This window comes from Citreimonas salinaria (assembly GCF_900107235.1).
Classification (GTDB): Bacteria; Pseudomonadota; Alphaproteobacteria; order Rhodobacterales; family Rhodobacteraceae; genus Citreimonas; species Citreimonas salinaria.
The window spans coordinates 220,620-334,455 of the sequence record NZ_FNPF01000003.1; the positions used below are offsets into that span (position 1 = coordinate 220,620).

The 113,836-nt window shown below is 68.6% G+C and carries 101 protein-coding genes and 1 tRNA gene (2 of these 102 only partly in view); 40 read left to right on the top strand and 62 right to left on the bottom strand.

Features of this window, described 5'->3' with window-relative positions; translation table 11 throughout:
• Together BLW27_RS05335 and BLW27_RS05340 are read left to right on the top strand one after the other, a co-directional pair.
• Window positions 1–368 carry the 3' end of an MlaD family protein gene (locus BLW27_RS05335; RefSeq protein WP_177177825.1) on the top strand. It extends 2,746 nt beyond the left edge of the window, so only the last 368 of its 3,114 coding nucleotides appear in the window; its start codon lies off the left edge, out of view; its stop codon occupies window positions 366–368.
• Between the two features lie 43 nt (window positions 369–411).
• Window positions 412–975 carry a PqiC family protein gene (locus BLW27_RS05340; RefSeq protein ID WP_089880775.1) on the top strand — a complete coding sequence of 188 codons (564 nt, stop codon included), beginning with the start codon at window positions 412–414 and terminating at the stop codon, window positions 973–975.
• A 77-nt stretch (window positions 976–1,052) separates the two neighbouring features.
• Here the strand turns inward: BLW27_RS05340 and BLW27_RS05345 are convergent, their stop codons facing one another.
• Window positions 1,053–1,979 carry a lysylphosphatidylglycerol synthase transmembrane domain-containing protein gene (locus tag BLW27_RS05345; protein ID WP_089880779.1) on the bottom strand — a complete coding sequence of 309 codons (927 nt, stop codon included), beginning with the start codon at window positions 1,977–1,979 and terminating at the stop codon, window positions 1,053–1,055.
• 317 nt (window positions 1,980–2,296) lie between these two features.
• Here BLW27_RS05345 and BLW27_RS05350 point away from each other — a divergent pair, with 317 nt between their 5' ends.
• Window positions 2,297–3,313: an extracellular solute-binding protein gene (locus tag BLW27_RS05350; RefSeq protein ID WP_089880377.1), complete on the top strand. Its 1,017-nt coding sequence runs from the start codon at window positions 2,297–2,299 to the stop codon at window positions 3,311–3,313.
• Window positions 3,314–3,609: 296 nt separating this feature from the next.
• Here BLW27_RS05350 and BLW27_RS05355 read toward each other — a convergent pair whose 3' ends face one another.
• Complete coding sequence (locus BLW27_RS05355; protein ID WP_089880380.1) at window positions 3,610–5,244, bottom strand: ABC transporter permease; 1,635 nt, start codon at window positions 5,242–5,244, stop codon at window positions 3,610–3,612.
• A 179-nt stretch (window positions 5,245–5,423) separates the two neighbouring features.
• Window positions 5,424–5,801, bottom strand: coding sequence for a response regulator (locus BLW27_RS05360; protein ID WP_089880383.1), 378 nt, complete (start codon window positions 5,799–5,801; stop codon window positions 5,424–5,426).
• An 88-nt stretch (window positions 5,802–5,889) separates the two neighbouring features.
• Here BLW27_RS05360 and BLW27_RS05365 point away from each other — a divergent pair, with 88 nt between their 5' ends.
• The 3 genes from BLW27_RS05365 to BLW27_RS05375 all read left to right on the top strand — a co-directional run bounded on the left by BLW27_RS05365 (window position 5,890) and on the right by BLW27_RS05375 (window position 8,484).
• Complete coding sequence (locus BLW27_RS05365; protein WP_089880386.1) at window positions 5,890–6,618, top strand: Crp/Fnr family transcriptional regulator; 729 nt, start codon at window positions 5,890–5,892, stop codon at window positions 6,616–6,618.
• 101 nt (window positions 6,619–6,719) lie between these two features.
• Window positions 6,720–7,547, top strand: a complete 828-nt coding sequence (locus BLW27_RS05370; RefSeq protein WP_177177826.1) for a DUF4198 domain-containing protein — start codon at window positions 6,720–6,722, stop codon at window positions 7,545–7,547.
• A 271-nt stretch (window positions 7,548–7,818) separates the two neighbouring features.
• Window positions 7,819–8,484: a D-lyxose/D-mannose family sugar isomerase gene (locus BLW27_RS05375; RefSeq protein ID WP_089880392.1), complete on the top strand. Its 666-nt coding sequence runs from the start codon at window positions 7,819–7,821 to the stop codon at window positions 8,482–8,484.
• A gap of 45 nt (window positions 8,485–8,529) precedes the next feature.
• Here BLW27_RS05375 and BLW27_RS05380 read toward each other — a convergent pair whose 3' ends face one another.
• The gene (locus BLW27_RS05380; RefSeq protein WP_089880395.1) at window positions 8,530–9,366 is read right to left on the bottom strand and encodes a carbon-nitrogen hydrolase family protein; all 837 of its coding nucleotides are present in this window, start codon (window positions 9,364–9,366) and stop codon (window positions 8,530–8,532) included.
• A 242-nt stretch (window positions 9,367–9,608) separates the two neighbouring features.
• Between BLW27_RS05380 and BLW27_RS05385 the strand changes: the two genes are divergently transcribed.
• A complete protein-coding gene (locus BLW27_RS05385; RefSeq protein ID WP_089880398.1) occupies window positions 9,609–10,514 on the top strand; it encodes a hypothetical protein in 906 nt (301 codons plus the stop codon).
• A 122-nt stretch (window positions 10,515–10,636) separates the two neighbouring features.
• Window positions 10,637–10,984 (top strand): PepSY domain-containing protein, encoded by a 348-nt coding sequence (locus tag BLW27_RS05390; protein ID WP_177177827.1) that lies wholly within the window; start codon window positions 10,637–10,639, stop codon window positions 10,982–10,984.
• Window positions 10,985–11,495: 511 nt separating this feature from the next.
• Here the strand turns inward: BLW27_RS05390 and BLW27_RS05395 are convergent.
• The 5 genes from BLW27_RS05395 to pdxH all read right to left on the bottom strand — a co-directional run bounded on the left by BLW27_RS05395 (window position 11,496) and on the right by pdxH (window position 17,783).
• Window positions 11,496–15,164: a vitamin B12-dependent ribonucleotide reductase gene (locus BLW27_RS05395; RefSeq protein ID WP_089880403.1), complete on the bottom strand. Its 3,669-nt coding sequence runs from the start codon at window positions 15,162–15,164 to the stop codon at window positions 11,496–11,498.
• 666 nt (window positions 15,165–15,830) lie between these two features.
• Window positions 15,831–15,907: transfer RNA gene (locus BLW27_RS05400), tRNA-Pro, on the bottom strand.
• Window positions 15,908–15,953: 46 nt separating this feature from the next.
• Window positions 15,954–16,556, bottom strand: a complete 603-nt coding sequence (locus BLW27_RS05405) for a DUF192 domain-containing protein (protein ID WP_089880406.1) — start codon at window positions 16,554–16,556, stop codon at window positions 15,954–15,956.
• Entirely contained in the window at window positions 16,532–17,059 is a 528-nt protein-coding gene (locus BLW27_RS05410) for a cold-shock protein (protein ID WP_089880409.1), read from the bottom strand. The genes BLW27_RS05405 and BLW27_RS05410 overlap by 25 nt, the downstream gene beginning before the upstream one ends.
• Before the next feature lie 118 nt (window positions 17,060–17,177).
• Complete coding sequence (gene pdxH, locus BLW27_RS05415; RefSeq protein WP_089880411.1) at window positions 17,178–17,783, bottom strand: pyridoxamine 5'-phosphate oxidase; 606 nt, start codon at window positions 17,781–17,783, stop codon at window positions 17,178–17,180.
• A gap of 172 nt (window positions 17,784–17,955) precedes the next feature.
• Between pdxH and fabI the strand changes: the two genes are divergently transcribed.
• The 9 genes from fabI (at window position 17,956) to BLW27_RS05460 (ending at window position 29,744) form a co-directional block, all read left to right on the top strand.
• Window positions 17,956–18,762, top strand: coding sequence for an enoyl-ACP reductase FabI (gene fabI / locus BLW27_RS05420; protein WP_089880782.1), 807 nt, complete (start codon window positions 17,956–17,958; stop codon window positions 18,760–18,762).
• A gap of 4 nt (window positions 18,763–18,766) precedes the next feature.
• On the top strand, window positions 18,767–19,369 hold the full coding sequence (locus tag BLW27_RS05425; protein WP_245710782.1) for a LysE family translocator: 603 nt from the start codon (window positions 18,767–18,769) through the stop codon (window positions 19,367–19,369).
• Window positions 19,370–19,379: 10 nt separating this feature from the next.
• Window positions 19,380–19,883, top strand: coding sequence for a xanthine phosphoribosyltransferase (gpt, locus tag BLW27_RS05430; RefSeq protein ID WP_089880413.1), 504 nt, complete (start codon window positions 19,380–19,382; stop codon window positions 19,881–19,883).
• A gap of 101 nt (window positions 19,884–19,984) precedes the next feature.
• Window positions 19,985–21,178: an aminotransferase gene (locus BLW27_RS05435; protein ID WP_089880415.1), complete on the top strand. Its 1,194-nt coding sequence runs from the start codon at window positions 19,985–19,987 to the stop codon at window positions 21,176–21,178.
• 30 nt (window positions 21,179–21,208) lie between these two features.
• Complete coding sequence (locus BLW27_RS05440; RefSeq protein WP_089880416.1) at window positions 21,209–23,053, top strand: peptidylprolyl isomerase; 1,845 nt, start codon at window positions 21,209–21,211, stop codon at window positions 23,051–23,053.
• Window positions 23,053–24,567 (top strand): anthranilate synthase component I, encoded by a 1,515-nt coding sequence (gene trpE, locus BLW27_RS05445; RefSeq protein WP_089880418.1) that lies wholly within the window; start codon window positions 23,053–23,055, stop codon window positions 24,565–24,567. The genes BLW27_RS05440 and trpE overlap by 1 nt, the downstream gene beginning before the upstream one ends.
• A 100-nt stretch (window positions 24,568–24,667) precedes the next feature.
• Window positions 24,668–26,152: a phospholipase D-like domain-containing protein gene (locus tag BLW27_RS05450; RefSeq protein WP_089880420.1), complete on the top strand. Its 1,485-nt coding sequence runs from the start codon at window positions 24,668–24,670 to the stop codon at window positions 26,150–26,152.
• A gap of 41 nt (window positions 26,153–26,193) precedes the next feature.
• A complete protein-coding gene (locus tag BLW27_RS05455; RefSeq protein ID WP_089880423.1) occupies window positions 26,194–27,537 on the top strand; it encodes a DUF2254 domain-containing protein in 1,344 nt (447 codons plus the stop codon).
• A gap of 155 nt (window positions 27,538–27,692) precedes the next feature.
• Entirely contained in the window at window positions 27,693–29,744 is a 2,052-nt protein-coding gene (locus tag BLW27_RS05460; protein ID WP_089880426.1) for an ASKHA domain-containing protein, read from the top strand.
• Between the two features lie 3 nt (window positions 29,745–29,747).
• On the opposite strand, the gene BLW27_RS05465 is transcribed toward BLW27_RS05460, so the two are convergent.
• From BLW27_RS05465 to BLW27_RS05475, 3 genes are all read right to left on the bottom strand, one after another.
• A complete protein-coding gene (locus tag BLW27_RS05465) occupies window positions 29,748–30,680 on the bottom strand; it encodes a calcium/sodium antiporter (protein ID WP_089880429.1) in 933 nt (310 codons plus the stop codon).
• Window positions 30,681–30,844: 164 nt separating this feature from the next.
• On the bottom strand, window positions 30,845–32,812 hold the full coding sequence (locus tag BLW27_RS05470; protein ID WP_089880432.1) for a hypothetical protein: 1,968 nt from the start codon (window positions 32,810–32,812) through the stop codon (window positions 30,845–30,847).
• Between the two features lie 36 nt (window positions 32,813–32,848).
• Window positions 32,849–34,075 carry an ATP-grasp domain-containing protein gene (locus BLW27_RS05475; protein ID WP_089880434.1) on the bottom strand — a complete coding sequence of 409 codons (1,227 nt, stop codon included), beginning with the start codon at window positions 34,073–34,075 and terminating at the stop codon, window positions 32,849–32,851.
• Window positions 34,076–34,368: 293 nt separating this feature from the next.
• On the opposite strand from BLW27_RS05475, the gene BLW27_RS05480 reads away from it, so the two are divergent.
• Window positions 34,369–35,130, top strand: a complete 762-nt coding sequence (locus BLW27_RS05480) for a DeoR/GlpR family DNA-binding transcription regulator (protein WP_089880437.1) — start codon at window positions 34,369–34,371, stop codon at window positions 35,128–35,130.
• A 41-nt stretch (window positions 35,131–35,171) separates the two neighbouring features.
• Here the strand turns inward: BLW27_RS05480 and BLW27_RS05485 are convergent, their stop codons facing one another.
• The 9 genes from BLW27_RS05485 to BLW27_RS05525 all read right to left on the bottom strand — a co-directional run bounded on the left by BLW27_RS05485 (window position 35,172) and on the right by BLW27_RS05525 (window position 43,072).
• Window positions 35,172–36,092: a 2-dehydro-3-deoxygalactonokinase gene (locus BLW27_RS05485; RefSeq protein ID WP_089880439.1), complete on the bottom strand. Its 921-nt coding sequence runs from the start codon at window positions 36,090–36,092 to the stop codon at window positions 35,172–35,174.
• Window positions 36,093–36,181: 89 nt separating this feature from the next.
• Window positions 36,182–37,057, bottom strand: a complete 876-nt coding sequence (locus BLW27_RS05490; RefSeq protein WP_089880441.1) for a hypothetical protein — start codon at window positions 37,055–37,057, stop codon at window positions 36,182–36,184.
• A 130-nt stretch (window positions 37,058–37,187) separates the two neighbouring features.
• Complete coding sequence (locus tag BLW27_RS05495) at window positions 37,188–37,715, bottom strand: NADPH-dependent FMN reductase (RefSeq protein WP_089880444.1); 528 nt, start codon at window positions 37,713–37,715, stop codon at window positions 37,188–37,190.
• A 9-nt stretch (window positions 37,716–37,724) separates the two neighbouring features.
• Window positions 37,725–39,035 (bottom strand): TRAP transporter large permease, encoded by a 1,311-nt coding sequence (locus BLW27_RS05500; RefSeq protein ID WP_089880447.1) that lies wholly within the window; start codon window positions 39,033–39,035, stop codon window positions 37,725–37,727.
• Window positions 39,032–39,601 (bottom strand): TRAP transporter small permease subunit, encoded by a 570-nt coding sequence (locus tag BLW27_RS05505; protein WP_245710783.1) that lies wholly within the window; start codon window positions 39,599–39,601, stop codon window positions 39,032–39,034. The genes BLW27_RS05500 and BLW27_RS05505 overlap by 4 nt, the downstream gene beginning before the upstream one ends.
• Window positions 39,598–40,677 (bottom strand): C4-dicarboxylate TRAP transporter substrate-binding protein, encoded by a 1,080-nt coding sequence (locus tag BLW27_RS05510; protein WP_089880450.1) that lies wholly within the window; start codon window positions 40,675–40,677, stop codon window positions 39,598–39,600. Before BLW27_RS05510 ends, BLW27_RS05505 begins: the two co-directional genes overlap by 4 nt.
• Before the next feature lie 23 nt (window positions 40,678–40,700).
• Window positions 40,701–41,102 (bottom strand): YciI family protein, encoded by a 402-nt coding sequence (locus BLW27_RS05515; RefSeq protein WP_089880453.1) that lies wholly within the window; start codon window positions 41,100–41,102, stop codon window positions 40,701–40,703.
• 27 nt (window positions 41,103–41,129) lie between these two features.
• Window positions 41,130–42,272, bottom strand: a complete 1,143-nt coding sequence (locus BLW27_RS05520) for a CaiB/BaiF CoA transferase family protein (protein ID WP_089880456.1) — start codon at window positions 42,270–42,272, stop codon at window positions 41,130–41,132.
• Window positions 42,269–43,072, bottom strand: coding sequence for a citryl-CoA lyase (locus tag BLW27_RS05525; RefSeq protein WP_089880459.1), 804 nt, complete (start codon window positions 43,070–43,072; stop codon window positions 42,269–42,271). Before BLW27_RS05525 ends, BLW27_RS05520 begins: the two co-directional genes overlap by 4 nt.
• 148 nt (window positions 43,073–43,220) lie before the next feature.
• Here BLW27_RS05525 and BLW27_RS05530 point away from each other — a divergent pair, with 148 nt between their 5' ends.
• The 5 genes from BLW27_RS05530 to BLW27_RS05550 all read left to right on the top strand — a co-directional run bounded on the left by BLW27_RS05530 (window position 43,221) and on the right by BLW27_RS05550 (window position 48,437).
• Window positions 43,221–44,093 (top strand): dioxygenase family protein, encoded by an 873-nt coding sequence (locus tag BLW27_RS05530; protein ID WP_089880461.1) that lies wholly within the window; start codon window positions 43,221–43,223, stop codon window positions 44,091–44,093.
• A complete protein-coding gene (locus BLW27_RS05535; protein ID WP_089880463.1) occupies window positions 44,090–44,893 on the top strand; it encodes an IclR family transcriptional regulator domain-containing protein in 804 nt (267 codons plus the stop codon). Before BLW27_RS05530 ends, BLW27_RS05535 begins: the two co-directional genes overlap by 4 nt.
• 26 nt (window positions 44,894–44,919) lie before the next feature.
• Complete coding sequence (locus tag BLW27_RS05540) at window positions 44,920–46,431, top strand: amidohydrolase family protein (protein ID WP_089880466.1); 1,512 nt, start codon at window positions 44,920–44,922, stop codon at window positions 46,429–46,431.
• Between the two features lie 65 nt (window positions 46,432–46,496).
• Entirely contained in the window at window positions 46,497–47,324 is an 828-nt protein-coding gene (locus BLW27_RS05545; protein ID WP_143042204.1) for a c-type cytochrome, read from the top strand.
• 90 nt (window positions 47,325–47,414) lie between these two features.
• Window positions 47,415–48,437: a uroporphyrinogen decarboxylase family protein gene (locus BLW27_RS05550; protein WP_089880469.1), complete on the top strand. Its 1,023-nt coding sequence runs from the start codon at window positions 47,415–47,417 to the stop codon at window positions 48,435–48,437.
• Between the two features lie 230 nt (window positions 48,438–48,667).
• On the opposite strand, the gene BLW27_RS05555 is transcribed toward BLW27_RS05550, so the two are convergent.
• The 10 genes from BLW27_RS05555 to BLW27_RS05600 all read right to left on the bottom strand — a co-directional run bounded on the left by BLW27_RS05555 (window position 48,668) and on the right by BLW27_RS05600 (window position 62,447).
• The gene (locus BLW27_RS05555) at window positions 48,668–50,086 is read right to left on the bottom strand and encodes a UdgX family uracil-DNA binding protein (RefSeq protein ID WP_089880471.1); all 1,419 of its coding nucleotides are present in this window, start codon (window positions 50,084–50,086) and stop codon (window positions 48,668–48,670) included.
• Between the two features lie 3 nt (window positions 50,087–50,089).
• The gene (locus tag BLW27_RS05560) at window positions 50,090–51,319 is read right to left on the bottom strand and encodes a putative DNA modification/repair radical SAM protein (RefSeq protein WP_177177828.1); all 1,230 of its coding nucleotides are present in this window, start codon (window positions 51,317–51,319) and stop codon (window positions 50,090–50,092) included.
• A gap of 113 nt (window positions 51,320–51,432) precedes the next feature.
• Window positions 51,433–51,924: a YciE/YciF ferroxidase family protein gene (locus tag BLW27_RS05565; RefSeq protein ID WP_342708045.1), complete on the bottom strand. Its 492-nt coding sequence runs from the start codon at window positions 51,922–51,924 to the stop codon at window positions 51,433–51,435.
• A 73-nt stretch (window positions 51,925–51,997) separates the two neighbouring features.
• A complete protein-coding gene (gene treY, locus BLW27_RS05570) occupies window positions 51,998–54,238 on the bottom strand; it encodes a malto-oligosyltrehalose synthase (protein WP_245710784.1) in 2,241 nt (746 codons plus the stop codon).
• A complete protein-coding gene (treZ, locus tag BLW27_RS05575) occupies window positions 54,235–55,968 on the bottom strand; it encodes a malto-oligosyltrehalose trehalohydrolase (RefSeq protein WP_089880480.1) in 1,734 nt (577 codons plus the stop codon). Before treZ ends, treY begins: the two co-directional genes overlap by 4 nt.
• Before the next feature lie 279 nt (window positions 55,969–56,247).
• The gene (locus BLW27_RS05580) at window positions 56,248–57,396 is read right to left on the bottom strand and encodes an AI-2E family transporter (protein ID WP_089880484.1); all 1,149 of its coding nucleotides are present in this window, start codon (window positions 57,394–57,396) and stop codon (window positions 56,248–56,250) included.
• A gap of 140 nt (window positions 57,397–57,536) precedes the next feature.
• Window positions 57,537–58,328 carry a metallophosphoesterase family protein gene (locus BLW27_RS05585; RefSeq protein WP_089880487.1) on the bottom strand — a complete coding sequence of 264 codons (792 nt, stop codon included), beginning with the start codon at window positions 58,326–58,328 and terminating at the stop codon, window positions 57,537–57,539.
• Complete coding sequence (locus BLW27_RS05590; protein WP_177177829.1) at window positions 58,328–59,239, bottom strand: diacylglycerol/lipid kinase family protein; 912 nt, start codon at window positions 59,237–59,239, stop codon at window positions 58,328–58,330. Before BLW27_RS05590 ends, BLW27_RS05585 begins: the two co-directional genes overlap by 1 nt.
• 167 nt (window positions 59,240–59,406) lie before the next feature.
• Window positions 59,407–61,461 (bottom strand): glycogen debranching protein GlgX, encoded by a 2,055-nt coding sequence (glgX, locus tag BLW27_RS05595; RefSeq protein ID WP_089880492.1) that lies wholly within the window; start codon window positions 61,459–61,461, stop codon window positions 59,407–59,409.
• Window positions 61,461–62,447, bottom strand: coding sequence for a zinc-binding metallopeptidase family protein (locus BLW27_RS05600; protein ID WP_089880495.1), 987 nt, complete (start codon window positions 62,445–62,447; stop codon window positions 61,461–61,463). The genes glgX and BLW27_RS05600 overlap by 1 nt, the downstream gene beginning before the upstream one ends.
• A gap of 255 nt (window positions 62,448–62,702) precedes the next feature.
• On the opposite strand from BLW27_RS05600, the gene BLW27_RS05605 reads away from it, so the two are divergent.
• The 6 genes from BLW27_RS05605 to BLW27_RS05630 all read left to right on the top strand — a co-directional run bounded on the left by BLW27_RS05605 (window position 62,703) and on the right by BLW27_RS05630 (window position 70,916).
• On the top strand, window positions 62,703–64,499 hold the full coding sequence (locus BLW27_RS05605) for a sensor histidine kinase (RefSeq protein ID WP_089880497.1): 1,797 nt from the start codon (window positions 62,703–62,705) through the stop codon (window positions 64,497–64,499).
• A 160-nt stretch (window positions 64,500–64,659) separates the two neighbouring features.
• Window positions 64,660–65,655: a non-homologous end joining protein Ku gene (ku, locus tag BLW27_RS05610; protein WP_089880500.1), complete on the top strand. Its 996-nt coding sequence runs from the start codon at window positions 64,660–64,662 to the stop codon at window positions 65,653–65,655.
• Between the two features lies 1 nt (window position 65,656).
• Window positions 65,657–68,179 carry a DNA ligase D gene (gene ligD / locus BLW27_RS05615; protein ID WP_089880503.1) on the top strand — a complete coding sequence of 841 codons (2,523 nt, stop codon included), beginning with the start codon at window positions 65,657–65,659 and terminating at the stop codon, window positions 68,177–68,179.
• Between the two features lie 135 nt (window positions 68,180–68,314).
• Window positions 68,315–68,578 (top strand): hypothetical protein, encoded by a 264-nt coding sequence (locus BLW27_RS05620; RefSeq protein ID WP_089880506.1) that lies wholly within the window; start codon window positions 68,315–68,317, stop codon window positions 68,576–68,578.
• A gap of 257 nt (window positions 68,579–68,835) precedes the next feature.
• The gene (gene cls, locus BLW27_RS05625) at window positions 68,836–70,236 is read left to right on the top strand and encodes a cardiolipin synthase (RefSeq protein WP_245710785.1); all 1,401 of its coding nucleotides are present in this window, start codon (window positions 68,836–68,838) and stop codon (window positions 70,234–70,236) included.
• Window positions 70,236–70,916, top strand: coding sequence for an endonuclease/exonuclease/phosphatase family protein (locus BLW27_RS05630; protein ID WP_089880511.1), 681 nt, complete (start codon window positions 70,236–70,238; stop codon window positions 70,914–70,916). Before cls ends, BLW27_RS05630 begins: the two co-directional genes overlap by 1 nt.
• A gap of 33 nt (window positions 70,917–70,949) precedes the next feature.
• Here the strand turns inward: BLW27_RS05630 and BLW27_RS05635 are convergent, their stop codons facing one another.
• From BLW27_RS05635 to BLW27_RS05670, 8 genes are all read right to left on the bottom strand, one after another.
• Window positions 70,950–73,718 (bottom strand): EAL domain-containing protein, encoded by a 2,769-nt coding sequence (locus tag BLW27_RS05635; protein WP_177177830.1) that lies wholly within the window; start codon window positions 73,716–73,718, stop codon window positions 70,950–70,952.
• A gap of 133 nt (window positions 73,719–73,851) precedes the next feature.
• Window positions 73,852–75,090 carry a FecR domain-containing protein gene (locus BLW27_RS05640; RefSeq protein ID WP_218141088.1) on the bottom strand — a complete coding sequence of 413 codons (1,239 nt, stop codon included), beginning with the start codon at window positions 75,088–75,090 and terminating at the stop codon, window positions 73,852–73,854.
• 207 nt (window positions 75,091–75,297) lie between these two features.
• Window positions 75,298–75,939 carry a thermonuclease family protein gene (locus BLW27_RS05645; RefSeq protein ID WP_483862380.1) on the bottom strand — a complete coding sequence of 214 codons (642 nt, stop codon included), beginning with the start codon at window positions 75,937–75,939 and terminating at the stop codon, window positions 75,298–75,300.
• A 103-nt stretch (window positions 75,940–76,042) separates the two neighbouring features.
• On the bottom strand, window positions 76,043–77,695 hold the full coding sequence (gene betA / locus BLW27_RS05650) for a choline dehydrogenase (protein ID WP_089880520.1): 1,653 nt from the start codon (window positions 77,693–77,695) through the stop codon (window positions 76,043–76,045).
• An 87-nt stretch (window positions 77,696–77,782) separates the two neighbouring features.
• Window positions 77,783–79,240, bottom strand: coding sequence for a betaine-aldehyde dehydrogenase (gene betB, locus BLW27_RS05655; RefSeq protein WP_089880523.1), 1,458 nt, complete (start codon window positions 79,238–79,240; stop codon window positions 77,783–77,785).
• Between the two features lie 15 nt (window positions 79,241–79,255).
• Window positions 79,256–80,764 (bottom strand): choline-sulfatase, encoded by a 1,509-nt coding sequence (gene betC, locus BLW27_RS05660; RefSeq protein WP_089880526.1) that lies wholly within the window; start codon window positions 80,762–80,764, stop codon window positions 79,256–79,258.
• On the bottom strand, window positions 80,761–81,330 hold the full coding sequence (gene betI, locus BLW27_RS05665; RefSeq protein ID WP_089880529.1) for a choline-binding transcriptional repressor BetI: 570 nt from the start codon (window positions 81,328–81,330) through the stop codon (window positions 80,761–80,763). Before betI ends, betC begins: the two co-directional genes overlap by 4 nt.
• Window positions 81,331–81,405: 75 nt before the next feature.
• Window positions 81,406–82,305 carry a DMT family transporter gene (locus BLW27_RS05670; protein WP_245710786.1) on the bottom strand — a complete coding sequence of 300 codons (900 nt, stop codon included), beginning with the start codon at window positions 82,303–82,305 and terminating at the stop codon, window positions 81,406–81,408.
• A 276-nt stretch (window positions 82,306–82,581) separates the two neighbouring features.
• Between BLW27_RS05670 and BLW27_RS20620 the strand changes: the two genes are divergently transcribed.
• Window positions 82,582–83,418 (top strand): hypothetical protein, encoded by an 837-nt coding sequence (locus BLW27_RS20620; RefSeq protein WP_143042205.1) that lies wholly within the window; start codon window positions 82,582–82,584, stop codon window positions 83,416–83,418.
• 44 nt (window positions 83,419–83,462) lie between these two features.
• Here the strand turns inward: BLW27_RS20620 and BLW27_RS05680 are convergent, their stop codons facing one another.
• The 4 genes from BLW27_RS05680 to BLW27_RS05695 all read right to left on the bottom strand — a co-directional run bounded on the left by BLW27_RS05680 (window position 83,463) and on the right by BLW27_RS05695 (window position 87,690).
• Window positions 83,463–84,215 carry a YebC/PmpR family DNA-binding transcriptional regulator gene (locus tag BLW27_RS05680; RefSeq protein ID WP_089880535.1) on the bottom strand — a complete coding sequence of 251 codons (753 nt, stop codon included), beginning with the start codon at window positions 84,213–84,215 and terminating at the stop codon, window positions 83,463–83,465.
• Window positions 84,216–84,372: 157 nt separating this feature from the next.
• Entirely contained in the window at window positions 84,373–86,151 is a 1,779-nt protein-coding gene (locus tag BLW27_RS05685) for an SLC13 family permease (protein WP_089880538.1), read from the bottom strand.
• A 141-nt stretch (window positions 86,152–86,292) separates the two neighbouring features.
• Entirely contained in the window at window positions 86,293–87,099 is an 807-nt protein-coding gene (locus BLW27_RS05690; protein WP_089880540.1) for a TIGR00282 family metallophosphoesterase, read from the bottom strand.
• Between the two features lie 267 nt (window positions 87,100–87,366).
• On the bottom strand, window positions 87,367–87,690 hold the full coding sequence (locus BLW27_RS05695) for a 2Fe-2S iron-sulfur cluster-binding protein (RefSeq protein WP_089880807.1): 324 nt from the start codon (window positions 87,688–87,690) through the stop codon (window positions 87,367–87,369).
• Between the two features lie 170 nt (window positions 87,691–87,860).
• Here BLW27_RS05695 and BLW27_RS05700 point away from each other — a divergent pair, with 170 nt between their 5' ends.
• Window positions 87,861–88,235 (top strand): OB-fold nucleic acid binding domain-containing protein, encoded by a 375-nt coding sequence (locus tag BLW27_RS05700; RefSeq protein ID WP_089880543.1) that lies wholly within the window; start codon window positions 87,861–87,863, stop codon window positions 88,233–88,235.
• Between the two features lie 53 nt (window positions 88,236–88,288).
• Window positions 88,289–88,870, top strand: coding sequence for a peptidoglycan-binding domain-containing protein (locus tag BLW27_RS05705; protein ID WP_089880546.1), 582 nt, complete (start codon window positions 88,289–88,291; stop codon window positions 88,868–88,870).
• 81 nt (window positions 88,871–88,951) lie between these two features.
• Here BLW27_RS05705 and BLW27_RS05710 read toward each other — a convergent pair whose 3' ends face one another.
• The 6 genes from BLW27_RS05710 to rpiA form a co-directional block, all read right to left on the bottom strand.
• The gene (locus tag BLW27_RS05710; RefSeq protein ID WP_425429275.1) at window positions 88,952–90,427 is read right to left on the bottom strand and encodes a DegQ family serine endoprotease; all 1,476 of its coding nucleotides are present in this window, start codon (window positions 90,425–90,427) and stop codon (window positions 88,952–88,954) included.
• Between the two features lie 160 nt (window positions 90,428–90,587).
• A complete protein-coding gene (locus BLW27_RS05715; RefSeq protein WP_089880549.1) occupies window positions 90,588–90,779 on the bottom strand; it encodes a DUF2065 domain-containing protein in 192 nt (63 codons plus the stop codon).
• Window positions 90,776–91,951, bottom strand: a complete 1,176-nt coding sequence (gene hflC, locus BLW27_RS05720) for a protease modulator HflC (protein ID WP_089880552.1) — start codon at window positions 91,949–91,951, stop codon at window positions 90,776–90,778. Before hflC ends, BLW27_RS05715 begins: the two co-directional genes overlap by 4 nt.
• A 1-nt stretch (window position 91,952) precedes the next feature.
• Window positions 91,953–93,188, bottom strand: a complete 1,236-nt coding sequence (gene hflK, locus BLW27_RS05725; protein WP_089880556.1) for an FtsH protease activity modulator HflK — start codon at window positions 93,186–93,188, stop codon at window positions 91,953–91,955.
• Between the two features lie 66 nt (window positions 93,189–93,254).
• Entirely contained in the window at window positions 93,255–94,709 is a 1,455-nt protein-coding gene (locus BLW27_RS05730; protein WP_089880559.1) for an FAD-dependent oxidoreductase, read from the bottom strand.
• 70 nt (window positions 94,710–94,779) lie between these two features.
• Window positions 94,780–95,562: a ribose-5-phosphate isomerase RpiA gene (gene rpiA, locus BLW27_RS05735; RefSeq protein WP_089880562.1), complete on the bottom strand. Its 783-nt coding sequence runs from the start codon at window positions 95,560–95,562 to the stop codon at window positions 94,780–94,782.
• A 157-nt stretch (window positions 95,563–95,719) separates the two neighbouring features.
• On the opposite strand from rpiA, the gene BLW27_RS05740 reads away from it, so the two are divergent.
• Complete coding sequence (locus BLW27_RS05740) at window positions 95,720–97,093, top strand: L-serine ammonia-lyase (RefSeq protein WP_089880565.1); 1,374 nt, start codon at window positions 95,720–95,722, stop codon at window positions 97,091–97,093.
• 58 nt (window positions 97,094–97,151) lie between these two features.
• Here BLW27_RS05740 and BLW27_RS05745 read toward each other — a convergent pair whose 3' ends face one another.
• Window positions 97,152–97,652 (bottom strand): MarR family winged helix-turn-helix transcriptional regulator, encoded by a 501-nt coding sequence (locus tag BLW27_RS05745; RefSeq protein ID WP_089880568.1) that lies wholly within the window; start codon window positions 97,650–97,652, stop codon window positions 97,152–97,154.
• Between the two features lie 276 nt (window positions 97,653–97,928).
• On the opposite strand from BLW27_RS05745, the gene ectA reads away from it, so the two are divergent.
• From ectA to BLW27_RS05770, 5 genes are all read left to right on the top strand, one after another.
• Window positions 97,929–98,459: a diaminobutyrate acetyltransferase gene (gene ectA / locus BLW27_RS05750; protein ID WP_177177831.1), complete on the top strand. Its 531-nt coding sequence runs from the start codon at window positions 97,929–97,931 to the stop codon at window positions 98,457–98,459.
• A 33-nt stretch (window positions 98,460–98,492) separates the two neighbouring features.
• The gene (gene ectB, locus BLW27_RS05755; protein WP_089880571.1) at window positions 98,493–99,767 is read left to right on the top strand and encodes a diaminobutyrate--2-oxoglutarate transaminase; all 1,275 of its coding nucleotides are present in this window, start codon (window positions 98,493–98,495) and stop codon (window positions 99,765–99,767) included.
• Between the two features lie 6 nt (window positions 99,768–99,773).
• A complete protein-coding gene (locus tag BLW27_RS05760) occupies window positions 99,774–100,172 on the top strand; it encodes an ectoine synthase (protein ID WP_089880574.1) in 399 nt (132 codons plus the stop codon).
• 58 nt (window positions 100,173–100,230) lie between these two features.
• Window positions 100,231–101,667 (top strand): aspartate kinase, encoded by a 1,437-nt coding sequence (locus BLW27_RS05765; RefSeq protein ID WP_089880577.1) that lies wholly within the window; start codon window positions 100,231–100,233, stop codon window positions 101,665–101,667.
• A gap of 121 nt (window positions 101,668–101,788) precedes the next feature.
• Window positions 101,789–103,012, top strand: a complete 1,224-nt coding sequence (locus tag BLW27_RS05770) for a glycosyltransferase (protein ID WP_089880579.1) — start codon at window positions 101,789–101,791, stop codon at window positions 103,010–103,012.
• Between the two features lies 1 nt (window position 103,013).
• Here the strand turns inward: BLW27_RS05770 and ureG are convergent, their stop codons facing one another.
• From ureG to BLW27_RS05815, 9 genes are all read right to left on the bottom strand, one after another.
• A complete protein-coding gene (gene ureG, locus BLW27_RS05775; protein WP_089880583.1) occupies window positions 103,014–103,646 on the bottom strand; it encodes an urease accessory protein UreG in 633 nt (210 codons plus the stop codon).
• An 11-nt stretch (window positions 103,647–103,657) separates the two neighbouring features.
• Entirely contained in the window at window positions 103,658–104,293 is a 636-nt protein-coding gene (locus BLW27_RS05780) for an urease accessory protein UreF (RefSeq protein ID WP_089880819.1), read from the bottom strand.
• Window positions 104,283–104,807, bottom strand: a complete 525-nt coding sequence (ureE, locus tag BLW27_RS05785; protein WP_089880587.1) for an urease accessory protein UreE — start codon at window positions 104,805–104,807, stop codon at window positions 104,283–104,285. Before ureE ends, BLW27_RS05780 begins: the two co-directional genes overlap by 11 nt.
• Before the next feature lie 13 nt (window positions 104,808–104,820).
• Entirely contained in the window at window positions 104,821–106,530 is a 1,710-nt protein-coding gene (gene ureC, locus BLW27_RS05790; RefSeq protein ID WP_089880590.1) for an urease subunit alpha, read from the bottom strand.
• Between the two features lie 112 nt (window positions 106,531–106,642).
• Window positions 106,643–106,966, bottom strand: a complete 324-nt coding sequence (locus tag BLW27_RS05795; RefSeq protein WP_143042206.1) for an antifreeze protein — start codon at window positions 106,964–106,966, stop codon at window positions 106,643–106,645.
• A 141-nt stretch (window positions 106,967–107,107) separates the two neighbouring features.
• Complete coding sequence (locus BLW27_RS05800) at window positions 107,108–107,422, bottom strand: urease subunit beta (RefSeq protein WP_089880597.1); 315 nt, start codon at window positions 107,420–107,422, stop codon at window positions 107,108–107,110.
• Window positions 107,419–107,961 carry an HD domain-containing protein gene (locus BLW27_RS05805; RefSeq protein WP_089880600.1) on the bottom strand — a complete coding sequence of 181 codons (543 nt, stop codon included), beginning with the start codon at window positions 107,959–107,961 and terminating at the stop codon, window positions 107,419–107,421. Before BLW27_RS05805 ends, BLW27_RS05800 begins: the two co-directional genes overlap by 4 nt.
• Window positions 107,958–108,260 (bottom strand): urease subunit gamma, encoded by a 303-nt coding sequence (locus BLW27_RS05810; RefSeq protein ID WP_089880604.1) that lies wholly within the window; start codon window positions 108,258–108,260, stop codon window positions 107,958–107,960. Before BLW27_RS05810 ends, BLW27_RS05805 begins: the two co-directional genes overlap by 4 nt.
• Window positions 108,261–108,263: 3 nt before the next feature.
• Window positions 108,264–109,088 (bottom strand): urease accessory protein UreD, encoded by an 825-nt coding sequence (locus BLW27_RS05815; protein ID WP_245710787.1) that lies wholly within the window; start codon window positions 109,086–109,088, stop codon window positions 108,264–108,266.
• 299 nt (window positions 109,089–109,387) lie between these two features.
• Between BLW27_RS05815 and BLW27_RS05820 the strand changes: the two genes are divergently transcribed.
• Window positions 109,388–109,624 (top strand): Lrp/AsnC ligand binding domain-containing protein, encoded by a 237-nt coding sequence (locus tag BLW27_RS05820; protein WP_089880608.1) that lies wholly within the window; start codon window positions 109,388–109,390, stop codon window positions 109,622–109,624.
• 150 nt (window positions 109,625–109,774) lie between these two features.
• Here BLW27_RS05820 and ychF read toward each other — a convergent pair whose 3' ends face one another.
• From ychF to BLW27_RS05835, 3 genes are all read right to left on the bottom strand, one after another.
• Window positions 109,775–110,872 (bottom strand): redox-regulated ATPase YchF, encoded by a 1,098-nt coding sequence (gene ychF, locus BLW27_RS05825; protein WP_089880612.1) that lies wholly within the window; start codon window positions 110,870–110,872, stop codon window positions 109,775–109,777.
• Between the two features lie 135 nt (window positions 110,873–111,007).
• Window positions 111,008–112,417: an MATE family efflux transporter gene (locus tag BLW27_RS05830; protein WP_089880615.1), complete on the bottom strand. Its 1,410-nt coding sequence runs from the start codon at window positions 112,415–112,417 to the stop codon at window positions 111,008–111,010.
• A gap of 90 nt (window positions 112,418–112,507) precedes the next feature.
• Window positions 112,508–113,404 (bottom strand): NAD-dependent epimerase/dehydratase family protein, encoded by an 897-nt coding sequence (locus BLW27_RS05835; RefSeq protein ID WP_089880618.1) that lies wholly within the window; start codon window positions 113,402–113,404, stop codon window positions 112,508–112,510.
• A gap of 84 nt (window positions 113,405–113,488) precedes the next feature.
• Here BLW27_RS05835 and trpA point away from each other — a divergent pair, with 84 nt between their 5' ends.
• Window positions 113,489–113,836, top strand: partial view of a tryptophan synthase subunit alpha gene (trpA, locus tag BLW27_RS05840; RefSeq protein WP_089880621.1) — the start only. It continues 444 nt past the right edge of the window; only the first 348 of its 792 coding nucleotides appear in the window; it begins with the start codon at window positions 113,489–113,491; its stop codon lies off the right edge, out of view.

The following is a 113,836-nucleotide window of genomic DNA, read 5'->3' on the forward strand; positions in this document are numbered from 1 at the left end:
CGATCCTGGGGCAGGACTCGGCGCGCGATATCCCGGCCGAGCTGAACGGCGCACTGGCGTCGCTGCGCGAAACCCTGGAGACGCTGCAGGAGGGCGGGCTGGTCGAGAACGCCAACGCCACGCTGATCTCGGCGCGCGAGGCGGCCGAGGCGCTGGCCGAGGCGAGCGCCACGCTGCCCGATCTTGCGGCGCGGCTGGGCGCCGTTGCAGACCAGGCCGGCACCACGCTCGAAGGCTACAACCGCAACAGCCAGTTCTCACGCGACCTGCAGGGTGCGATCCGCCAGGTCGAAAGCGCTGCCGAGGCGATCGACCGGCTGGCCCGGCAGATCAGCCGCAACCCCTCCTCGCTGATACAGGGCCGGTGACACCGGGACGGAATTCAGGGACGACAACACAGGGACGATGACCATGAAACTGCGCACGATCACCGCGTTGCTGGGCGTGACTCTCGCCACCGCCTGTGGCGGGCCCGACATCCGCTTTGCCGCGCCCGCGACCGAGCCGACGGAGCGGATCGCCACGTCCTTCGACCGGATCGAGGTGATGCAGGTCGGGCTGCCGATCTACGCCACCACCGAAGAGATCGCGTTCCAGGACGCAAGCGGCGCGATCGAGCCCACCGGCGCGCTGTGGGCGGACGAACCGGGACGGGCCGTCACACTGCAACTGTCGCGCGACCTTGCCGCCCTGACCGGCGCGCTGGTGGCACCGGAGCCCTGGCCCTTCCGCGACTTTCCCGACGCGCAGGTCGATGTCCGGGTCGAGGACTTCGTCGCCACCTCCGCCGGAACCTTCGTGCTGACGGGGCAGTACTTCGTCGCTCCCGAGGACGAGGAAGGCCGCGACCGCGCGGTGCGCTTCTCGCTGGCCGCGCCGATCGTGGGCGAAGCCGGACCGCGCGCCATCGCCGCCGCGCGCAACGCCGCCGTCACGCAGCTGGCACAGCAGATCGCGGCGAACGGGCTGCGCTAGGCGCGTAACACCGCCGGCGCCCGAGCGCGAGCATCGGGAGAATCATGCGCGCGCGCCGGCTGGCGTTCGGCAGGTCGTCAGAGGTTTGCGGTCCGGCGGCGGGCCAGCAACGGCCAGAGGCCGGGCATCACGGCCGCTAGGAACACGAGCCCGAAGGCCACCGACGCCGCCAGCCCCGCCGCCCCCGACGTGCCCGCCAGCGGCAGCAGCGTCGCGGCGGCGCCCTCGCGCAGGCCCCAGCCGGCGACGGTGACCGGGATCAGCATTGCGAACAGGATCAGCGGCACCAGGACCGCGATTGCCCCCGCAGGCAACGCGATGCCGATGGCCTTCGCGCAGGCGGCGAAGGCCAGCAGGTTGCATGCAGCGGTCGCCAGGCTGCTCGCGACCTGCCACCACAGCACGCCGGGCGCCGTCAGCGCGCGCCGCGCATCCGTCACGAAGCCCCCCATGGCGCGGCCGACCGCGCCGGGCAGCTTGCCGCCCATGTAGGCCACCACCGCCACGCCCGCGACCCCGGCGCAGATGGCCGCGACCGTGCCTGCCAGCCAGGCCGGCGGCTGCAATCCGCCATCGACCACCACCGCGGCGACCAGGCCCGCGCCCATCACGAACGCCATCGCCACCTGCCCGGCCAGCCGTTCGAGCGCAACGCCGAGGCTCGCCAGCCGCAGCCCGGCCTGCCCACGGGCGCGCATGGCGCGGCCGGCATCGCCCAGCATGCCTCCGGGCAGCGACTGGTTGATGACCTGGCTGAGATAGTATTCGCGGACCGCCCGGACGAAGCCGATGCGCTGGTTCAGCTGCCGCGCGGTCAGACGCCAGCGCAAGGCCGACAGCACGGTCTGAAGGCTCAGGAGCGCAAAGGCCGCAAGGAGCCAGCGCGGGTCGGCCGAGCGCAGCATGCGCCACGCCTCGCGCGCGTCGACCGCCGAGAGGATGACCACGATAAGCCCGATCGCCAGGCCGATCTTGCCTGTGGTCAGCAAGCGGCTGCGGGTCATCGGGTCCAGCCTCATCGGCCCGACCGGTCCCCGGGCGCGGAATCCGGCGCAGGCCGGGTCCGGTGTCGCTCTGTATCCATTCCGTTCACGGGCGCATCCATAGGCGGAAGCCGCCGGTCTTGCCAGCCCCAGTCATCGAACCGCGACCAGGTAGCGTCGGCACCGTTTGCAGGAACGTCGGCGGGATCATTCCCATCCGGCAAGAGCCGCGATCTCGCGTCCCGTCATCGGAAGTGTATCTGAAAAGCTGTTGACCTGTTCGCGCGCTCTGGTATCTGACAAAACCAGTCAACAATGAACCTGACGGGAGATCTTCAATGCGATTCCACACCGTTTCGATCCTGGCACTGGCCGTGGCCGCCACCGCCGCGCCCGCCCTCGCCCAGGGCGAACTGAACCTCTACTCCTCGCGCCACTACGACACCGACGAGCGGCTGTATTCCGATTTCGAGGATCAGACCGGCATCACCATCAACCGCATCGAGGGCAACGCCGACGAGCTGATCGCGCGCATGGAGGCCGAGGGTGCGAACTCGCCCGCGGACGTGCTGCTGACCGTCGACACCTCGCGCCTGCAGCGCGCGAAGGATGCCGGCGTCCTGCAGGCGGTCGAGTCGGACGTTCTGGAAGAGCGCATCCCCGGCCAATACCAGGACACCGACAACCAGTGGTTCGGCTTCTCGCTGCGCGGGCGGATCATCTTCTACGCCAAGGACCGCGTCGAGAACCCGCCGCAGACCTACATGGACCTCGCGAACGAGGCCTATGACGACAGCATCTGCATCCGGTCCTCGACCAACACCTACAACCAGACCCTGCTGGCCTCGATCATCGAGAACCAGGGCGAGGAAGCCGCCCGCGAATGGGCCAACGGCATCGTCGAGAACATGGCGCGCGACCCGCAGGGCGGCGACACCGACCAGCTGCGCGGCCTCGTGTCGGGCGAATGCGACATCGCCGTGTCGAACACCTACTACTTTGCCCGCGCGCTTGCCGACCAGGTGGACGGCGTGACCGAGGGGATCGACAACATCGGCTGGGTCTTCCCGAACCAGGACACCACCGGCGCGCACGTGAACCTGTCGGGCGGCGGCGTCGCGGCGCACGCGCCCAACCGCGACAACGCGGTGGCCTTCCTGGAATACCTCGCCAGCGACTCGGCGCAGCAGTACTTTGCCGCCGGCAACAATGAGTATCCGGCCGTCGAGGGTGTCGAGACCACCGAGGCGGTCGACCAGCTGGGCGAGTTCAAGGCCGACGACGTCGACCTGTCGGCCGTGGCCGAGCACCTGGGCCAGGCGCAGGAAATCTTCAACGAAGCCGGCTGGGAATAAGCTTCCCTTCGGGCGATTTCGCGGCGCGGTCCCTTCGGGGGCCGCGCCTTTTTCGTGGCCGAAATCAAGTGTCCCACGGTGGGACATGCGGGCGGACACGGAATATCAATGGGTTACAGAGGCGGATTCAGGAAGGCTTAACCTTCGGACGCTCGCGTGGCGCATGAAGCGGCGCGCGTCGGAGCCTTGATCTGGACGTTCCGGGAAGCCACCTGGCCGTCGCGATTGCGCGTGAAACCGGAGGCATCGCGGTTCGGTTCGACCCTTCCAACCGTCGCGGTTCCGCGCGACCCGTGTCAGCTGTCGCGGTTCCGCGCGACCTGGCGGCACAGCAACGCCACCGGGACCAGCCCGATCAGCGCGATCACCAAGCTGGGCACCGCCGCGCCGTCCAGCCGCTCGTCCGAGGCCAGCCGGTAGGCCTGCACCGCCAGCGTGTCGAAGTTGAACGGCCGCATGATCAGCGTCGCGGGCAGCTCCTTCATCACGTCGACGAAGACGATCAGCGCGGCGGTCAGCAGCGACGGCGTCAGGATCGGCACGTGCACCCGGCGCACCACGCCGAAGGCGTTCTGCCCCAGCACCCGCGCCGCGGCGTCGATGTTGTCGCTGACCGCGGCGATGCCGCCCTCGTAGGCGCCGATCGCGGCGGCGAGGAAGCGGATCATGTAGGCCGCCACCAGAAGCCAGATCGACCCGGTGAACAGCAGGCCGGTCGAGACGTCGAAGGTCTGCCGCATCCAGGCGTCCAGCGCGTTGTCGAACCCGGCGAAGGGCACCAGAAGCCCCACGGCGATCACGCCGCCCGGCACCGCGTAGCCCAGCCGCGCGATGTAGATCGCGCCGGCCGACAGCCGCCCCTGGCGCAACCGGTGATACGAGCCCAGCAGGTTCGCCGCGCCCACCGTCACCAGCGCCGCCGCGGCCGCCAGCACCAGCGAGTTGCGCACGAAGCCGATATAGCGCTCGGACAGCAGGTCCTGCCCCGACCCGGCCGCCATGAAGGCCAGCGCCAGGACCGGGACGACGAGGCCGAACAGGACGGGGATCGCGCAGGCCGCGGTGGCGGCCCAGGCGCGCGCGCCGGTCAGGGACATCCGCGCCATGACTTCCTGCCGCCGCCCGGCATCGTAGCGCGCGCGGCCGCGGCTGGTCCGCTCCATCGCGGCGAGGATCAGCGCGAAGGTCAGCAGGCCCAGCGACAGCTGCGCCGCCGCCGCGCGGTCGGCCATCGAGAACCAGCTCTGGTAGATGCCCGTGGCGAAGGTCTGCACGCCGAAATAGCTGACGGTGCCGAAATCGGCGATCGTCTCCATCGCCGCCAGCAGCACGCCCGCCGCGATCGCCGGGCGCGCCATCGGCAGCGACACCGACAGGAACGCCCGCGTCGGGGACCGCCCCAGCGCGCGCGCGGCGTAGAACGTGGTGGCCGACTGGCCGACGAAGGCCGCGCGCGCCAGCAGGTAGACGTATGGATAGAGCACCAGCGTCAGCATCGTGGCCGCACCGCCCAGGGATCGGATCTCGGGGAACCAGTAGTCGCGCGGGCCCCAGCCGGTCAGGTCGCGCAGCGCGGTCTGCACCAGCCCCGGATGATCCAGCAGGTCGGTGTAGGCGTAGGCCAGCACGTAGGCGGGAAAGGCGAGCGGGATCACCAGCGCGATCTCGAGCCAGCGGCGGCCGGGAAAGTCCGTCATCACCACCAGCCAGGCAGCGCCGGTGCCGATCACGAAGGTGCCCGCGCCCACCAGCACGACCAGCGCGACCGTCGTCCCCGCGTAACGCGGCAGGACCGTGTCGAGCAGGTGGGGCAGCGTGTCGCCCTGCCCCGACAGCGCCGCCGCCAGCACGCCCAGATGCGGCAGGGCGCAGATCAGCGCGACGAACGCCGCCACCGCCGCGAGCGCGTGCTCGGCGTGAAATCGCTTCATGGATTGCCAGTCCCCGCTGTCTCGGCGGTCTGACTACCTGCTTGCGCCCCCCCGTTGCAAGCGGCGAGGCCCAGCCCGGCACGGACAAGCCGACCGCGGGCTTTGCGGTGCGCCGGAGGCAGTCCGCCAGGAGGGATGGGCGCCGGGAGGGATGGGCGCGGGGGTGAAGCCGGCCGCCCTCAGGCGGCGGGCGCCGTCGAACCGCAGGAATCGCGGGCAATGCAGCACGCCACGTCGCGCGCGGTGAAAGGGAACGGCATGATCGAGACCCGAGGTGCCGCGCTGAGCGCTTCGGGCATCGTCTCGGCCCCGTGCAGGATGACGTTGGTGCCCGCGCGGCCCAGCCGGTGCGCCACCCGCACCGCCACGTCCAGCGCGGCCCGCCGCGGCATGCGCAGGAACGCATGGCTGTGGCGGCCGCCGACAAGCGCTGCCTCGGCCTCGGCCAGGGTTTCGGAGCGCACCGTCACCTGCGCCGTCGCATCCCGGCTGAGGACCGAGTCGCTGAGATCCATGGCGATGACCGGGTCACTTTCGACGATGAGTACATTCAGCATAGACTAGATTGACCTTCCTGATTCGCTACCAGCGTAGACCCGGCGCGATCTCTGGACATTAACCTGTGACATAGGGCGCCATTTCCACATGCAGATACCGTGCCGAACCTGCCCGCTGCGCGCCCTGCCCACGTTCCAGTCGCTGTCCCCCGAGGAACTCGCCGTCACCGAGAAGCTCAAGCGGGGCGAATTGCGGGTCGAGGCGGGCATGCCGATCCTGTCGGAGGGGTCGAACTCGCCGCAATTGTTCACCGTGCTCGAGGGCCAGGCGCTGCGGTTCAAGTCGCTGGAGAACGGCGAGCGGCAGGTTCTGGGCTTTGTCTTCCCCGGAGATTTCATAGGCTTGCAAGCCGCGGTGATGGCAGAGATGGAACATTCCGTCACCGCCGTCACGCCGATGCTGCTGTGCGTGTTCGACCGCGGCGACCTGGTGCGGCTGTACCAGGACAGCCCGACGCGCGCGTTCGACCTGACATGGATCGCCGCCGAGGAGGAATCGATGCTGGCCGAGGCGCTGGCGACGGTCGGCCAGCAAGGTGCGCGGGCGCGCGTCGCCTGGGGGCTGCTGCGGCTGATGGACCGCGCCGAGACGGCGGGGCTGGTGCGCGACGGCGTGGCGCCAATGCCGTTCCGCCAGCACGACCTGGCCGATGCGCTGGGGCTGTCGGTGGTGCACACGAACAAGACGCTCGCGTCGCTGCGCGCGGACGGCCTGGCGACGCTGCGCGACCGCACGCTGACGATCCACGACCGCCCGCGGCTGGAACGGCTGGTGGGCACGACGATGCGGCGCGCCCGCACGCGGCCGCTGATCTGAGGCGTGCGGCCGGGCAAGCGGCGCGCATGTCTTGCCGCGCCGCCGCCGCGACCCATCTCGTTCCCCGGCCGCCCCGGCCGGATCCACGTCACGGAGAAGCCATGCCCCGTCTCGCAGCCCTCGCCCCGACCCTCGGCCTTGCCCTGGCCGCCTGCCTTGTCGCCCTGCCGCTGCGGGCGCACGAGTTCTGGATCGAGCCCGAGGCCTGGCAGGTCGCGCCGGACGAGGTGATCGCCGCGCGGCTGATCAATGGGCAGGAGTTCGATGGGATCGAACTGTCGGCCGCCACGGCCACGCCGGTGCGGGCCGAGGCGATCCGAGACGACAGCGCCGTCGCGCTGGACCCGCGGGGGACGGACAAGCCCGCCATCGCCTTCCGCCCCGCCGGTCCGGGACTGACGACGCTGCTGTACCAGACCGACCACATGGTCGTGATCTACGACACGCTGGCCGATTTCGCGTCCTTCGCCGAGAGCAAGGGCGCGGACTGGGCGGTCGGGCGGCACCGCGAGGCGGGCCTGCGCGAGGAGACGATCTTCGAGGCTTATGCCCGGTTCGCCAAGGCGCTGGTCGCAGTGGGCGACGGCGCGGGGGCGGACGCGCTGCGCGGCATGGAGATCGAGCTGGTGGCCGAGACCAACCCCTACACCGACCCGACGGACGGCGGCGTGGACGTGCGGCTGTTCTACCGGGGCGCGCCGCTGGCGGACACGCTGGTCACGGTGTTCGACCGCGCACCGGACGGCACGGTCGAGACCCGCGAGACGCTGACCGACGCCAAGGGGCGCGCCAGCGTGGCGGTCACGCCGGGGCACGATTACCTGGTCGACGCGGTGGTGATCCGAGAGCCGGCGGAGGCAATCGCGCAGGCGCACCGCGCGGTGTGGGAATCGGTCTGGGCGTCGCTGACGTTCTCGGTGCCGGAATAGGGCCCGGACGGGGTGTCCCACGGTGGGACATCCCTCGACGCAAGTGATTTCAATATCTTGCAGAGACGCCTTCACGTTTCGCTAACACGTCAGGCGTGGGGGGACCGGCCTGGCGGGGCCTGGACGGGCCCGTCCCGGCGCCTGCGCGTCCGGGCCCGGGCCGCGTCTCCAGCCTCCCTGTCCGGCGCTCGTCTCCCCCCTGTGCAGCGCCGCCGTTTTGCGGCATGAGAGGCGCTAACATGCTCGCAGAAGCCACCGCAGGGAGCCCGCCATGAAACGGTCCGAAGTCAACACCATCATCGCCGAAGGCGACGCCTTCATCCGCCGCTTCGGGCACATCCTGCCGCCCTTCGCCTATTGGACGCCCAAGCAGATGCGCGCCCCCGAGACGGCGACGATCCGCGAGCGGGGCCTGGGCTGGGACATCACCGATTACGGCGCGGGGCGGTTCGACGAGATGGGGCTGTTCCTGTTCACCACGCGCAACGGCGCGCTTCAGGATCTAAAGCGCGGGCGCGGGATGCTCTACGCGGAAAAGATCATGATCACCCGCCGCGACCAGCTGTCGCCCATGCACCGGCACGACCTGAAGGCCGAGGACATCATCAACCGCGGCGGCGGCAAATTGGTGATCGAGCTGTTCGCGCCGGATGCCGACGGCAGTATCGACGAGTCCGCGCGCGTCACCGTGCCCTGCGACGGGGTCGAACGCACGGTGGATGCGGGCGGGCGCATCGCGCTGGCGCCGGGCGAGAGCGTGACGCTGATGCCGGGCGTCTGGCACGCCTTCTGGGCCGAGGGCGACGATTGCCTGATCGGCGAGGTATCCACCGTCAACGACGACAAGACCGACAACATCTTCCGCGATTCGATCGGGCGGTTCTCGAAAATCGACGAGGACGTGGCGCCGAGCCACCTTCTGGTGGCGGATTACTGAGCCACCTTCCGGCGACGGACTTCCGGGCCACCTGCAGGCAGCGAATCACCGAGGCGCGCGGTCGATGGTGAAGGGACGGTCGTTGGACAGGGACGGGATCTGCTCGCGCGCCTTGTCGGCCTCGGCGAGGTCGATCTCGACCAGTTCGAGACCGGCCGCGTCGCCCATGTCGCAGACCACCCTGCCCCAGGGCGACACCACCAGCGAGTGGCCCCAGGTCTCGCGCCCGTCCTCGTGCGTGCCGGCCTGGGCGGCGGCCACGATCCAGGCGCCGTTCTCGATGGCACGGGCGCGCAGCAGGACCTCCCAATGGGCGCGGCCGGTGGGCACGGTGAAGGCCGAGGGCACGAGGATCAGGCGCGCGCCGGCCTGCGCCTCGGCGCGGAAAAGCTGCGGGAAGCGCAGGTCGTAGCAGATCGTCATGCCCATCGCGCCCCAGGGCGTGTCGACGACCACGCCGCGCTCGCCGGGGGCGAAACGCCTGGATTCGCCGATGGGCTTCTCGCCCTCGATGGCGACGTCGAACAGGTGGATCTTGTCGTATTCCGCCACCAGCGCGCCGTCCGGTCCGATCATCGTGGCGTGGTTCAGGAAGCGCCCGTCTGGGCCCAGCACGGGGGTCGAGCCGGGCTGCAGCCACAGCGCATGCTCGGCCGCCGCCTCGCGGCAGGCAGCGATGAACGGGTCGCGCGCGGCCTCGACCACCTGCGCGCGGGCCTTTTCGCCGTCGCGCTGCATCAGGCCCGCGACCTCGGGCAGGCAGAGCATGTCGGCGCCGGCCGCTTTCGCCCGCGCGGCGAGATCGCGCATCGCGGCGACGTTGGCGTCATGGGTGCCGGCAGAGGTCATCTGGCCGAGAGCGATTCGAAGCGGCGTGGTCATCTGGGTCCTCCGGTCCGGACGGGGCTGCGTTTCCGAGCAGGATACGATCCTGCCCCGGGCACGGTAACTGGCGCGGCATCGCATCGGAAACGGAGTGTTTCCGACACCGAACGGCACGGGTCGGGCGCGCAGGATTTAACTAAACTTCGACGTAGTCGCGAAGCAATGCCCGAGGGGCGATTCGCGCCCGACCCATCGGCCGACCCGCCCCGGGCCGGCCGCGACAGCCAGCGAGGTTTCCCATGCCCAGCAAGATCTTCACCTATGTCGAGGATGGTCTCAGTTACACCGTCACGGTCACGGAGAGCGTCGACGATCAAGGCAATCCCACTTTCCACGCCGACATCACCGTGGACGAAGGCGCCATGGACCTGAACGCCATCTATTTCGGCGACGACACGTTCGCGGGTGACAGCGCGGGCCTGAAGGGACCGCTGAACATGAACGGCGCCGGCGCGCAGCTGGACGGCGAAAGCGTCCAGTGGGACGACGCCGTGAAGCTCAGCGACCCCGGCCTGAGATCCGACGGCACCGACAAGGACACCTACCTGACGGCAGGCGAAACCTTCCGGGTCGAGAACCTCGACATCACCAGCCTGGACGACATCGACATCTTCGGCGTCCGTGCCACGTCGACCACGACCGAGTCGGGGTCGATCAAGGGCGTTTCCGGGGAGGAACCCGAAGATCCGGTGGATCCCGACGAGCCGACCTACGACAAGGTGTTCTTCGGCAGCTTCGACGACACCAACGACATGCCCGAGAGCGGCACGTTCCTGTTCGCCGAGGGCCCCGAGATCGACGAGCGCGTGCTGCCCGAGGGAACCGAGCCGACCTTCGCGAACTACCTGTCCTACTACGAGACCGAACTGGGCGGGAACGTCAAGACGATCGAGGGCGTGGCGTTCTACCAGTTCGACGCCGAGAACACCCCGCAGGAGGTGTTCCGCATCGAGGCGGGCGAGGATGGCTTCGCCGATTCCGAAGAGCTTCTGGCCGCCTACGACGCGGCGCTGGACGCGATGGAGGCCGAGGGTACGTCCTTGGACGGCATGGACCTGATGGCGGCGCTGAGCCTGCCGGAAGAGGACGACGACGGCGACGCGGACGAGGTCGAGGAAGACGCCGAGGACGCGGAACTGGTGTGATCGCCCGCCCCTCGCCGGCTGCCGGCGGGGGGTCCGTGTCGCGGGCGGCGATCGGGCGGCGAATGGAACCTTGTTTTTTCGGTCGTGTTGGACTCCTAGCTTCACCTGAAAGGAGATGCACGATGACACCGAAGACTTTCCTCACGACTTCCGCGATCGGCCTTCTGATGGCGACCTCCGCGGCTGCCCAGACCGACGTCGAAGTGCTGACCGAAGACGAGATCGCCGAAGCCAACGAGGCCGCGGACCAGATGTACCTGCAAGTCTATGGCGAGAACGCTCCGGCCTACGTGACCGTGAACGAGGCCATCGAGCGCATGGAAGCCATGGGCTACACCAACATTCATGATCTCGACGTCGAATGGGGCGTCTACGAGGTCGAGGCCTACGCACCCGACGGCAACGAGGTCGAGATCGAGTTCGATCCCGTCACCGGCGCGATCCTCGAGGTCACGGACAACTGGTTCTGAGTGTCGTTGGACGGCTGCCGATCGCGGCAGTGTCCGTTTCGTGCGCTTGACGAGCATGTGAGAAAGGGCCGGCATGACTGCCGGCCCTTTCGCGTTTTCTGCTCGTTGTTTCCCGCTTGGTATCAGCTGCAGCCCGAAGTGCCGCCGCAGGTGTTGCGCTATTTCTTTCGGTCCGGGCGCTGGGTTAGCGCCGATGCGGCCGCCGATTTAGCCGCCTTCGAGGACTTCGGGTTCGCGAGCACTTTTGCCGCAGCGGATGCAGCTTTTGCGCCCGTAACTTCGGAGTTCTTGCGTCGAGACATTACGTGTCTCCTTCACTGTTCCACAGGACCGAGTGGATAACCCCTGTATTTCCTGTGGGCTGACAGCACGTCATTGCAAACCCGGCCGAATCTCTTCAACTTCGTACACATCGGCAAAACCGATTGGCTTGGCACCTCGCCCGCACTGGTAAAGCGGGGTGCAGGCCGGGGCGCGGAACTGGTACTTCCGCGCCCCAACTCTCAATTTCTCAGCTACACCCCGAGGTGCCGCCGCAGGTGTTGCACTTCATGCAGGTGCCGTTGCGCACCAGCGTGTAGTTACCGCATTCACCGCAGGGGTCGCCCTCGTAACCCTGCATCTTCGCCTTCGAGCGCTGGTCCAGCGGCGTGACCGAGGCCGCGGTGGTGCGCGTCGTGCTGCGCGCGGTCAGGCTTTGCGTCGTCTCGGCCACGACGGTGTCGACCGCGCTGTCGGCGCCGGGGACGAAGGCGGCCATGCCCTGCCCGCCCTGCAGCACCACCAGTTCCTGAGGCAGGCGCTTGCGCAGGTAGCCGGTCGAGCTGATCTGCTTGAGCACCTCCAGGCTGCGCGAGGCGGCCGTGGGCGACAGTTCCTTGAGGTTGGACACGCCCTCTTCCTCGCCGCGGCCGAGATCGTCGAACGATGCGCCCTCGGGCTGGACGTGTGCGAGGTCCGTGCGGTCGAGGTAGCTGACCGCCAGCTCGCGGAAGATGTAGTCGAGGATCGAGGTGGCGTTCTTGATCGTCTCGTTGCCCTGCACCATGCCCGCGGGCTCGAACTTGGTGAACGTGAAGGCGTCGACGAACTCCTCGAGCGGGACGCCGTATTGAAGCCCCACGGACACGGCGATGGCGAAGTTGTTCATCATCGCACGGAAGCCGGCGCCTTCCTTGTGCATGTCGATGAAGATCTCGCCCAGCTGGCCATCGGCGTATTCACCGGTGCGCAGGTAGACCTTGTGCCCGCCGACGACGGCCTTCTGGGTGTAACCCTTGCGACGCTCGGGCATCTTCGTGCGGCCACGGGCGCGCTCGATCTCCTTGATGACGATCTTCTCGACCACCTTCTCGGCCAGGACGGCGGCCTTTTCCTGCGTGCTGCCGGATTCGAGTACCTCGGCGGCCTCGTCGTCATCCTCGACCAGCGCGGATGCCAGCGGCTGGCTCAGCTTGGACCCGTCGCGGTAGAGCGCGTTGGCCTTCACGCCGAGGGACCACGAGAGTTCGTAGGCCTTCTGGCAATCCTCTATGGTGGCATCGTTGGGCATGTTGATCGTCTTGGAGATCGCGCCCGAGATGAACGATTGCGCCGCGGCCATCATGTGGATGTGGCTGTTGACCGACAGGTAACGCTTGCCCTTCTTGCCGCAGGGGTTGGCGCAGTCGAAGATGTGGTAGTGATCCTCGCTGAGATGCGGGGCACCCTCCAGCGTCATGGTCCCGCAGACGTGGTCGTTGGCGGCGTCGATGTCGGCCTTGGTGAAGCCGAGGTGACGCAGCAGGTCGAAGGTGGGATCGCTGAGCTTGTCGGCCGGGATGCCGAGCGCCTCGCGGCAGAATTCCTCGCCCAGGGTCCACTGGTTGAACACGAAGCGGATGTCGAAGGCGGAGGCGAGCGCGCGCTCGACCTTCTCGATCTGCGCGGGGCCGAAGCCGTGGCCGATCAGCGCCGTGTGGTTGATACCGGGTGCGTTGCCAAGCGAGCCGTGGCCGACCGCGTAGGAGACGATCTCCTCGATCTGGGCCGAGGAGTAGCCGAGGTTGTCCAGCGCCGCGGGGACCGAGCGGTTGATGATCTTGAAGTAACCGCCGCCGGCAAGCTTCTTGAACTTCACCAGGGCGAAGTCGGGCTCGATGCCCGTCGTGTCGCAGTCCATCACGAGGCCGATCGTGCCGGTGGGCGCGATGACGGTAGTCTGGGCGTTGCGGAAGCCGTGGGCCTCGCCGAGGCGCAGCGCCTCGTCCCAAGACGCCATGGCCAGCTCGACCAGCGTGGCGTCGGGGCAGCCGGCGTGATCCAGCGGCACCGGCCGCACGGCCAGATCCTCGTAGCCGTCGACGTTGCCGCGGGCCGCGTTGCGGTGGTTGCGCATGACGCGCAGCATGTGGTCGCGGTTGCGCTCGTACCCCGAGAAGGCGCCGAGCTCGCCGGCGATCTCGGCCGAGGTGGCGTAGGCGGTGCCGGTCATGATCGCGGTCAGCGCGCCGCAGAGTGCGCGGCCCTCGACCGAGTCGTACCCAAAGCCCATGTTCATCAGCAACCCGCCGATGTTGGCGTAACCCAGGCCCAGCGTGCGGAAGTCATAGGACAGCTGCGCGATTTCCTTGGACGGGAACTGCGCCATCGTGACCGAGATTTCCAGCGTCAGCGTCCACAGACGCGTGGCGTGCATGTAGGCCTCGGCGTCGAACACCCCGTCCTTGAGGAACGTCAGCAGGTTCATCGAGGCGAGGTTGCAGGCGGTATCGTCGAGGAACATGTATTCCGAGCACGGGTTGCTGCCGCGGATCTCGCCGTCTTCGGGGCAGGTGTGCCAGGCGTTGACGGTGTCGTGGAACTGGATGCCGGGATCGGCGCAGGCCCATGCGGCGTGGCCGACCTTTTCCCACAGGTCGCGCGCCTTTATGGTCTTGGCGACCTTGCCGTCGGTGCGGCGCAGAAGCTCCCAGTCCTTGTCCTCGCGCACCGCCTGGAGGAAGGCGTCGGTCACGCGGATCGAGTTGTTCGAGTTCTGGCCCGAGACGGAGGCGTAGGCCTCGGAATCCCAGTCGGTGTCGTAGGTCGGGAACTCGATGCTGGTGTAACCTTGGCGGGCGTAGTCCAGCACGCGCTTGACGTAGGTTTCCGGGATCATCGCGCGCTTGGCGGTGCGGATCGCGTCCTTGAGGCCGCCGTTGACCTTGGGGTCATAGGCGTCTTCCTCGCGGCCGTCCCATGCCTTGATCGCGGCGAAGATGGCGTTGAGGCCCTTCTCGTGCGCCTTCGAGCCGGCGACTATGGAAGCGACCTTCTGTTCCTCGAGAACCTTCCAGTCGACGAATTCCTCGATGTCGGGGTGGTCGACGTCGCAGATCACCATCTTGGCGGCGCGGCGCGTGGTGCCGCCCGACTTGATGGCACCGGCTGCGCGGTCACCGATCTTGAGGAAGCCCATGAGGCCCGACGACTTGCCGCCGCCCGACAGCGGCTCGTTCGCGGCGCGCAGGCTGGAGAAGTTGGTGCCGGTGCCGGAGCCGTACTTGAACAGCCGCGCCTCGCGCACCCACAGGTCCATGATGCCGCCGTCCGACACGAGGTCGTCCTTCACGGACTGGATGAAGCAGGCATGCGGCTGGGGATGCTCGTAGGCGGATTTCGAGCGCGTCAGCTTGCCGGTCTCGTGGTCGACGTAGTAGTGGCCCTGGCCGGGGCCGTCGATGCCGTAGGCCCAGTGCAGGCCGGTGTTGAACCACTGGGGCGAGTTCGGCGCGGCGGTCTGCGTGGCCAGCATGTGGCGCATCTCGTCGTAATAGGCGCGGGCGTCCTCCTCGGTCGAGAAGTAGCCGCCCTTCCAGCCCCAGTAGGCCCAGGCGCCGGCGAGGCGATCGAAGACCTGGCGCGCGCTGGTCTCGCCGGTGCGGGGGGTGTCGTCGGAGGCGGGGACCGAGCGCCACAGGAATTCCGGAACGCCCTTCTCGCGGACGCGTCGCAGTTCGGTGGGGACGCCGGCCTTGCGGAAGTATTTCTGGGCGATGACGTCGCTGGCGACCTGGCTCCACCGCGCGGGCACGTCCATGTCCTTCAGCTGGAAGACGACGGTGCCATCGGGGTTGCGGATCTCGGACGTGGTGGTTGCGAACGGGATGCCATCATACGCGTCCCTGCCTGCCTCGGTGTAGTGCCGTTCGATCTTCATGCCCAGTCGCCCCTTCGGTCGCTCGTTGCGTTCCAGCCCGGGCAGGTCGCCGCCCCAGCATGCCTGGGGCCTTCGCCGCCCGGACATGCCCCACCCGGTGACCCGGGCGTGCGCCCGGGCCCGATCCGGCGCCGCGCGCCGTTCGGTCCGTCCGGTTGGAGCTGTGTCCAGTGCCGGGGCACCACATGTTGTGTTACTGCCGCCGACCTGCACAAATTGAACGAAAGCGGGCCGGACCGTCAAACGCTTTTTTGGCCGTCGGATGGCATATTCGGTGTTGACCCATCCGGGCGCCGAAACCGGCGGTGCGGCGGGGGCGATTCACTCCCAGCCCGTCGCGCGCGCACGGCCTTGTGCGGCAGGAAAAACCGGCAAGCATCCATAGGTTTATCCACAGGCTTAAGGAAGGTTAACGCTGCCGAAGAAAAATGCGGCACTCTGGGTCTGGCCACCACATATTGCGGTTGGGCAACAGGCAAGCCCCGATAGGATCGCGTTTCGGGACGGATGCGGTCGCCGGCGCACGCCGAGCCGAGTCGATTTGGTTAACGAAAGATTAATGTTTTCCGCAGGCTGGCGGAGCTTCGGCAACAGGCCCGACGGACGTGACTCGTCCCCAGGGGCAGGCAAGGCGCGGAGCGGCGGTTTTACCGTGGATGAGGGAAATGGTCGGGGCGGCGAGATTCGAACTCACGACCTTCTGTACCCAAAACAGACGCGCTACCAGGCTGCGCTACGCCCCGAACACGGCCCGTTTAACGCCGGGCTGGTGCGGTGGAAAGGGGAATTTCAGCAGGGCCAGGCGGGATCGGGGCCGATCACCGGGTGGCGCATCTGCGTGCCGGGGCCGATGCCCATCGCCGCGGCCATGCCGCCGTTGATTTCCAGCACGTATTGCGCAGGGCCATCCGAGGGCAGCGGCGTCTCGTCGCCGGGCACGGCCTCGGCCGCGACGTTGACCACGACGCCGTCGCCATCGGCATAGATGATGTCCAGCGGGATGAGCGTGTTGCGCATCCAGAAGCTGACGGGGCGCTCGTCGGGATAAACGAACAGCATGCCCCGCGAACGGGGCATCTCCTCGACGAACATCAGGCCGCGGGCGCGTTCCTCGGAGGTGTCGGCGATGTCGATGCCGAAGCGCGCCTGCCCGAAATCGCCGCGCAGCCAGATCGTGTCGTCGCGGCAGGCGCCCTGCGCCTGCGCCGCGCCGGCGAAGGCGGCGATCGACAGCACGAGCGCGACGGCCACCGCCGCCTTCGGCGTGGTGGCGCGTTTCGCAGAGGCAGGCGCGACAGCCTGTCTTGCCGCGCTCGGCGCGGCGGCCTGTTTCGCCGCGCTCGGCGCGGCAGCCTGTTTCGCCGCGCTCAGCGCGGCAGTGCGGATTCCCATGCGCTCACCTCGATTGCCATCTTGCCCCGCGAGCCTTCGACCACCCGGAGCACCAGCGCCTCGCCCGGCTGGAGATCGGCCAGGCCCGACCGGCGCAGCACCTCGATATGGACGAACACGTCCTCGGGTTTGCCGTAGACGTTGGCGAAGCCGAAGCCCTTGCCCTTGTCGAACCACTTGACGCGCGCGGGTTCAGGCAGCGCGGCCGCGACGATCGCGGGGTCGATCGTCTCGAAATCGGCCAGCGGAGCGCCGTCGCCATTATCGGGCGGCTCGATCCGCAACACCTCGGTCGCCTGCGCGCCGCGGGCGGTGAACTGCACGTTGATCTCGATCAGCGCACCGTCGGCGACCGAGCCCTGGCCGAAATTGCGCAACACGTTGGCGTGCAACAGGATATCGGGGCCACCGGCGTCGGAGACGACGAAGCCGAACCCCTTGTTCGGGTCGAACCACTTCACCTTGCCCGCGACGCGTTCCGTTTCCCGCTCTTCTTCGCCCAAGTCTTTACCGTCCGATTCCGCAACGCAATTTCGCAAGTTGTTTTAACATTGTATTGCACAATTCAAGACGACCGGCCGCGCAAATTTGTGTCAACGCCGCCCCGGATGCGCGACACCGTCACGGGTTGAGTCGCTGCACGGACCAGTCCGCACCGGCCCCGTCGCGGGTCCAGCGAAAGCGGTCGTGCAGGCGGAAATCGCCGTCGGCCCAGAACTCGATCTCGACCGGAGCGATGCGGTATCCGCCCCAGAACGGCGGGCGGTCCGGGTCCATGCCCTTGGCGGCGGTGATGCGCGCCACCTCGGCCATAAGGGCCGCGCGCGACGGCAGCGGCCGGCTTTGCGCCGAGGCCCAGGCGCCCAGCCGGCTCTTGAGCGAGCGCGAGCGGTAGTACGCGTCGGCCTTCGGCCCCGGCTCGCGCGTGACGGTGCCGCGCACGCGGATCTGCCGGCGCAGCGACTTCCAGTGCATCACGAAGGCGGCCTTGCCGGCCTGCTCGATCTCGGTCGCCTTGGCGCTTTCGTAGTTGGTGTAGAAGACGAAGGCGTCGTCCTCGATCGCCTTCAGCAGGACCATGCGCGCGTTGGGCAGCCCGTCCGCATCCACCGTCGACAGCGCGATGGCGTTGGGGTCGTTGATCTCGGACGCCTCGGCCTCGGCCAGCCAGGCGCGCGCCAGCGCGAAGGGGTCGTCGCCGGCGAAGATGCCCTTGCGGTCGCTCATGGTGGTTCTCCTTCTTCCTCGGCCGGCCGTTGCCCCCTCGGCCGGCCGCTGCCCCTGTGTCTTTCGCGTCCGCCCGCGCGATGCAAGCGCGGTGCGCGTGACAGGCGCGTCTTGATGGAGCACCGCCGATGCCCTAAGGGACGCTTCACGGGAAATGGGCGGAACGGAAGCGATGTCAAATCAGCTAATGGCGGGAAAACGCGGCCTCATCATGGGGCTTGCCAACGACAAGTCGATCGCCTGGGGCATCGCGAAGGCCTGCGCCGATGCGGGCGCGGAACTGGCGTTCAGCTACCAGGGCGAACCGGTGAAGAAGCGCGTCGTGCCGCTGGCCGCGAGCCTGGGCAGCGACATCGTGCTGCCCTGCGACGTCAGCGACGGCGCCAGCGTCGACGCGCTGTTCGACGGGCTGCGCGAGCACTGGGACAATCTGGACTTCATCGTCCACGCGATCGGCTTCTCCGACAAGTCCGAGCTGCGCGGCCGCTACGTCGACACCAGCCGCGACAACTTCATGATGACGATGGACATCTCGGTCTACAGCTTCACGGCCGTGATGCAGCGCGCCGAGAAGATGATGAAGCCGGGGTCCGCGGCGCTGACCATGACCTACTACGGCGCCGAGCGGATCATGCCGCATTACAACGTGATGGGCGTGGCCAAGGCGGCGCTGGAAAGCTCGGTTCGCTACCTGGCCGAGGACCTGGGCAAGGACGGCATCCGCGTCAACGCGATCAGCGCCGGTCCGATCAAGACGCTGGCGGCCAGCGGCATCGGCGATTTCCGCTACATCATGAAGTGGAACGAATACAACTCGCCCCTGCGGCGCAACGTGACCACCGAGGACGTGGGCAAGTCGGCGCTGTACCTGCTGTCGGACCTCGGGTCCGGCGTGACGGGCGAGACGCATCACGTCGACGCGGGCTATCACGTGGTGGGCATGAAGGCCGTGGACGCCCCCGACATCACCAAGGCCTGAGCCCGTGGACTGGCCGCACCTGGTCGCCTTCAACCTGACGCTGCTGGCGGCGATGGCCGCCCCCGGCCCGGCGCTGCTGTTCGCGCTGCGCCAGTCGATCGCGGGCGGCTTCCGCGCGGGGCTTGCCACCGGCGCGGGGCTGGGGCTGGTGGCGGCGGCCTGGACGGGTGCGGCGCTGCTGGGGCTGGAGGTGGTCTTCACGCTGTTCCCCTTCGCCTTCACCGCGCTGAAGCTGCTGGGCGCGGGGTACCTGTTGTGGGTGGCCTGGGGGCTGTGGCGCGATGCGAGGGCGCCCGTCGCGGGGCCCGCGGATCCGGGACGGCGGGCGTTCCTGGGCGGCGTGCTGGTCAACCTCGGCAACCCGAAATCCGTGCTGTTCGCGGCCTCGGTGCTGGTGGTGATCTTTCCGCCGGGGCTGGGCCTGGCGGCAAAGGCGCTGATCGTGCTGAACCACCTGGTGGGCGAGATCGCGGTCTACGCCGCTTTCGCCGCGTTGCTGTCGACAGCGCCCGCCCGGGCGGGCTATCTGCGGCTGAAACCGGTGGTGGACCGGGTCGCGGCGCTGGTGCTCGGCGCGCTTGGCCTGCGGCTGCTGCTCGACCGATAGGAGAGATGCGATGAACGACCGACTGCCCCACGAGAAGGGCTTTCACGTCAGCTGGGACCAGCTGCACCGCGACGCGCGCGCGCTGGCCTGGCGGCTGCAGGGCCACGGTCCCGACGACGGCGCCTGGCGCGCGGTGGTGGCGATTACCCGCGGCGGCATGGCGCCCGCGATGATCGTCGCGCGCGAGCTGGACATCCGCACGGTGGATACGATCAGCGTGAAAAGCTACAACCATCAGGAACAGGCCGAGCCGCGGATCATCAAGACCCCGGACATGGAGATCGTGGGCGACGGCACCGGCGTGCTGATCGTGGACGACCTGGTCGATACCGGCCGCACGCTGGAAGTGGTGCGCCGGACGATGCCCAAGGCGCATGTGGCCACGGTCTACGCCAAGCCGCAGGGCCGCCCGCAGGTCGAGACCTTCGTGACCGAGGTGAGCCAGGACACTTGGATCTTCTTCCCGTGGGACATGGCGCTGCAATACGTCAAGCCGTATCGCGGCGACGACTGAGCGGGTGATCGGGGCGCCGCCTCGCCCCATGCGGATCCTCGCCGGTAGCCGCGCCGACCAGAGAAGCCCGCCCCCTGCCCGGCCGAAACGTGGAGACTGGCGTGAGCCGCACCGCAGCCACCTTTCACCCGCCGATCCCGGAAGCGCGCCGCTGGCTCGACGGCGTGACGTTTCCGCCGGACCGCCCGCTGATCAACCTCAGCCAGGCGGCGCCGGTCGAGCCGCCCCCGCGGGCGCTGCGCGAGGCGATGGCGGGGTTCCTGGGCGATCCGTCGACCCATCTTTACGGGTCCGTGCTGGGCAACGACGAGCTGCGCGCGGGCCTCGCGCGTAACTGGGCGGCGCATTATGGCGCGCCCGTGGGGGCCGAGCGGGTGGCGATCACCTCGGGGTGCAACCAGGCCTTCGCGGCGGCGGTCGCGGCGCTGTGCGATCAGGGCGACGAGATCATCCTGCCGACGCCGTGGTACTTCAACCACAAGATGTGGCTGGACATGAACGGCATGCGCGCGGTGCCGTTGCCGGTGGGCGCGGACATGCTGCCCGACGCGGAGGCCGCGCGCGCGCTGATCGGGCCGCGCACGCGGGCCATCGCCATCGTCACGCCGAACAACCCGGCCGGGGTCGAGTATCCTCCGGCCACCGTGGCCGCGTTGTTCGAGGTGGCGCGCGAGGCGGGCATCCGGCTGATCATCGACGAGACGTACCGCGATTTCGACGCGCGCACCGGCGCGCCGCACGACCTGCTGACGCGCCCCGGCCGGGACGAGACGCTGGTGCAGCTCTACAGCTTTTCCAAGGCGTACCGCCTGACCGGCCACCGGGTGGGCGCGCTGATCGGCAGCCCCGCGCTGCTGGACGAGGCCGAGAAGTTCCTCGACACCGTGACCATCTGCCCCGCGCAGCTGGGCCAGCGCGCGGCGCTGTGGGGGCTGGAGAACCTCGACGACTGGCTGGCCGGCGAGCGCGCCGAGATCCTGACCCGCCGCGCGGCGATCGTGGACGGCATGGCGCGGATCGAACCCGCGGGTTGGCGGCTGAAGGGGCTGGGCGCGTATTTCGCCTACCTCGAGCATCCCTTCGCCATGTCCTCGGCCGAGGCGGCGCCGCGCATGGTGCGTGACGCCGGCATCCTGATGCTGCCCGGAACGATGTTCGTGCCCGAAGGCGACGCCGGCGGCGCGCGGCATTTCCGCATGGCCTTCGCCAACGCGGACGCGGCCGGGCTGGCCGGGACGTTCGACCGGCTGGCCGCGCTGGACTGGCCCCTTGCAGGGCCGCAAGCCGGGCGATAGTCAAGGCGGGCATTGCCCGGGGGGACCTTCATGGCCAAGGCCAAACGCTCGATCTCGCAGACCTTGGTCTGGATTCTTCTCGCCCTGCTGATCCTCGGCCTTGCCGGGTTCGGCGCGACCAACTTCTCGGGCACGGTGGGCAGCGTCGGCCGCGTCGGCGATACCGAGATCACCACGACCGCCTACGCCCGCGCGCTGCAGAACGAGATGCAGGCGATGCAGGCCCAGACCGGCCAGCCCATGTCGATCCAGCAGGCGCAGGAACAGGGACTGACGCAGGCGGTGCTGTCGCGGCTGGTGGTGCGCGCGGCACTCGAGGACGAGGCGGACCGCATCGGGATCTCGGTCGGCGACGAGCGGCTGGCCGCCGACCTGGCGGCGATCCAGGCCTTCCAGGGTCCCGACGGGCAGTTCGACCGCGAGGCCTATCGCTTTGCCTTGCGCAATGCCGGCCTGTCCGAGGCCGAGTTCGAGGCCGACCTGCGCGCCGAAAGCGCCGCGACGCTGCTGCAGGCGGCGGTGCTGGCGGGCGTCGTCCAGCCGGACACCTATGTGGACACGCTGGTGTCCTACGCCGCCGAGCAGCGCGATTTCACTTGGGCGCGGCTGGGCCCGCGCGCGCTGGACACGCTGCTGCCGGCGCCCACCGAGGAGCGGCTGCGCGCCTTCTACGACGAGAACATCGATGCCTATACCAGCCCGCGCGCCAAGCTGATCAGCTATGCCTGGATCACGCCGGACATGATCCTCGACACCGTCGAGGTGCCCGAGGACGCGCTGCACGCCGCCTATGACGAGCAGTCCGACCGCTTCAACATGCCCGAGCGGCGGCTGGTCGAGCGGCTGGTCATGCCCGATGCCGAGGCCGCCGAGGATGCCGCCGCGCGCATCGCGTCGGGCGAGACCACCTTCGAGAACGTGGTCGAGGTCCGCGGGCTGACTCTGGCCGACACCGACATGGGCGACGTCGCCCGCGGCGACCTGGGCGATGCCGCCGAGGCCGTCTTCGGCGCCGAGGTGGGCGAGACGATTGTCGCGCCCTCGCCCGTGGGTCCGGCGCTCTACCGCGTGAACGGCGTGCTGGCGGCGCAGGAAACCCCGTTCGACGAGGCCGTGCCGATGCTGCGCGACACGCTGGCGCTGGACCGCGCGCGGCGCGCGATCGAGGCGATGGCGCAGGAGATCGACGACGAACTGGCCGCCGGCGCCACACTGGAGGAGATCGCGCAGACCACCGATCTGGAGCTGGGCGAGATTGCCTGGACCCCGGCGGAAAGCGGTGGCATCGCCGGCTACGAGGCGTTCGAGGACGCCGCGCGCGCCGTCGAGGAAGGCGATTTCCCGCAGGTCGAGGGGCTGGGCGACGGCGGGCTGTTCGCGCTGCGGCTGGACGGCATCCGCGAGTCCGCGCCGCGCCCCTTCGACGAGGTGCGCGATCAGGTGGAAGACGACTGGACCGCGCGGCAGCGGCGCGACGCGCTGGTCGCGCGCGCCGAGGCGCTGGCCGAGCGCATCGCCGCGGGCGAAAGCTTCGCCGATCTCGGGCTGGAGCCGCAGGAGCGCACCGGCCTGAGCCGCGGGGCGCAGGTGCAGGGCCTGCCCGTCGGCGTGGTCGAGACGGTCTTCGAGATGGAGGACGGGGCGGTGCGCGCGCTGCCCGGGGGCGACGGGGCGGTGATCGTGCGGCTCGACGCGGTGCAGCCGCCGGCCCCCGACAGCGAGATCGCCACCACCTTCGCCCGCCAGGTCGAGGATCAGGCCGCGAACGCGGTGTCGGAGGACCTGTTCCGCGCGCTGGCGCAGGACATCCAGAACCGCGCCGGCGTGGAGATCGACCAGCAGGCGCTGAACGCCGTGCACGCGAACCTGCCGTGATGACCACGCTGACCCCGGGCTTCGACGACTTCGCCGCGCGCTACGAGGCGGGCGAGAACCAGGTCGTGCACGCGCGGCTGGCGGCGGATCTCGATACGCCGGTGTCGCTGATGCTGAAGCTGACCGGGGCGGCACGCGACGCCTTCATGCTGGAATCGGTCACCGGCGGCGAGGTGCGCGGGCGCTATTCCATCATCGGGATGAAGCCCGACATCGTCTGGCAGTGCCACGGGATGCGCGCCCGCATCAACCGGCAGGCGCGGTTCGACCCGGACACGTTCCACGACCAGGACGACGATCCGCTGACCGCCCTGCGCGCACTGATCGCGGAATCGCGCATCGACCTGCCCGAGGACCTGCCGCAGGCGGCGGCCGGGCTGTTCGGCTACCTGGGCTACGACACGATCCGGCTGGTCGAGCACCTGCCCGACGTGAACCCCGACCCGCTGGGCCTTCCGGACGCGATGATGATGCGTCCCTCGGTCGTGGCGGTGCTGGACGGGGTGAAAGGCGAGGTCACGGTGGTCTCGCCCGCCTGGGTGACCGATGGGCTTTCCGCGCGCGCGGCCTATGCGCAGGCGGCCGAGCGGGTGATGGACGCGGTGCGCGACCTGGAGCGCGCGCTGCCGCAGGCCAGCCGCTCCTTGGGCGACGCGGCCGAGCTGGGCGAGCCGGTGTCGAATTTTTCGCACGACGCCTACCTGTCGGCCGTGTCGAAGGCCAAAGAATACATCAAGGCCGGCGACATCTTCCAGGTGGTGCCGTCGCAGCGCTGGACACAGGACTTCCCGCTGCCGCCCTTCGCGCTCTATCGCTCGCTTCGGCGCACGAACCCGTCGCCCTTCATGTTCTACTTCAACTTCGGCGGCTTCCAGGTGATCGGCGCCAGCCCCGAGATCCTGGTGCGCGTCTTCGGCCGCGAGGTCACGATCCGCCCCATCGCCGGCACCCGGCCGCGCGGTGCCACGCCCGAGGCGGATCGCGCGCTCGAGGCAGACCTGCTGGCCGACGGCAAGGAGCTGGCCGAGCACCTGATGCTGCTGGATCTGGGGCGCAACGACGTGGGCCGTGTGTCGAAGATCGGCACCGTGCGCCCGACCGAGGAATTCGTGATCGAGCGCTACAGCCACGTCATGCATATCGTCAGCAACGTGGTGGGAGAGTTGAGCGAGGAGCACGACGCCCTGTCGGCGCTGCTGGCCGGCCTGCCCGCGGGCACCGTGTCGGGCGCGCCCAAGGTGCGCGCGATGCAGATCATCGACGAGTTGGAGCCGGAGAAGCGCGGCATCTACGGCGGCGGCGTGGGATATTTCAGCGCGGGCGGGGACATGGACATGTGCATCGCCCTGCGCACCGCGATCGTGAAGGACGAAAAGCTGTACATCCAGGCCGGCGGCGGCGTGGTCTACGACAGCGATCCCGAGGCCGAGTACCAGGAGACGGTGCACAAGTCGAACGCCATCCGGCGCGCGGCGGCGGATGCGGCGCGGTTTACCGGCGGCGGCAACGGCTAGAGAGTCGCGCCGGCAGCGATGCTGAACCCGGCGGCGGGTCCGGCACTTCGCCCGGAAGGAAGACGGCACCCCGCACGGGGCGCCCGCGAGGAGACACGCCATGGACGAAACGCACCCTCTGCTGCGCCCGAGCGATACCTGTTGGCGCATCGAGACCGCCGACAGGCTGTCGGTGATCATCGACGCGGCGGATTACTTCGCCCTGCTGCGCGAAGTGATGCAGAAGGCGCGGCACAGCGTCATCATGATCGGCTGGGAGTTCGACACGCGGATCTCGCTCGACCCGCGCGACGGCAACGAAGATGTGCCCGAGAGGCTGGGCCGCTTCCTCAGCTGGCTCGTCTGCAAGAACCCCGACCTGGACATCCGGCTGCTGCAATGGGACGTGGGCCTGCTGCAGACGCTTGGCCGGGGTTCGACGCCGCTGCAGATCGCGGACTGGCTGCTGGGGCGCAAGATCCGGCTGAAGCTGGACCACGCGCATCCGACCGGCGCGGCCCATCACCAGAAGATCATCGTGATCGACGACGTGCTGGCCTTCTGCGGCGGCATCGACGCGACCGCCGACCGCTGGGACACGCGCGACCATCGCGAAGACGATCCCTATCGGGTCAGGCCCACGACGAAGCGCCCCTACGGCCCCTGGCACGACGCCACGGTGGCGGTGGACGGCGACGCGGCGCGCGCGCTGGGCGAGCTTGCGCGGGCCCGTTGGAACGACGCCACCGGCGAGACGATGGAGCCGCCCCCCGCCGCGCCGCCGATCTGGCCCGAGGGACTGGTGCCCATGCTCCGCGACGTGGATGTCGCGATCTCGCGGACGATGCCGGCCCATGCCGGGCGCGACGCGGTCGCGGAAATCGAGACGCTCTACCTCGAGGTCATCGCGGCCGCGGAGCATACGCTCTACATCGAAAGCCAGTATTTCGCGTCGCGCCTTCTGGCCGAGGCGATCATCGCGCGGCTGGCGGAGCCCGACGGTCCCGAGATCGTCGTGGTCAATCCCGAGTCTGCACAGGGCTGGCTGGAGGAAGGGGCCATGGGCTCGGCCCGCGCGCGGCTGCTGGAGATGATCCGCAAGGCCGATCCGCACGACCGCTTCCGCATCTATGCGCCCGTCAACGAAGCCGGAACGCCGATCTACGTCCACGCGAAGATCGTTATCATGGATGACCGGCTGATGCGGGTGGGCTCGTCCAACCTCAACAACCGGTCGCTCGGCTTCGACACCGAGTGCGACCTGTCGGTCGAGGCACGGCCGGGCATGCCGGGAGAGGCCGGGATCCGGGCGCAGATCGACGGCCTTCGGACCTCGCTTCTGACCGAGCATCTGCGCGTCGATCGCCAGGCGGTGGAGCGCGCGCTCGAGGCGAAGGACGGTTCGCTGATCGGGGCGATCGAATCGCTGCGCCGTGACGACGGGTCGCTGGTTCCCTTCGTGCCGCCCGATTTCGACGGCGTCGAGGATGCGCTTCTGCGCGAGAACGAACTCTTCGACCCCGAGCCGCCGGCCCCCCGCTGGCGTCGCGGCCGGCTGTCCCGCCTGCGGCGGCGCATCCCGGGCGGCGCGTCCGCCGGCGCATGAGGCGCTTGACAGCCGTCCCGCCATTCGGCTCCGGTTGACGCATGCACGACATCCTGTTTCGCGCGCTCGTGGGATTTCGGCAGAACTACTGGTTCTGGCCCACCACCATGACGCTTGCCGCGGTTATCCTGGGCTTCCTGCTGCCGTGGCTTGACGACCGGATCGGCACGGACTGGATCCGGTCCGTGCCGTTCCTGCGCGCCACGCAGGTCGACGGCGCGCGGGCGATCCTGACGACGCTGGCGGGCGCGACGCTGGGGGTGGCCGGTGTCGCCTTCTCGGTCACCATCGTGGCGGTCTCGTTCGCAAGCTCGAACTACGGGCCACGCCTGATCGGGAACTTCATGGGCGACAAGACGAACCAGGTGGTCCTGGGCGTTTTCGTGGCGACCTTCGTCTACTGCATGACCGTGCTGAGCACGGTTCACGCGCGGCTGGAGCTTGCGCAATCGACGCAAGAGGCCTTCGTGCCGCAGATCTCGGTCCTCTTCGCCTTCGCGCTGACGCTCGCGGCGGTGGGCGCGCTGATCGGCTACATCCACCACATCCCGGAATCGATCAACATCATGAACGTGACGGCGCATCTGGGCGACAAGCTGCGCCGCTCGGTCGCGTCGATGCTGGACGACGAGGACCGGCGGCAGCGCGAAGAGGAAGGCCCCGCCGATGTCGAGCCCTGGACCGCCGCACCGCCGGGCCGGGACGCGACGATCCTGCGGGCCGAAACCGCGGGCTTCCTGCAGCAGGTCGATCTTGACCGCCTGGCGAGCCTGGCACGCGAGCGCGGGGTCCAGATCACGATCCACCATGCGCCCGGCGCGTTCGTCGTCCAGGGCGAGATCGTCCTGAGCGCGCAGCCGCCGCGCGACGGCGACGACGCGCTTCTGCGGCGGCTGCGCGATTGCGCCACGCTGGGGTCGAACCGGACGGACGTGCAGGATCTTCTGTTCCTGTCCGATCAGCTTGTCGAGGTGCTGGGGCGCGCCCTTTCGCCGGGAATCAACGACCCGAATACGGCGATGCTTTGCCTGAACTGGCTCGCCGCCGGCCTCACCGCCTTCGCCCGCCGCGAGCCCGCGCGGCCCGCGCGGCGGGACGATCCCGTCCTCTATCGCCGCGTGACCTTCGAGGAGATGCTGGACCGCTCGTTCGACCAGATGCGGCAGTACGTCGCTTCGGACCGGACGGTGACGCTGCATGCGCTGGACGTCCTGCGCGGGCTCGCCGCGTCGGCCTGCCGTCCCGCGATGGCCGAGGCCTGCATCCGTCAGATGCGCCGGCTTGCGGCCTCGGCGGCCGAGCGCCTGGACGAGACGGTCGCGAAGGACGAGATCGCCGAGGCGCTTGCAGCCGCGCTAAGGGATGCCGCCGACCGGGCGCGGTGATCTCGCAGCCTTGGCGGACCTCGCGAACCCGGGTCGTCGGGCCTGCGGCCAATTCACCCGCGCGCGTTCGGGACGAAAGAAGCCCTGGCCCGCGGGTTTCCTTCCATGCGCTGCGCGTTAAGGTGCGCCGCACCACAGGCACGGAGATCTGGCACATGGCGGACAAGGACCCTCTGGTCGTCTTCACGCCCTCGGGCAAGCGCGGGCGCTTTCCCGTCGGGACCCCGGTTCTGAGCGCCGCGCGGCAGCTTGGCGTGGATCTCGACAGCGTGTGCGGCGGGCGGGGCATCTGCTCGAAATGCCAGATCGTGCCGGCCTACGGCGATTTCTCGAAGCACGGCGTGACGGTCGCGAAGGACGCGCTGTCGGAATGGAACGCGGTCGAGCAGCGCTACGACGAGAAGCGCGGGCTGAAGCCGGGGCGCCGGCTGGGCTGCCAGGCGACCGTGCAGCGCGACGTGGTGATCGACGTGCCACCAGAAAGCCAGGTGCACCGGCAGGTGGTGCGCAAGGCGGCCTCGGCCCGGGTGATCGAGATGGACCCGGCGACGCGGCTGTTCTACGTTGAGGTCGACGAGCCCGACATGCACGAGCCCACGGGCGATCTGGAACGCGTCGCGCGGGCGCTGCGGCAGCAATGGGACATCTCCGGCATCGAGGCCGCGTTTCCCGTGCTGGCCGGCCTGCAGAAGACCCTGCGCAAGGGCGCGTGGAAGATCACCGTCGCGCTGCACAAGCCGCACGAGGACGCGGTGCCGCGGCTGGTCGCGGCGTGGCCGGGCCTGCACGAATCCGGGCTGTTCGGGCTGGCGATCGACCTGGGCTCGACCACGATCGCGGCGCATCTGACGGATCTGGATACCGGGCAGGTCGTTGCCTCGGCCGGGGTGATGAACCCGCAGATCCGCTTCGGCGAGGACCTGATGAGCCGGGTCAGCTATGCCATGATGAACCCCGGCGGCGACGCCGAGATGACGCGCGTCGTGCGCGAGGCGCTGGACACGCTGACCGTCGAGATCGCGGCCGAGGCGGGGGTGGACCCGGCGCTGATCCTCGAGGCGGTGTTCGTGTGCAACCCGGTCATGCATCACCTGCTGCTGGGCATCGACCCGGTCGAGCTGGGCCAGGCGCCCTTCGCCTTGGCCACCTCCGGAGCGCTGTCGCTGTCGGCGGTCGAGATGGGTCTGGGCGCCCTGTCCGGCTCTGCGCGGATCTACGTGCTGCCCTGCATCGCGGGGCACGTGGGCGCCGATGCGGCCGCCGTGGCGCTTTCGGAACAGCCGGGGAAGTCGGACGACCTGGTGCTGGTGGTCGACGTGGGCACCAACGCCGAGATCCTGCTGGGCGACCGCAGCCGCGTGCTGGCCTGCTCGTCCCCCACCGGGCCGGCCTTCGAGGGCGCGCAGATCAGCTCGGGGCAGCGTGCCGCGCCCGGCGCGATCGAGGCGATCCGCATCGACCCCGAGACGAAGGAGCCGCGGTTCCGCGTCATCGGCTGCGACTTGTGGTCCGACGAGGACGGCTTTGCCGAAGCGACCGCCCAGACCGGGATCACCGGCATCTGCGGCTCGGGGATCATCGAGGCGGTGGCCGAGATGCGCATCGCGGGGCTGATGGACCCGTCGGGTCTGATCGGATCGGCCGAGCAGACCGGCACCGACCGCTGCGTGGCCGAAGGGCGAACCCATGCCTACCTGGTCCATGACGGCACGGACGAGGGCGGCCCGCGCATCACCGTGACCCAGGGCGACATCCGCGCGATCCAGCTGGCGAAGTCGGCGCTTTACGCGGGCGCGCGGCTGCTGATGGACGAACGCGGGGTCGAGAAGGTCGACCGGGTGGTGCTGGCGGGCGCCTTCGGGGCGCATATCTCGCCGCTGCACGCGATGGTGCTGGGCATGATCCCGGACGTGCCGCTGGAACAGGTGACCAGCGCCGGAAACGCTGCCGGCACCGGCGCGCGCATCGCGCTGTGCAACGTCGCCGCCCGGCGCGAGATCGAGCGCATGGTGCGCGAGATCACCAAGGTCGAGACCGCGATCGAGCCGCGCTTCCAGGAGCACTTCGTCGCGGCGAACGCGATCCCGCACGCGACCGACACGTTCCCCGAGCTGTCGAAGCTGGTCGTGCTGCCGAAGGTGGCGTTCGGCGCGGGCGGCGATGGCGATGGCGGCGGCGGCGGGCGCAGGCGCCGCCGCCGCGGCTGAAGGTTACGGCCAGATGACGTAGACGTAGGCGACGTAGCCGGCCAGCAGGGCGGCGCCCTCCCACCGGACGATTTTCATGCCGGTCCAGGCGAAGCCGACGATCACCAGCGACACGGCGATCATCACGAGGTTGTCGAAGCTGACGATCTCGGCCGGAACGGCGCCGGGCGCGATCAGCGCGGTCGCGCCGCCGATCCCGAGGATGTTGTAGATGTTCGAGCCGATGATGTTGCCGAAGGCGACGTCGCTTTGCCGCTTCAGCGCGGCGACGACCGAGGTCACCATTTCCGGCATCGAGGTGCCGACCGCGACGATGGTCAGGCCGATCACCGTCTCGGAGATGCCGAAGCCGCGCGCCAGCGACACCGCGCCATCGACCAGGAAGCCGCCGCCGACGATGACGCAGGCAAGACCGCCGATCGCGATCAGCACCGACAGGCCGATGCCGGTGGCGGGCTTGGCCCCGTCTGCAGGGGCGGGCGGCGCATTGCGGCGCTCGATCATGAAGGTGAAGACGATGTAGGCCACCAGCGCCAGCAAGAATCCCGAGCCGACCACGCGACCCAGCGGCATCAGCGCGGCGACAATCGAAAAACCGACCGCCACGGCCAGCATCACCGCCCCGTCACGGCGCAGCGCGGCGCGCGCGACGGCGATCGGGAACAGCAGCGCGGCCAGACCGCCGATCAGCAGGATGTTGGCGATGTTCGATCCGACGATGTTGCCGTAGGCGATCCCCGGAGAATCCGCCAGCGCGGCCCGCACCGACGTCACCAGTTCCGGCGTCGACGTGCCGAAGCCCACCAGCGTCAGACCGATCACCAGCGGCGAGACCCGAAGCGCGGTCGCCACGTTGACGGCGCCGCGCACCAGAAGCTCTCCTCCCAGCACCAGCAGTACTAGCCCCCCTGCCAAAGGCAGCCACACGTCCCACATTCCCGATTTTCCTTCCCGAAATCAGCCGGTTCTCGGTTCCCCCGGTCCGGCGCATGCTGAAGTGTACACGGGCCGGGCCGGCCGCAAGGGGCGCGCGCGAAAACTTCGGCGGCCGCGCCGCCCGACCCGCCTGCCGCTTGGCGGAATGCCCGGCGTGCAGGCCGTCAGACGCGTTCCCCCGCCCAGCTTTCGACAGCCATGGACCGGACGCGCGCGATGGTGTCCGGGCCCACGTCGGTCAGCCGCTCGGGGCGGTGGGGCTGGTCGTGGTACAGGTAGAGACGCGACAGGAACTGCTCGAACTCGAGCGAGCCTTCGCCGTGGCGTTCGCCGTTGCCGCCGGTGGTCACGGTCACGCCGTGGCCCCAGTCCTGCCCGCTGTCGTTGTTGGGGTTGTAGAAGTAGACCCGCATCTCGCCCGAGCGGCCGGGGGCGACGCGCAGGATGGTGATCGCGTGCCAGCCGATGAACGTGCCGGTCGGATCGGTGAAGGCGATGCCGGCGGGCTGCGGGTGGATCAGCGGCCGGTCGCCGTTATGGGCGGGGTGATAGCTTTCGTGGAAGCGCGCCACGAAGCGGTCGTAGTCGTCCAGCTTGCCGGTGGCCACGTCCACCGCCACGGCGCAGTCGCGCGCGACCCACCAGCCGTGGAACTCGGGGTTGATCCAGCGGTGCGGGTCGCCGCCGCGATCCGCGCAGAGCCGCCCCATCTCGGCGTAGATGCGGTCGAGATGCGGCACCAGCAGGACCGAGACCGGGTCGGCGTCGATCGGTCCGAACCCGGCCAGCCCCGCGGGCAGGTCGACGGACGAGATCGGCGTGCCTTCGAACTGCATCAGGATCGTCTCGGCCTCGGCGGCCTGGACGATGAGATGCAGCAGGTAGTCGGGGTCGTTCAGCGCCCACATCGAGATCGCGCGCGCGGACTGGCAGGTGGGATTCGCGCCCTGCCCCACGCCCAGCGGCAGGCCGAGCACCTCGATGATGCCGGACAGGAGAAAGGTGCCGGGGCGCGCCTGCGGGCCGAAGCCCAGCGCCAGACGGTCGCGCACGGCCGGCGCGAGGTCGATGGTCAGCGCGCGGCGGAGCGCGGGGGCGATGGGCGGAGAATGCAGCACCCCGCGTTCCAGCAGCATCGCCATGCCGTAAAGGGCCTGCGGCGTGTGCGGCGTGACTGCGGCGCGGATCAGCTCCTCGACCAGGCCGCGGTAATGCCTCCAGCAATCCAGCCCGGTCGAGCCGAGACCAAGCGCGTCGGGCACCAGCGGACGGTCGGGATAGTCCAGCGCCCAGAGGAGGAAGCCCACGTGGTAGTCCGACACCAGCCCGGTGTCGTGCATCGAGCGGGCAAAGCCCTTGGCCTCGCGCGCGAGGCCGGCGTCGTCCATGTGTTCGAGCCGCTCGAAATACGCGGCCAGCCCCGGATCGTCGAGCGTCTCGGCGGTGGGTCCGAAGAGCGCGCTGACCAGACGTTCGGCCCCCAGCCGTTCCGAGCCCGGCTCGGACCCTTGCCGGTTCAGCGCGATGGCGATCTGCGTGACCATGTTCTTGACCGGCCCCATCTGCACCGGCCGCTGTTCGAGGATGCGCCAGATCTCGGCCACCATGACGCCAAGGACGTCGCGCAGCCCGATGCGTTCGGCGATCAGCCGCAGGATGCGAGACGTGATCTGCGCGCGGTCGCCGGCGGCGCGGCTGGCCTCGTCCGAGAATTCGAAGAAGCGCGGCAGGTTCAAAGCCAGCACCTGGGTCAGGAAGTGGCGCGCGTAGTGCTGCTGCAGCCCGGGATGCTGCGCCTCGCCGGTGGCGACGGCGAGAAAGCGCATCAGGCTGGCGGCCTCCAGCGCGGCCAGGGACCGGTTCTCGCCCGTCAGCGTCTGGCTGGAGAGTTGCGGCAGCAGCGCCGTGGGCACCTCCCAGTCCGAGCCCGCGAAAAGTCCCGCCTGGTCGAGCCGCATGGCGCGCGCGGCCAGCGCCTCGACGCCGCCGGGCACCGCGATCAGGCGGCCGATCACGTCCAGAACCGGCCCGCGGTGGCGCTGCTTCGAGAACGGCCGCGCCTGTTCCAGCCGGTCGAGCGCGACGTCGAGCGTGCCCGAAAGCCGCTCGGCGTCGCCGATTTCGTTCGTCATCAGGCCTTGTGCCACAGGGTGGCCCCGCTCGTTGCCTTACACATAGAAATCGAGATCTTCCTGGCGCTTCAAGAGGTCGCGCAGGGTGTGGGCGTCCTCGCCGAAGAAGAAGGCCAGCCCCCAATGGGTTCCGAAGGCGCTGCGCTTCGTGACCTTCTGCTCCATCGGCTCGGCCAGCTCGTGCCACTCGAAGTAGGGATGGTTCGCGGTCTCCTCGGGGATCTCGAGCTTGCTGACCACGCGGCGGCGCGGATAGACGCCGAAGCAGCCGGCATGGCCCTTGGCGCCGGTCACTTCCTCGGGGAAGAAGGCGTCGATCTCCTCCTGCGTGGTCTTGGGGTCGAACATCAGCACCAGGCCCTGATAGCCGTTGAAGCCGTAGGCGCGCTCGATCAGTTCCAGCGCCTTGAAGCCCGGCGGACGGTACGCGACCTCGCCGAAGTAGAGCTTGTTGTCCGAGGTCAGGAAGTATTCCGGGTGGATGAAGCCGAAGTCGATGTCGAAGGCCTCGATCAGCTTCTCGATCTCCTCGGTGATGCGCGCGCGGTGCGCTTCCAGCTCGGGCGTCGCCGGCACGAAGACCGAATAGCCCAGCGTCACGTATTCCGAGATGTTGAGGAACTGGATCTTGCGGTCCTTGATCCATGCCTCGACCGCGAATTCCCAGCCGTCCAGGTGCGATTCGAGCAGCGCGGGGAATTCGTCGTCGGGGATGTTGTCCACGTCCTCGGGCGTGCGGATCACGCGGTGGCCGGCGGTGCCGGACTTGTCGAAGGCCTTGAAGTGGATCGGATCGTTCGGATCGCCGTCCAGCTTCAGCAGCGTCTGATTGACGCGCTTGAGGAACCGGATCACGTCGGCGCGGTCGTCGGCCTCTTCGAAGACGCCCACGCGGATTCCGCCAAGCTGCGCGCGGCGCTTCATCAGCGACTTGTCGCGGAACAGCATCGCCTGGCCCAGCAGGCGCGGGTTCTTCAGCAGCACGGCGTTGACCGCGCCGGACCATTCGACGGTTTCCTCGTAGAGCGGGATCGCGACGTCGACGCCTTCCTCCTGCAGCTTCAGGGCCAGCTCGTAGGATCGCTCGTTCAGGCGGTCGAAATCCCACGCCATGTAGGGGATGTCGTTCTGCTTGCAGTAATCCTCGGCCCAAGGCGGCGCGACGATTATGTAGCGCCGGTCGAACCGGTCCACCGCGTCGATCGCGTTCAAGCTCCAGCCCAGCAGGGCGACATAGCCTTTTTCGGGGTCGTAATCGCTCATCCGTCTTATCTCCCTTGTCATGTTGCCATGCCCGCGTCGCGCGGACACACGCCCCGCGGCACCCGGAAGGCCGCTTCCTCGACAACGATGACGGAAAGGGAGGCCCGCTGGATCTGCCAGGGCTCGGTCCTGACGTTAACCCTAGATCCCGTGGGGCGGGATTTCAACCGCCGCCCCGGTTCGCCGGGGCCCGCGCGGCGCGCGCAGGCCGCGAAAGCCGCGCCTCGGCTGCCGCAACACCTTGCGATGTCGCGCAAAAGCTGCCAGCGTCGAAAAGAAACGCAAACGGACCGATGTCACAGACTTTTCGCTATCCCGAGATCCTCGAGATCGCGCGGCGCGACGGCAAGGTGACCGTCGACGGGCTGGCGCGGCATTTCGGCGTGACCTTGCAGACCATCCGCCGCGACCTGTCCGAACTTGCCGATGCCGGCCGGCTGGAGCGCGTGCATGGCGGCGCCGTCCTGCCCTCGGGCACCACCAATATCGGTTACGAGGAACGCCGCGCGCTGAACGCCGACGCGAAGGTCGCCATCGCGCGCACCTGCGCGGGCGCGATCCCCGACGGCGTGTCGCTGTTCATCGGCATCGGCACCTCGGCCGAGGCGGTGGCCAGTTCCCTGCTGGACCACCGCGGGCTTCTGGTGGTGACCAACAACATGAACGTCGCCAACATCCTGGTCGCCAACCCGGATTGCGAGATCGTCGTGACCGGAGGGCAGCTGCGGCGGTCCGACGGCGGGCTGGTGGGCAACATGGCGGTCGCGACGATCGCCCAGTTCAAGTTCGACCTGGCGGTGATCGGCTGTTCGGCGCTGGACCGCGACGGCGACATCCTCGACTTCGACATCCAGGAGGTCAGCGTCAGCCAGACGATCCTGCGCCATGCTCGGCGCAGTTTCCTGGTGGCGGATCACTCCAAGTTCTCGCGCAGCGCCCCGGCGCGGATCGACTCGCTTTCGGCGATCGACACGCTGTTCACCGACCGTGCGCCCGCCGCCCCCCTGGTGCGCAAGTGCGAGACGTGGGGCACCACGATCGCGCTGCCGCAGTAGGAACGTCGGCCGACGCGGATTCCAGACGGCTGGCGGCGGCCTCAGCCGGTCGTGCCCTCGTACGCGGCGCGCAGGCCGCGCAGGGTCAGGTCATCCGCGTCCATCGTCTGCACGCTGGCCGCCTGCGCGCTCAGCGCGGCGCGATAGGCGCGTGCCAGCCCGCCTGTGCCCAGCACGCGGATGTCCTGTCCCAACCAGTGCGGCCGGCTGCCCGCCAGCTCCAGCCCGATCAGCAGCCCCGAAAGCCGCGCACGTGCGGCTCCGGACGAAAGCCCCTGCAACAGACCCGCGGCGCGGATGCCGAACAGCGCGGCGCCGATCCGCTGCGGGCGCGCCATCGCGTCGCCCACCCCCGCGTCGAAGGCCGCGCCGTCCCAGCCGGTCCCGTCGCCGACATGGTGGCGCAGGACCGAGTGCCGCGACAGCAGCGCGAACAGTTCGCCGGTCATGAAGGTGCGGAAGCTGACGATCTCTCCGGCACTGACATGCACCCAGCGGGTCTGCTCGCCGGGCAGGCAGAACACCCCGTCGAAGCCGGGCTGCACCGCGAGCGCGCCGGCAACGATGGTCCCTTCGCCCTGCATCACGTCGGCGGGGCTGTCCTGCTTCATCCCCGGCAGGGCGCGCAGGTCTAGGCGCGGGTCGCGCGTCTCGATCCTGACGGCGGCTTGGGATGACGGCGGCGGCGCCGGCACGGCGACGAAAGGGACCGCCTGCCTCGCGCCCGCCAGACCGCAGCACAGCACCGGCACCGGCTGGCCCGAACCGCCATCGTCCCCGAGCGCGTCGGCCACGAGCGCCAGCAACGCCGGCTCGACGCCGACCGCGCCCGGCTCGTCCGCTCCGGCGCGGGCCAGGCGCGTGTCGATCACCGACCCATCCGCCCGCATCAGCCAGGCGCGCAGGCGCGCGGCGCCCCAGTCGAGCGCGATCCAATCCGGTCGTTGCATGGGTTCGTGCATGGCTGCCCCTCATTCGACGTCGCCGACGTTTCGGGGACGGAAGTGCGCCGTCGTGCGGCAATTGTCCACCGCCGAGGCGGCTTGGCCGCCTATTCGCCGGGCAGCACGCGGAGCGCCTGGTATCGTAGCCTCGTCGGCCGCCCTTGCGGGGCGCGGGGCGCGCCGGGCAGGCGCGTCAGCATGCAGACCGTTTGCAGCCCCCGGGTTGCCAGCGCGCCGGTGCCGTTCGGCTGCGACAGCGGACGGTCCGGCAAGCCCCGGGCGACCGCGCCGAGAATCACCGCGCCGGAGGACGGCATCGGAGCCGTGGACCCGCTGCGCCTGCGCACGAGGTCGAGGTCGAAGCCGACGCCCAAGGCGTCCCGCATCGCGAGCGCGAACCAGCCGGAGGACGGGCGGACCGTGACGGCGTCGAAGGCGGGCGCGGCGTTTTCGCATCCGCGATGCCGGGCGTGCAGATAGCGCTGCGCCGCGTCGCGGTCGTCGACGACGGCCAGCGTCGTGGCGCCGGCTTCGGCCACCAGCACCGCGACGCCGGCACGCAGGACCGACCCTGCCGAGCGCATGTCGTACAGCACCGGCTCTCCGCCATCTAGTTTGGCCGAGAGTTCTACCAGATGCGCGAAGGAGCTCAGGCAGGCGGCGCGCACATCCGATTCGGGGATGGCGGCGAAGGCGGCACCGCCATGGGCGTTGGCCGCCAGCGCCAGCGCCGTGTCGCGCTGCAGCGCGTCGGGTCGGCCGAGGCGCGCGGCGGGCAGGTTCAGCGCCTCGACCAGATGGGCCGATGCGCGCCAGTCGGGATCGGCATGATCCACGCGCTGCCCAAGCGCCTGCCACGCCGATTCCGGCGTGTCGCCCTGCACCGACAGGACGGGTGCTCCGGGGGCATGGTGAAAGATCTCGTAGAGGGGCCCGGACCGCGTCCTGACGGGCCCCTGGCAGTACCGGTAAGCGTGCGACATGGCATTTCCCCCTTGGTGGGGAAAATGCGCGAGAGCCCGAACCGGTTCCGCGTAAAGAAGCGCGCCGGACACGGTTTCGTGCCCGGCGCGCTTCAGCGGTTGCTTCGGGGCTGGTGTCGCGGGAACGGACCTAGCCCAGCGAGGCCAGGAATTCGTCCATCTGCGCTCCGGCGAAGGCCATGATGTCGTCGTCGCGGAAGACGCCGTTCTCGACCTTCTTGCCGGCGAAGGGCACGAGGATCTCCTTGCCGGGATGCGGCAGCGCCATCATGCCGGCCAGCACGTATTTCAGGTGCGACTGCGCCCGCACGCCGCCCGTCGCCCCGCCCGAGACTGTGACGATGAAGCAGCGCTTGTACTTGAACACGCTGTCGAAGGCCGGGCGCGAGGCCCAGTCGATCGCGTTCTTCAGCACGCCGGGGACGGAGTAGTTGTATTCCGGCGTGACGAAGACCACGCCGTCGGCCGCGCCGATCGCGTCGCGCAACGCCGCCACGGCCGCGTCGTTCTTGATGTCGTCATTGTAGTGCGGAAGAGCGGCGATGTCGGCGGTTTCGCAGGTGGCGCGGTCGCCGAGCGCCTCGATCAGCGCCCGCGTCACGGCGCGAGAGGACGATTCAGCCCTCAGGCTGCCGGTAAGGAACAGGAGTTTGGGCATGAAGGGTCCTTATATGCGTGTGAGCCAGGTCGATATCGACGGAAACAGTATGAGGATCACCAGCGCGGCCGCCATCGCCCCCACGAAGGGCAACGCGCCGCGAAAGATCTCGCCCACCCTGAGGTCGGTATCGTCCATGGCGGACTTGATGGTGTAGACCGACAGGCCGAAGGGCGGCGTCAGCAGCCCCATCTCGACCCCGACCACGGTCAGGATGCCGAACCACACCAGGTCGAAGCCCGCCGCGTCGGCCACCGGCAAGGCGATGGGCAGCATGATCAGCATGATCGAGATCGAGTCGATCAGGCAGCCCAGCACCACGATCAGCAGCAGGTACGCGATCAGGAACCCGTAGGGGCCGATCGAATCCTGCAGGAAGAACTCGGCCAGTTCGCGCGGCACGCCCGACAGGGCGAGCATGCGGCTGAAGAACGTGGCCGCCAGGATCAGGAACAGCACCGAGACGGTGATCTGGCCGGTCTCGACCAGCAGGTTCCAGAAGGTGCGGCGGTCGAGCGAGCGGCGCCACAGCGCGATCACCAGCGCGCCCACGGCCCCGGCGGCGCCGGCCTCGGTCGGATTGAAGAACCCGCCGTAGAGGCCGCCCAGCACCAGCAGCATCAGCGACAGGATCGGCACGAACTTCGCCGCGACGGCCCCCCAGCCGATGTCGTTGTATTCGGCGACGTCGGTGTTCTCGAACACGAAATCCCGCTTCCGGCGCGCCAGCCAGAGGATGGTGACGCAGAACACCACGCTGAGCAGGATGCCGGGGCCGATGCCGGCCAGGAACATCGCGCCGACCGACTGCTCGGCCAGCACGGCGTAGACGATCAGCAGCAACGACGGCGGGATCAGCATGCCCAGCACGGAACTGCCCGCGACTACGCCCGTGGCGAACTTGCGGGTGTAGCCGTGGCGCTTCATCTCGGGAACGGCGACGCGGCTGAAGACCGTGGCCGAGGCGATCGAGACTCCGGTGATCGAGGCGAAGACCGCGTTGGCGAAGACCGTGGCGATGCCGAGGCCGGCGGTCACCTTGTGCAGCATGCGCTGGAACACGTCGAACGTGTCGCGCCCGACGCCCGAGACGGTGACAAGCAGGCCCATCAGCACGAACAGCGGCACGACGGCGAAGAGGTATTCCTCGAGGCTGTCATTGGCGACCGCGGTCATCATGCTGGTGGCGACCGCGTCGTTGCGCATCAGCGCGACGCCGAGGAACGACACCAGCAGCATGCCCAGCCCGATCGGCATGCCGATGCCGATCAGCGCGATCAGGCCGAAGATCGCGACCGATCCGATTTCGAGCGAACTCATGTGCGGCGGCCTCCGATGACGGTGCGGGCGTCGGCCAGTGCCCGGACGACGAATTCGAGGGCGGCGACGCCGAAGCCCAGCAGGATCAGCGCGCGGAACGGCCATGTGGGAAGTGTGGCGATGCCGACGATGCCGATGAACTCGGACGCCTCCCAGGCGCCGGTCAGCACGTCCGTCGTCGACCAGGCGATGAGGCCCAGCATCCAGGCCCCGGCGATGTTGAACAGCATCATCAGCAGCGCGGCCGAGCGCGGAGAGCGCCTCTCGATCGCGTCGAGGATGAATTCGGTCCGCGCCAGTCGTCCGGCACGGATCGCGGTTGCCAACTGCAGCGCGACGATCATGACCAGCAGCAGCGCGCCCATTTCCGACACCAGCGGCAACGACGCGCCCATGGAATTGCGCGCCACGATGTCGGCGCAGATGATCACGCCGAGCACGGCGATCATCACGGTACCCAGCACGGCCAGGGCCTCTGTCACGAAGCGCCAGGCGCGCGCCGGCCCCGCGAGGTAGGGCGCCGCCGAGCCGTCGGCGGCGCCCTGGTTGCTGTCGAGCGGCTTCACGGGCTGACTTCTTCGTCCCAATCGCGGGCGGGTTCTTCGCCACGCGCCCGCAGGCCTTCCATGTAGGCGTTCAGGAACTCGCCCGCGGGAATACCGCGATCCTGCAGGGGCTGAGCCCAGTCCTGCGCGATGTTGGGCATCTTGTTCACCCACTTCTCGAGCTCGCCCTCGGGCATCTCGACGATCTGCACCGGCGGGTTCTGGTTGGCGCCCTGCTCGACCATGGTCTGCAGCGCCGCCTCGTGACGCTCGACCAGGTCCTGGCCGTGGCTTTCGGTGTAGTAATCGCCCGCTTCCTGCATAGCGTTCTGCACTTCCTCGGGCAGCGTGTCCCAGGTGTCCTTGTTGATCGCGATCGCGCCCGAGAAGGCAGCGCCGCCATCGAAGCGGTTGATGTAGGGCGCCACCTCGTAGAGCTTGATCGGCAGCGCGCCAAGCGCCAGCGTCAGCGCGCCGTCCGACACGCCGGTCTGCACATCGGTGTAGAAGGTGGTCAGCGCACCGTCGACCGCGTTGGCCCCCGTGCCGCGCAGCCACGAGCCCAGCACGCCCGGCGCCGACAGCTTCATGCCGTCGATGTCGTCGATGCCGGTCAGCGGCTCTTTGGTGTAGATGTCGTAGAGGTCCGTGGCGGTCAGGCCCAGGACGACCAGGTTGTGGCTTTCCCACTCGTCGCGGAAGGCCTCGTTGGTCTCGAGCAGCTCCTCCATCGTGTCGAGCAGGACCGGCGGGTTCGATGTCGCGAACGGCGCGTTCGAGCTGGCCTGGCTGAGCGGCAGCTTCGCCTGTTCGAGGAAGGAGAAGACCCAGCCCACGTCGGTGATGCCCTGCTCGACCGACGACAGCGTGGCGTTGGCCTTGTAGAGCTGGCCGCCGAACGCCTCGTTCCAGTCGATCTCGTAGTTGCCGCTCTCGGCTAGGATCTCGTCGGTCCGGGCCATGAAGTGCGTCTGGATCATGCCGACCCACGGCACCACGGTCGGGTGCGACGAGGCCACGGTCAGGTTGATCGTCTCTTGCGCGACGGCCGGCACGGCCAGCGTGCCCGCCACGATGGCGCCAAGCAGATGTCTCATTGGTTTCCTCCCTGTCGAGATCATCAAGTGATGCTGAATGTCTGCGTCGAATTGTCGAGCCTGATCGTGATCGACCCTTCGTTGATCAGCCACGGCCGGACGCGGAACGCCCGCGCGCCGGCCTTGTGCATCGGATCGCGCTCGGCAATCGCCTTGGCCTCGTCGACAGAGGCCGCGCGCACGATCACCATGCCTTCGCCCTCCCACTCGGACCCGTCATCGGTCCAGAGCGGGCCGGCGGCGTAGAGGATGCCGTCCTTCTCCAGCTGGACCTGGAAGGCCAGGTGCTCCTCCATGTGGGCGAACACCGCGCCCAAGTCATCGACGGGCGTGGTGAAGATCGCGAAGAGCTGCTTTTGCAGCATGCCCCGCGAGGCTTCGAGCACCGCGCCCACTGGCACCGCCTTGGGATTGTCTTCACTCATTTCGCTCTCTCCTCCGGGTTCGTCGGTCTAGCCGGCCTTGCGGCGGGCGATCTCTTCGCGGATCTGGGCGCCGTGCTCGTCCAGCGTCGGCGGCGGTGCGACGTCGAGTTCCGGCGCCCCGTCGAAATTGTAGGGGGGGCGTACGGTGGTGAAGGTGCCCAGCTCGGACGACGGCACGCTGACCTTCAGCTTCAGGTGCTGCGCCTGCGGGTCCTCCAGCGCCTCGTCACTGTCGTAGGCGGGCGAGTGCGGCACCTCGTTTTCCAGCAGCAGCGCGGCCCATTCGTCGCGCGTCTTGCCCTTGAAGATCGGGGTGAAGTGCTCGATCAGCTCGTCCTGGTGCTTGATCCGCTCCAGCCGCTCGTTGAAGCGCGGGTCGTCGTTCAGCTGCAGCTGCCCGGTCGCCGCCAGCAGCCCCTCCCAGAACTTGGTCGGGCTGGACATGTGGATCGCGATCCATTTCCCGTCCGAGCACTCGAACGTGTAGGACTGGCTGACCACCGGGCGCGACAGCGGGCCCATGACCTCGCCCACGCTGTAGTAATGCGTGAAACTGTCGAGGTTGAAGTGGCTCATCGCCTCGAGCATCGAGATGTCGATGCGGCGCCCCTGCCCGGACTTGCTGCGCTCCAGCAGCGCGGCGAGGCAGGCCATCGCGGCATACTGCCCGGTGACCGCGTCGGCGATCGCGGGACCGATGACACGGGGGTTCTGCGGCGGGGTCAGCAGACGCAGGTAGCCCGACGCGGCCTGCGCGACGGTGTCGTAGGCGGGCCGGTCGCGCGACGGTCCGGAGGTGCCGAAGCCGGAGATCGCGCAGTAGATCAGGTCGGGCTTGATGCGGCGCAGCTCGTCCTCGCCCGCGCCCAGCTTCTCGGCCACGCCGGGGCGGAAGTTCTGGATGAACACGTCGGCGGTGGCGATCAGGTCGTGCAGGACCTGCCGATCGTCGTCGTTCTTCGTGTCCAGAGCAATGGACCGCTTGTTGCGGTTGTAGGTCTGGTAATGCGGCGAATAGAGCCCGCCCTTGAAGGCCCGGAACGGATCGCCCGTGCCCGGACGCTCGACCTTGATGACGTCGGCGCCCAGATCGGCCAGGTGCATGCCGCAGGCGGGTCCGGTGATGTAGGTGCCCAGTTCGACGACGCGGATGTCCTTGAGGATCTTCATTCTGCCGCCTCCTTGGCGCCCTTGCCGTCGTAGCTGATCGCCTGATCGGCGTGGTTCGACATGATGAAGCCGATCGACCGGGCCTGTTCCTCGAACAGGTGCGCGGCAAGGCCGGCGGTGCGCGCCAGGATCGGCACGGCTTTCAGCGCCTGCAGCGGCCAGCCGGCGTCGAGAATCGTCGCCGGTATCGCGCCCGAGACGTTGATCGGCAGCGGCCGGCTGATGATGTCGGTCGCGTGCTTGCCCAGCAGGTCCAGCACCTCGCAGTAGCGACCGGCGATGCCTTCTTGCTGCGCGACGGCGATCAGCCGGTGCGCGCGCGGGTCGCCGCCCGAATGCTGCGGGTGACCAAGGCCCGCGACCTTGCGCTTGGTCGCCTTGTGTTCCTTCAGCGAGGCGATGACGGCGGTTTCCAGATCGGTGCCGTCGGCCTCGGCCTTGTCCAGCACCTCCTGCAGGTAGCGCCCGCCCACCTCGGACGAGCCGGCGACGACCGAGCCCATGCCGAGGATGCCGGCGGCCATCGCGCCCTGGTAGGCCTCGGGACCGGCGGCCAGCGTCATGCGCGCGGCCTGCACCGACGGCACCAGGCCGTGCTCGGCGATCGCGACGAGGCAGGCGTCCATCATGCGGCGCTGCGGCTTGGTAGGCTTCTCGCCCAGCACGAGCAGCCAGAAGTAATCGGTGAAATCGATCTGCCCGATCAGATCTCCGCACAGGTCATGACCACGGATCGTGATGCTGTCGGCGTCCGATGTGGCGATCGCGGTGAAGGCGTTGTCCTGCTTGCCGATGCGCATGGCTCTCCCTTTCGGTCGCGGTATGGGTTACACATACTTTTCGGTATGCGAAAATTTTTCCTCTTGCCGAAAATAATGATCTGTTTACTTTCCCAGTCAAGGCGAAATTGTCGCACAGGTGTTGCGGCACCCGAGCGGAGGAGCAAAGATGAGCGATATCAACCAGTTCAACATCACGCAGAAGGTGAAGGACAGCTTCGAGACCGAGCCGGACAGCCGGTTCGAGAAGATTCTGCACTCGGTCATCGACCACCTGCACGACTGCACACGCGAGCTGAACGTCACCCACGACGAATGGATGGGCGTGCTGAACTTCCTCTACGATTGCGGGCAGATCTCGACCCCGGAACGGCACGAGTTCATCCTGCTGTCGGACGTGCTGGGCTTTTCCGCGCTGGTCGACATGATCAATACCCGGGGTGGCGCGACCGAGGGATCGAACCTCGGCCCGTTCTACCTGGACGACGCGCCCGAGAAGAAGCTCGGCGCGAACCTGGCAGACGACCGCGAGGGCGTCACGGTGCTGGTCCACGGCACGGTCACGGACATCCTGCACAAGCCCCTGCCCGGCGCAATCATCGACACCTGGCAGGCCGACGCCACCGGCACCTATCCGATCCAGGAGCAGGAGCAGGGCCAGGACAAGATGGACCTGCGCGGCAAGTTCACCTGCGACGAGCAGGGCCGCTACTACTACACCACCGTGCTGCCCAAGCCCTACACCGTTCCCTATGACGGCCCCGTGGGCAAGCTGCTGCGCGCCGGCAACCGCCACGCGTGGCGCGCCGCGCACCTGCACTACATCGTGCGCGCCCAAGGCATGCACGACATCACCACCGAGGTCTTCTTCGAGAACACCGAGTACATCGACAACGACGCGGTCTTCGGCGTGCGCAAGTCGTTGATCGCCAAGCTGGAGCCCGCGAAGAAGATCGACGAGCTCGGCTTCGAGACCGAGAAGAAGCCCGACGCAATGTTCAAGTTCGACTTCGTGCTGGCGCCAGAAAGCAAGAAGCGGTGATACGGATCGAGGACCGGCCGCCGGAATTCGTCGAGGCGCTGGCCAAGGGTCTGGCGATCATCGAAGCGTTCGACGCGGCCAGTCCCGAGATGTCCCTGTCCGAGATCGCCCGCAAGGTCGGGCTGTCTCCGGCGGCGGCGCGGCGGTCGCTGATCACGCTGTCGGCGCTCGGCTACGTCGCGCAATGCGGCAAGCGGTTCCACCTGACGCCCAAGGTGATGACGCTGGCATCCGGATTCTACTTCTCGGCCCGGATCGACGAAATCCTGCAGCCGAGGGTGGCCGAGATCGTGACGCGCTTCGGCGACGCGGCCTCGGTCGGCGTGCTGACGGGACCGGACGTGGTCTACGTGGCGCACTACTCGGTCCAGCGGGCCCGCCGCGCGGCCGCCGTGGTCGGCGCGCGCTACCCGGCCTACGCCACGTCGATGGGACGGGTGATGCTGGCCGGGCTGACGGACGATGCGCTTTGCGCCTATCTCGACACGCTCGACGCGAAGGCGCTGACCTCGAGAACCTGCACCGATCCCGCGCTGCTGCGCGCGGCGATCCTGCAGGCCCGTGCGGACGGCTACGCCACCACGGTCGACCAGCTCGACTACGGCATCACGGCGCTGGCCGTGCCGATCCGCAACGCCGCCGGCGACACCGTCGCCGCGCTCAACACCTCGGGCTACACGGGCCTCGTAACGCCCGAGACGCTGGTGAGGGAACGCCTGCCGGAGCTGACGACCGCCGCGTCCGCCATCGGGCACGACCTGAAGCGCCATCCCGTACTGCAATCCATTTTCGCGGCCTGACGCCGCATCTCCGAGAGGACCAGACCATGTGCAGACTTTGCAATCCGAAGGCGCCGCAGGTGCCCTGCCCGACGCGACGCGACGTGCTCAAGGCATCGGCCGTGGGTGCTGCGGCGACGCTGACCGGCCTCGGGGCCAGCCAGGCACAGGCGGCGAGCCATGCGCAAGCCGCAGTCCCTCAGGGCACGGGAGAGCCGGGCCGCCGCGTGCTGATCAAGGGCGGCACGGTGCTGTCGATGGACAATACCGTAGGCAATTACGCCACCGGTGACGTACTGGTCGAAGGCAGCCGGATCGTCGAGATCGGCGCCAACATCGACGCGGGCGACGCCGCGGTGATCGACGCGTCGGGCAAGATCGTGATGCCGGGCTTCATCGACACCCACCACCACCAGTTCGAAACCGCCCTGCGCAGCCAGCTGGCCAACGGGATCCTGATCAACGACGGGCGCCCCGCGAACGAGCAGAACTACTACGACACGATCCTGCAGAAGTTCTCGATGGTCTACCGGCCCGAGGACGTCTACATCAACGAATTGTTCGGTGGCATCGCGCAGCTGGACGCGGGCGTGACGACCGTGATGGACGTGAGCCAGATCCACCACAGCCCCGAGCATTCCGACGCCGCGATCGAGGGCCTGCGCGACGCCGGCCGCCGCGGGGTGTTCGGCTACTTCGAGGGCTGGGGCGACCGCGCGCAATACCCGGCCGACGCGCGCCGCATCAAGGAGCAGTACTTCAGCAGCGACGACCAGCTTCTGACGATGGTCATGGGCGGCGAGATCTACCTGCCCGGATGGGAAGCCGCGTGGGAGATCGGTCGCGACCTGGACCTGCCGATCGCGCTGCACGTGGTGGGCACCTTCGGGATGCGCGACACGTTCGACCAGCTTGCGCGCGACGGCATGTTCGGCCCCGACAACATCTTCATCCACATGACCGGCATGTCAGACCTGGCGTGGCAGGCTGCGGCGGATGCGGGCAGCCACGTCTCGCTGGCCGTGCCGATCGAGATGCACATGCGCCACGGCCTTCCGCCGATCCAGAAATGCCTGGACCTCGGAATATCGACGTCGCTTTCGACTGACGTGGAATGCACGATGACGGCGGATTTCTTCACCCAGATGCGCGGGCTGATCACCCTGCAGCGGATGTGGGTGAACGAGGCCGCGCTGCTGGGTGCCGAGGATTACCCGGCGCTGATGCAGTGCATCGACGCGATCCGCCACGCCACGATGGGCGGCGCAGAGGGGCTGGGCCTCGCCGACAAGGTCGGCTCGCTCACCCCGGGCAAGGAGGCCGACATCATCCTGCTGGACGCCGAGGCGATCAACGTGGCGCCGCTGAACAACGCGCCGGGCGCCGTCGTGACGCTGATGGAGCGGACCAACGTAGACACGGTTATGGTCGCCGGCCGCATCGCCAAGTGGCAGGGCAAGCTGCTGGGCTTCGACGTGCCGCGCCTGCGGTCCGAACTGGAAGCCAGCCGCGACTACCTTTTCGAGGCTGCCGGAATCGAGCGCGACCTCTTCGCGTGATCAGTGCTATCCTCGTCGCGGGCCCCGTGCATTTTCGCGGCGGCCCGCACAACCGGGAGGATATCATGAAATCATTACTGCTGGCGGGCGTGACGGCCTTGGCCGTTTCGCCCGCGATGGCCGAGGGCGATGTCGAGCGCGGCGAATATCTGGTGCAGACCGTCATGGGCTGCGGCAACTGCCACACGCCGATCGGGCCGGCAGGGTTCGACATGGCGAACGACCTGACCGGGCGGGTGGTCGAGGACAGCGTCGCCTTCACCGCGATCGCGCCGAACATCACCCCCGCCTCGCGCATCGCGGACTGGACCGACGCCGAACTGGCGAAGGCGATCCGCGAGGGCGTCCGCCCCGACGGCACGATCATCGGCCCGCCGATGCCCTTCGCGGCCTACCGCGCGATCTCGGACGAGGACCTGTCGTCGATCGTGGCCTATCTGCGCACGGTGCCGGCCATCGAAAGCGACCCGGGCACCAGCACCTACAACATTCCCCTTCCCCCCGCCTACGGCCCCCCGGTGCAGACCGTGTCGGCGCCCGAACCGGGCGAGACGGTGGAGTACGGCGCCTACCTGGCCGCGCTCGGCCATTGCATGGAGTGTCACAGCCCGATGACACCGACCGGCCCCGACTGGGGTGCCGGTTTTGCGCGCGGCGGGTTCGAATTCCACGGGCCGTGGGGAACCTCCATCGCGCCGAACCTGACCAATCACCCCGCCGGGTTGGCCGACTACAGCGACGCCGAGGTAAAGCAGATGATCACCGGCACGCGGCCCGACGGCAGCCCGATGCTGCCGCCGATGCCCTATGTCTATTTCGACAAGATGACCGAGCGGGACATGAACGCGCTGGTCCTGTACCTGCGCTCGATTCCCGGCGCGCCGGACGCCTGAAACACCGATATCTGGACCACGGTCCGGGTGCCGGACATCAGAATGCGGCGCGGGACAACCCGCGCCGCGCCCCAACCAGAGAGGACAAACATGCTCTTTCCCACCTCGCTCGTCGGCAGCTACGCCCAGCCCGACTGGATCATCGACCGCGCCAAGCTTGGCGGCCGATTCCCGCCCCGCACCCGCGCGGCCGAGCTATGGCGCATCCCGCCCGAGCACCTCGAAGAGGCGCAGAACTCGGCCACGATCGAGGCGATCAAGCTGCAGGAAGAGGCCGGCCTGGACATCATCACCGACGGCGAGATCCGGCGCGAGAGCTATTCCAATCGCTTCGCCACCGCGCTGGACGGGGTCGACATCGACAACCCGGGCACCGCGCTCGACCGCTCGGGCCACCCCAACCCGGTGCCGCGCATCGTCGGCGACATCCGCCGCAAGCACGCGGTCGAGGTCGAGGACCTGAAGTTCCTGCGCCGCCACACCGACCGGATGGTCAAGATCACCCTGCCCGGCCCGTTCACCATGGCGCAGCAGGCGCAGGACGACCATTACGGCGATCCACGCAAGGTGGCGCTGGCCTACGCACAGGCGGTCAAGGAAGAGATCGCCGACCTGTTCGCCGCCGGCGCAGACGTGGTGCAGATCGACGAGCCCTACATGCAGGCCCGCCCCGAGGCGGCCGAGGAATACGGGCTGGAAGCGGTCAACGCCGCGCTGGAGGGTGCGGCCGGCACCACAGCGCTGCACATCTGCTTCGGCTATGCCGCGATCATCCATGCCCGCCCCGAGGGCTATTCCTTCCTGCCGCAGCTGTCAGGTTGCCACTGCAACCAGATCAGCCTGGAGACCGCGCAAAGCAACCTCGACACCTCGGTGCTGGAGAACCTGCGCGGCAAGACGATCATTCTGGGCGTGGTCGACCTGTCGGACATGAAGGTCGAGACGCCCGAGGTGATCGCAGACCGCATCCGCCGCGCGCTGCCGCACGTGGACGCGGACAAGGTGATCGTGGCGCCGGATTGCGGGCTGAAATACCTGCCCCACGACGTGGCCTTCGGCAAGATGAAGGCGATGGCCGACGGCGCCGCCATCGTGCGGGCCGAGCACCAGTAGCGGCCGGCACGCGGCGCGACTGACGCGTCGGAAATCGGTGCCGGGGGTAATTTCCCCCCGGCACTCCGCCCTTCGGTGGGGGCTGTTGGGGCGAAGCGCCGGGGTCGCCTTGCGGCCGTGTTCCGTGTTTGGCCTCGGGATGTGTCCGGATCGTGGCAGGACCGCGGAGCGCCCATGTCCCATCGTTAAACGGTGACGAAAACCCGAGCGACCGCGACTCGCGCGCCGCCTTACCGCGCCTCGTCCACCAAGTCGCGCGCCCGGGCCAGATCGGCGCGGAAGAGATCGGTTTCCCGCGCCCGCGCTTCGCGATCAGGCAGGCGCAGCAGGTAGCTGGGATGCACGGTCGCAAGGACGCGCATGTCGTCGGGGCCGGATTCGACCCCGCCACGCCGCTTCAGGATGCCCTTGCCCGACCCAGTCAGCGCCTGCAGCGCCGTCGCACCCATGGCGACGATCAGGTCGGGTTTCACGGTCGCGATCTCGCGGTCCAGCCACCAGCGGCAGGCGGTGACCTCGCCCGCGTCGGGGCGCTGGTGGATGCGGCGCTTGCCGCGCTGCACGAACTTGAAGTGCTTGACCGCGTTGGTGACGTAGACGCCCTTGCGCACGAGACCCGCCGCCTTGGCCTGTTCGTCGAAGAGACGACCCGCCGGGCCGACGAAAGGCCGGCCGGCAAGATCCTCCTGGTCGCCGGGCTGTTCGCCCACCACCATCACGCGCGCATCCTCGGGGCCTTCGCCGAAGATGGTCTGCGTGGCGTCGCAGTAAAGCGGACAGCGCGTGCAGCCGGCGGCCTCGCGGGCCAGCGCGTCGAGAGGGGTGGCGTCAAGGTTCTCCGGCATGGTCATCCTCCGGCGGTCGAATTGCGGCGGCGGCGTGCTGAACCCGGCCTCGTGCATGGCCGTGACCTTGGCGCGTGCGCCGGCGATCAATTGGGGAATGACCCGCGCCTCGGGCAGGTTCCGCCAGTATCTCACCGGCATCTCGGCCTTCATCGCGTCGACCTTCAGGCGCGCGGGGTTGAAGATGTTGCTGTAATAGGTGGTCCACAGCGCCTCGATCGGGTCGCCTTCGTCCAGGCGGGTGGACGCCTTCGCCTCCATCCGGAGCGCACTACCGTGATAAATCAACGTGACCTCCGGCGTAGCGATGATCCAGTCCATGTCGCCGAAGCGGTTCACGAAGAAGTCGGCCACCGGCTCCTCGATCCGGTGCGCTGGTTCGAACCAGGCCGCGAAGCGGCGGCGGACGGATTGGTCGCCGACCTCGCGGAAGCGGACGAAGGCGTGCATTTTGTGCAGGTCGCGGCGGACGTCCTTGGCGATGCGATCGGCCCGCGCCACCAGCGGATCGGCGCGGCGGTCCAGCAGCCTGGGGTCGTCGCGCAGGCGCACGAGAAGGGCGTAGGCCACCGCCATCCCCTGGCCCGACCGCTCGGGGATCAGCACCCGCGCCAGGTCGACGAAGCCGCGCGCAACGGTGAAGGCTGTGCCCGTCGCGGGCAGCGGGTCGTCGAACATCGCGGCTGCGTCACCTTCCAGCCCCCAATCGACCGCCTCGGGCGGCACGCCCTTCGACGCCAGCCTGCGTGCGGCATCGCGCCACGCGGATTCGGTCCCGATGCGCGGCAGGCGCGGGGCGAACATGGGCTAGAACAGCTCCATCTGCTGCGGCTTGACGAAGCGCGCGCGCAGGTCGGCGGCATCCAGCTTGGCGGCAGGGTGGTGATCCTTCGTCACGATGAAGGGTCGCGCCTGCTTCACGCGCCCGCCCATGCGGCGGATGTCCTCGAGTCCGAGGCTGCCCGAGCGGCGCGCCGCTACGATCCGGTCGACGATCTTCGTGCCGAAGCCGGGCACCCGCAGCAGCAAGTCCTTCGGCGCGCGGTTCACGTCGACCGGGAAACGGTCGCGGTTCGCCAGCGCCCAGGCGAGCTTGGGGTCGACGTCCAGGTCCAGCATCCCGGCGCGGTCGCGCGTCACGATCTCGGACAGCTCAAACCCGTAGAAGCGCAGCAGCCAGTCGGCCTGGTAGAGGCGATGTTCACGCATCAACGGCGGATCGACCAGCGGAAGCACGGCGCTGGCGTCGGGAATGGGCGAGAACGCCGAGTAATAGACCCGCTTCAGCCCGTAGGCGCCGTAGAGCCGGTCGGCATTGCCCAGGATCGTCGCGTCATCCGAGCCGTCGGCGCCGACAATCATCTGCGTCGACTGCCCGGCCGGTGCGAACCGGCCCCGCCGCCGGCCGGTATGCGAGCGGTCGGCGTAATCCTCGCCAGTCAGGCGGACCTTGCCCATCGCGGCGCGGATGCTGCGCGCGTCCTTTTCGGGGGCGTAGGCCTTGATGCTGGCGTCGGTCGGCAGTTCGATGTTGATCGACAGCCGGTCGGCGGCCAGGCCCGCGCGCTCGATCAGGTCGGGCGCGGCGTCGGGGATCGTCTTGAGATGCACGTAGCCGCGGAAGCCCTGCGCGCGCAGCGTCTCGGCGATCAGCACCATCTGCTCCATCGTGTAGTCCGAGGACTTGATGATGCCCGAGGACAGGAACAGCCCCTCGATGTAGTTGCGGCGGTAGAACTCGGTCGTCAGCCAGACCACTTCGTCCACGGTGAAGCGCGCGCGCGGCACGTTGCTGGAGGCGCGGTTCACGCAATAGGCGCAGTCGAAGACGCAGTAATTCGTCATCAGGATCTTGAGGAGCGAGATGCATCGCCCGTCGGGCGCGTAGGCGTGGCAGATGCCCGACCCGGTGGTCGACCCCAGCCCCTTGCCATCGCGCGAGCCGCGCTTGGACGTGCCCGACGACGCGCAGGACGCGTCGTATTTCGCCGCGTCAGATAGCAGCGCCAGCTTGTCCTGTATCGTCATCCGAGCCATGTGTTCCCGATACGTTCCGCGCGCGGGGCGCGCAAGGCACGGTGCCGTGAGCGCAAGGAAAATGGCGGCCCCGCAGGACCGCCATCGTTCGGATCATCGAATGTGCCAGCCGCTCAGGTGGCCGCGGCCCGGTTGATGCCGCCGCGGGCCAGTTCGGTCATGGTCTCGTCGCCGTGATAGGTGTGCGACAGATGCTTGTCGATCTTCGCCGCTTCCTCGTCGAGGCCGAGCCTCTGGGCAAAGGCCTTGCAGCAGCCGTAGCCGGCGATCGCGTAATGCGCCATGCGCTGATATTGCGTGATGATCATCGCGTCCCGCACGTCGTCGTCCGAGTACGTCTCTTCCAGCACATGCGCGCGCGCCTCGGCGACGAGGCCCTGCATGCCCTGGCAATGCTCGCCTTCGTGCTGCGCGCCGTGCTCATGGACGATGGCGGCGAGCATCTCCATGCCGTCGGCGATGCCCTTGTGGCCGGCATGCAGCGCCTCTTTCAGGCGCTCGTCCTTGGCCGCTTCTTCCAGTTCGATGACGATGTCACGCGATTGCCTGCAGGCCGAGAGAAGGTCCTGCATCTGGTCGATATATAGGTCCTTGAGGTCGTCCATGGCGATCTCCTTTCCGGGATGGCTGTGCTTTCCCGGACAACGAAACCGCGGCGCGCCCTGTTCCGTCCCATCCCTAGCCCGCGCCGTCGTCGACCTGGGCCGCGGCGAGATCGTATTCGAGCGTCTTGCCGTTCCAGTGGATCGCCAGCGGGCGGGCCGCGTCGGCCGGACGGATCGTGACGTCCAGCTTGTCCTGCCCGGCCTGCCGCGTCAGCGTCAGTTCACCCGCGCCACCGTCGCCGCCAAAGCGCGTTTCGGCGGTGTCGAAGAAATCCGCCCGGTCCTGGCGCAAGCCCAGCAGCGCGCAGCCAAGGCGGAACTTGTCGCCCGCAAAGCCCGGCGCCTGCGGCCACGTCTCGAACCGTGCCGGGTCGACCGGGCGGCGATTGTCGGGATCCGTCAACGCAAGGTAGGGCCCCATCGCGCCGCGATAGACGTCCGGAACGCCCGGCATCGTCATCTTCAACGCCAGCTGCGCCAGGCCAAGCATCTCGCCGCGCGCGATCAGCGCATCCAGCGCCGGCGGCGGGTTGCGGCGCCACGCGGCACACAGCGCGTCGGCGAAGGCCAGCACCGCGGCCTCTGCCTCGTCGTTTGTGTGGGTCCAGGTGGTGATGTCCTTGCCCTCGCGCAGCGCCTTGATCAGGTGGTCGGCCAGCCGGGTTTCGAGCGTGGGATCGGGTTCGTCCCACACGGCCAGCGCAGCTTGCACCATGTACCACCGCTCCTGCGGGCGCACCGCGTCGGCGCCGGGCAGCGATTGCGCGGCGCGCAGCAGGTCGAGGAACGCGTCCGGAAGGTGTGACATCGCCACCAGGCGCATGCGAGAATCCTCGGACCGCTTGGTGTCGTGCGACGAGGTCAGCGTCATCGCGTGCGGGTCGCGGCGGGCGCACCATTTCTCGATCTTGGGCGGCCTCCCCACCGCGTCGTCGGGATCGGCGCCGACCTCGCAGGCGGCAAGGAAGGCCGTCTGGCGGAAGGCGGCGGTGTCCTCGTGCGCCTTGGCGATCAGCGCGCCGGTGACCTGCTGGAACCGCGTGCGGAACCGTGCGCCCGCCGGGCCCTTGGGGTCGATCATGGCGGCGACCAGCAGGTCGACCACGGTGCGGCTGCGCAGGCCGGCGGCGGCGTCGTCGGCGGCCCTGGCCATCAGCGCGCGATCCTCGTCCCGTGCCAGGCCGTCGCGGAAATACGTCCGGTAGCGCGGGAAGGCGATCAGCAGGCCGATCACGGCCTCGCGCACCGCCTCGGCACCGTGATCGTCACCGGCCTCGGCCACGGCACCTTGGCCGAGGTCGATCAGTGCCAGCAGCTCGGCGGCCAGTTCCTCGCGCAGGACCTGGTTCTTCGCGTCACGCACGACGGCGTGGAAATCAGCCGGCAGAGCGGTGTCGCGCGACCACGCGTCCAGCAGCATCGCGTGGCCATCCGCGTCCGTCAGCAGGCGCGCGATGTGGCGCGCGGCCTCGTAGCCGGTGGTGCCCTCGACCGGCCAGTCGGGCAGCACCTCGTCGTCGGTCAGGATCTTCTCGACCCAGACCGGGATGTCACCCACCCGGTCGCGGAGACGGTGAAGGTAGCTCTCGGGGTCGGCCAGCCCGTCGACGTGGTCGATGCGCAGCGCGTCGACCAGTCCCCGGTCGATCAGGTCGAAGATCTTGGCGTGGCAATCCTCGAACACCGCGTCGTCCTCGATCCTCATGCCGATCAGGTCGGTCACCGTAAAGAAGCGGCGGTGCGTGATGCCGTCGCGTTCGCGCACCCAGTGCGTCAGCCGCCAGGGCTGGCGGTCCAGGACATCCGCCACGTCGCCCTCCCCGGTGCCCGGTGCGAGCGGGATCTCCAGGGCGTCGGCCTTCAGCACGCCGTCCGAAACCGACAGGCGGCCGGATTCGAGCATCGTGTCGAACGGCTCGGCCAGCCAGGGCAGCACCAGCCGCTCGGTCCAGTCGATGTCGAAGTGGCGGGCATAGCGGCTGTCCGCTCCGTGGCGCAGCACGTCGCGCAGCCACGGGTTCTCGACCGTGAAGGCGGTGTGGTTGGGCACGATGTCGAGAACGATGCCGAGGCCCGCGTCATGCGCGGCCTGCGCCAGCGCGACGAAGGCGGCCTCTCCGCCCAGGCAAGGGTCGATCTCGGCCGGATCGGTGACATCGTAGCCGTGGGCCGAGCCTTCGGTCGCCGTGAAGATGGGCGACAGGTAGAGATGGCTGAAGCCCAGCCCCGCCAGCGTCGGCAGCAACGTGCGCGCATCGTCGAACGTCACGTCGTCTCGCAGTTGCAGGCGGTATGTCGCGGTGGGTCGTATCATGTGAACGTGACTTTCGTGGCAAATCCGTAGGCGTCGCCGGGCGCACCCTGCGTCAGGTCGGCGCCGGGAATGGGATCATAGGGGGTGCCGAGGGCGGCGACCGTCTCGATCTGACCGGCCTCGAAGCGCCACAGGGCGCGCAGCGCGCGCGGGCCGGTCTGGCCGACGCCGGCCTCGATCCGGCGGGTCTTCAGCAGCGGCACCACCTTCTCGGCGCGGTGACGCAGCAGGGAACGGGTCAGCGCACGCCAGTCCTCGGTATCCTCGGGCGGGTGATCGTAGGGGCGCGAGCCGGAGAAGGTATCGCGCGCCACCGGGTCGGGCACGCCTTCGCCGAAGGAGGCGAAGGCCTTGAACTCCTCGGCGCGTCCCTTGCGCACCGCCTCGGCCAGGTCGCCCTCGAACCCGACGAAGAAACGGAACGGCGTGCGCGCGCCGATCTCCTCGCCCATGAACAGCATCGGGATGTAGGGCGAGGTCAGCAGCAGCGCGTGCAGCACGCGCATCGGCTCGGGTCCGATCAGGGCGATCAGCCGGTCGCCCTGCGCGCGGTTGCCGATCTGGTCGTGGGTCTGGTTGGCGTGCAGGAAGGCGGTGGGCGGCAGGTGGCCCGAGGGCGCGCCGCGCGGCTCGCCCTTCGGGCGCTGCTGGCCCTCGTCCACCTGCCCGCGTTCCAGCGCGGTCACCAGGTCGGCCATCGGATCGACCGCGAAGGGCGCGTAATAGCTGTCGGCCTCGCCCGTGGTCAGCGCGTGCACCGCGTGGTGGTAATCGTCGTTCCAGGTGGCAACGGCCGTGCCCTCGTCCTGGAAGTCCGGCAGGTTGCGCTCGTCCTCGGTCACGAGGTGCACGGGGCGGCCCAGGTCCAGCGCGCGCAGACGTTCGGCCATCTCGGTGATCAGGTGCGGCTTGCCGGGGTCCGCGATGGCGTGCACCGCGTCCAGCCGCAGCCCGTCGAATCCGTAGTCGCGCACCCACATCTCGGCGTTCTGCAGCGCGAACTCGCGCACCGGGCGCAGGCCGTAGTCGATCGCCGGGCCCCAGGGCGTGTGCGTGCCTTCGCCGAAGAACCGGGGCGAAGTGACGTGCAGATAGGCGCCTTCGGGGCCGAAGTGATTGTAGACCACGTCCAGAAGCACCGCGATGCCGGCGCGATGCGCCACGGCGATGAAATCCTTCAGGTCCTCGGGCGAGCCGTAGGCCGGATGCGGCGCGTAGGGCAGCACCCCGTCATAGCCCCAGCCTCGGTCGCCGGCGAACTGCGCGACGGGCATCAGCTCGACCACGGTGACGCCCGTCTCGGCCAGGTCGGGCAGACGGCGCGCGGCTGCGGCGAAGGTGCCTTCCGCGGTGAAGGTGCCCACGTGGATCTCCAGGATCGCCGCCTCGGCCCAGTCGCGGCCGGTCCAGCCTGCGGTGTCGGCGGCCGCGGGTTCGACCAAGATCGAGGGATCGTGAACCCCGCCGCCCTGCAGGCGCGATGCCGGGTCGGGTACGTATGTCCCGTCCACGACGAATCCGTAGCGGTCGCCTGCCCGCGCAGCATGGGCGCCGTGCCAGACACCGTCTTCGCCCCGCCGCATGGCGAGATCGCTATCGCCTTCGTCGCCCGCGTCCAGCCGCAGCGCCACGGCAGAGGCGTCCGGCGCCCATAGCGCGAAGTCCCACGTGCCGCCCGAGGACGGGCGCGGTCCCCAGAAATGCGCCGGATGCGCGGCTGCTTCGGTCATTGCGGCTCCTTCCAAGCGGCGTCAGGCCTGGCGGAGGCGCCCAGGCACGGCCGGTGTTCGTTTCGGTCGCCACGCCGGCCCGGGGATGCGCGGCCAACGGGCGGGATTGCGGCGGCAGGTCCATCGCGGCGCGGCGGACAGGGCGAGTGCCATCCCCCGGACCACGCCGGAACCGATGAATATCCTCGGCCTGGCTTTCCCCGATCGCTACGTCTTCACGTGCTAACGCCCGGGTCGACGATGACGTTCCTGAGGCGCGCTGCGGCACGGGCAATCGCCTCAGTCGTGGCCGCGATGGCCGGCCTGCTCGGTCTCGTCGCGCGTGCCTTCGTCGCCGCGAGCCGACAGAAAGTGGCCGACGCCGTGCAGGGCGGGGATGTGGTCGCAGAAGGTGCGCGCCGCGACCAGAAGCGGGGTGGCGACCAGCATGCCGACCACCGACCAAAGCCAGGCGAACAGCGTCACGGATAGGAACACCACCACCGGGTTCAGCCGAAGCGACCGCCCCACCAGCACCGGCGTCACGACCTGGCCCTCGAGGCTGGTGATGATGAAATACACCGCCGCCACCACCGCCGACTGCTCGAGCGTCTCGAGGGTGACGAAGGCGATCAACCCCGAGCCGAGCACGCCCAGAAGCGCTCCCAGATAGGGGATGAAGTTGAGCAGGAACGCGGCGATGCCCAGCAGGGCGGGATTGGGCATCTGCAGCCACCACATCGCGGCACCGATCGCGACGCCCAGCCCCGCATTGATCGCGGTGATCGTCAGAAGGTAGCGCGACAGCTTGCGCTCGATATCGTAGGCCACCCGGATCGCGCGACGCTTGTCGTGGAAGGTGGGCATGACGTGCACCAGCTTCTCGTGGAACATGTCGCCCGACGCCAGCAGGAAGAACAGCAGGACCAGCGTGAACACCACCTGCGCCAGGATGCCGGGCAGCGACAGCGCAAGCGACAGCGCGCCGCCGCCTTCCTCCTCGACCTTGACGCGCTGCACGCCGGGCTCGTCCTCGCCCTCGGCGATCTCGTCGATCTGTTCGGCGGCGTCCTGCACCGTCTCGGTGGTGCCGCGGATCTGCTCGATCTTCTCGCGCAACTCGTAGCTGATGTCGGGCGCGCGGGCGATCCAGTCGCGCGCGGGCACGGCCAGGCTGGCGGCGCCGAGGGTCAGCACGCCGACGAGGGTGGCCATGATGATGCCGGCGGACAGGCCGGCGGACAGGCCCATCCGCTCCATCTGCCGCCGCAGCGGGCTGAAGACGAGCTGAAGCAGCAGCGCCAGCACCACGGGCATCAGGAAAGCACGCGCATAGGCCAACCCGGCCACAAAGAGCATCAGGAAGATGCCGACCACCGCCCAGCACGGCGCGAGGGCCGCATGCGTTTCCTTGGGCTCGGCGGTGGCGGGCTCGTGGCTATCGCTCATCGGCGCGCTCTGCCCCGCCGCCCGCGCTTCTGCCAAGCGTTCTTGTCGTGCTCAATGGATCGGTCCCCAACCGGCGCACGCGTTGCCGTGCCAAATCCAACCCGTCGGCGCGGCGGCGGTTCCCGCCGTCCCGAGCAATTCTAGGCCTGCACCCAGCCGTCGGGGCCCGCGGTATAGGCCATGCGCGACGCGCGGTCGAAAGCGGCGCCCTCCGAGAACACCATGCGCGTCACCTCGATCGAGCGGTGGCCGACATCGAGGATGGCGAAGTCGTTGTCCTGCCCGCGCAGACGCGACGACGCCGAGGTGCCGCAGTGAACCTGCAGGGTCTGGCCGTCGCTTTTCCGGGCGACGAACGGCTCGACCAGGAAGGTGTGCAGGTGACCCGACAGGATCACGTGCGCGCCGCATTCCGCCCAGGCGTCGAGCGCCTCGGGCGCGCCGCGCATCAACGACTTGGCGACCTCGGGCCGGTGGTGGAAGGGATGATGCGCCAGGATGATCGGAAGCCTGTCGCCGGCCTCGCGGATCATCGCGCCGACGCGGTCGATCTGGCGTTTATCCACGCGGCCGCGCTGATGGCTCCAGCGGTCGGTGGTGTCGAGGCCGATCACCCGCGCCCCGTCGCCCTCCCAGACCGGCTCGGTCTCGGGACCGATCCAGCGGCGAAACGCCGCCCGGGGTGCCAGCAGGCGCGCGGGCAGGTTGAACAGCGGGATATCGTGGTTGCCCGGCACGGCGATCCACGGCGCGGTCAACTCATCCACGAAGGCGCGCGCCGGGCGGTACTGCGACGCACGCGCGCGCTGGACGAAGTCGCCCGCGACGACGATGAGGTCCGGGCGCGCTCCGGTGATGGCCGCGTGCAGGCGGGACACCAGGCTTGGGCTTTCGTGACCGAAGTGGAGGTCTGCGATCAGGACGAGGCGCATCACTCGGTCCGCGCCGTTTCTTCCGCGCCCTCGGTCGCGCGCTGCGTCGGCACGATCACGCCCAGCGCATCCGGTTTCAGGCGCACGGTGAACGGCCCCTTCATCCGTTCGCGTTCGCCATCGCGCGCCACCAGCTGGCGGGTCCGTTCGGTCCGGATCACGAACTCGCTTCCGGTCATCAGCCTGTAATCCTCGCCCGGGTTCACCCGGCGCGTCAGGATCTTGAAGGCGCGCCACAGCAACTGCAGCCTGCCGCCGTCGGGCGCGAGGTACAGCGCAAGCTGCCCGTCGCGCACAGCGTCCGCTCCCTCCAGCCCATACTCGTCGAGCTGGTAGGGCCGGATCGCGATGAACGCCATCGGAGACCGGACGCGGTGTTCGATGCCGTCCACCGTCACGGTCATCTTCAGCGGCCGGTAGAGCGTCAGCATCGCGACGATGACCGACCAGTAAGCCGCCAGACGGCTGCGGCCCCAGCGAGCATAGATCTTCTCGCGCGCTTCGAGAACCGCCGCGTAGGCGCCCAGGCTGGCATTGTTGATGAAGGTCCGTCCGTTGATCTCGCCCAGGGCGATCCGCCTTTCGGTGCCCGAGCGCAGCACGTCCAGCGCCTCGTCGATATCCTCGGGGATTCCCATGCTGCGGGCGAGGAAGTTGAACGTGCCCATCGGCAGCACGCCCAGCCGGGTGCCGGTTTCCGACAGCACGCCGCTGAAGGCGCTGACCGTGCCGTCGCCGCCGGCGGCGACGATGGTGTCGTATCCTTGTGCCGCCGCCTCGCGGACGGGCTGTTCCAGCCCGGCCTTGGGATCGACGCGGCGCACCTCGAAGCCTTCCATGCCGCCGATCCGACGCTCGAGGTCGTCCGTCTCGTCTCGCGCGCGCTTCCGGCCCGAGGCGCGGTTCAGCATCACCAGCGTGCGGCCGGGGCAGGCGCCCTTTCCGGCCTGGCCGGATGTCGTCCGGCCAGGCGGCCGATCAAGCGGTGCCGGGCCGGACGCCCGAGCGCCTTCGGGAGCGCTCTGGCCGTCTGGAGCGGTTTTTTTTTCGGCATACGTCGGTGGTTGCGTCATCGCCGTCATCCCGTCGCCCGCTCACCCGGCGCGCGGGTCAGAACCAGGGCGGATTGCCAATCGACGTCGATCCTGCCGCGGACCGTCTCGTGCGCGGCCGGATCGCCGCGCGCGGTGTCCAGCCGCAACTGCCAATCGCCTTTCGGCAGGGACACGTCCATGCGGTCCCCGGCATTCAGGATCACCATGATCCGGCGCTCGGGATCCTCGAGTTCCGCGATCAGGATCTCGTCGTTCCAGTCCTCGTCCGCCGCCGGCCGGCCTTCGGGGTGCCACCAGCGCACGGCCGGCCCTTCATCGTGGCCGGCGAAGCGTTCGTGCCCCAGCCCCAGCTCGGTGCGAAGCTGCGTCAGCGCGGCGGTGAAGCGGATCTGTCCGGCGTCGGCGCGCTCCCAATCCAGCCAAGTGATCTCGTTGTCCTGGTTGTAGGCGTTGTTGTTGCCGCCCTGGGTCTGGCCGAATTCGTCCCCCGCCAGCAGCATCGGCACGCCCTGCGACAGGAACAGCGACGTCAGCATCGAACGCAGCCGCCGCTTGCGCGTGGCGATGACCTGCTCGTCGTCGGTCTCGCCCTCAATGCCGCAATTGTCGCTGAGGTTGTTGTCGTGCCCGTCGCGGCCGCCCTCGCCGTTGGCCTCGTTGTGCTTTTCGTTGTAGCTGACCGTGTCCATCAGCGTGAAGCCATCATGCGCGGCCAGGAAGTTGATCGAGCTGGTCGCCGGCCGGTGATCGTGGTCGAACTGCACCGGGCTGCCCAGCAGGCGTTCGGACACGGCGGATTTCATGCCCTCGTCGCGGCGCCAGAAGGCACGCAGGTCGTCGCGGAACTTGTCGTTCCATTCGCGGAAGGGCCACGGGAAGGCGCCGACCTGATAGCCGCCCTCGCCGATGTCCCATGGTTCGGCGATCAGCTTCACGCCGCGCAGCACCGGATCCTGCCGGATCGCCGCGAAGAACGCGCCCTCGCGTTCGAATCCCGTCTCCTCGCGCGCGAGGGTCGAGGCCAGATCGAAGCGGAACCCGTCCACGTGCAGCGCCTCGACCCAGTAGCGCAAGGAATCCAGCACCATGCGCAGCACCATCGGGTTGGACACGTTCAGCGTGTTGCCGGTGCCCGTGACGTCGAAGCCGTGGCGCGGGTCTTCGGGCGACAGCAGGTAATAGCTGGCATTGTCGATGCCACGGAACGACAGCGTCGGGCCCATCTCGTTGCCCTCGGCGGTGTGGTTGTAGACCACGTCGAGGATCACCTCGAGCCCGGCCTTGTGGAAGCGGCGGATCGCTTCCTTGACCTCGCGCAGGTGGCCGCTGGCCAGATAGGGGCGGTGCGGCGCGAAGTAGGACAGCGAATTGTAACCCCAGTAGTTGGTCAGCCCTTGGTCCGCCAGGTGGCGGTCCTTGACGAAGCCGTGGATCGGCAGCAGTTCGACCGTGGTGACGCCGAGGCTCTTGAGGTGCTCGATCACCGACGGGTGTCCCAGCCCCTCGAAGGTGCCGCGCGCGGTTTCGGGCACGTCGGGGTGGCGCATGGTCAGGCCGCGCACGTGGGCCTCGTAGATCACCGTGTCGACCCAGGGGTTCCGCAGGGCGCGATCCTCGTCCCAGTCGAAATTCGGATCCACGACCACGGCCTTTGGCATGAAGGGCGCGCTGTCGCGCTCGTCCATGTCCAGGTCGCTGCCGCCCACCGGATAGCCGAACAGCGCGTCGTCCCAGACGAGATCGCCGACCACCTCCATCGCGTAGGGGTCCAGCAGAAGCTTGTTGGGGTTGAAGCGGTGGCCTTCCTCGGGCGCGAAGGGTCCGTGCACGCGATAGCCGTAGGCCTGTCCCGGTCCGACATCGGGCAGATAGCCGTGCCAGATGCCGCCCTCCATGTCGGGCAGGTCCAGCCGGGCGGTCTCGTGCGTGCCGGTCTCGTCGTAGAGGCACAATTCGACGCGGGTGGCGTGGTGCGACCACAGAGCGAAGTTCGTGCCCTCGCCGTCGTAATCCGCGCCCAGGCGGGTGCTGCGGCGGACGTTGCGGTCGAAGGCGGGTTTTTTCGTGTCGTCTTTCATCAGGCAGGTTCCCCTTGGGCCGCGCGAACGGGTTGGCGCAGCCAGTGATGGGTGAAGGACAGCTTGTCCCGGACCGCGTCGGTCAGGACGAAGGGATAAAGATCGGGAATCTCGAGCGAGCGGTTCACGTGGTTTATCGCCAACGCGAGGCCGGTGGCGGTGGTCACCAGAGCATTCGCGTCCGGCTCGGCGTAGGCGTCAGGGGGCAGCTTGTGTCCGTCCAGCCGCAGACCGGCTGCCGACACGCTGTCGGTGAGGTCCGTGAGGTGCATCAGGTGTGCTGCCGTCTCGGCCCAATCCTCGTGTGGATGGGCCGCGGCATAGGCGGTGATGAAGGTCGAACCGGGATCGCTCGGGCCGTCGGCATAGTGCTGCTGCAACGCTGCGTCATAGTCGCGGCGCTCGTCGCCGAACAAGGCGCGGAACGCGACGGTGAAGGCCGCGTTCCGCGCCAGCAGCGTGAACAGGAAATGCGCGATCTCGTGCCGGAAATGGCCGATCATCGTGCGGTAGCGCTCGGCCAGCGCCTCGCGCCGGGCGATGCGGGTGGGATGCGACGCCTCGGTCACGTTGATCGTGATGACGCCGTCGGCATGGCCCATCGTCACCGTCTCGATGCCCGCGCCGGTGTGCTCGGACAGCAGGCGAAAGTGCGGGCGCGGGCCCGCGGCGCCCGGCGCGAACCACCCCCAGCGCATCAGATTGGCCAAAACCCAGCGCTTTGCGGCCTCGGCCCGCGCCCACAGCACGCGGTTCTCGTCCACGGATGTGTCAGGGTGCACGTCAGTCATCGCGCAGGCATGGCACAGGCCGCCACCCGACGGTCCGGCCCAGTTGCAGCCGATGGTTTCGCGATTGGCGCAGGGCACATCCAGAGCAACCAGCGCGTCACGCGCCGGATCGTACGCAATCTGCTGACCGCACCCGCATTGAATATTATCGAAGTACAGCACGCCTGCGCATGCCGCACATCTGTAGGTTTGCATCGACTTGCCCCTAGTGACCGTCATTGTAAACGCCACACGCCCGGTACTGTTCCACGAGATGCCGTCGCGGCCGATCGCCGGGAATCGTCGCTTTTCAATCGTATCGCGGGAACCGTTGCACTAGCATAGCGTTGGGCAGCCCTGTGCGGGCGCGGCCGGAAGCCCCGGCTGAACGCCGGACGGTCCTGCCGGGCCGCAAGACGGAAGACCTGATGCACGGCCGGGGCCGGCGGAACGGAGCAAGCGCGGACGAGCATGACCGAGAACAGCAAGGAACTGGTCAGACTTGGCTCCGGCCAGACGATCGACAGCGTGCTGGCCTTCATAGGACTTCTGACGCCCGAAGGCCGCCTGCTCGAAGTCAACGATCCCGTGCTCGCGGTGTCCGGCATTCAGCGCTCGGACGTGGTGGGCCAGCTGTTCTGGGACTGCGACTGGTGGACCTATGACCAGACTGTGCGCGAGCAGGTGCGCGATGCGGTGCAGCGTGCGCGCGCCGGGCAGACGGTGCGCTACGACACCGGGGTCCGCGTCGCCGACGGCACCCTGCTGGACATCGATTTCCAGATCGCGCCCTACCGCGACACCAACGGCGACCTTATCGCCCTGATCCCGTCCGCAGTCGACATCAGCGGCCGACGTGCGGTCGAACGGGCGCTGCGCGCCTCGTCCCAGGCGCTGCACGACGTGGTCCGCCACGCGCCCTTCGGCGTGATCCTGGTCGGCGGCGATTTCCGCATAGAATTGGTAAGCGCCGGCGCCGAGAAGGCGCTGGCGGGCGAAATGCCGATCATCGGTCGTGATCTCGGCGCGGTGATGCGGCAGGCCTGGGCCGAACCCTTCGCAAGCGAGGTGGTGGATATCTACCGCCGGGTGCTGGAAACAGGCGAGCCATACGCCACCCCCGGCATGGCCGAGCGCCGCACCGGGGGCACCTTCGAAGCCTATGACTGGCGCGTCGAGCGGATCACCACCGCCGACGGGCGCCCGGGCCTGGTGTGCTACTTCTACGACCTGTCCGAGCGCGACCGGATCGAGGCCGCGCTGATCCGGTCCGAGACGATGTTCCGCGCCACCTTCGAGAACGCCGCCATAGGCATGGCACACGTGGCGCGCGATGGCTCGTGGCTTCGGGTGAACTCGAAGCTGTGCGAGATCGCCGGCTATTCCAAGGCCGAGCTCGAGCGCGGGCGCTTTCAGGACATCACCGCGCCGGAAGACCTGGACGGCGACCTGGAGTGCATGCAGGAGATCCTGGACGGCCGACGCGATGAATACGCGATGGAGAAGCGCTATGTCCGCGGCGACGGAACGCAGGTCTGGATCAACCTGACCGTGGGCTGCGTGCGCGACAACGCCGGCGAGGTCGAGTACCTGATCGCCTGCGTCGAGGACATCTCGGCGCAGAAGAAGGCAGACGCCCATCGCCAGATCCTGGTGGAGGAGCTGAACCACCGGGTGAAGAACATCCTCAGCACGGTGCTGTCGGTGTCGTCGCAGACGATCCGGGCGTCGCGCGACCTGGAGGATTTCCGATCGCGCTTCGGCGGGCGGCTGCAGGCCATTTCGCGCACGCATGACAGCATCTTCGACAGCGATGGCGGCATCGCGCAGCTGCACGACCTGATCGAGGGCCAGTTCGAAACCTACGTCTCAGAGGTCGGCCGACGGATCAGGGCCTCGGGGCCGCCGGTGGCGCTGAACGCGGCACAGGCCAACGCGGTGGGACTGTTGGTCCACGAATTGCTGACCAACGCCATGAAATACGGCGCGCTGGCCAGCGAGGACGGGCACATCGACATCACCTGGCGCACCCGTTCCGGCGAACGCAGCGCGACCGAGGTCGACCTGGTCTGGGTCGAATCCGGGGCGCGGGACGTCACTGAGCCCACGCATACCGGGTTCGGAACCAAACTCATCGAGACGACGGTCGTCAGGACGCTCGGCGGCACGCTCGAGCGAGACTACCGCCGCGACGGGCTTCGGTGCAGCATGACGCTGCAGATCAGCCGGCATGACGAAACGGACGAAAGCGCGCACCGCCTAGGGTGAGGCCTTCTCCGCGGGTGCGTCGAGCGTGGCGGGCAGCCTGCGGCGCTCCGGGTGCAACCGAACCTGTGCCCTGCGCGTTTGCACGCCAGGCAGGGCGTCGCGACGGAAGACGTCGGGCGCCGCAGAAGGCGCCACGATCCGCGCCCCCACAGGAGACGCCATGGCATCGCGTGCAGTCTGGAAAGGTCAGATCCGTCTTTCGCTGGTCTCGATCCCGGTCGAGATCCACAGCGCCACCAGCAGCGGCGCGCGCGTCAGCTTTCGCCAGATCCACGGCCCTTCGGGCCAGCGGGTGCGCTACGAAAAGACCGTGCCGGGCGTCGGCGCGGTCGAAAGTTCGGACATCAAGAAGGGGTACGAGGTCGGCGACGACGAGTACCTGCTGCTGGAGCCCGACGAGATCGACGCCATCAAGCTGGAGACCAAGAAGACGCTGGAGCTCGTACAGTTCGTCGGCGCCTGCGAGATCCCGCCGCTTTATTTCGACAAGCCCTATTACGTGGTGCCCACCGACGACCTGGCCGAGGACGCCTATCGCGTGGTCCGCGACGCGCTGCGCCAGACCGAGATGACGGGCCTGGGCCAGCTGACCATGCGCGGCAAGGAATACCTGTGCGCCATCCGCCCCTGCGGCGACGGGCTGCTGCTGGAGACGCTGCACTACGCGGACGAGATCAAGGACGCCGATCCGCTGTTCACGGGGATCGAGGACGACCCGGCCGACGAAGAATTGCTGTCGGTCGCGACCGAGTTGATCAACCGCAAGACCAAGCCCTTCGAGGCCGCGGCCTTCGAGGACCGGTACGACATCGCACTGCGCGAATTGCTGGACGCCAAGCGCAAGAACCGCAAGACGCCACGTGCCCGCGCCGGGGCCGAGACCTCCGGCGGCACCCGCGGCGGCGACAACGTGGTCGACCTGATGGCGGCGCTGAAGGACAGCCTGAAGGCGGATTCCGGCGCCAAGGGCGGCTCGCGCGCATCGACGGCGAAGAAGCCGGCGGCATCGAAATCCACCGGGTCGAAGCCTGCCGCGTCCAAGTCCACCGCCTCCAAGACGACGGCCACCAAGTCGCCCGCGAAGGCGACGGCTGGCGCCGAGAAGAAATCCACGAGCGCGAAGTCCACCCCGGCCAAGGGCCGGAAGACCGCCTGACATGACGCGGCTCGAGGCCTATCACGGCAAGCGCGACTTCGAAGTCACGCCCGAGCCGCGCGATGGCGGTCGGGCGGACGGTCTCGCCCCAGTCTACTCGATGCAGAACCACGACGCGACGCGGCTGCACTGGGACCTGCGGCTGGAATACGACGGAGTGCTGCTCAGTTGGGCCATCACGCGCGGCCCCTCACTCGACCCGGCCGACAAGCGGCTGGCGGTCCAGACCGAGGATCACCCGATGAGCTATCTCGACTTCGAGGGCACGATCCCCAAGGGCAATTACGGCGCGGGCACGGTGATGCTGTGGGATGTCGGTCACTGGCAGCCGCTGTCGGACGTCGCCAAGGGGCTGAAGAAAGGCCACCTGTCGTTCGTGCTGCACGGGCTGCGGATGACCGGACGGTGGGACATGATCCGCCTCAAGCCCGAAGGCAAGCGCGTCAACTGGCTGCTGGTCAAGCACGAGGACGCCGCCGCCCACGGCCCCGATCCGGTCAAGCGCTACACCACCAGCGTCGCCACCCGCCGCACGATGGATGCCATTGCCGAAGACGCGCCCACGGCGCCGCCGCCCCCGCGCAAGACCGCCCTGCCCCGCTGGCGCCAGCCTCAGCTTGCCACGCTGACGGACCGTCTTGGCGATCCCGAGCAGCGCTGGCACGAACTGAAGTTCGACGGCTATCGCGCGCTGGTCGCCGTCGGCAAGGGTGGTGCCCGCATCTACACGCGCAACGGCCACGACTGGACCGACAGGTTCCTGCCGCTGGTTCCCGCGTTCGAGGAGTTGCCCTGCGACGCAGCACTGATCGACGGCGAGATCACCGTGGGCGCGGGCCTTTATGGCTTCGGCCGCCTGCAGAAGGCGATCAAGCTGGGTGGGCCGTTCCACTTTCACGCCTTCGACCTGCTGAAGCGCGACGGCGAAGACCTGACGGGCCTGCCGCTGACCAACCGCCGCGCGGCTCTTGAGGAGTTGTTCACCGACACGCCCCCGCTGGGGCTGCTTCAATTGTCGCCGGTCCTGCGCGGCGACGCCTCGGACGCTTTCGACCGGGTCTGCCACACCGGCGGCGAGGGGCTGATCTCGAAGCGGATGGACGCTCCCTATCGCGGCGGACGCTCGACCGCCTGGGAAAAGATCAAGTGCATCAAGCGCGACGAGTTCGTGGTGATCGGCTGGCAGGACTCGGACAAGAAGGGCCGGCCCTTCGCCTCGCTCGCGCTGGGGATCGAGGAAGCTGGCGAGATGGTCTATGCCGGCAAGATCGGCACCGGCTGGGATGCCGACACGATGGACGAGATCGCCGCCCGGCTGAAGCCGCTGGCGCGCAAGACCGCGCCCGCCCCGGTGCCCGCCGCCGAAGCGCGCGGCATGAACTGGGTCACGCCGCGGCTGGTCGTCGAAGTGCGCTACGCCGAAGTGACGGAGGACGGCCGCCTGCGCCATCCCAGCTTCGAAGGCCTGCGCGAGGACAAGCCGGCCGACCAGGTTCGCCGCGATCCGCCCACGGCTGCGCTGGAGACGGCGGCGGAAACCAAGCCGAAGGCGCGCGGCTCCGCCCCCGCCAAGCCCCAGCGCAGCACGAAGGCAGCGGCAGTTGCGGACGCGGGAGACAAGCGCGCGACGACGGCCGCGAACGGGCGGGTGACGATCGCCGGCATCTCGCTCAGCTCGCCCGACCGGCGGGTCTTTCCGCAGGCCCGCCACACCAAGCGCGACGTGGCCGAGTACTACGCCCGCGCAGCCGACCGCATGCTGCGCTTCGCCGGCGACCGACCGCTGTCGCTGGTCCGCCTGCCTGAGGGGCTGGAGGGCGAACGGTTCTTCCAGAAGCACGCCGGCAAGGGCTTTCCCGACGCGATCCGCACCGTCGAGATCGCCGAGAAGTCGGGCGCAGCCGAATACATGACGGTGCGCGACGCCGCGGGCCTCGTGGGCGCGGTGCAGATGGGCACGATCGAGTTCCACATCTGGGGCGCGCGGAACGATCGGGTCGAACGCCCCGACCGCATGGTCTTCGACCTGGACCCGGATGAAGGGCTGGGCTTCGACGCCGTGAAAGCCGGCGCGTTCGAGATCCGCGACCGCCTGGATGCGCTGGGGCTGCCGAGCTGGCCGTTGCTGACCGGCGGTAAGGGGGTGCATGTAGTCGTGCCGTTGCGGCGCACCGCCGGGTGGGAAACCGTCTCGCTGTTTTCGCGCATGCTGGCCGAGCTTTGCGCGCGCGACGCGCCCGAACGCTACACCGCCACGATGTCCAAGGCGAAGCGCAAGGGCCGCATCTTCATCGACTGGCTTCGCAACCAGCGCGGGGCCACGGCCATCGCGCCGTGGTCGCTGCGGGCACGCGCCGGTGCGCCGGTCGCCGTGCCGGTGACCTGGACCGAGCTGGAAGCCACCGACCGCGCGAACCTCTTCACCCTGGACGACGCGCTGAACCGCGATCCCGAGGCCACCCCTCCTCCGGGTCCCGTGTCCCTGTCGGCAGCGGTTCTGAAACGCCTCGAATCCCGGTTGTGACTCACTTTCCGGTGACGGCCGCCCTTAGGCCCGGTTAACGGTTTTCCGCTACTCCCGATCCCACAGCATTTCAAATGTAGGGCAATTCGCATGGGATTTGAGAAGCGGGCCAACAGGTGGCCAAGCAGCTGGCAGATGATCATCTCGTTCGGCGGCCGCGCAGAATCGGTCGTGGAGGTGCGCAACGTCAGCGCATCGGGAATGAAGTGCGCGGGCCGAGCCGAGGCCAGGCCTGGCGAGCGTGTGCAGTTCGGCATCATGGGCCAGAAGGTGACGGGCTACGTAGTGCGCCAGGGCGCGGACGACTTCGCCATCTCCTTCCTGCGCCCGCTGACGGACGCGCAACTGCACTGCCTGCGCCAATTCCGCAGGCTTCCCGTGTCCGAGAAGCAGTTCTGACGATCGGCCCGGGCCACTATGCGCGGTGCGCCACGGCAGAGGCTGCGGCGCCCCTGCCATGTGACCCGGCAGGGGTGCTCCAGCACCGTCCTGATCACCTGCGCGCCGGATCGGCGTCGTCGCACGATCCTTGCATGCCGCGCGGGACTGTGTGACGTCGCAGCTGACGTGTCGGATTGCCGCCTTCCGGTTTGACACTCCGCGGCGGCGCGACGACCCTCTGCGACAACGACGACCGCAAGGCGCAGAGAGGACGCGTGACAGGCTATTTGACTGCATTGACCGGCGTCGCGCTTATCGCCGCGGCCGCCTACTGCGTCTGGAGCGCGGTGTCTTCGGCGCGCACACCGCAAGGCGCGCTTGCGTGGACGATCTTTCTCGTTGCGGCGCCCTGGGTGGCTGTGCCCGCCTACGTGGTCTTCGGCCAGCACAAGCTGCGCGGGCAACGCCTGTCGCACCGCCACACTCTGGCGCTCACGGAGAACGCGAATCTGCCGGTGCCCGGAACCGCGCCCGCAACGTCGGACCGGATGCGGATCTTCTCGAGGCTCGCGGGCCTGCCGGTCCTGCGCGGCAACAGCGCCGAGCTTCTGATCGACGGCCACGCCACGTTCGATGCGATCTTCCGGGCCATCGACGGCGCGCACGACTACGTGCTGGTGCAGTTCTACACCATCGCCGACGACGGGCTGGGCCAGGACTTCGCCGACAGGCTCATCGCTGCCGCCGCCCGAGGCGTGACGGTGCGGCTACTGTGCGACCGGGTCGGCAGCCACAATCTGCCCCGCGCCTACTGGCGCCGACTCGTCGACGCCGGCGTTCACTTCCCAGACCCGCGCACGACCCTGCACCGGGCCTCGCGCAGCCGCGTCAACTTCCGCAACCATCGCAAGACGGTGATCGTCGACGGGCAATGGGCAACCTTGGGCGGGCACAACGTGACCGACCTGTATCTGGGTCTCGATCCGGGGATGGGGCATTGGCGCGATACCCACATCGCTCTAAAGGGACCCGTCGTGTCGCAGATCCAGCTCGGCTTTGTGCAGGACTGGCACTGGCAGACGGGCGAGATGCTGGAACGGCTGGACTGGAGCCCGGATGTGATCGCCGAAGGCGTGGATGCGGTCACCGTGCTGATGGGGCCGACGGACGACTTCGACACCGGGGCGCTGTTCTTCTTTTCGGCGATCATGCGGGCGCGGCACAGGGTCTGGATCGCGACACCCTACGTGGTGCCGGATTTCGACACGCTGTCGGCCCTGAAATGCGCGGCGCTTGACGGCTGCGACGTGCGCCTGCTGGTGCCCGCGCGCATCGACCACTACCTGCCCTGGCTGGCCGCCTTCGCGTTCTACGACGAACTGCGCCAGGCGGGCGTTCGGATCTACCGCTATTGCGACGGGTTCCAGCACCAGAAAGTGGTTCTGATCGACGACGACCTGGCCTCGATCGGGACCGCGAATCTGGACAACCGCTCCTTCCGCCTCAACTTCGAGACCATGGTCATGATCGAGGATACCGAGTTTGCCGCCCGCACCGACGCGATGCTGCGGGAGGACATGAAAGCCACCGACCTTCTGGAGACGCCGCTGAGCCATCAACCGCTGGTGATGCGGATCGGTGCGCGCCTCGCACGGCTGCTGGCGCCGGTGCTGTGATGACGCTGCGGATCGTGAGTTACAACATCCGCAAGGCGGTGGGGCTGGACTGGCGCCGCTCACCCGCGCGGGTGCTGCGCGTGATCGACGGACTCGATCCCGACGTCGCCGTTCTGCAGGAAGCCGACAAGCGGCTGGGCGCGCGGCCAACGGCGCTGCCGCGCGAGATGATCGAGCGCGAGACCGCGCTGCGGCCGGTCGACCTGTCGCTGGGCGCGGGCGGGATCGGCTGGCACGGCAACGCCGTGCTCGTGCGCAAGGACCTGCCCGTCGAGGCGCGGATGCGCCTTGTCCTGCCGGGGCTCGAGCCGCGCGGCGCGGTGCTGGTGCGGGTGGGGGGCATTTGGATCGTCGGGACGCACCTGGGGCTTCTGCGGCGGTGGCGGCAGCTTCAGATGGCGACGATCCTGCGCCATCTCGGGCATGTCGCAAGCCATGCACTGGTGGCGGGCGACTTCAACGAGTGGTCGATGGCGCGCGGCTTCGAGCCGTGGCAGGACGCGCTGCACGTCGTTGCTCCGGGCCCCTCCTTTCACGCATCCCGCCCTACCGCGTTTCTGGACCGGTTTGCCCACGGATCGGCGGTGCAGATCCTCGATCACGGGGTCGCCCGCGGCGGGCTGGCGGGCATGGCATCCGATCACCTGCCGATCTGGGCCGAGGTCCAGCAGGCGCGTTGAGCGCGGGGCGGCGACGTTCGCGAGGCACCTGCTTCAGCCGCGGCGCGCCACTTGGGTCGCACCGCCACAGAACGTGTCGATGACCTCCTCGAGAGATTGCGGCTTTCCGTAGAAGTAGCCTTGCGCCTCGACGCATCCCTCGCCCAGCAGGATGTCGGCATGCGCCCGCGTCTCTACGCCTTCGCAGAGCAGGCACAGGTCCATGTTGCGACACAGGTTGTTGACCGAACGCAGGATTGCCATTGCGTGCGCGTCCGTATCGAGGTTCTGCACGAAGCTCTTGTCCAGCTTGAGCTTTCGCAGCGGCAGTCGCGACAGGTAGGCAAGCGACGAATAACCCGTTCCGAAATCGTCCAGCGCCCACGAAACGCCGAGCATCTCGATGTCGCGCATGGACTCGATGATGCAATCCGAAGGCGACATCAGTGCCGTCTCGGTCAACTCGAGCCACAGGCGCGCCGGCGGGATAGCGCTTTCCGACAGCGCCGATTGCACGTCGTCCAGAATACCGTGGTCCAGCATCTGCAGCGCCGAGACGTTCGCCGCTACGGTCACGTCCGCCGGCAGAAGCCTTGCGTCCAGCGCCGCCCTGTGCAGCACCCAGCGCCCGATCTGGCGGATGAAGCCGTTGGATTCCGCAACCGCGATGAACTCGTCGGGAAATATCCGGCCGAGCGTCGGACTGGTCCAGCGCAGCAGCGCCTCTACCCCGATCAGCCGGCCGTCGCGCATGTCGACCTGCGGCTGGTAAACGAGGCTGAGTTCCTCCTCGTCGATCGCGGTCCACATGGCGCGCTCGATGTCCCGCGCGCGGGTCTTCCTGCGGGTCTTGTCGGGGTCGTGCCGCGCGATGCGCGATCCGCCGAATTGCCGTGCTTCGTCCAGCGCGTCCTCGGCCTGGTCCAGCACCGCCTGCGCGGAAAGTTCCGTCCCCTCGCCCGTGTCGAAATAGCCGACGCGGGCCCCGACCAAGGCGCGCGCATCCGAGAGTTCGTAAGGCCTGGTGACGGATTCGTGGATCTGCTCGGCCAGGTCGGCAGGCGAAGCGTCGCCCAAGGCGCAGGTGGCGAATAGGGCGAAGGAATCGCCGTCCAGGCGCACTACCGGCGACAGGCGTTCGACGTCGTGAAGCAACCGTCGGACCACCTCGGCCAGCAGAAGGTCGCCGACGTCCCGGCCCAGCGTCGTATTGATCGTCTTGAACCGATGCAGGTTGAACGCGAAGACGGCGATCCGGCCGTGGTCCAGCAGATGCTGATGCACCAGCCGCAAGAAGGCCTGTCGTCGCAGCGCGCCGGTTCGCTCGTCATGCGCCGACAGGTAAGCCAGCTTTTCCTCTTGCTTTCGCAGATGCGTGATGTCGCGGGCGGCGATGGTGGCGATGTACTCCTGTTTTGCGGGGGTTCTCAGCCCGTCGGACAATGCCTCGAGCACGGACGGCGTGACGGTGAACTGAAGAATGCGATCTCCCAGCCGGGTCTCGGCAAGCGGCTGCGCGCGCCATGCGCCGGAGCGGTAGCACCGGATCGCATCGCGCGCCGCGTCGGCAAAGGCGACGGGCAGCGCCGCCTCGCCGCGGCCGATCCCCATCTCCATCGCGCTTTTGCTGGCGGTGCGGACATGCAGCACCTCGTCGAGGATGATGATCGTGTCCGAACTGTCGTTGAACACCTGCTCGAGCAGCCGCCGGGTGTTTTCGATCTCGACGCGTGCACCGCGAATGACCCAACGACTGATATCGATGGTCTGGCCCAACCGCCACGCTCCGTAAAGCAGAATGCCGGGATAGAAGGGCGCGGTCGACCACTGTACCGAACTCCGCTGGAACAGCACGAGAGCACCCAACTCGACCGCGATCAGAAAGAAAGCGGCCTTCGCGATGAACGTCCAGGCGCTGAAGTTTTCATCCCGCCGTTGCAGCAGGACGATGAGAGCGCACAACAGGGCGATGGTGGACAACCCGCCCCGCCGGGTCGGAACGACTTCCTGCATGAGGGTCTCGGCCGCGAGGGCGTGAATGACGGGCCCCGGGACGATGCCGTGGACGGGCACTGCGAAGTTGTCCCGCAGTTCGACCGCATGCGCCCCGACAATCACAGACTTTCCGGCGAATGCGTCTGGCGCAACGTCGCCGCGCAGCACGTTGATTGCGGAATGGCTCGGAACGGTGTCGGGGCGTAGCGCGTAGTTGACGGCAAAGGCCTCGCCGCGGGGTCCGAATGCCCCGGACAGGTACGATGCGGCCGACGCCATATCCTCGCCCGCCACTTCGGCGCTGTAGTAGTAGTGCCGAACCAGTCCATCGCCATCGGCGGGCACGTTGACCAGGACAGGCCAACTCAGGTCCAGAAACGGGGCGTGGGGCATGTTCGCGCCCAGCGTCTCCGGCCCGGGTCCGCCGATCGTCGCGGGCTGTGCGAAGACCGGAAGATACGTGGCGCCTCCGGCGCGCTCCAGCGCGTCGATGAAGCCGAGATCGCCCTGTGGGTCGCCCGCGAAGGCAAAGTCGACGTCGAAAAAGACGTCGCGGGCTCCGGCTTCCGTAAAGCGGTCCAGCAGGGCGCCGTGCACATTGCGAGGCCAGGGCCACTGGCCCACGGCCTTCAGGCTCTTTTCGTCGATCGCGACGTAGACGACCTGGCCGCTGACAGGTTGCGCGCTCAGGCCCATGCGCAGGTCACCGATCGCCACATCGAGCGGTGCGAGCAGGTCGAAGAACATGGCGATCCCGACGACAAGGCCGGTCACGACAGCAGGAGTGGCGTCGGTCAACCGGCTCAGGTTTCCGCTGCCTGAAAGCATCTTCGCCATCCTGAAAAAGGTGGTGGTGCGTCGAGGGCCGGGCCAATTTCACCTGAAGGACCCGGCTTTGGCACCAGAGGGGAAGCCCCGCCCGGCCGCTTCGGCGGCCGCGCCGGGCGTGGTTTTACTCAGGTCACATCCTGGCTTTCAGGAGAAGCGCCTTCGCGTAATCGTTCATGGCGCCGGAAGCATCTGTGCGCATGTCCGAGCGGCCGTTGCCACCGGAATTGCCGTTCCCGTTGCTGCCGGGACTCCCGTTGCCCGCGTCATCCGAATTGCCGCTGCCGGAATTGCCGCTCCCGCCGCTGCCGGAGTCTCCGCCTCCGCTCCCGCCGGTATTGTCGGTTCCGGCACCGTCTGGATTCCCGTTGCCGTTGCCGCCCGAGCTGCCGTCGCCTCCGGAGTTGCCGTTGCCGCCCGAGCTGCCGCCGCCGGAGTTGCCGTTGCCGCCGGAATTTTCGTTGCCGCCGCCATCGGGATTGCCATTCCCGTTGCCGCCCGTACTTCCGTTCCCGCCGGCGCTGCCGTTCGTATTACCGTTCCCGGCACCGCCACCGTTACCGCCACTGTTCCCATTCCCGCTGCCACCGGAGTTTTCGTTCCCGCTGCCATTGCCGCCGCCGTTCCCGTTACCGCCAACGTTTCCATTCCCGTTGCCGCCGGAATTGCCGCTGCCATTGCCGCCAGGATTGCCGTTGCCGTTTCCGCGCGAGTTCCCGTTATTCCCGAGCCTTCCCTTCGATCCGGCAGCACGCACCGTTGCGGGTTCGGCCGGCCCCATCTGAGCGCTGATTTCCTCGATGACGTCTGCGGTCGCCGGCGGCGCCTCTCTGACGCTGACGCCGCGGCCGCGCGAAGGCGCAACGGTCGCCTGCATTCCGGCGGTCACGCGGGTGGCGCCCGATCCGCCCTCATCGCTGACATCGACCGCGCCCCGGTCGACGCGAACCGATGATTCCATGCCACCGACCGTTACCTCGAAGGCGGTACCCTTCACGACGGCGGCCAGGTGCGGTGTCTTGACGGTGACGTGCTTGCGCGTCCGCACCTCGACGTCGAGGGCCACGGCGCCGGTGCGCTGCACGACCTTGGTGTTCACGCCGCCGTTATTCCAAGTGGCGACGGCCGCCAGAGTATCGGGGCGAATGAGAATACGCTCTTCGCCGCGTGTCAAAAGCACACGTCCCTGCCGCTGGGTCTGTATCCAGCTTGCATTCGGAAGCTCGATCCCGGGGTGCAATGCGCTCCAACTGCGGCCGTCGGGCGCGTAAAACACGTCTCCGCCGACCTTCTCGACGAGCCATCCCGACGCAAGTGCGTTACTGGCCATCAGGATGAAACCCGCCAGCATACTGATAAAACCGAATTTCATCGGAGATCCTCCTGTACAGTCAAATCGGAGTTTGACCGCCAGCGGTAAAGGTTGTGCAAAGCCGCAAGGAAATTGCCGCGCAAATACCGCGAGAATTCGCGGGAAATGCCGGTCAGATCACGCGCTTCGCCGCGGTGACCGATCGGTCGCGGCCGCGCGCTTGATCCACTGCGCGAAAGGGGGTGGCAGCCGATTCGCGCCGCCGCGCTACTGCCGCGCCCGACGCCAGCCGGCCGCGCGAGCCTCGGCTTCTGAGCAGAACCACCGCTCGCCCTCTGCCAGCGCGACACGCGTTCGGGAATACCAGCGCTGGCCCGGCGCGTGGAAAATGCGGTCACCGTCGCGGGCGATGTTGCCCTTGATCGCGCAGCCATCGGGCGCGGCGGCCGCGTTTCGTGACGCGCGGGCGCGCCGGCCGGCGGCCCGGAACTCGGCCGGGGCGGCGACCTCGGTCGCATGAAGGCCGCGATCGTTGATCGCGGCAGCCTTCTCTTCCAGATCGTAATCCATTGAATAGGCGCGGTATGCAAAGGCCAGGCCGTCGGCGACCATCGCGCGCCCCACGTCTTCGCCGCGGACGATGCACCGTGCTACCGCGCGGCCGTAGCGGTCGGTGTCGAGCACCGTGCAGTCGGCCCGCTGTCCGTCGTAGCGGTCCATCGCCACGCGCGTGACCCACAGGCCGCAATCCCACATCGGCGCGTCGTCGCCGCCGCAGCGCTGATCCCTTTCGGGCGCGTCTATGCCATGCAGACGCACGCGCGTATCGTCCACGTCGATCGTGTCGCCGTCGACCACCCGCACCACGCCCTCGATCGGGTCCGCGGCCACGGGCAGCGCGCCGACCATGAGCACCAACAGAGAACAAACTCTTAACATCCCTCCAGAGATGACTCTGGAGCGATTCGCTTCAAGACCAACGACCGAGAAACGTTAATATCCGGTTAACCAGTTACCGCTGCGAAGAGCGCCAATCGGGATTGATCCAGGGCTGCGCGTTCTTGGGCGGAAGCTGGCGGTCCAACACGTGGTCGGCGATCTTCTCGCCGACCATGATCGAGGGCGCGTTGAGGTTGCCGTTGGTGATGCGCGGAAAGATTGAGGCATCGGCCACGCGCAGCCCCTCCACCCCGATCACCCGGCCCTGCGGGTCGACCACGGCGTCGGGATCATCCGCGCGGCCCATCCGGCAGGTCCCGCAGGGATGGTAGGCGCTTTCGACGTGTTCGCGGATGAAGGCATCGAGCTCGTCGTCGCTTTGCACCGCGGCGCCCGGTTGAATCTCGTGCCCGCGATAGGGGGCGAAGGCCTCCTGTCCCAGGATCTCACGCGTCAGCCGGATGCAAGTGCGGAAGTCGGCCCAGTCCTGCGGGTCGGACATGTAGTTGAACTGGATCCTGGGCGCCTCGGCCGGATCGGGCGACCGCAGCGTGACCTCACCGCGCGAGGCGGATCGCATCGGCCCCACATGGGCCTGGAAGCCGTGCCCCTCGGCCGCGACCTTGCCGTCGTAGCGCACGGCGATGGGCAGGAAGTGGAACTGGATGTCGGGATACTCGACCCCGGCTGCCGAGCGGACGAAGCCGGTGCTTTCGAACTGGTTCGAGGCGCCCGGCCCGCGGCGCGCGAGCAGCCATTGCAACCCGACCCATGCCTTGCCGAAGAGGTTCCAGTACTTCGACAGGCTGATCGGCTGGGTGGCCGCCTGCTGGATGTAAAGCTCGAGGTGGTCTTGGAGGTTCCGGCCGACGCCGGCGCGGTCCGCGACCGGCGCGACGCCGTGTTCGGCCAGGTGCGCCGCCGGCCCGATGCCCGACAGCATCAGAAGCTTGGGCGAGTTGATCGCGCCTGCCGACAGGATGACTTCGCGCCCCGCGCGCAGCGTCTCGGTGCGGCCGCGGCGGATGACCTCGACCCCGATGGCGCGGCCGTCCTCGAAGACCACGCGGCGCACGAGGCCGTTGACGATTCGCGCGCCGAGGCGCTTGGCGGGACGCAGATAGGCGCTGGCCGCCGACCAGCGGGCGCCCTTCCACACGGTCATGTCGAAGGGGCCGAAGCCTTCCTGCTGGTGGCCGTTGTAATCGGGTGTGACCGGGTAGCCGGCTTCGCGTCCCGCCTCGACGAAGGCCTTCACCAGCGGGTTGTCGCGCCGCCCGCGGGTAACGTGCAGCGGGCCGTCCTTGCCGCGCCAGGCGGGGTCCCCGCCATGGGGCCCGGGATGCCAGTGCTCCATCCGCTTGAAGTAGGGCAGCACGTCGGCATAGCCCCAGGCGTCGGCGCCTGTATCGCGCCAATGGTCGAAATCAAGCGCGTGGCCGCGCACGTAGACCATGCCGTTGATCGAGGACGAACCGCCCAGCACCTTGCCCCGCGGGCAGGCCAGTTCCCGCCCGCCCAGGTGCGGCTCGGGCTCGGTCCGGTAGCCCCAGTCGTAGCGCGGCATGTTCATCGGGTAGCTCAGCGCGCCGGGCATGTTGATGAACGGCCCCCAGTCGGACCCGCCGTGTTCCACGACGATGACCGAGCGCCCGGCTTCGGCGAGCCGGTAGGCCATTGCACAGCCGGCGCTGCCGGCCCCGACGACGATGTAATCCGCGTGCATTGGCGGGATCTCCGATGTTTGAGTCCTGCGCCGGGGGCGGAAGCCTCGGGCGGGAATAGGTGAGTCAGATTGGACGGGCGAAGCGGCCTAGAACGGCGCCTCGACATCGCCCATGCGCACGAAGACCGACTTCAGCTGCGAGTAATGCTCGATCGCGGCCTTCGCGTTCTCGCGACCGACGCCGGACAGCTTCGAGCCGCCGAAGGGCAATTCGACCGGCGCGTCGTTGTACGAGTTGACGTAGCAGGTGCCCGCCTTGACGCGGCCGATCACGCGGTGCGCGCGGGCAAGGTCGCGGGTGAAGACGCCGGCGGACAGGCCCATCTCGGTGTCGTTGGCGCGGGCGATCACCTCGTCCTCATCCTCGAAGTCGAGGACCGACAGGACGGGGCCGAAGATCTCCTCGCGCGCGATGGTCATGTCGTCGGTGACGTCGGCGAAGACAGTGGGCTCGATGAAGAAGCCCGGGCCGTCGACGGCCTTGCCGCCTGCGACCAGCCGCGCGCCTTCGGCCTTCCCCTTCTCGATGTAACCCAGCACGATCTCGCGCTGGCGCTCGCTGACCATCGGGCCGAAGTTGGTGGCCTCGTCCAGCGGATCACCCATGACGACGCCCTTCAGCCGTTCGCTCAGCCGCGAGAGAAACTCCTCGCGGATCGACCGGTGCACGAAGACCCGCGTCCCGTTCGAGCAGACCTGACCCGTCGAATAGAAGTTGCCCATGATCGCCCCGCCCACCGCGTTGTCGAGATCGGCGTCGTCGAAGACGATCAGGGGCGACTTGCCGCCAAGCTCCATCGTGACGTTGCGGATGCCTTCGGCGGCGGCGGCGTACACCTTTCGCCCGGTGGCGACCGAGCCGGTCAGCGACACCTTGTCGACGCGGGGATCGGTGACCAGCGCGTGGCCCACGGCGCCCGCGCCCTGCACCACGTTGATCAGGCCGGCCGGCGCGCCGGCCTCGGTGAGGACCTCGGCGATGCGCAGCGACGACAGCGGCGTGGTCTCGGACGGCTTGAAGACCATCGCGTTGCCACAGGCCAGCGCGGGGGCGGATTTCCACGCGATGATCTGGCTTGGGTAGTTCCAGGCGCCGATGCCGACGCAGACGCCCAGCGGCTCGCGGATCGTGTAGCCCCAGTTCTCGCCCAGCTGCACATGCTCGCCAGTCAGCGTGCCGGCGAGGCCGCCGAAATACTCCAGCGCGTCGGCGGCGCTGGCGGCATCCGCCACCAGCGTTTCCTGCAGCGGCTTGCCGGTGTCCCAGGTTTCCAGCACCGACAGCGCATGGTTGCGGTCGCGGATGATGTCAGCGGCCCGGCGCAGCACGCGGCCGCGCTCGGCGCCGGTCATCGCGGCCCACTCGGCCTGTGCCCGGCGCGCGGCGTTCAGCGCGCGGTTGATGATGGCGGGCGTCGCCTCGTGCAGCGTGGCGATGGTCGCACCCGTCGCGGGGTGGATCACCGGCAGGGGCTGGCCTTCTGTATCCTCGACGTACTGGCCGTCGATGAAATGGCTTGCGGGGGGCTGAAGATCGTAGCTCATCGGGGGCCTTTCGTATCAGTCGCGCGGATAGCGCTGGTCGTGCTCGAGCACGTTGAGATCCATGTGGTTGCGCATGTAGCGGTCGGACGCGTCGCGCAGCGGCTGGAAGTCCCACGGGTAATAGCCGCCCTGCCGCAGCGCCTCGTAGACCACGTGACGGCGCGCCTGGCTTTGCCGCACGTCCGCGTCAAAGCGGTCGAGATCCCAGCGCTCGGCCGCCAGCGCGCGAAACGCGTCGAGCGTCTCGGCGTGGGCGTGGTCTTCGGCGAGGTTCGTCAGCTCGTGCGGGTCGGCGTCGAGGTCGAACAGCTGCTCGGGATCGGGCTGGCAGGCGGTGTATTTCCATTGCCCGTGGCGCAGGCAGACCATCGGCGCGATGGAGCCTTCGGCAGCGTATTCCATCGCCACCGGCGTCTCGCGCGCGCCGCCGTCGATCAGCGGCAGCAGGCTTTCGCCGGCGGTCCAGGGGGCGACCTCGTCCATCGACACGCCCGCCAGTGCGCCCAGCGTCGGCGTCACGTCGATGGTCGAGACCGGGTCGGTCACGGTGCGCCCGCCCTGCCCCGGCAGCGCGATCATCAGCGGCACGCGGGACGACCCCTCGAAGAAGCTCATCTTGAACCACAGGCCGCGCTCGCCCAGCATGTCGCCGTGGTCGCTGACGAAGACGACGACCGTGTCGTCGGCCATCCGCATGTCCTGAAGCGTCTGCAGCAGCGTGCCGATCTTGTCGTCGAGATAGCTGATATTGGCGAAGTAGGCGCGGCGCGCGCGGGCGATGTGGTCTTCGGTGATGGCGTAGCTGCGCCAGTCGTTCGCGTCGAACAGCCGCTGCGAATGGGGATCGTGATCGGTGTAATCCATCGCCGGCACGGTCGGCAGGAGGTGTTCGCAATCCTCGTAGAGGTCCCAGAACCGCTTGCGCGCCACGTAGGGGTCGTGCGGGTGGGTGAAGCTGACGGTCAGGCACCACGGCCGCTTGTCGTGCCCACGCGCAAGGTCGTACAGCTTCTGCTGCGCCTGGTGGGCGACGTCGTCGTCGTATTCCAACTGGTTGGTGATCTCGGCTACGCCCGCGCCGGTGACCGAGCCCATGTTGTGGTACCACCAGTCGATCCGCTCGCCCGGCTTTCGGTAATCGGGCGTCCAGCCGAAATCGGCGGGATAGATGTCGGTGGTCAGGCGCTGCTCGAACCCGTGCAGCTGGTCGGGGCCGACGAAGTGCATCTTTCCCGACAGGCAGGTCTGCCAGCCCGCCCGGCGCAGGTGGTGTGCGTAGGTCGGGATGTCGGACGCGAATTCGGCGGCGTTGTCGTAGACGCGGGTCATGCTGGGAAGCTGGCCGGACATGAAGCTGGCCCGCGCCGGCGCGCAGAGCGGCGAGGCCGTATAGGCGTTGGCGAAGCGGGTCGAGCGTTCCGCCAGCGCCTTCAGTTGCGGCGCGTGCAGCCAGTCGGCCGGCCCGTCCGGAAACAGCGTGCCGTTCAACTGGTCGACCATGACGATCAGGATGTTCGAACTCATCGCGTCTCTCCCATCAGCGCGTAGGCGGTCGTGATGACGTGACATGCGGCGCCCTCGACGCCCTGGCTCGACAGCGCGGCGCGCAGGTAGACGCCGTCGATCAGCGCGGCCAGCGTCTCGGCCACCGTCTCGGGGTCGGCACAGCGACCGCGCAACGCTTGCACCAGGTTCGAGCGCAGCCGCGCCTGGTAGACCCGCAGCAGCCGGGCCGCCTGCGCATCGCTGTTGGCCAGCCCGTAGAAGGTCAGCCACGCCGACACGGTGGTCGGCGCAAAGCAGCTTGGCGCGAAATTTGCCGCGACGATCGCCTCGAGCCGCCGACCCGGCGCGGCCGAGGCCAGCGCGGTGCGCACCTCGGCGCCGTAATCGCTCAGGATCTGGCGCATGGCAGCCAAGAAGATCTGCGCCTTGCCGCCGAAGTAATGATGCGCCAGCGCCGTCGACATGCCGGCGCGGCGCGCGATCTGGCCCACGGTCACGTCGAGCGAGCCGCGTTCGCCGATTTCCTCGACCGTCGCGGCGACCAGCGCTGCACGGCGCAGTTGTTCCTGTCCAAGCTTTGGCATGCGGGCTGCTTGCCAGATATTGATTGACCAGTCAATCAATATCCAGGGCAGTCCTTCCCGGCATCTTGTGGGGCCTCAGCCCTTGGTCTCGTTCACAAGCGGGGTCACGCGCCGCTTCAGCACGTGCTCGCGCCACGTGATGAAGACCACCGCGCCCATGATAAGCCCGCCGCCCGCAATCACCCACGGGTCGACCGGCTCGGCGAAGAACAGCGCGCCGATCAGCACCGACCAGACCAGCTGCAGGAACGTCACCGGTTGCGTCACCGTCACCGGCGCGGCGGCGAAGGCCAGCGTCATGGTGAAGTGCCCCGCGGTGGCGAAGGTCGCGACGGCGCAGAGCACCAGAAGCTCCCACCCGGTGGGCCAGACCCAGACCGCCAGCGCCAGCGGCGCCAGCCCGATGGTCACGGTGATCGAAAGCATCCCTACCACGACGGCGGCGCTGACCTCGCCTGACAGGATCTTGGCCGTCAGGTAGGACACGCCGAACAGAAGCGCGGTGCCCAGCATGGCGATATGGCCGGGGTCGAGTTCGCGGAAACCCGGGCGCAGGATCAGCACCGCGCCCACCAGCGCCGCGATGATCGCCATGATGCGCCGCATCGCCAGCGTCTCGCCCAGGAAGAAAACCGCGAGGATCGTGACGTAGACCGGGTTGAGGTAGTTCATCGCCGTGACCTCGGCGATGGGGATGCGGGTCATGGCGTAGAACCACAGCACCACGCCCACCGTGTGCGCCGCGCCCCGAAGCGTGAACAGCCCCCACTGGCGGCGTGTCAGCCTGACGGCGCGCAGGGCGGGCATCATCGGGATCAGGAACACCAGGCCGATCAGGTAGCGCAGGAAGGCCGATTCAGACGACGGGATGCGGCTGCCCAGAAGCTTCACCAGTGCCGTGACCATGACGAAGCACAGCCCCGTCACCACCATCCAGAAGACCCCTGCCCCGGGCCGCTGCGCCGCATTTTCCATGGGCTCAACCCTTGGCGCAACCGCCCGCCGGGGGCAAGGCCCGGCTCCCTCGGGAAGCAGTGCAGCAGCCCCTACCACAGAGCGAAGCATTCTGCACACCAATGGCGATAATCGGCGAGAAGCCGAGCGCGCGGCTCGATTCAAATGCGTTCACTGCGTCGATAAATAGGCGCGGGCGTTTGTGCATGGCGACCAGATCGATCCTTGTCGGAAATAGCTGTCGACAGGTAAAATGGCCAGTGCTACCCCTTTGCATTGAAATCTCGGGGTCTGCGCATGTTTCTATCGGATCGTTTCGTTTACGTAGATCTACAGAAGACCGGCACAGAGGCTGTTTTTCAATGGCTTAAAGATCTGAACTTCGCGCGGCGGCGTCTCGACAAACACGGCAAACCGCCACCGGACGTCATTGATGGCCCGCTGGTGAAATTCGCGACCGTCCGCGACCCGTGGGAGTATTACATTTCCCTATGGGCATACGGTGTCGACGACGGCCGGCGATCTGGACCATACAAATCTCTGACAACCTTTCGCCCACACAAGGGGCGGTCCTTGCGCCTGGCGGGATATCGCGGGGCTCTGTCCTTTCTACCCGCGTTGACGGTCTCCCTCCGGGAAAATCGTGCGGCTAACAGGCGTCTGTACTCAGATGCGAACGATCCCGCTCTGTTCAGGGCGTGGATGCGTAAGGTCATGCATCCACGCTACGCAGCGTTGCTGTCCGGAGCATACTACGCATCCGGCCTGCACCGCTACGCGGGCTTCTACACATATCGCTACTGCAACCTGTATTGCCGCGACGAGAGAACCCTGCATTCCGGGCGCCTGCGCGACCTCGCTTCGCTGCGCGCATTCGAGGAGGCAAACTGCTATATCGACGACTTCATCCAGACCGCAAGACTGACAGCAGATTTCGTCGCCCTGATCGAACGGCACGGATGGGCCGACGAAGAAACGGCTCGCGCGGCGATCGGCGAGAAAGATCGCGTCAACACATCGCGCAAGGGTCTGACCAAGGCCGAGCATTTCTACGACGCAGAGACAGCCGACCTGGTAGCCGAGCGCGAAAGATTATTGATCGACCGCTTCGGTTACAGACGTCCTGACGTCTAGGTAGACCACTGGACCTGGCGTGCAGCTTGCTTCACTGGCGGGATCTAGCCAGCGTGATCCAGCGCCGCCATCACCTCGTCAGAAGCCTCGAAGTTCGTGGTCACGCGCTGCACATCGTCGTCGTCTTCCAGCGCGTCGACCAGCTTCATCAGGCTCTGCATCGAGTCGAAGTCAAGCTCGGTCGTCGTCGAGGGCTTCCAGATCAGCTTGGTCGACTGGCTTTCACCAAGCTCGGCCTCGAGCGCGGTCGCGACCTCGTTCAGGTCGGTGTCGGCGCAATAGACGATGTGACCCTCCTCACCGCTCTCCACGTCCTCGGCACCGGCTTCAATGGCGGCCATCATCACCGTGTCGGCGTCACCGGCCGAGGCGGGATAGACGATCTCGCCCTTGCGCTCGAACATGAAGGCGACCGCGCCGGTCTCGGCCAAGTTGCCGCCATTCTTGCTGAAGGTGGACCGGACGTTCGATGCAGTCCGGTTGCGGTTGTCGGTCATCGCCTCGACGATGATCGCCACGCCGTTGGGGCCGTAGCCTTCGTAGCGGATTTCCTCGTAGTCCTCGCCCTCGCCGCCCGAGGCCTTCTTGATGGCGCGCTCGATGTTGTCCTTGGGCATGGACTGGGCCTTGGCCTCCTTGATGGCGAGGCGCAGGCGCGGGTTCTTGTCGGGGTCGGGGTCGCCCATCTTGGCGGCGACGGTGATCTCTTTCGAGAACTTCGAAAACAGCTTGGCGCGCACCGCGTCCTGACGGCCCTTGCGGTGCTGGATGTTTGCCCATTTGGAATGGCCGGCCATTGGCGGTGCCTCATGCGGATGTCTGGAACTGCGCCCTCTTATCGCATCGCCGCCATCCTTGCCAAGTCCGCCCGCGCCACGCGCCGAAGACGGCTTCCTCGCGTCGTTCCGGCAGGAATCTCGTGGGCGTCGGCGCGGGGGCAGAGCCCCAGACAGCCTACAAGGGGAAGAACACCGGGATCAGCAACGCGGCCAGCACGCCCATGCTGAGGTTCAGTGGCAGCCCGACCTTGATGAAGTCCGAGAACCGGTAGCCGCCCGGGCCATAGACCAGCGTGTTGGTCTGGTAGCCGATCGGCGTGGCGAAGGCGCAGCTTGCGGCGATCATCACCGCCACCACCAGCGGGCGCGGATCGACCCCCACCGCCTCGGCAAGGCCGATGGCGATCGGGGTGACGACCACCGCCACCGCGTTGTTGGTCACCGCCTCGGTCAGCAGCGAGGTCATCAGGTAGACCGCCCAGATCAGCATGGCACCGGGCAGCAGCGCCAGCCAAGGCGCCAGCGCGTCGACGATCAGCGCCACGGCGCCCGATTCTTCCAGTGCAGCCCCCACGGCCAGCATCGCGAAGATGAGCGCCAGCAGCCGGCCCTCGACGAACGAGAACGCTTCGTCCGCGTCGATGCAGCGCGCCAGCAGCACGACCGCCACCGCGACGACCGCCAGCGCCAGGATGGGCGCCACGCCCAGCGCCGACAACACGACGATGCCCGCTAGCGCGCCGATCGCGATCGGCGCATGACTTCTGCGGAACGCGCGCGCAGACGGTTTCGACACGTCGACGAGTTGCATGTCGTCGGCCAGACGGCGGATATCCTCGGCGTTACCCTCCAGCAGCAGCGTATCGCCCACGCGCACCACGAGTTCATCGATCTGGCGACCGATATTCTGGTTCCGCCGGTGGACCGCCAGCGGGTAGACGCCGTAGCGGCGGCGCAAGCGTAGCGCACCCATGCTGCGTCCGACCATCTTGCAGCCCGGCGTGATCAGCACCTCGACCGTCGTCGTTTCCTTGGCCGAGACCTGGTCGACGCGCTTGAGCTCCTTGTTGCGCTGCAACGACAGCAGCTCGGTCATCTGCGTGCGCAGAACCACCCGGTCGCCGACCTGCAGCACCACGCCCTCGAGATTGCGGCGCAGCGATTCGTCGCCGCGGATGACGTCGACCAGCCGCACGCCCTCGCGCTTGAACAGCTGCACGCCCAGGACTTCGCGACCGATCAGGTTGCTGTCGGGGGGGATCACCGCCTCGGTGAAGAACTTCATGCGCGAGCGGTCGGACAGCATCGTCGCCATGCTGTCGCGCTCGGGCAGCAGGAAGCGGCCGACGAACGCAAGATAGAGCAGCCCCCACAGCACGAGGATCGCGGCCACCGGCGTCACCTCGAAGATCGAGAACGGCGCCAGCCCGTGTGCGCGCGCCACGCCGTCCACCAGCAGGTTGGTGGAAGTCCCGATCAGCGTCAGCGTGCCGCCCATGATCGACGCGTAGGACAGCGGGATCAGCAGCTTGGATGGCGCGATGCGCAGCGATTTCGACATCTGCACGAAGACCGGCAGCATCACCACCACCACCGGCGTGTTGTTCATGAAGGCCGAGCCGGCCACCACGCAGGCCAGCACGCCGACGATCGCCACGCGCGGGCGCTCGGTCACCCGTCCCTGCGCATAGGTGGTCAGCCGGTCCAGCGCCCCGGTTCGCACCAGCGCGCCCATCACCAGGAACAACGTCGCGATCGTCCATGGCGCCGGGTTCGCAAGCACGGCCAGTCCCGCATCGTAAGACAGCGAGCCGAGAAGCAGGAGCACCGCGACGCCGCCGATGGCGACCACCTCGACCGGATAGACCTCGCGCACGAAAAGCACGAACATCGCGGCGACGATCGCAAGCGTCGCAACCGCCTGCCCCGTCTGGCCCAGCGTGATCAATTCCATGCGGCGGCCCCAAGACACCCGTTCAACCCGAGGCATCCTGTCGAAGCCCGAAAGGCGGCACAAGCCCGCGCCACGTGGCGCGCCGCCGCAGCCGCGCAAGATCCCGGCGCACCGCCCGCTTCCTGTGCCATCCGCGTCAGCTCAGGGGCCCGCGGCGACCAGCCGCCCGCCCTGGCGCACCATCTCGATGCGGGTGGCGCGCCCGGTCGCATCGTCGGTCTCGACGTAGGTGCCGGACAGCGTGGCCTCGCCCAAAGCGGGCTCGAACCGGGCCTTGCCCATGCCGGTGACGAAACGGCGCATCGGCTCGGTCTTCTCCATCCCGATGACCGAATTGTAGTCGCCGCACATGCCCGCATCCGATTGAAACGCCGTGCCGCCGGGCAGGATCTGCGCGTCGGCGGTGGGGATGTGCGTGTGCGTGCCGACGACGAGGCTCGCGCGGCCATCGCAGAAATGGCCCATGCCCATCTTCTCGGACGTCGCCTCGCAATGCATGTCGACGATGCGCGCCTGCGCCTGCCCGCCCAAGCGCCGCAGCGCGTCGTCCACGGCCGAGAACGGGTCGTCGAAGGGGCGCTTCATGAAGACCTGCCCCAGCACCTGCGCCACCAGCACCTTGCGGCCCCGCGCGTCCTGGAACAGCGCGGCGCCCCGTCCCGGCGCGTTCTTGGCGAAGTTGAGGGGGCGGATGATGCGCGGCTCGGACTCGATCGCCTGCAGCATGTCCTTCTGGTCGAAGGCATGGTCGCCCAGCGTGACGACGTCGGCGCCGGCCTCGAACAGCAGCCTGGCGTGCGCGGCGGTGATCCCCGCCCCGTTCGAGGCGTTCTCGCCGTTGATCACCACGAAATCGAGCCGCCAGTCGCGGCGCAGCGAAGGCAGACGCTCGGTCACGGCCGTCCGGCCGGCCCGTCCCATCACGTCGCCAAGAAACAGAATACGCATGCGCGAAGCAGTAGGGCCGCGGGCGGCGAAAGCAAAGACCGAAACGTGCGTCCGGACGATCCGGACCGGGACACTGTCCCTCCCACGAAAGCCCTTGGCCCGGCGGTGGCGCGAGGCGGACGACAGTTCGATCATGGGACCGGCGATTGCCGCGCGACGGGGCGCGGGCGACCGGCAGCCACAAGCGCGACGCCGAACACGCGCCGCGGGCGGAACCGTGCTGGCAGCGCACGCGAAGACGCGGCGCCCCCTCGGGACGGACGCGCCTCAGATCTGCTTTTCGGGCATCTGCACCACAAGACCGTCCAGCGCATCGGTCACCTTCAGTTGGCACGTGAGGCGCGAGCGGTCCGGATCGGGCTCGAACGCGAAGTCGAGCATGTCCTCTTCCATGTCCTCGCGCTCGGGCAGCTTGGCCACCCAGTCGGGATGGACGTAGACGTGGCAGGTCGAACACGCGCAGGCGCCGCCGCAATCGGCCTCGATGCCAGGAATGCCGTTGTCGCGCGCGCCCTCCATCACGGTCAGCCCGTTGGCGACCTCGACGACGTGCTCGGTTCCGTTGTGTTCGATGTAGGTGATCTTCGCCATGCGCTTGTCCCAGTCTCTGCGTTCGCGTTCGGCCGCATAGGTAGTCGGGCAGGCGCCGCGCTGCCAGCCCCTTCCGGGCGCTTTTCCGGTTCCGGCGCGCGGCCCGCTTGCCGAATCCCGGCTGATGTTCCACATATGTTCCATATAGTGCAGTCCAGGAAGCACCAGCCATGCCCCCTCCCACGCCCCTGCCCTGGCCCCGCCCGCCCGCCTGCGTGCCCGCGGCCTGGCTCGACCGGCCGCCCCCGGGCGCGCGGGTGACGGTGGGCGGGCTGGTGATCCTGCGCCAGCGGCCCGGCACGGCGGGCGGGACGATCTTCATCACGCTCGAGGACGAGACCGGCGTGGTCAACGTCATCGTCTGGCGCAAGATGTACGAACGCTTCCGCCGCGCGGTGATCGCCGGGCGAATGCTGCGCGTCACCGGCCGCCTGCAGCGCGAGGCGGGCGTGACCCACCTGCTGGCCGAGGTGATCGAGGATATCTCGCCGATGCTGGATTCGCTGCTGGACGAGCCTCTTTCGCAAGGCGCATCAAGCGGCTAACCTGCGCGCGACAGGCACGACAGAAGGCCCCAGCGCGGATGCCGAGACCCTCCATGGCCCCTTCCGTGCTTACCGGCGCCGCGCCGGGCAGTGCCCGCCCGGACGGTCCGCGCCGGACGTCCAGAGCGATCCTGCGCCTCGTGCTGGGACTTGCGGTCGCGGGATGCGCGGCCGCGCCGGCGGATCGCGCGCCCGCCCCCGTGCCGCAGCCCCCGGCCGGCTCGGCCCCCGACGCCGAGGGACGGTGCTGGGCGACAGAACCCGTACCCGCGATCTACGAACAGGTCGGCGGAGAGATCATGGTCATACCCGCCGAGACCGCGCCGGACGGCACCGTGCTGCAAGCGCCGGTCTACCGCCGCGCCATGGTGCCGCGCCTCGTCCGCCCCCGCGGCGAGATGCGGTTCGAAGCCCCCTGCCCGGCGGTCATGACGCCCGCCTTCATCGCGTCGCTGCAACGTGCGCTGGCTGCGCGCGGCTTCTACGTGGGCGCCCCCACCGGCCGCATGGACGGTTCCACGCGCAGCGCCGTCAGGCAATACCAAGCGGGCAAGGGACTGAACAGCGACCAGCTGTCGATCGAGACGGCCCGCGCGCTGGGGCTGGTCGTCGTACCGCGTTCCAGCCTCGAGTAGCGCCCGCCCCGCATCGAGCGCCGGCCGGAAAACGAAAAAGGGCGCCCGAAGGCGCCCTCGTGCAACCCTGTCAGGGTGTGCTTACTCCTCGTCGTCGACGCTCAGCGCGACGAAGCGCGGATCGCCGCCGCGGCGCACCAGCAGCAGGATCGACTTGCGCCCCGCCTCGCGGGCCGCTTCGACCTGCTCCTCGAAGCCGGCCAGCGTCTCGACCGAGGTCTGGCCGGCCTCGGTGATGACGTCACCGACCTGCAGGCCCTTCTCGAAGGCCTCCGAGGTCTCGTCGACCGCGACCACGGCCAAACCGTCCTGATCTTCGGACAAGCCCAGCTCCAGGCGGATCTCGTCGTAGAGCGGCGACAGGGTCATGCCAAGCGCCTCGAGGCTCGAGGGCTCGTCCTCTGGCAGATCCGGGCCGGGCTGTGCCACCGGCACGGCCTGCGCCTCTTCGCGGCGGCCCAGCGTGATGCGCAGCGTCTCGGTCTTTCCGTCGCGGTTGACCACCACGCGCACTTCCTTGCCAACGGCTGTGTTGCCGACCACGCGCACAAGCTGACGGGTATCCTCGACCTCGACCCCGTCAAAGGACAGGATCACGTCGCCCGCCTGCATACCGGCTTCCATCGCCGGACCCTCGGGCACGTCCGAGACCAGCGCGCCGCGCGCCTCTTCCAGCCCCAGCGCCTCGGCCAGCTCGTCAGTCACGTCCTGGATGCGCACGCCCAGCCAGCCACGGCGGGTCTCGCCGAATTCCTTCAGTTGCTCGACCACGCGGGTGACCACGTTCGACGCCATGGAAAAGCCGATCCCGATCGAGCCGCCGTTCGGCGACAGAATCGCGGTGTTCACGCCGATCACCTGGCCGTCGAGGTTGAACAGCGGCCCGCCCGAGTTGCCGCGGTTGATCGCCGCGTCGGTCTGGATGTAGTCGTCGTAGGTGCCGGACAGTGCCCGGTTGCGCGCCGACACGATGCCCGCGCTGACCGAGAAGCCCTGCCCCAGCGGGTTGCCCATGGCCACGACCCAGTCGCCCACGCGCATGGTGTCGCTGTCGCCGAACGGGACGTAGACCAGCGGCCGGTCCGCCTCGACCTTCAGCAGGGCGATGTCGGTGTTGGGGTCGGTGCCGACCACTTCGGCGGGCAGTTCGAAATCCTCGAAGAACTCGATCAGGATCTCGTCCGCGCCTTCGATCACGTGGTTGTTGGTGACGATATAGCCGTCTTCCGAGATCACGAAGCCCGAGCCCAGCGCCGAGGACCGGCGCGGACGGTCGGGACCGCCGCGATCCTGGAACTCGCGGAAGAAGTCCTCGAAGGGCGAGCCTTCGGGCACGATGCCCTGCGGGCCGGACCGCCCCGCGACCATGGTCGAGGTGGTGATGTTGACCACGGCGGGGCTGACGCGCTCGGCCAGGTCGGCGAAGGATTGCGGTCGGGCCTGCGCATTCGCCATCAGCGATTGCGACATGATCAGCACCATCGACAGCGTCGTGATCCAGAACAGGCGCAACGGCGTCGCCAGGTTGCGCGTCCGAGCGATAGAATCCGGTTTCAATGGGATCTCCTTGTCTCTGCCAGCCCGCCACCCGGCGAGCCGCCTTAAGCGTTGGTCAGCGTTTCGATAGTGACGTGAATAGACGCTTTCGGGCAACACTTAACCCGTTTTTCACCGCTCTCGCGCAAGCGTGAGCGGACCACGCGGAACCCGTGATCGCCTAGCCCTGCGTGATCCACAACAGCACCAGCCCCGTCGCCAGCGTGGCCAGTCCCAGCGTGCGCCGGGCCTCGACGGGCATGGCGCGCAGGGCCTCGAGCAGGCGTTCGACAAGCGAAGGGGCCAGTGCGTACACCAGCCCCTCGATCACGAGAACCAGCGCGATTCCCGTCAGGATGTCAGTCCCGCTCAATTGGTCTCGAGCGGCGGCGGCGCGTCGCCGGCGCCCTCGTCCTCGAAGGCCTCTCCACCCAGCGGAGCGGGGTCGCCGTCTTCGTCTTCCGGCAGCGGATCGACATCCTCGAACCCGGCCTGCGGACCCGCGTCCGGCGCGCCCAGACGCGCCGGCCCGCCTGCCCCGTCGTCCATTTCCTCCAGGTCCTCGACCCGCGGCGCGACCGGGTTGGACCGGTCGGGAACCATGTCACTTTCCAGTTCGATACCGGCCTCGTTTATCGGCTGCGGCTGGTCCTCGGGCACCGTCAGCGGAGAACCGGCATTCTCGTTGCGGAAATACTCGAAGAACTGGCTGTCGGGCGTCATCACCATGGTCGAGTTCTCGCCCTGAAGCGCCGACTCGTAGGCTTCGAGCGAGCGGTAGAACGCGAAGAACTCGGGGTCCGCGCCGAAGGCGGTCGCGTAGATCCGGCTGCGCTCGGCATCGGCCTCGCCTCGGACGATCTGGCCCTCGCGTTCCGCTTCCGAGATCGTCTCGGTCACCGTCCGGTCGGCCAGCGCGCGCACACGTTGCGCCGCCTCGTTGCCGCGGGCGATCTCGTCGGCGGCCTCGCGCTCGCGTTCGGCCCGCATCCGGGCAAAGGTCGCTTCGAGGTTCTGGACCGGAAGGTTGGTCTGTTTAAGCCGCACGTCGACCACGTCCAGACCCAGGGAACGCGCCTGCGCGCGGGCCTGATCGCGGATGCGGATCATCAGAGCGCCCCGTTCCTCGGACAGGATCCGGTCCGATGTCACCTGGTCGGCGCCCAGCACTTCGCGGATCTGCGCGTTGAGGATCGAGCTCAGCCGGTCCTCGGCCGTTGCAACGCCGCCCACGCCAACTGCCTGCCGGAATTGTACCACGTCCGCGATGCGGTAGCGCGCGAAGGCGTCCACCACCAGGCGGCGGTCGTCGGCCGGCGTGACCTCGATCGTCTCCGTGTCGAGCGACAGGATGCGGTCGTCATAGCGCACCACGTCCTGGATGATCGGAACCTTGAAGGCGAGCCCGGGCTCTTCCTTGACGTCGCGGATCTGGCCGAACTGCAGCACCAGCGCCTTTTCGCGTTCGTCGACCACGAAGACCGACGACAGGATCACCACCAGCGCCACGATCGCGACGACCAGAATTACGATTCCCTTACGCATGTCAGTTGCCCCCCACGCCAGTGTTCCCGGCCATGTTGCCGCCAGTATTGCCGGCAGTGTTGCCGCCGACGTTGCCGTTGCGGCGCAACTCGTTCAGCGGAAGGTAGGGCACCACGCCCCCGCCTCCGCCATTGCCCGAGCCTCCGGCCACGGCTTCGTCCAGGATCATCTTGTCCACATCTGCCAAGACACGTTCCATGGTCTCCAGGTACAGCCGGCGGCGCGTCACGTCGGGCGCCTGCGCGTATTCCGTCTGCACCGCGCTGAAGCGGCTCGCTTCACCCAGCGCCTCGTTGACAACCTGAGCGCGGTAGCCTTCGGCCTGCTCACGTACCTGCGCGGCCGAACCCCTGGCTTCCGCGACGACGCGGTTGGCGTAGGCGTCAGCCTGGCGTTCCAGCCGGTCACGCTCCTGCTCGGCGGCCTGCACGGCGCGGAAGGCGTCGATCACCTCGGCCGGCGGGTCCGCCGTATCGAGGTTGATCCGCACCACGTTGATGCCGGATTCGTATTCGTTCAGCGTTTCCTGGATCTGCTCGCGCGCCATGTCGGCGATCAGGCCCCGGTCCCGGTTGAGGATCGGCGCCAGGTTCGACGCGGCGATGATCTCGCGCATGACCGATTCCGACACCGCCTGCACGGTCAGTTGCGGATCGCGCACGTTGAACAGAAGCTGCGCGGGATCGCTGATGTTCCACACGACCTGGAACTCGATGTCGACGATGTTGGCGTCGGTGGTCAGCATCAGGCCATCGCCGGTGCCGCGGCCCACGCCGATCGTCTCGGTCCGCTCAGAGGTGACGTTGACGACCTCGTGGGTCATCACAGGCCAAGGCGCGAAGTTAAGGCCCGGCTGCCCCGTCGAGGCGAATTCGCCCAGGAACAGCTCAACCGATTGCTCTTCGGGCCGGACGGTGTAGATGCTTGCGAAACCCCAGAGCGCCACCAGCGCCAGCGCCGCGATGCCGATCGTGCCGCGGGTGAAGAACGGCCCGCCGCTGCCGCCGGGGCCGCCGCCCGTGCCGTTGCCGCCGCCCCCACGGCCGCCCATCAGCACGCGCAGCCGGTCCTGGCCGCGTTTCATCAGTTCCTCGATCTCGGGGATCTGGTTGTCGCCACCACCGCGGCCTCCGCGGCCGCCGCCGTTCGGGCCGCGCGGGCCGCCATCTTCGGGCCGGCGTCCACCGCCGTCCGAGCCACCGCCGCCCCCCCAGGGGCCGCCGCTGTGTCCTGCCATGAAGTCTCTTCCCTCTTCGTCTTCCACGTCGTGTAGGTGTGCGCGCGGGCGCGAAAATCAACCCGATCAGCCGCTGCGCGAAGGCTGCCGCATCGTCACGAGTTCCTCGGCCATCGTGGGATGAACCGCCACGGTGCGGTCGAAATCCTCTTTCGTGGCGCCCATCTTGACCGCGATCCCCGCCAGCTGGATCATCTCGCCCGCGCCGGGCGCGACGATATGACAGCCCAGAACCTTGCGCGTCTCCTTCGACACGATCAGCTTCATCAGAACCCGGTCGGGTCGGCCGGCGAAGGCGGTGTTCATCGGCCGGAACGAGGTGGCGTAGACCTCGACCGGCTCGCGGTCGCGGGCCTCTTCCTCGGTCAGGCCGATCGTGCCGAATTCCGGTTGGGTGAAGATCGCTGACGGGATCAGGTCGTGGTCGACCGGCGTCGGGTTGCCCCTGAACACGGTCTCGACGAACTGCATCCCCTCGCGGATCGCCACCGGCGTCAGGTTCACGCGATTGGTCACGTCTCCGATGGCGTAGATCGACGGCACGCTGGTCTGCGAATACTCGTCGACCGAGATCCCGCCGCGCTTGCCCAGCGTGACGCCGGCCTCTTCCAGCCCCATGTCGTCCGTGTTGGGCGCGCGGCCGGTGGCGAACAGTACCATGTCGAACACCCGGTCCTGGCCGTTGGTGCCCTTGACCCGCACCGGCACGCCAGGGCCGGGCTCGGGTTCGGAGGTGCCGTAGCGCGCGGCCTCCACGGGGCCCGACATGTGCGCGGCGTCGAGGTTCGGGTCCTCGTCGCCGGTTGCGGCCACCAGACTGGCGATGTTGGTGCCGACATGCAGGTCGATGCCGTTTTCCTTCATCGCGTCGGCGATCAGGCCGCGGGCTTCCTCGTCGAAGCCGCGCAGGATCTGCGCGCCGCGGTAATACTGCGTCACCTCGACGCCCAGACCGTTGAGGATGCAGGCGAACTCGCACGCGATGTAGCCGCCGCCGATGATCAGGATGGATTTCGGCAGGTCTTCCAGGTCGAAGATGTCGTCCGAGACGATGCCGCAATTCGCGCCCGGCACCTGGGGGCGCACCGGGCGTCCGCCGGTGGCCACCAGGATGTGCTTTGCGGTCTTGACCTCGCCGGTCGACAGCTCGACCGTATGCGGATCGCGCAGGCGCGCGCGGGCGTCGAATGTCTCGACCCCCGAGCCCTTCAGCATCTTGCGGTAGACGCCTTCCAGCCGGTCCAGTTCCTCGTGCAGGTGGCCACGGAAGGTCTTCCAGTCGAAGGAGCCATCCGCGATGTCCCAGCCGTAGCAGCGCGCGGCGTCGGGCATGTGGCTGAATTCCGAGGCGAAGACCATCAGCTTCTTCGGCACGCAGCCGCGGATCACGCAGGTGCCGCCATAGCGGCTCTCCTCAGCCAGGGCCACGCGGGCGCCGGTCTCGCCGGCGGCCACGCGCGCGGCGCGCACGCCACCCGATCCGCCGCCGATCACGAAGAGGTCGTAGTCGAATTCGCTCATCGCGCGCTCCTTTTCAGCCTGCGCGCGCAGGTATTTCACAGCGCGGACGCGAACGCCACCGGAAGCGCGCCTAACCGTCCAGGTCGGTGAACAGATTCCCGCCCTCGTCGGCCTGGTCCTCGGTCACGGTGCCGGTCGCCAGGTCGCGCGTCTCGACCCGGCCGTCGGAATGGCCGATCATGACGCGGTCGCAGATGTCGATGAACAATCCGTTCTCGACCACGCCGGGGATCTGGTTCAGCACCAGCGCCATCTGCCGCGGATCGCCGATCCGGCCCAGCTGCAGGTCCAAGATGCGGTTGCCCTCGTCGGTGGTATAGGGGGCGTCGCCGTCCATCCGCAGCTTCGTGTCGCGCCCGTCCACGTCGAGCGAGGCCAGCGCCTCCTCGATCAGCGCCTGCGTCGCCTGCCAGCCGAAGCCGATCACCTCGACCGGCAGCGGAAACCGCCCCAGCGTGTCGACCTCCTTGGCGGCATCCGCGATCACCACCATCTGGTCCGACGCCGTGGCGACGATCTTCTCGTGCAGCAGCGCGCCGCCGCCGCCCTTGATCAGCGACAGGTCGGCGTCGAACTCGTCCGCGCCGTCGATGGTCAGCTCCAGCCAGCCGGCGTCGCCCAGGCTCACCACCTCGATGCCCACCTCGCGCGCCAGCTCCGCCGTGCGGGTCGAGGTCGGCACCGCGCGAAAGCGCAGGCCCTCGTCGCGCACCCGCTCGCCCAGGCAGCGCACCAGCCACGCGGCGGTCGACCCGGTCCCGAGGCCGACGCGCATCCCGTCCTCGACCATCTCCGAGGCGCGGCGGGCGGCGGCGTATTTCGCCTTGTCGATGGGGGACAGGTCCGTGCTCATGCGGAGCTCCTCGGTCGGTGCGGCGCCGTGCGCGGGCGGCCAGTTGATGGTTCGGGCGCCTTATAGGCGGGTGCGCGCCCCTGCGCGACCCGGAATCGCTGCCTTGCCCGCGCGGCCCGCCCATGTTCGGATAGGCGCACCCAGCAAAGGCAAGCCAATGTTCCTGTCGGTCTTCGAGATGTTCAAGGTGGGCATCGGCCCGTCCTCGTCCCACACGATGGGACCGATGGTCGCCGCCGCGCGGTTCCTCGACAGCCTGCGCGAGGCGCCGTTCACGCCGCACGGCCTGCGCGCCTCGCTGCATGGCAGCCTGGCCTTCACCGGCGTGGGCCACGCCACCGACCGCGCCACCGTTCTGGGTCTCGCCGGCTTCCGGCCCGACACCTACGACGCGGACGCCGCCGAGGAGGCGCTGGCGCGCATCCGCGAGACCCGCCGCGTAGAGCCCGAGGGCCTGCCCCCGCTGGCGTTCGACCCCGAAAAGGACATGCGCTTCGACTTCGGCCCGCCCCTGCCCGGCCACGCCAACGGGATGATCCTGATGGCCACCGACGCGCAGGGCGACGTCATCACGCGCGAGACCTACTTCTCGGTCGGCGGCGGCTTCGTCCTGACCGAGGCCGAGCTGAAGCAAGGCCGCGACACCGACACCGGCCCGGCCGTGCCCTACCCCTTCAAGAGCGCTGCCGAGATGCTGGTGATGGCAAAGGACAGCGGGCGGACCATCGCCCAGATGAAACGCGCCAACGAGGACAGCCGCGGCGGCCCGGCGGCGCTGGACCGCGGTATCGCGCGGATCTGGCAGGTGATGGACGATTGCATCGACCGCGGCTTGGCCACCGACGGCACCCTGCCCGGCGGCCTCAACGTGCGCCGCCGCGCAAAGGCGATCCACGACCAGCTGCAGGCCGAGCGCAGCCTCAACCAGTCCGCCCCCCACACGATCAACGACTGGATGAGCGTCTACGCCATGGCCGTGAACGAGGAGAACGCTGCCGGCGGGCAGGTCGTGACCGCCCCCACGAACGGCGCCGCGGGCGTGGTGCCGGCGGTGATCCGATACTGGCTGGACCACGTGCCGGGTGCGTCACGCAAGAAGATCCCCGACTTCCTGCTGACGGCGGCGGCGATCGGCGGGTTGGTGAAGTACAATGCCTCGATCAGCGGCGCCGAGGCCGGCTGCCAGGCCGAGGTCGGGTCGGCGGCGGCAATGGCGGCGGCCGGAATGGCGGCCGTGATGGGCGGCAGCCCCGAGCAGATCGAGAACGCTGCCGAGATCGCGCTGGAGCATCACCTGGGCATGACCTGCGACCCGGTGAAGGGCCTGGTGCAGGTACCGTGCATCGAGCGCAACGGCCTTGGCGCGGTCAAGGCGGTGTCTGCGGCCAGCCTTGCCCTGCGCGGCGACGGCGCGCATTTCGTGCCGCTCGACGCGTGCATCGAGACCATGCGCCAGACCGGCGCGGACATGAGCGAGAAGTACAAGGAGACCGCCCTGGGCGGTCTGGCGGTCAACGTCCCCAATTGCTGAGAACACCCAGCGGGCCCAATTGCCGAGAAGCCTCAGCGGGCCGAACCGCTGAGCATGCTCAGCGCGCCGATTCGGTGCGCGCGCCCGGCCCGGGCAGGATCTCTCCAACCGACAGCACCGGCGAAGCGTCGATATCCGCCGCGTCCAGCATTGCCGCAACCCGTTCGAGCGCGGCGACGATCATCGCCTGCTCCCAGTCGGGCAGCGATTCGAATTCCTTGACATAACGCTGCTGCAGCGCGTCCGGCGCCCCCAGCACCTTGGCGCGGCCGGCCTCGGTGACGATCAGGTGGGTCTGCCGCCGGTCGGTCTTGGACCGCTCGCGGTCAAGCATGCCGTAGCTTTCCAGCTTCTTGATCAGCGCCGAGATCGTCGCCTGGGTAACGCCCATCCGGGTCGCCACCTCCGTCGGCGTGGCATGGCCCTTTTCGCAAACAATCTGCAGCACGCGCAACTGCACGGCCGTCAGGCCCGCGTCGCGCGCCAGCTTGCGGCCATAAAGCTCGGTCGCGCGCAGAATGCGGCGGATTGCGACAAGGCTGTCGTCTGTGCGGTCCATCGGCTGATCCAGTTGTGGCCAGCCGACATTAAGCCCGGCACGCGGGGCTTCACAAGACGAAGGGTCCTTTGGCTTTCGCGCTGGATGATTCATGGGCTTCACTTAGGCTTACGTTATATTTTTGGTTATGAGGCACTAGATATATGCGAGATTTCCCTGTATTCAAAGGAAAATCGCCAAGTCCGGCAAATCGGGGAAGAAAATTACTTAGCCCCTTGAAGCATCGGCCGCAAAGTATATACTTAGCCATGCAAAGCAAAACAGCGAGGTGACCCCGTGAGCAAGCTTCACAGCGTCGACACCAAAGACCAGATCACGTTCCGCAAGCCCGTCCGCGAGGATGGTGCCGAAGTGTGGGAACTGATCAAGGCTTGCAAGCCGCTCGACGAGAACTCGATGTACTGCAACCTCCTGCAGTCGGATCATTTCCGGGACACCTGCGTCGTGGCCGAGATGAACCGCGAGATCGTCGGCTGGGTTTCGGGCTACGTGCTGCCGAACGACGACAGCACCGTCTTCGTCTGGCAGGTCGCCGTGTCCGAGAAGGCGCGCGGCTGCGGGCTTGGCCAGCGGATGCTGAACGCCCTGCTCGAGCGCGACGAATGCAAGAGCGTGCGCCGCCTGCGGACCACTATCACCGCCGACAACGGCGCGTCATGGGGCCTGTTCAAGAAGTTCGCACGCACGCACGACGGGTTCCTCGATTCCGAAGCGCACTTCACCCGCGACACCCACTTCCAGGGTGCGCACGACACCGAACACATGGTGACGATCACGCTGCCGGCCGCGCTGACGCGCGCCGCCTGATCGCACCCCCCGTACTTCAAGAAAGGTATTCCAATGCCCAACGATCTGAGCATCTACAAACGCCGAGAATCGGAGGCGCGCAGCTATTGCCGCAGCTTCCCGACCAGCTTTAACCGCGCCAAGGGGTCCGAGATGTGGGACGTCGACGGCAACCGCTACATCGACTTCCTGGCGGGCTGTTCGTCGCTGAACTACGGCCACAACGACCGCGACATGCAGGCCGCGCTGATCGAGCATATCCAGGCCGACGGGATCACCCACGGCCTCGACATGCACACCGAGACCAAGCAGGCCTTCCTGACCGCGTTCGAGGACATCATCCTCAAGCCGCGGAACATGGACTACAAGGTCATGATGACCGGCCCGACCGGCACCAACGCCGTCGAGGCGGCGATGAAGCTGGCGCGCAAGGTCACCGGCCGCACCAACATCCTGACCTTCACCAACGGCTTCCACGGCATGACGATGGGCGCGCTGGCCGCGACCGGCAATGCCGGCAAGCGTAACGGCGGCGGCATGCCGCTGGCCGGCACCACGCACATGCCGTTCGAGGGCGCCTTCGGCCCCGACGTGGACAGCCTGTCGCTGATCGAGCAGATGCTCGACAACCCGTCCTCGGGCATCGACGCGCCGGCCGCGTTCCTGATCGAGCCGGTGCAGGGCGAAGGTGGCCTGAACGCCGCGTCCACGGAATTCATGCAGGGCCTCGCGCGCCTGGCCAAGAAGCACGGCGCGCTGCTGATCGCAGACGACATCCAGGCCGGCTGCGGACGCACGGGCACCTTCTTCTCGTTCGAGGAGATGGGAATCGAGCCCGACCTGATCCCGCTGGCCAAGTCGTTCAGCGGCATGGGCCTGCCCTTCGCCGCGCTGCTGGTGAAGCCCGAGCACGACATCTGGAAGCCGGCCGAGCACAACGGCACCTTCCGCGGCAACACCCACGCCTTCGTCACCGCGCGCATCGCGCTCGAGAAGTTCTGGAAGGACGACGCGTTCAGCCGCGAGCTGGCCGAGAAGTCGGTGCAGCTGACCAGTGGCCTGCAGGCCGTCGCGGACGAGATCGAGGGGGCGACTCTGAAGGGCCGTGGCCTGATGCAGGGCGTCGACGTGGGCGGCGGCGAGCTTGCCGGCGCGATCTGCGCGCGCTGCTTCGAGAAGGGCCTGATCATCGAGACGTCGGGCGCCCATGACGAGGTAGTCAAGGTGCTGGCACCGCTGACGACCTCCAGCGCGCTCCTGCGCGAGGGCCTGGGCATCCTGCTCGAAGCCGTGCGCGAAGTGAACACAACCAAGATGGCAGCGGAGTAACAGGCAATGATCGTCAGGGATTTCGACAAGATCGTCAAAGGCGAACGCGACCGCGTGGTCGCCGACGCCAAGTGGACCAGCGTGCGGATGCTGCTGGCGAATGACGGGATGGGGTTCAGCTTCCACATCACCGTCCTCGAAGCCGGGTCCGAGCACACGTTCCACTACAAGAACCACTTCGAGAGCGTCTATTGCATGCAGGGCAAGGGGTCGATCACCGACCTCAAGACCGGCGAGACGCACGAGATCAAGCCGGGTGTCATGTACGCGCTCAACGAGCACGACAAGCACACCCTGCGCGCCGAGGAAGAGCTGTGGATGGCGTGCTGCTTCAATCCGCCGGTCACCGGCACCGAAGTGCACCGAGAAGACGGCTCTTACGCCGCACCAGACGAAGTGAGCTGAGACCGCAGGCGGGGGTATGCCCCCCGCCCGCCCCTCGAAGCACACTCAGGAGTTTCCAATGACCCTCAAGACCGCCCAATCGCATACTGTCGAGAAAATCGGCGGCACATCCATGTCGCGCGTGACCGAACTGCTGCAGCCGCTCTTTCGCGTCGACAACCCCGAATACAACCGCATCTTCGTGGTCTCCGCCTTCAGCGAGATCACGAACCTGCTGCTGGAACACAAGAAGACCGGCGAGCCGGGCGTCTACGCCCATTTCGCTGACGAGACCGAGGATCACGGCTGGCACGGCGCCCTCAGCCGCGTCGAGGCCGCCATGCGCGAGGCGCAGGAGGCGGTGCTCGACCACCCGGCCGACCGCGCCGAGGCGCGCGATTTCCTGCGCGAGCGGATCGAGGGCGCGCGCTCGTGCCTGATCGACCTGCAGCGCCTGTGCTCCTACGGCCATTTCCGCCTGTCCGAGCACATGGGCAAGACGCGCGAACTGCTCTCCGGCCTGGGCGAGGCGCATTCCGCCTTCGTCACCACCGCGCTGCTGCGCCGCCACGGCGTCGACGCGCGCCTGATCGACCTGTCGGGCTGGCGTGACGACCGCGAGATGACGCTGGACGAGCGCATCCTCGACGGGCTGTCGGACGTCGACTTCGCCACGGAAATGCCGATCGTAACCGGCTACGCGCAATGCTCCGAAGGGCTGATGTCCCAGTTCGACCGCGGCTATTCCGAGGTGACGTTCAGCCAGATCGCCGCCCTGACCGGCGCGCGCGAGGCGATCATCCACAAGGAATTCCACCTCTCGTCGGCTGACCCCAAGCTGGTCGGCGCCGAGAACGTGCGCAAGCTGGGCCACACCAACTACGACGTGGCCGACCAGCTGGCCAACATGGGGATGGAGGCGATCCACCCGACCGCCGCCAAGGCCCTGCGCCAGGCCGAGGTCGCGCTGCGCGTGACCAACGCCTTCGAGCCCGAGGACCCCGGCACGCTGATCGACGAGGCGCCCGCCGAACAGGGCGTGGCCGAGATGGTTACCGGCCTCGAGACCTACGCGGTCGAGCTGTTCGAGCAGGACATGGTCGGCGTGAAGGGCTACGACGCCAACACGCTGGACCTGCTCAAGCGGCACAACATCCGCATCGTGTCGAAGGTGACCAACGCCAACACGATCACGCACTACGTGGACGCCCCCCTGTCGCGCGTGCGCGAGTTCGAGAAGGATCTCGGCAAGCGCTATCCCAACGCCGAGATCAACGTGCGCGCCACCGCCATCGCCTCGGTCATCGGGCGCGACCTGCGCGGCCTGCACGTGCTGGAACGCGGACTGGGCGCGCTGCGCGAGGCCAAGGTCGACGTGATCTCGGCCCACCAGACGACCCGCACGGTCGACGCGCAGTTCGTCATCAGCCGCGACGACTTCGAGAAGACCGTGAAGGTCCTGCACGACACCTTCATGGGCCGCACCGACGACAAGACGATCCGCAAGGTCGCCTGACGGCGCCTGCCGGACCGCACGAGACAAGGGAAACCGCGCCGCCTGCCGGCGCGGTTTTTTTGCTGCGTTGCCGCGCGCGCGCGCCCGGACTAGCCTCACCCCGGATGCGCAGGGGGTAAGAATGCCGGAACCGACGGGGCGCGTGCTGGTCTATGCGCCGGTCTCTCTGTTCGACCATGACGGTCGCCGCTACATCGAGGACCAGGCCATCATCGGCCTGCGGCGCTGGGCGGAGAATTTCGCCCGCGCCGACGTTCTGATGCCCGTGGCGCACATGCCTCCGCCCGCCGGCTGGACCGATGCGCGCGATGCCGCCCTGCCCGCCAACCTGGTGCTGCATCCCCTGCCCATCGCTTGGCGCCCTGACCAGTTCCTGCGCGCCTACCGCCCGACGCGCGCGCGCATCGCGGCGCTGATCCGCGACTGCGACTATCCCTGCTTCGCGATCGGCGGGCTTTTCGGTGACTGGGGCGCCGTCGCCGCCTTCGAGGCGGCGCGCCAGAACCGGCGCTTCGCAATCTGGACCGACCGCGTCGAATCCGAGGTCACGCGCCACGGGGCGCACCATGGCCCCTGGCGCGCGCGCCTGCGCAAGCGGCTCTACCGGCGCCCGATGGCGGCACTTGAACGCGCGGTCATCTCGCGCGCGACGCTGGGCCTGTTCCACGGGCGCGAGACCTACGAAGCCTACGCGCCCTATGCCCGCGCGGCCGAGCTGGTGCACGACATCCTGCTCGAAAAATCCGACCGGATCGACGCGGACGCACTGACCGCCAAGCAGGCCGAGGCGCGCCTCGGCCCCCTGCGCATCATCTATGCCGGCCGCGCCGAGGCCATGAAGGGCCCGATGGACTGGATCGACACCCTCGCCGCGCTGAAGACGCGCGGGGTGGCCTTCCGCGCCAAGTGGCTGGGCGACGGCGCGGAACGCCCGGCGATGCAGGCAGCCGTCGCCCGCGCCGGCCTGTCGGACGCGGTCTCGCTGCCCGGCTTCGTCGCCGACCGCGCCGCCGTGCTGCGCAGCCTGCGCGCCGCCCATGTCTTCCTGTTCTGCCACCGCACCCCCGAAAGCCCCCGCTGCCTGATCGAGGCGCTCGCGTCGGGCACACCGCTGCTGGGCCATGACGGCGCCTATGCCCGCGACCTCGTGAGCCGCGACCCCCGCGCGGCGCGGCTCTTCCCGATGGGCGACGCGGCGGCGATGGCCGCGGGGCTCGCGGCGTTCGACACCGACCGCACCGCGCTGGCCGGCGCCATGGCAGCGGCACGCACCTGCGGCGAGGGCTTCGACTCGGAAACCGTCTTCGCCCACCGTGCCGAGCTGCTGCGGCGCTACCTGGGCTAGGTCACCCGGCCACGCGCAACACGTCCAGCCCGCCTATCCGCGCCAGCAGGTCTACGACCTGCTCGACCTCCTCGCCGTGGCGGATCGCCGCGAAGACCGTCGGCCGGTCGGGCCGCATCCGGTCCGCGTCTCGGCGCATCACCTCCAGCGAGGCGCCCACATGCGGCGCGAGGTCGGTCTTGTTCACCACCAGGATGTCCGACCGCGTGATCGCCGGTCCGCCCTTGCGGGGAATGTCCTCGCCGGCCGCGGTGTCGATCACGTAGATCGTCACGTCCGCCAGTTCCGGCGAAAACGTCGCCGACAGGTTGTCGCCGCCGCTCTCGATCAGCACCAGGTCGAGGTCGGGGAAATCCGCGTTCAGCTGCGCGATGGCCGCCAAGTTGATCGAGGCATCCTCGCGGATCGCGGTGTGCGGGCAGCCGCCGGTCTCGACGCCGCGGATCCGGTCCAGCGGCAGCACCTGGCGTCGCATCAGCGCCTCGGCATCCTCGCGCGTGTAGATGTCGTTGGTGACCACCGCCATCGACAGCCGGTCGCGCAAGGCGGTGCACAGTGCCGCGGTCAGGGTGGTCTTTCCGGCGCCCACCGGGCCGCCGATGCCCACCCGCAGGGGGCCGTTCGGGGATGTCATGCTTGCCTCCGTCACGATCTGAAAATCCGGGAATGCAGCGCCTCGTGCCGCTGGCTCGCGATGTCGAGCGCGGGGGCGAAGCCGCCGATGTCGTCGAGGTCGGCCGCCAGCGCCCGCGCGGCAAGCGCGGCGCACAGCGGCTGCAGCGCGCGGGTGATCCGCTGCCCGTCGGTCTGGCCCAGCGGCACCAGCCGCACGCAGGCGGCGCAAAGATTGGCGGCGAAGGCCTGCAGGTACAGCCGCAGCCCGTGATCCACCGGCAGGTCCAGCGCGCGCAGCGCCGCGCCCACCGCGACCGGGTAGGCCGCGCCGGGCACGTCCGCGCCCCAGACCGCGCGGACCGTGGCGGCAAAGGCCGCGCCCTGTTCCAGCGTTTCGGCCCGCCGCTCGGCCGAGGGCGCGAGCGCGCGCGCCAGGTCGACCAGTTCCCGCAGATTCTTGCCCGCCGCCGCCTGCGCGCACAGCACCGCGTCGCTCCAGCCCGCGCCATGCTCCAGCACGTCGCGCAACCAGGCCTCGGCGCTCGTGGCATCCGCGATATGCCCGTCCTGCACAGCGGCCTCCAGCCCGTGCGACCACGCGAAGGCCCCCACCGGGAAGGCGGGCGAGAACAGCTGGTGCAGGACCAGGTGCGGATCAAGGACCATGCGGATGATCGTGCGCCGCCGCATGGGCGCGCGCATGAGCGTCGCCATGAGCCTCGGCATGCGAATGTGAATGCGAATGATCGTGGCCGTGGGTGCGCCCGTGCCCGTAGGCGCCGCCCTCGGGCGTGAAAGGCTCGGTCACCTCTCCGACCGTCGCACCAAGCTGTTCCAGCATGGCGCGGATCACGTGGTCGGGCCGGATCAGCAGGCGCCCCGCCTCGATCTGGCAGGGCGTGTGGCGGTTGCCTACGTGCCATGCCACGCGCGGCAGGTCCGGCGCGGTGATCGCCAGCAACGGCTCCGCCGCCGCCTCGACGGCGATCTCGTGCCCCTCGGTCGTGACCAGCACGCCCCCGTCGTCCAGCGACGTGGTCTGCGCGAGATCCACCAGCAGCCCCGCGCCCGAGGCCATGGTCAGCACCTTGCGGCGCAGGAAACGGGCCTCGTAATCCAGCACTAGCCGGTCGAAGGGCGTGCCGTGGACGTGCGGGTGATAGGTGCGGGCGGTCAGCATGGGTACCTCGGGGTCAGAACAGGAAATACCGCTGCGCCATCGGCAGCGTTTCGGCGGGCTCGCAGGTCAGCAGCTCGCCGTCGGCGCGCACCTCGTAGGTCTCGGGGTCGACCTCGACCTTCGGCAGCGCGTCGTTAAGCTTCAGGTCGCGCTTGGTCACGCCGCGGGTGCCCTGCACCGCGATCGTGTCCTTCGCCAGCCCCAGCGCGTCGCGGATACCGTCCTGCTGCGCCGCAGCCGACACGAACGTCACGGCCGAGCGTTCGACGCTGCGCCCGTAGGCGCCGAACATGGGCCGCGAGTAGACCGGCTGCGGCGTCGGGATCGACGCGTTGGGGTCGCCCATCTGCGCGCAGACGATGGTGCCGCCGATCAGCACCAGCTGCGGCTTCACGCCGAAGAAGGCCGGGTCCCACAGGCACAGGTCGGCACGCTTGCCTTCTTCGATGCTGCCGGTCTCGTGCGCGAACCCGTGCGCGATCGCCGGGTTGATCGTGTATTTCGCGATGTAGCGGCGGACCCGCAGGTTGTCGTTCGCACCCGTCTCGCCCGGCAGGCGCCCGCGCTGCTTCTTCATCTTGTCGGCGGTCTGCCAGGTGCGGATCAGCACCTCTCCGACGCGGCCCATCGCCTGACTGTCGGACGCGATGATGGAAAACGCGCCCATGTCGTGCAGGATGTCCTCGGCAGCGATGGTCTCGCGCCGGATGCGGCTTTCGGCGAAGGCCACGTCCTCGGGAATCGACTTGTCGAGGTGGTGGCACACCATCAGCATGTCGAAATGCTCTTCCAGCGTGTTCGCGGTGAATGGCCGGGTCGGGTTCGTCGATGAAGGCAGAACATGAGCTTCGCCGCATATCTTGATGATATCCGGCGCATGTCCGCCGCCGGCACCCTCGGTGTGGAAGGCGTGGATCGTGCGGCCCATCATCGCCTTCAACGTGTTCTCGACGAAGCCGCTCTCGTTGAGCGTATCCGTGTGGATCATCACCTGCACGTCCCAATCGTCGGCCACCGACAGGCAGCAATCGATCGCGCCCGGCGTGGTGCCCCAATCCTCGTGCAGCTTCAGCGCGCAGGCGCCGGCCTTCACCTGTTCCACCAGCGCCCCGGGAAGCGAGGCGTTGCCCTTGCCCGCGAACGCCAGGTTCATCGGGAAGGCGTCCGCCGCCTGCAGCATCCGCCCGATATGCCAGGCGCCCGGCGTGCAGGTGGTGGCCAGCGTGCCGGTGGCGGGCCCGGTGCCGCCGCCCAGCATGGTCGTCAGGCCCGAATGCAGCGCGTCCTCGATCTGCTGCGGGCAGATGAAGTGGATGTGGCTGTCGATCCCGCCCGCGGTCAGGATCTTGCCCTCGGCGGCGATGACCTCGGTCCCGGGGCCGACGACGATGTCCACGGCGGGCTGGGTGTCGGGGTTGCCGGCCTTGCCGATCTTGTGGATGCGCCCGTCGCGCAGGCCCACGTCAGCCTTGTAGATGCCGGTCCAGTCCACGATCAGCGCGTTGGTGACGACCGTGTCGACCGCCCCGGCCGCGCGCGTGGCCTGGGATTGCCCCATGCCGTCGCGGATCACCTTGCCGCCGCCGAACTTGACCTCTTCGCCATAGGTGGTGTGGTCGCGCTCGACCTCGATCACCAGGTCGGTATCCGCCAGGCGCACCCGGTCGCCGGTGGTCGGGCCGAACATGGCGGCGTATTCGGCGCGCGGGATGGTGGCGGGCATGGTCGGTCCTTTCAATGTGGGGCGACGCGCGCCCGCCGTGCTGGGGCGACACGCGCCCGCAAGTGTTCGGGGCGCGGGCCCCGGCATGTTCCGGGGCGGCCGCGCCGCGGGATCATTTCGACCCGAGCGTCCGGGTCTTCACGCGCGTCAGTCGCCGACGGTTGCCCCGCGCCTTGCGCGACAGCGGCGCGGAAAAGGCGTTGCCGGCCGCCTCGATCCCGCGGCCGCTCACCATCGCCTTCTGCCACGCGGCGAAGGCCTGCGCGAAGGCGGGCGGCTTTTCCGTCACCATGCGCACGGCCTCTCCGGGCGGCATGCTCCAGGCGCCGGCAAGGCCCATCATGCGCAGGGTCATCACGACCTGCACGTCCCAGACCATCATGCCCGTCCGCAGGGTCTGGTTGAACATTCGATAGGGGGCGAAGACGTCGATCATTTCAAACTCCGGGTCTTTCGGCGCCCGCGCGGCCGGGGCCCTTCGGTCGCCCGTGCCCTGCGGCGCTCGGTATCGGTTTTCGGCGAAAGTTTCGCCATGGATGGCACCGGGACGCGACGGGCGCATCGCGGTGCTCTCGTGTCACGAGGGGCCGAGATCGCCCATCACCATCTGGTTGAAGCCGAAGATGCGCCGCGCGCCCGCCACCGGGATCAGCGTGACCTCGCGCCGCTGGCCCGGCTCGAACCGCACCGCGCTGCCCGGGGCGATGTCGAGCCGCATGCCATGCGCCGCATCGCGGTCGAAGTCCAGCGCCGGGTTCGCCTCGGCGAAATGGTAGTGGCTGCCCACCTGCACCGGCCGGTCGCCGGTATTGGCGACCATCAGCGTCACCGGCACGCGGCCCTCGTTGAGGGCGATCGCCCCCTCGGCGGGAAGGACCTCTCCGGGAATCACGACGGGAACTCCTCGATCTTCTGCATCGCCTCGGCGACGGCATTGTCGAACGTCACTTCCAGGAACGGACTTGCGCCGCGGCAGGCATCGACCACGCGCTTGGCCCCGGCGATGTAGTCGGCGGCCTCCCGTCGCGTCCAGCCCTTCGGCAGCCGCACGAGGTCGCGCAGGTTCGAGGTCTGGTCCGCGATCTTGATCAGCCGAACCGACTGCGTCGCCCGCGCCATGTGCTCGGCCTGAAGCGCCTTGCGCTCGGGGCGCGGCAGTTCCTCCCACGCGGGATCGTCGGTCAGCCCGTCCACGATCTGCGCCACCCGCGGGCCGAACCGGCGCGAAATCTCGTTTACGCCGGTCTCGCTGTCCTCGACCACGTCGTGCAGCAGTGCGCTCGCGATCTCGATCTCGCCGGCCTCGGCGCAGGCGACCAGGTCGGCCACCTCGAGCACGTGGTTGATGTAGGGCGCGACCCCGTCCTTTCGGGTCTGGTCCTGGTGCGCCTGCGCGGCGAACAGCGCCGCCGACGTGATCAGCCGGCTCATCGGATCGGCTCGTGCACGGTCACCAGCTTGGTCCCGTCCGGGAACGTCGCCTCGACCTGAACGTCGTGGATCATCTCGGGTACCCCTTCCATGCATTGCTCGCGCGTGACCACCTGCGCGCCCAGCCGCATCATCTCGGCCACGGTGCGACCGTCGCGCGCGCCTTCGACGACGGCGTCCGTGATCAACGCGACAGCCTCGGGGTGGTTCAGCTTGACGCCACGCGCCAGGCGCCGGCGCGCCACCTCGGCGGCCATCGAGATCAGCAGCTTGTCCTTTTCGCGCGGGGTCAGGTTCATGGCTCACAACATCCAGGGTCGGGGAAGGTCGGTTTCGGTCAGGCGCTCCAGCAGCGGGATCAGGGACTTGCGCAGTGCGTACCCGTCGCGCCCCAGCAGGCGCAGGAACACCAGGTCGGAATCGAGCGCGCTGGCCCCGGCGGTGGCGGGCAGTGCGGCGCGCAGCGCATCCACCCGCGCCCCCGCCTCCGGTGCCGCCCACAGGACCGAGGCCATCGCCCCCGCGCCGCCCGCCACGCCCGCCCGCGCGAGTGCGGCGGCGGCATCACCCTCCAGCCGCAGCCGGTCGGCGAAGACCAGGCGCCCCTCGCGGCGCAGGTCGATCCGGTCGCGCAAGCGCAGCGCGCGCAGCACCTCGCCCATCGCGGCGCGGCCGAAGACCAGCACCTCGCAGGCGATCAGCCTGGCATCGCCGCCCATGTCGATGCGCAGGCGGCGGTCCAGCGCCGCGCCGTCGAACAGGATCGTCTCCTGCGGCAGCCAGTGCAGCACTGCACCCGCCTCCACCGTCAGCGCCGTCTCGACCCGGCCCGGCGCGTCGGAGACCGGCGCGCGGTAGACCCGCTCGGCCGCCTGCGTGGTCATGCGGGCCGCCGCACCCGGCCCCGCCCGCACTTCCAGCGCCAGCCTGTCGCCGCCCGTCACTCCGCCCGAGGCGTTCAGCAGCACCGCGTCCAGCGCAGGCCCGGCCGGGCGCGGGAACAGCAGCTTGGCGCAGCCCGACATCGACAGGTCGGCGATGCGAGTCCGTCCGCCCGCCGCGTGCGCCGCCAGCAGCGCGGCGCCGCGCGCGCGCTGCGCCGCCGCCGGCGGCTCGATGCCGGGCAAGCCACCATCATCCGGACCACGATCATAGGGAATGGCGCTGCCTCCTGCCTGCGCCCGCAAGGTGGACGTTGCGCAGGAAACCCGCACCCGCCGCGCCGGACAAGCCGTCCCCGCGTCCGGCGCCGCGCACCCGGCCGGACGGGAACGCGTTGCCCGCTCCGCAGGCACGATCGCCGCACGGTGCCTAAATCGTGTGCGCTTAGGAAACGCGCCTCTCGCGAACCGGAAGGGCTGGAAACCCGCGCCGATTTGCGGTCATGTCGCAGCGTACCCGCAACGTCCCGAGGCCCGGAGCATCCATGAACTGCGTCTTCATCCAGATCCGCTGCAAGCCCGGCACCGCCTACCGCGTCGCCAGCGACATCGCCCTGCGCGAGATCCACTCGGAACTCTACTCGACCAGCGGCGAGTACGACCTGCTGCTGAAGATGTACATTCCCGACGAGGCCGACATCGGCAAGTACATCAACGACAACCTGCTGGTCATCGACGGGATCGAGCGCACGCTCACCACGCTGACCTTCCGCGCCTTCTAGGGCCGGCCACCGCCAACGCCATGGAACCCCGGCGCGGCTTCTTTGGTCCGGAAATCTCCCGGGGGAGTCGCGCGACAGCGCGACGGGGGGCAGAGTCCCACTACCTCATGAGAGCAGCGCCCCCGCCACTTCACGCGGCCCCGCCCGCGATCAGGTGTTGAACAGGAAGTGCAGCACGTCGCCGTCCTGCACGGTATAGGCCTTGCCCTCGGCGCGCATCTTGCCCGCGTCCTTGGCCGGCTGCTCGCCGCCGAGGCTGACGAAATCGTCGTAGGCGATGGTCTCGGCGCGAATGAAGCCGCGCTCGAAATCGCCGTGGATCACGCCCGCCGCCTGCGGCGCCTTCGTGCCGCGCGCGATCGTCCAGGCGCGCGCCTCCTTGGGGCCTACGGTGAAATAGGTCTGCAATTCAAGAAGTTCGTAGCCGGCCTTTATCAATCGGTCGAGCCCCGCCTCGGCCAGCCCCAGCTCCGTCAGGAACTCGGCCGCCTCGTCGTCGTCCAGCTGGCTGATCTCTTCCTCGATCTTGGCGCTGATCACCACGTGGCTGTTGCCCTGCTCGGCCGCCATCCTGCCCACCGCCTCGGAGAGCGCGTTGCCGGTCGACGCGTCGCCCTCGTCGACGTTGCAGACATACAGCACCGGCTTCGAGGTCAGCAGCTGCAGCATCCGCCACGCCTTGAGATCCTCGGCGTCGATCTCGACCGTGCGCGCGGGCCGGCCCTGTTCCAGCGCGGCCAAAGCCGCCTTCATCAGGCGCTCCTGCTGGATCGCCTCCTTGTCGCCGCCGCGCACCTTGCGCACGATGCCCTGAAGCCGCTTTTCGAGGCTCTCGATGTCGGCAACCATCAGCTCGGTCTCGATGGTCTCGGCGTCCGAGACCGGATCGACTCTGCCGTCGACGTGGGTCACGTCCTCGTCCTCGAAGCAGCGCAGCACGTGCGCGATGGCGTCGACCTCGCGGATGTTGGCCAGGAACTGGTTGCCCAGGCCCTCGCCCTTCGACGCGCCCTTCACCAGCCCCGCGATGTCGACGAAGGTCATGCGCGTGGGGATGACCTGCTTGGACTTCGCCAGCTCCGCCAGCCTGTCCAGCCGCGCGTCGGGCACCGCGACCTCGCCCACGTTGGGCTCGATCGTGCAGAAGGGAAAGTTCGCCGCCTGCGCCGCGGCGGTCCTGGTCAGCGCGTTGAACAGCGTCGACTTGCCCACGTTGGGCAGCCCCACGATTCCCATCCGAAAGCCCATAGGCGTCCCCTTTGCTTGCCTGCGCGGCACGTCTAGTCGCGCCCGCCCGGACGCGCAAGCGGCCCCTCGGACGGGAAGGCGCGCGCAAGCGGGCGTTCAAAGCCGGCGGCGCCGATGCGCGCAAGCCGCTTGGCGCTAGTCCCGCGCGAAGGGCGCGTCGAGGCCCGGCACCGGCTCTCCGGGCCGGATGCGGGCCAGGCCCGGCACCGCCCGCGACCAGAACCGCCAGGCCAGCAACACCGCCGCCACCGCGAGGCCCAGCGTCAGCCCCGCCCAGACGCCCACGCCGCCGAAGCCCAGCGGCAGGCCCAGCGCCCAGGCCGCCGGCATGCCGATGCCCCAGTAGGCAAGCGCCGCCATCAGCATCGGCACGCGGGTGTCCTGCAGCCCGCGCAGCAGGCCGATGTGGATTACCTGCAGCCCGTCCGCCGCCTGGAACAGCGCGGCCATGATCAGCAGCACGCGGCCGGTCTCGATGATCGCCGCGCGGTCCGGCTCGGACGGGTCGAGGAACAGGCCGATCAGCGGCTCGGGCAGGGACAGGAACAGCAGCATCGCCGCCGACACCGCCGCCATGCCCAGCACCAGCACCGCGCGCGCGCCCTCGGCCAGGTGGCCCGCGTCTGCATGGCCCAGCGCCGTGCCCGCGCGCACGGTGGCGGCGTTCGACAGGCCCATCTGGATCATGAACGTCGCGGTCGAGACCTGGATCGCGATCCCGTGCGCCGCCAGCGGGATCACCCCCAGCGCGCCCATCAGCACCGCCGAACCGGCGAACAGCATCACCTCGGCCAGCGTGGTCACGCCGATCGGGATGCCCAGCCGCGCGACCTGCGAGAACATCTCGACGTCGGGGCGCCAGAACCGGACGAAGATCTGGTGCTCGGGCAGCTTGCGCACCGCGTAGAGGATCACGAAGACCAGCGACGTCAGGTGCGACAGCACCGACGCGATGGCCGCGCCGGCGATCCCCAGTTCCGGCGCGCCCCAGTTGCCGAAGATCAGCGCGTAGTTGGCGATGACGTTCGCGACCGCCGCCGCCAACGTGATCCACAGCACGATGCGCGTGTGCTCCAGCCCCGCGAGGTAGTTCTTCAGCACCATGACGCCCAGCGCCGGCAGCATCCCCCAGCCCGCGATGCGCAGGTAGGTCTGCGCCATCTGCGCGATCTCGTCGCTCTGGCCCAGCGCGCGCAGCATCGGCGCCGAGAACCACGCCAGCGGCATGACCAGCACGAAATAGAGGATCGACAGCCACAGCGCCATGCGCGTGGCGCGGCGGACCATGACCTCCTGCCCGCGCGCGGCGAAGGTGGCGACCATCGGCATGACGGCCCAGCCGAAGCCTGCGCCGAACAGGAACAGCGTGAACAGGAACGAATGGGCAAGCGTCAGCGCGGCCAGTTCCGGCACGCCGTACCAGCCGATCATCAGCGTGTCGGTCAGCCCGATGGCGAATTGCGCCAGGTGCCCGCCGATCAGCGGCAGGCCCAGCGTCAGGACGGACCGGAGATGCCCGGAAAAGGTGAGCGGCGCGAGAGGCATGAACGCCGATTACGCCGCGCGCCCGAGCGGGGCAAGCCCGCGGCCCGCGCCGCCCGCGCGATCACGGGAACGGCGGCCTTTCCGCCACCCTCAGGAGGGCGCGCCGACCTCGTCCCGCCAGCCGTGAACCGGCTCGAATCCGAGCATCCGCCGCGCCTTGGCGTTGGAATAGAGCGTCTCGAACCGGCCGAGCTCTCCCCGCTCCGGCACGCCGGGATAGAACCGCTCCAGCAGCGCCCTGGTTTCGGTCCCGACCGAAGTGTCGTCGTTGGCGACGTTGAACACCTCGTATCCCAGCCCGTCCACCTCGAGGCACCGCAGCACCATCCGGCCGAGATCGCGCACGTCGATATAGCCGAAGATGTTGCGCAGCCGCCGCTCGGGCTTGGCCACGTAGCCGGGGAAGTCGCGCGCGTATTCGTGCGGCTCGATCACGTTGTTTATCCGCAATCCGTAGATGTCGAGGCCGGTCCGCCGCTGGAACCCCCGCGCGCAGGCCTCGTTCGCGACCTTCGACATGGCATAGGCGTCCTCGGGCACGGTCGGGTGATCCTCGTCCACCGGCAGGTACTCGGGCAGTCGCTCGCCGTCGGCGAAGCAGATGCCGTAGGTCGTCTCGGACGAGGCGAAGATCACCTTCGGCACGCCCAGCCGCGTCGCCGCCTCGATCACGTTGTAGGTGGATTGCGTGTTGACGCGGTACGTCTCGCCATCCGGGGCGATCAGGATGCGCGCCAGCGCCGCGAAGTGCACCACCGCGTCGAAACGCGGCTGCCCGGCGCCCAGCGTCAGCTCGTCGAGCCCCGCGTAGCTGTGCAGTGCGCCGTAGACCTGGCCCGCATCGGTCAGGTCGACCCTCAGGTCGTCCACCCGCCGATCGTTCAGCGGCACGAGGTCCGCGTTGAGAACCCGGTGGCCGGCCTCGGCCAGCATCGGCGCCACGTGACGGCCCGCCTTGCCGCTGCCGCCGGTGAAAAGTATCCGCATGATCCAGCTCCCTCGCGTTCTCCGCCGGCATTGATTTCCCCCACCGCTTGCGGCAACAGGGACCGCGAACCGGGGGAACCAGCCATGACACGTATCGACGCAACCTTCGCGAAGCTCAAGGCCGAGGGGCGTCGCGCCTTCGTCAGCTACATCATGGCGGGCGACCCGGACGTCGAGACGTCGCTTGAACTGATGAAGGGCCTGCCGGCCGCCGGCGTCGACATCATCGAGCTGGGCCTGCCCTTCACCGATCCCATGGCCGACGGCCCCACGATCCAGGAGGCCGGGCAGCGCGCGCTGGCCGGCGGCATGACGCTGCAGAAGACGCTCGACATGGTCGCCGAGTTCCGAAAGGGCGACGACACGACGCCGGTCGTGCTGATGGGCTATTACAACCCGATCTATTCGCGCGGCGTCGACCGCTTCCTGGCC

Excerpts from the sequence above, each read along its gene's own strand:
- BLW27_RS05340 (WP_089880775.1), top strand. The coding sequence starts at position 412 with ATGAAACTGCGCACGATCACCGCGTTGCTGGGCGTGACTCTCGCCACC.
- BLW27_RS05345 (WP_089880779.1), bottom strand. The coding sequence starts at position 1,979 with ATGACCCGCAGCCGCTTGCTGACCACAGGCAAGATCGGCCTGGCGATC.
- BLW27_RS05350 (WP_089880377.1), top strand. The coding sequence starts at position 2,297 with ATGCGATTCCACACCGTTTCGATCCTGGCACTGGCCGTGGCCGCCACC.
- BLW27_RS05355 (WP_089880380.1), bottom strand. The coding sequence starts at position 5,244 with ATGAAGCGATTTCACGCCGAGCACGCGCTCGCGGCGGTGGCGGCGTTC.
- BLW27_RS05360 (WP_089880383.1), bottom strand. The coding sequence starts at position 5,801 with ATGCTGAATGTACTCATCGTCGAAAGTGACCCGGTCATCGCCATGGAT.
- BLW27_RS05365 (WP_089880386.1), top strand. The coding sequence starts at position 5,890 with ATGCAGATACCGTGCCGAACCTGCCCGCTGCGCGCCCTGCCCACGTTC.
- BLW27_RS05370 (WP_177177826.1), top strand. The coding sequence starts at position 6,720 with ATGCCCCGTCTCGCAGCCCTCGCCCCGACCCTCGGCCTTGCCCTGGCC.
- BLW27_RS05375 (WP_089880392.1), top strand. The coding sequence starts at position 7,819 with ATGAAACGGTCCGAAGTCAACACCATCATCGCCGAAGGCGACGCCTTC.
- BLW27_RS05380 (WP_089880395.1), bottom strand. The coding sequence starts at position 9,366 with ATGACCACGCCGCTTCGAATCGCTCTCGGCCAGATGACCTCTGCCGGC.
- BLW27_RS05385 (WP_089880398.1), top strand. The coding sequence starts at position 9,609 with ATGCCCAGCAAGATCTTCACCTATGTCGAGGATGGTCTCAGTTACACC.
- BLW27_RS05390 (WP_177177827.1), top strand. The coding sequence starts at position 10,637 with ATGACACCGAAGACTTTCCTCACGACTTCCGCGATCGGCCTTCTGATG.
- BLW27_RS05395 (WP_089880403.1), bottom strand. The coding sequence starts at position 15,164 with ATGAAGATCGAACGGCACTACACCGAGGCAGGCAGGGACGCGTATGAT.
- BLW27_RS05405 (WP_089880406.1), bottom strand. The coding sequence starts at position 16,556 with ATGGGAATCCGCACTGCCGCGCTGAGCGCGGCGAAACAGGCTGCCGCG.
- pdxH (WP_089880411.1), bottom strand. The coding sequence starts at position 17,783 with ATGAGCGACCGCAAGGGCATCTTCGCCGGCGACGACCCCTTCGCGCTG.
- fabI (WP_089880782.1), top strand. The coding sequence starts at position 17,956 with ATGTCAAATCAGCTAATGGCGGGAAAACGCGGCCTCATCATGGGGCTT.
- gpt (WP_089880413.1), top strand. The coding sequence starts at position 19,380 with ATGAACGACCGACTGCCCCACGAGAAGGGCTTTCACGTCAGCTGGGAC.
- BLW27_RS05440 (WP_089880416.1), top strand. The coding sequence starts at position 21,209 with ATGGCCAAGGCCAAACGCTCGATCTCGCAGACCTTGGTCTGGATTCTT.
- trpE (WP_089880418.1), top strand. The coding sequence starts at position 23,053 with ATGACCACGCTGACCCCGGGCTTCGACGACTTCGCCGCGCGCTACGAG.
- BLW27_RS05450 (WP_089880420.1), top strand. The coding sequence starts at position 24,668 with ATGGACGAAACGCACCCTCTGCTGCGCCCGAGCGATACCTGTTGGCGC.
- BLW27_RS05455 (WP_089880423.1), top strand. The coding sequence starts at position 26,194 with ATGCACGACATCCTGTTTCGCGCGCTCGTGGGATTTCGGCAGAACTAC.
- BLW27_RS05460 (WP_089880426.1), top strand. The coding sequence starts at position 27,693 with ATGGCGGACAAGGACCCTCTGGTCGTCTTCACGCCCTCGGGCAAGCGC.
- BLW27_RS05465 (WP_089880429.1), bottom strand. The coding sequence starts at position 30,680 with ATGTGGGACGTGTGGCTGCCTTTGGCAGGGGGGCTAGTACTGCTGGTG.
- BLW27_RS05470 (WP_089880432.1), bottom strand. The coding sequence starts at position 32,812 with ATGACGAACGAAATCGGCGACGCCGAGCGGCTTTCGGGCACGCTCGAC.
- BLW27_RS05475 (WP_089880434.1), bottom strand. The coding sequence starts at position 34,075 with ATGAGCGATTACGACCCCGAAAAAGGCTATGTCGCCCTGCTGGGCTGG.
- BLW27_RS05480 (WP_089880437.1), top strand. The coding sequence starts at position 34,369 with ATGTCACAGACTTTTCGCTATCCCGAGATCCTCGAGATCGCGCGGCGC.
- BLW27_RS05485 (WP_089880439.1), bottom strand. The coding sequence starts at position 36,092 with ATGCACGAACCCATGCAACGACCGGATTGGATCGCGCTCGACTGGGGC.
- BLW27_RS05490 (WP_089880441.1), bottom strand. The coding sequence starts at position 37,057 with ATGTCGCACGCTTACCGGTACTGCCAGGGGCCCGTCAGGACGCGGTCC.
- BLW27_RS05495 (WP_089880444.1), bottom strand. The coding sequence starts at position 37,715 with ATGCCCAAACTCCTGTTCCTTACCGGCAGCCTGAGGGCTGAATCGTCC.
- BLW27_RS05500 (WP_089880447.1), bottom strand. The coding sequence starts at position 39,035 with ATGAGTTCGCTCGAAATCGGATCGGTCGCGATCTTCGGCCTGATCGCG.
- BLW27_RS05510 (WP_089880450.1), bottom strand. The coding sequence starts at position 40,677 with ATGAGACATCTGCTTGGCGCCATCGTGGCGGGCACGCTGGCCGTGCCG.
- BLW27_RS05515 (WP_089880453.1), bottom strand. The coding sequence starts at position 41,102 with ATGAGTGAAGACAATCCCAAGGCGGTGCCAGTGGGCGCGGTGCTCGAA.
- BLW27_RS05520 (WP_089880456.1), bottom strand. The coding sequence starts at position 42,272 with ATGAAGATCCTCAAGGACATCCGCGTCGTCGAACTGGGCACCTACATC.
- BLW27_RS05525 (WP_089880459.1), bottom strand. The coding sequence starts at position 43,072 with ATGCGCATCGGCAAGCAGGACAACGCCTTCACCGCGATCGCCACATCG.
- BLW27_RS05530 (WP_089880461.1), top strand. The coding sequence starts at position 43,221 with ATGAGCGATATCAACCAGTTCAACATCACGCAGAAGGTGAAGGACAGC.
- BLW27_RS05540 (WP_089880466.1), top strand. The coding sequence starts at position 44,920 with ATGTGCAGACTTTGCAATCCGAAGGCGCCGCAGGTGCCCTGCCCGACG.
- BLW27_RS05545 (WP_143042204.1), top strand. The coding sequence starts at position 46,497 with ATGAAATCATTACTGCTGGCGGGCGTGACGGCCTTGGCCGTTTCGCCC.
- BLW27_RS05550 (WP_089880469.1), top strand. The coding sequence starts at position 47,415 with ATGCTCTTTCCCACCTCGCTCGTCGGCAGCTACGCCCAGCCCGACTGG.
- BLW27_RS05555 (WP_089880471.1), bottom strand. The coding sequence starts at position 50,086 with ATGTTCGCCCCGCGCCTGCCGCGCATCGGGACCGAATCCGCGTGGCGC.
- BLW27_RS05560 (WP_177177828.1), bottom strand. The coding sequence starts at position 51,319 with ATGGCTCGGATGACGATACAGGACAAGCTGGCGCTGCTATCTGACGCG.
- BLW27_RS05565 (WP_342708045.1), bottom strand. The coding sequence starts at position 51,924 with ATGGACGACCTCAAGGACCTATATATCGACCAGATGCAGGACCTTCTC.
- treY (WP_245710784.1), bottom strand. The coding sequence starts at position 54,238 with ATGATACGACCCACCGCGACATACCGCCTGCAACTGCGAGACGACGTG.
- treZ (WP_089880480.1), bottom strand. The coding sequence starts at position 55,968 with ATGACCGAAGCAGCCGCGCATCCGGCGCATTTCTGGGGACCGCGCCCG.
- BLW27_RS05580 (WP_089880484.1), bottom strand. The coding sequence starts at position 57,396 with ATGAGCGATAGCCACGAGCCCGCCACCGCCGAGCCCAAGGAAACGCAT.
- BLW27_RS05585 (WP_089880487.1), bottom strand. The coding sequence starts at position 58,328 with ATGCGCCTCGTCCTGATCGCAGACCTCCACTTCGGTCACGAAAGCCCA.
- BLW27_RS05590 (WP_177177829.1), bottom strand. The coding sequence starts at position 59,239 with ATGCTGAACCGCGCCTCGGGCCGGAAGCGCGCGCGAGACGAGACGGAC.
- glgX (WP_089880492.1), bottom strand. The coding sequence starts at position 61,461 with ATGAAAGACGACACGAAAAAACCCGCCTTCGACCGCAACGTCCGCCGC.
- BLW27_RS05600 (WP_089880495.1), bottom strand. The coding sequence starts at position 62,447 with ATGCAAACCTACAGATGTGCGGCATGCGCAGGCGTGCTGTACTTCGAT.
- BLW27_RS05605 (WP_089880497.1), top strand. The coding sequence starts at position 62,703 with ATGACCGAGAACAGCAAGGAACTGGTCAGACTTGGCTCCGGCCAGACG.
- ku (WP_089880500.1), top strand. The coding sequence starts at position 64,660 with ATGGCATCGCGTGCAGTCTGGAAAGGTCAGATCCGTCTTTCGCTGGTC.
- ligD (WP_089880503.1), top strand. The coding sequence starts at position 65,657 with ATGACGCGGCTCGAGGCCTATCACGGCAAGCGCGACTTCGAAGTCACG.
- BLW27_RS05620 (WP_089880506.1), top strand. The coding sequence starts at position 68,315 with ATGATCATCTCGTTCGGCGGCCGCGCAGAATCGGTCGTGGAGGTGCGC.
- BLW27_RS05630 (WP_089880511.1), top strand. The coding sequence starts at position 70,236 with ATGACGCTGCGGATCGTGAGTTACAACATCCGCAAGGCGGTGGGGCTG.
- BLW27_RS05635 (WP_177177830.1), bottom strand. The coding sequence starts at position 73,718 with ATGCTTTCAGGCAGCGGAAACCTGAGCCGGTTGACCGACGCCACTCCT.
- BLW27_RS05640 (WP_218141088.1), bottom strand. The coding sequence starts at position 75,090 with ATGAAATTCGGTTTTATCAGTATGCTGGCGGGTTTCATCCTGATGGCC.
- BLW27_RS05645 (WP_483862380.1), bottom strand. The coding sequence starts at position 75,939 with ATGGTCGGCGCGCTGCCCGTGGCCGCGGACCCGATCGAGGGCGTGGTG.
- betA (WP_089880520.1), bottom strand. The coding sequence starts at position 77,695 with ATGCACGCGGATTACATCGTCGTCGGGGCCGGCAGCGCCGGCTGTGCA.
- betB (WP_089880523.1), bottom strand. The coding sequence starts at position 79,240 with ATGAGCTACGATCTTCAGCCCCCCGCAAGCCATTTCATCGACGGCCAG.
- betC (WP_089880526.1), bottom strand. The coding sequence starts at position 80,764 with ATGAGTTCGAACATCCTGATCGTCATGGTCGACCAGTTGAACGGCACG.
- betI (WP_089880529.1), bottom strand. The coding sequence starts at position 81,330 with ATGCCAAAGCTTGGACAGGAACAACTGCGCCGTGCAGCGCTGGTCGCC.
- BLW27_RS05670 (WP_245710786.1), bottom strand. The coding sequence starts at position 82,305 with ATGGAAAATGCGGCGCAGCGGCCCGGGGCAGGGGTCTTCTGGATGGTG.
- BLW27_RS20620 (WP_143042205.1), top strand. The coding sequence starts at position 82,582 with ATGTTTCTATCGGATCGTTTCGTTTACGTAGATCTACAGAAGACCGGC.
- BLW27_RS05680 (WP_089880535.1), bottom strand. The coding sequence starts at position 84,215 with ATGGCCGGCCATTCCAAATGGGCAAACATCCAGCACCGCAAGGGCCGT.
- BLW27_RS05685 (WP_089880538.1), bottom strand. The coding sequence starts at position 86,151 with ATGGAATTGATCACGCTGGGCCAGACGGGGCAGGCGGTTGCGACGCTT.
- BLW27_RS05690 (WP_089880540.1), bottom strand. The coding sequence starts at position 87,099 with ATGCGTATTCTGTTTCTTGGCGACGTGATGGGACGGGCCGGCCGGACG.
- BLW27_RS05695 (WP_089880807.1), bottom strand. The coding sequence starts at position 87,690 with ATGGCGAAGATCACCTACATCGAACACAACGGAACCGAGCACGTCGTC.
- BLW27_RS05700 (WP_089880543.1), top strand. The coding sequence starts at position 87,861 with ATGCCCCCTCCCACGCCCCTGCCCTGGCCCCGCCCGCCCGCCTGCGTG.
- BLW27_RS05705 (WP_089880546.1), top strand. The coding sequence starts at position 88,289 with ATGGCCCCTTCCGTGCTTACCGGCGCCGCGCCGGGCAGTGCCCGCCCG.
- hflC (WP_089880552.1), bottom strand. The coding sequence starts at position 91,951 with ATGCGTAAGGGAATCGTAATTCTGGTCGTCGCGATCGTGGCGCTGGTG.
- hflK (WP_089880556.1), bottom strand. The coding sequence starts at position 93,188 with ATGGCAGGACACAGCGGCGGCCCCTGGGGGGGCGGCGGTGGCTCGGAC.
- BLW27_RS05730 (WP_089880559.1), bottom strand. The coding sequence starts at position 94,709 with ATGAGCGAATTCGACTACGACCTCTTCGTGATCGGCGGCGGATCGGGT.
- rpiA (WP_089880562.1), bottom strand. The coding sequence starts at position 95,562 with ATGAGCACGGACCTGTCCCCCATCGACAAGGCGAAATACGCCGCCGCC.
- BLW27_RS05740 (WP_089880565.1), top strand. The coding sequence starts at position 95,720 with ATGTTCCTGTCGGTCTTCGAGATGTTCAAGGTGGGCATCGGCCCGTCC.
- BLW27_RS05745 (WP_089880568.1), bottom strand. The coding sequence starts at position 97,652 with ATGGACCGCACAGACGACAGCCTTGTCGCAATCCGCCGCATTCTGCGC.
- ectB (WP_089880571.1), top strand. The coding sequence starts at position 98,493 with ATGCCCAACGATCTGAGCATCTACAAACGCCGAGAATCGGAGGCGCGC.
- BLW27_RS05760 (WP_089880574.1), top strand. The coding sequence starts at position 99,774 with ATGATCGTCAGGGATTTCGACAAGATCGTCAAAGGCGAACGCGACCGC.
- BLW27_RS05765 (WP_089880577.1), top strand. The coding sequence starts at position 100,231 with ATGACCCTCAAGACCGCCCAATCGCATACTGTCGAGAAAATCGGCGGC.
- BLW27_RS05770 (WP_089880579.1), top strand. The coding sequence starts at position 101,789 with ATGCCGGAACCGACGGGGCGCGTGCTGGTCTATGCGCCGGTCTCTCTG.
- ureG (WP_089880583.1), bottom strand. The coding sequence starts at position 103,646 with ATGACATCCCCGAACGGCCCCCTGCGGGTGGGCATCGGCGGCCCGGTG.
- BLW27_RS05780 (WP_089880819.1), bottom strand. The coding sequence starts at position 104,293 with ATGGTCCTTGATCCGCACCTGGTCCTGCACCAGCTGTTCTCGCCCGCC.
- ureE (WP_089880587.1), bottom strand. The coding sequence starts at position 104,807 with ATGCTGACCGCCCGCACCTATCACCCGCACGTCCACGGCACGCCCTTC.
- ureC (WP_089880590.1), bottom strand. The coding sequence starts at position 106,530 with ATGCCCGCCACCATCCCGCGCGCCGAATACGCCGCCATGTTCGGCCCG.
- BLW27_RS05795 (WP_143042206.1), bottom strand. The coding sequence starts at position 106,966 with ATGATCGACGTCTTCGCCCCCTATCGAATGTTCAACCAGACCCTGCGG.
- BLW27_RS05805 (WP_089880600.1), bottom strand. The coding sequence starts at position 107,961 with ATGAGCCGGCTGATCACGTCGGCGGCGCTGTTCGCCGCGCAGGCGCAC.
- BLW27_RS05810 (WP_089880604.1), bottom strand. The coding sequence starts at position 108,260 with ATGAACCTGACCCCGCGCGAAAAGGACAAGCTGCTGATCTCGATGGCC.
- BLW27_RS05820 (WP_089880608.1), top strand. The coding sequence starts at position 109,388 with ATGAACTGCGTCTTCATCCAGATCCGCTGCAAGCCCGGCACCGCCTAC.
- ychF (WP_089880612.1), bottom strand. The coding sequence starts at position 110,872 with ATGGGCTTTCGGATGGGAATCGTGGGGCTGCCCAACGTGGGCAAGTCG.
- BLW27_RS05830 (WP_089880615.1), bottom strand. The coding sequence starts at position 112,417 with ATGCCTCTCGCGCCGCTCACCTTTTCCGGGCATCTCCGGTCCGTCCTG.
- BLW27_RS05835 (WP_089880618.1), bottom strand. The coding sequence starts at position 113,404 with ATGCGGATACTTTTCACCGGCGGCAGCGGCAAGGCGGGCCGTCACGTG.